This window comes from Alkalimonas sp. NCh-2, from assembly GCF_039631345.1.
Taxonomy (GTDB): domain Bacteria; phylum Pseudomonadota; class Gammaproteobacteria; order Enterobacterales; family Alteromonadaceae; genus Alkalimonas; species Alkalimonas mucilaginosa.
In genome coordinates this window covers 173,014-277,265 of the sequence record NZ_JBDIUV010000007.1, presented here as the reverse complement: position 1 = coordinate 277,265, position 104,252 = coordinate 173,014, and the positions used below count along the sequence as shown (strand labels likewise).

Annotated in this window: 91 protein-coding genes and 10 tRNA genes (1 of these 101 running past the window's edge); 32 read left to right on the top strand and 69 right to left on the bottom strand. The window is 50.9% G+C overall.

The features are described 5' to 3' along the window. Window positions 1-171: 171 nt before the first annotated feature. Window positions 172-1,299, bottom strand: coding sequence for a GNAT family N-acetyltransferase/peptidase C39 family protein (locus ABC502_RS17055; protein WP_345916745.1), 1,128 nt, complete (start codon window positions 1,297-1,299; stop codon window positions 172-174). A gap of 157 nt (window positions 1,300-1,456) precedes the next feature. Here ABC502_RS17055 and ABC502_RS17050 point away from each other — a divergent pair, with 157 nt between their 5' ends. Next, window positions 1,457-2,923, top strand: coding sequence for a RimK family protein (locus tag ABC502_RS17050; RefSeq protein ID WP_345916744.1), 1,467 nt, complete (start codon window positions 1,457-1,459; stop codon window positions 2,921-2,923). A 111-nt stretch (window positions 2,924-3,034) separates the two neighbouring features. On the opposite strand, the gene ABC502_RS17045 is transcribed toward ABC502_RS17050, so the two are convergent. From ABC502_RS17045 to ABC502_RS17025, 5 genes are all read right to left on the bottom strand, one after another. Beyond that, window positions 3,035-3,121 (bottom strand) — tRNA-Leu (locus ABC502_RS17045). Between the two features lie 124 nt (window positions 3,122-3,245). Next, a complete protein-coding gene (locus ABC502_RS17040; RefSeq protein WP_345916743.1) occupies window positions 3,246-4,196 on the bottom strand; it encodes a 2-oxoglutarate and iron-dependent oxygenase domain-containing protein in 951 nt (316 codons plus the stop codon). Between the two features lie 16 nt (window positions 4,197-4,212). Further along, window positions 4,213-5,421, bottom strand: coding sequence for a NupC/NupG family nucleoside CNT transporter (locus tag ABC502_RS17035; protein WP_330088668.1), 1,209 nt, complete (start codon window positions 5,419-5,421; stop codon window positions 4,213-4,215). Window positions 5,422-5,438: 17 nt separating this feature from the next. Beyond that, on the bottom strand, window positions 5,439-6,071 hold the full coding sequence (gene udk, locus ABC502_RS17030; RefSeq protein WP_330088667.1) for a uridine kinase: 633 nt from the start codon (window positions 6,069-6,071) through the stop codon (window positions 5,439-5,441). Window positions 6,072-6,177: 106 nt separating this feature from the next. Further along, entirely contained in the window at window positions 6,178-9,300 is a 3,123-nt protein-coding gene (locus ABC502_RS17025) for a TonB-dependent receptor (protein ID WP_345916742.1), read from the bottom strand. Window positions 9,301-9,671: 371 nt separating this feature from the next. Between ABC502_RS17025 and ABC502_RS17020 the strand changes: the two genes are divergently transcribed. Continuing rightward, window positions 9,672-10,790 carry an endonuclease/exonuclease/phosphatase family protein gene (locus ABC502_RS17020; RefSeq protein ID WP_345916741.1) on the top strand — a complete coding sequence of 373 codons (1,119 nt, stop codon included), beginning with the start codon at window positions 9,672-9,674 and terminating at the stop codon, window positions 10,788-10,790. 2 nt (window positions 10,791-10,792) lie between these two features. Here ABC502_RS17020 and gpt read toward each other — a convergent pair whose 3' ends face one another. The 6 genes from gpt to ABC502_RS16990 all read right to left on the bottom strand — a co-directional run bounded on the left by gpt (window position 10,793) and on the right by ABC502_RS16990 (window position 13,971). Further along, the gene (gpt, locus tag ABC502_RS17015) at window positions 10,793-11,269 is read right to left on the bottom strand and encodes a xanthine phosphoribosyltransferase (protein WP_345916740.1); all 477 of its coding nucleotides are present in this window, start codon (window positions 11,267-11,269) and stop codon (window positions 10,793-10,795) included. 5 nt (window positions 11,270-11,274) lie between these two features. Continuing rightward, on the bottom strand, window positions 11,275-11,979 hold the full coding sequence (gene deoD, locus ABC502_RS17010) for a purine-nucleoside phosphorylase (RefSeq protein ID WP_345916739.1): 705 nt from the start codon (window positions 11,977-11,979) through the stop codon (window positions 11,275-11,277). A gap of 16 nt (window positions 11,980-11,995) precedes the next feature. Then, complete coding sequence (locus ABC502_RS17005) at window positions 11,996-13,207, bottom strand: phosphopentomutase (RefSeq protein WP_345916757.1); 1,212 nt, start codon at window positions 13,205-13,207, stop codon at window positions 11,996-11,998. A 168-nt stretch (window positions 13,208-13,375) separates the two neighbouring features. Then, window positions 13,376-13,451: transfer RNA gene (locus tag ABC502_RS17000), tRNA-Phe, on the bottom strand. Between the two features lie 57 nt (window positions 13,452-13,508). After that, window positions 13,509-13,584 (bottom strand) — tRNA-Phe (locus tag ABC502_RS16995). Window positions 13,585-13,773: 189 nt separating this feature from the next. Further along, window positions 13,774-13,971, bottom strand: coding sequence for a hypothetical protein (locus tag ABC502_RS16990; protein WP_330088661.1), 198 nt, complete (start codon window positions 13,969-13,971; stop codon window positions 13,774-13,776). Between ABC502_RS16990 and ABC502_RS16985 the strand changes: the two genes are divergently transcribed. After that, window positions 13,955-16,213: an ATP-binding protein gene (locus ABC502_RS16985; protein WP_345916738.1), complete on the top strand. Its 2,259-nt coding sequence runs from the start codon at window positions 13,955-13,957 to the stop codon at window positions 16,211-16,213. The genes ABC502_RS16990 and ABC502_RS16985 overlap by 17 nt on opposite strands. Before the next feature lie 27 nt (window positions 16,214-16,240). Here the strand turns inward: ABC502_RS16985 and kdsA are convergent, their stop codons facing one another. The 5 genes from kdsA to hemA all read right to left on the bottom strand — a co-directional run bounded on the left by kdsA (window position 16,241) and on the right by hemA (window position 22,140). Beyond that, a complete protein-coding gene (gene kdsA / locus ABC502_RS16980) occupies window positions 16,241-17,089 on the bottom strand; it encodes a 3-deoxy-8-phosphooctulonate synthase (RefSeq protein ID WP_330088659.1) in 849 nt (282 codons plus the stop codon). Between the two features lie 160 nt (window positions 17,090-17,249). Then, window positions 17,250-18,830 carry a DUF3369 domain-containing protein gene (locus ABC502_RS16975; RefSeq protein ID WP_330088658.1) on the bottom strand — a complete coding sequence of 527 codons (1,581 nt, stop codon included), beginning with the start codon at window positions 18,828-18,830 and terminating at the stop codon, window positions 17,250-17,252. Between the two features lie 83 nt (window positions 18,831-18,913). Continuing rightward, window positions 18,914-19,768: a peptide chain release factor N(5)-glutamine methyltransferase gene (prmC, locus tag ABC502_RS16970; RefSeq protein WP_345916737.1), complete on the bottom strand. Its 855-nt coding sequence runs from the start codon at window positions 19,766-19,768 to the stop codon at window positions 18,914-18,916. Between the two features lie 3 nt (window positions 19,769-19,771). Further along, a complete protein-coding gene (gene prfA / locus ABC502_RS16965; RefSeq protein WP_330088656.1) occupies window positions 19,772-20,860 on the bottom strand; it encodes a peptide chain release factor 1 in 1,089 nt (362 codons plus the stop codon). Window positions 20,861-20,892: 32 nt separating this feature from the next. Next, a complete protein-coding gene (gene hemA / locus ABC502_RS16960; protein ID WP_330088655.1) occupies window positions 20,893-22,140 on the bottom strand; it encodes a glutamyl-tRNA reductase in 1,248 nt (415 codons plus the stop codon). Window positions 22,141-22,222: 82 nt separating this feature from the next. Between hemA and lolB the strand changes: the two genes are divergently transcribed. The 11 genes from lolB (at window position 22,223) to ABC502_RS16905 (ending at window position 28,380) form a co-directional block, all read left to right on the top strand. Further along, window positions 22,223-22,825, top strand: coding sequence for a lipoprotein insertase outer membrane protein LolB (lolB, locus tag ABC502_RS16955; protein WP_345916736.1), 603 nt, complete (start codon window positions 22,223-22,225; stop codon window positions 22,823-22,825). Continuing rightward, window positions 22,822-23,670, top strand: a complete 849-nt coding sequence (ispE, locus tag ABC502_RS16950; protein ID WP_345916735.1) for a 4-(cytidine 5'-diphospho)-2-C-methyl-D-erythritol kinase — start codon at window positions 22,822-22,824, stop codon at window positions 23,668-23,670. Before lolB ends, ispE begins: the two co-directional genes overlap by 4 nt. Before the next feature lie 83 nt (window positions 23,671-23,753). Next, complete coding sequence (locus ABC502_RS16945) at window positions 23,754-24,698, top strand: ribose-phosphate pyrophosphokinase (RefSeq protein ID WP_330088652.1); 945 nt, start codon at window positions 23,754-23,756, stop codon at window positions 24,696-24,698. A gap of 154 nt (window positions 24,699-24,852) precedes the next feature. After that, window positions 24,853-25,476, top strand: coding sequence for a 50S ribosomal protein L25/general stress protein Ctc (locus ABC502_RS16940; protein WP_330088651.1), 624 nt, complete (start codon window positions 24,853-24,855; stop codon window positions 25,474-25,476). Then, window positions 25,476-26,072 (top strand): aminoacyl-tRNA hydrolase, encoded by a 597-nt coding sequence (gene pth, locus ABC502_RS16935; RefSeq protein WP_345916734.1) that lies wholly within the window; start codon window positions 25,476-25,478, stop codon window positions 26,070-26,072. The genes ABC502_RS16940 and pth overlap by 1 nt, the downstream gene beginning before the upstream one ends. 37 nt (window positions 26,073-26,109) lie before the next feature. After that, window positions 26,110-27,201, top strand: a complete 1,092-nt coding sequence (gene ychF, locus ABC502_RS16930; RefSeq protein WP_330088649.1) for a redox-regulated ATPase YchF — start codon at window positions 26,110-26,112, stop codon at window positions 27,199-27,201. A gap of 77 nt (window positions 27,202-27,278) precedes the next feature. Then, complete coding sequence (locus ABC502_RS16925) at window positions 27,279-27,845, top strand: hypothetical protein (protein WP_345916733.1); 567 nt, start codon at window positions 27,279-27,281, stop codon at window positions 27,843-27,845. 145 nt (window positions 27,846-27,990) lie between these two features. Further along, a tRNA-Met gene (locus ABC502_RS16920) sits at window positions 27,991-28,067 on the top strand. A gap of 21 nt (window positions 28,068-28,088) precedes the next feature. After that, window positions 28,089-28,173: transfer RNA gene (locus tag ABC502_RS16915), tRNA-Leu, on the top strand. 27 nt (window positions 28,174-28,200) lie between these two features. Further along, a tRNA-Gln gene (locus tag ABC502_RS16910) sits at window positions 28,201-28,275 on the top strand. 30 nt (window positions 28,276-28,305) lie between these two features. Beyond that, a tRNA-Gln gene (locus ABC502_RS16905) sits at window positions 28,306-28,380 on the top strand. 51 nt (window positions 28,381-28,431) lie between these two features. On the opposite strand, the gene ABC502_RS16900 is transcribed toward ABC502_RS16905, so the two are convergent. Continuing rightward, the gene (locus ABC502_RS16900; RefSeq protein WP_345916732.1) at window positions 28,432-29,769 is read right to left on the bottom strand and encodes an FAD-dependent oxidoreductase; all 1,338 of its coding nucleotides are present in this window, start codon (window positions 29,767-29,769) and stop codon (window positions 28,432-28,434) included. A gap of 53 nt (window positions 29,770-29,822) precedes the next feature. Here ABC502_RS16900 and aguB point away from each other — a divergent pair, with 53 nt between their 5' ends. From aguB to ABC502_RS16865, 7 genes are all read left to right on the top strand, one after another. Next, window positions 29,823-30,707: an N-carbamoylputrescine amidase gene (gene aguB, locus ABC502_RS16895; RefSeq protein ID WP_345916731.1), complete on the top strand. Its 885-nt coding sequence runs from the start codon at window positions 29,823-29,825 to the stop codon at window positions 30,705-30,707. Beyond that, window positions 30,679-31,821, top strand: coding sequence for an agmatine deiminase (aguA, locus tag ABC502_RS16890; RefSeq protein ID WP_345916730.1), 1,143 nt, complete (start codon window positions 30,679-30,681; stop codon window positions 31,819-31,821). The genes aguB and aguA overlap by 29 nt, the downstream gene beginning before the upstream one ends. 261 nt (window positions 31,822-32,082) lie before the next feature. Beyond that, window positions 32,083-34,116: a S8 family serine peptidase gene (locus ABC502_RS16885; protein WP_345916729.1), complete on the top strand. Its 2,034-nt coding sequence runs from the start codon at window positions 32,083-32,085 to the stop codon at window positions 34,114-34,116. Window positions 34,117-34,261: 145 nt separating this feature from the next. Beyond that, window positions 34,262-36,919 carry a hypothetical protein gene (locus tag ABC502_RS16880; RefSeq protein WP_345916728.1) on the top strand — a complete coding sequence of 886 codons (2,658 nt, stop codon included), beginning with the start codon at window positions 34,262-34,264 and terminating at the stop codon, window positions 36,917-36,919. An 88-nt stretch (window positions 36,920-37,007) separates the two neighbouring features. Continuing rightward, window positions 37,008-37,292 (top strand): GIY-YIG nuclease family protein, encoded by a 285-nt coding sequence (locus ABC502_RS16875; RefSeq protein ID WP_345916756.1) that lies wholly within the window; start codon window positions 37,008-37,010, stop codon window positions 37,290-37,292. 34 nt (window positions 37,293-37,326) lie between these two features. Further along, complete coding sequence (locus ABC502_RS16870; protein WP_345916727.1) at window positions 37,327-38,244, top strand: AEC family transporter; 918 nt, start codon at window positions 37,327-37,329, stop codon at window positions 38,242-38,244. 19 nt (window positions 38,245-38,263) lie between these two features. Beyond that, entirely contained in the window at window positions 38,264-39,565 is a 1,302-nt protein-coding gene (locus ABC502_RS16865; protein WP_345916726.1) for a mechanosensitive ion channel domain-containing protein, read from the top strand. Between the two features lie 44 nt (window positions 39,566-39,609). Here the strand turns inward: ABC502_RS16865 and tyrS are convergent, their stop codons facing one another. Then, window positions 39,610-40,812 carry a tyrosine--tRNA ligase gene (gene tyrS, locus ABC502_RS16860; RefSeq protein ID WP_345916725.1) on the bottom strand — a complete coding sequence of 401 codons (1,203 nt, stop codon included), beginning with the start codon at window positions 40,810-40,812 and terminating at the stop codon, window positions 39,610-39,612. Window positions 40,813-40,965: 153 nt separating this feature from the next. Here tyrS and ABC502_RS16855 point away from each other — a divergent pair, with 153 nt between their 5' ends. Then, complete coding sequence (locus ABC502_RS16855; RefSeq protein WP_345916724.1) at window positions 40,966-42,285, top strand: peptidoglycan DD-metalloendopeptidase family protein; 1,320 nt, start codon at window positions 40,966-40,968, stop codon at window positions 42,283-42,285. A gap of 132 nt (window positions 42,286-42,417) precedes the next feature. Beyond that, the gene (locus ABC502_RS16850) at window positions 42,418-42,798 is read left to right on the top strand and encodes a hypothetical protein (RefSeq protein ID WP_330088637.1); all 381 of its coding nucleotides are present in this window, start codon (window positions 42,418-42,420) and stop codon (window positions 42,796-42,798) included. Window positions 42,799-42,813: 15 nt separating this feature from the next. Here the strand turns inward: ABC502_RS16850 and ABC502_RS16845 are convergent, their stop codons facing one another. The 15 genes from ABC502_RS16845 to ABC502_RS16775 form a co-directional block, all read right to left on the bottom strand. Continuing rightward, on the bottom strand, window positions 42,814-45,381 hold the full coding sequence (locus tag ABC502_RS16845; protein WP_345916723.1) for a protein kinase: 2,568 nt from the start codon (window positions 45,379-45,381) through the stop codon (window positions 42,814-42,816). A 90-nt stretch (window positions 45,382-45,471) separates the two neighbouring features. After that, window positions 45,472-46,602, bottom strand: a complete 1,131-nt coding sequence (locus ABC502_RS16840) for a sodium ion-translocating decarboxylase subunit beta (protein ID WP_330088635.1) — start codon at window positions 46,600-46,602, stop codon at window positions 45,472-45,474. 11 nt (window positions 46,603-46,613) lie between these two features. Continuing rightward, entirely contained in the window at window positions 46,614-48,392 is a 1,779-nt protein-coding gene (gene oadA, locus ABC502_RS16835) for a sodium-extruding oxaloacetate decarboxylase subunit alpha (RefSeq protein ID WP_345916722.1), read from the bottom strand. Between the two features lie 12 nt (window positions 48,393-48,404). Continuing rightward, complete coding sequence (locus ABC502_RS16830; RefSeq protein ID WP_330088633.1) at window positions 48,405-48,650, bottom strand: OadG family protein; 246 nt, start codon at window positions 48,648-48,650, stop codon at window positions 48,405-48,407. Window positions 48,651-48,894: 244 nt separating this feature from the next. Continuing rightward, window positions 48,895-49,470 (bottom strand): ABC-type transport auxiliary lipoprotein family protein, encoded by a 576-nt coding sequence (locus ABC502_RS16825; protein WP_345916721.1) that lies wholly within the window; start codon window positions 49,468-49,470, stop codon window positions 48,895-48,897. Further along, complete coding sequence (gene pqiB, locus ABC502_RS16820; protein ID WP_330088631.1) at window positions 49,467-51,110, bottom strand: intermembrane transport protein PqiB; 1,644 nt, start codon at window positions 51,108-51,110, stop codon at window positions 49,467-49,469. The genes ABC502_RS16825 and pqiB overlap by 4 nt, the downstream gene beginning before the upstream one ends. Then, window positions 51,107-52,432: a PqiA/YebS family transporter subunit gene (locus tag ABC502_RS16815; RefSeq protein ID WP_345916720.1), complete on the bottom strand. Its 1,326-nt coding sequence runs from the start codon at window positions 52,430-52,432 to the stop codon at window positions 51,107-51,109. Before ABC502_RS16815 ends, pqiB begins: the two co-directional genes overlap by 4 nt. Window positions 52,433-52,557: 125 nt before the next feature. Then, window positions 52,558-52,634, bottom strand: a tRNA-Arg gene (locus ABC502_RS16810). 36 nt (window positions 52,635-52,670) lie between these two features. Next, window positions 52,671-52,747: transfer RNA gene (locus ABC502_RS16805), tRNA-Arg, on the bottom strand. A 13-nt stretch (window positions 52,748-52,760) separates the two neighbouring features. Further along, window positions 52,761-52,850: transfer RNA gene (locus tag ABC502_RS16800), tRNA-Ser, on the bottom strand. A gap of 149 nt (window positions 52,851-52,999) precedes the next feature. Beyond that, window positions 53,000-53,191 (bottom strand): carbon storage regulator CsrA, encoded by a 192-nt coding sequence (gene csrA / locus ABC502_RS16795; protein WP_330088629.1) that lies wholly within the window; start codon window positions 53,189-53,191, stop codon window positions 53,000-53,002. Between the two features lie 255 nt (window positions 53,192-53,446). After that, window positions 53,447-56,074 (bottom strand): alanine--tRNA ligase, encoded by a 2,628-nt coding sequence (gene alaS, locus ABC502_RS16790; protein WP_345916719.1) that lies wholly within the window; start codon window positions 56,072-56,074, stop codon window positions 53,447-53,449. A 9-nt stretch (window positions 56,075-56,083) separates the two neighbouring features. Continuing rightward, on the bottom strand, window positions 56,084-56,530 hold the full coding sequence (locus ABC502_RS16785) for a regulatory protein RecX (RefSeq protein ID WP_345916718.1): 447 nt from the start codon (window positions 56,528-56,530) through the stop codon (window positions 56,084-56,086). A 3-nt stretch (window positions 56,531-56,533) separates the two neighbouring features. Beyond that, window positions 56,534-57,283 (bottom strand): hypothetical protein, encoded by a 750-nt coding sequence (locus tag ABC502_RS16780; RefSeq protein ID WP_345916717.1) that lies wholly within the window; start codon window positions 57,281-57,283, stop codon window positions 56,534-56,536. A gap of 110 nt (window positions 57,284-57,393) precedes the next feature. Then, on the bottom strand, window positions 57,394-58,146 hold the full coding sequence (locus tag ABC502_RS16775; protein ID WP_345916716.1) for a transporter substrate-binding domain-containing protein: 753 nt from the start codon (window positions 58,144-58,146) through the stop codon (window positions 57,394-57,396). Between the two features lie 112 nt (window positions 58,147-58,258). Between ABC502_RS16775 and ABC502_RS16770 the strand changes: the two genes are divergently transcribed. Next, window positions 58,259-59,047: a transporter substrate-binding domain-containing protein gene (locus ABC502_RS16770; protein WP_345916715.1), complete on the top strand. Its 789-nt coding sequence runs from the start codon at window positions 58,259-58,261 to the stop codon at window positions 59,045-59,047. Window positions 59,048-59,055: 8 nt separating this feature from the next. Here the strand turns inward: ABC502_RS16770 and metH are convergent, their stop codons facing one another. The 5 genes from metH to ABC502_RS16745 all read right to left on the bottom strand — a co-directional run bounded on the left by metH (window position 59,056) and on the right by ABC502_RS16745 (window position 65,456). Beyond that, on the bottom strand, window positions 59,056-61,680 hold the full coding sequence (metH, locus tag ABC502_RS16765; protein WP_345916714.1) for a methionine synthase: 2,625 nt from the start codon (window positions 61,678-61,680) through the stop codon (window positions 59,056-59,058). Next, window positions 61,680-62,747 carry a homocysteine S-methyltransferase family protein gene (locus tag ABC502_RS16760; protein ID WP_345916713.1) on the bottom strand — a complete coding sequence of 356 codons (1,068 nt, stop codon included), beginning with the start codon at window positions 62,745-62,747 and terminating at the stop codon, window positions 61,680-61,682. Before ABC502_RS16760 ends, metH begins: the two co-directional genes overlap by 1 nt. A 6-nt stretch (window positions 62,748-62,753) precedes the next feature. Further along, window positions 62,754-63,677: a homoserine O-succinyltransferase gene (gene metA / locus ABC502_RS16755; RefSeq protein WP_330088621.1), complete on the bottom strand. Its 924-nt coding sequence runs from the start codon at window positions 63,675-63,677 to the stop codon at window positions 62,754-62,756. Window positions 63,678-63,854: 177 nt separating this feature from the next. Further along, entirely contained in the window at window positions 63,855-64,901 is a 1,047-nt protein-coding gene (gene recA, locus ABC502_RS16750) for a recombinase RecA (protein WP_330088620.1), read from the bottom strand. A 54-nt stretch (window positions 64,902-64,955) separates the two neighbouring features. Next, the gene (locus ABC502_RS16745) at window positions 64,956-65,456 is read right to left on the bottom strand and encodes a CinA family protein (RefSeq protein WP_330088619.1); all 501 of its coding nucleotides are present in this window, start codon (window positions 65,454-65,456) and stop codon (window positions 64,956-64,958) included. A gap of 32 nt (window positions 65,457-65,488) precedes the next feature. Here ABC502_RS16745 and mutS point away from each other — a divergent pair, with 32 nt between their 5' ends. Next, window positions 65,489-68,065, top strand: coding sequence for a DNA mismatch repair protein MutS (mutS, locus tag ABC502_RS16740; RefSeq protein ID WP_345916712.1), 2,577 nt, complete (start codon window positions 65,489-65,491; stop codon window positions 68,063-68,065). A 48-nt stretch (window positions 68,066-68,113) separates the two neighbouring features. Here the strand turns inward: mutS and rpoS are convergent, their stop codons facing one another. The 14 genes from rpoS to ABC502_RS16670 all read right to left on the bottom strand — a co-directional run bounded on the left by rpoS (window position 68,114) and on the right by ABC502_RS16670 (window position 78,631). Then, a complete protein-coding gene (gene rpoS, locus ABC502_RS16735) occupies window positions 68,114-69,109 on the bottom strand; it encodes an RNA polymerase sigma factor RpoS (RefSeq protein ID WP_330088617.1) in 996 nt (331 codons plus the stop codon). A 108-nt stretch (window positions 69,110-69,217) separates the two neighbouring features. Beyond that, window positions 69,218-70,138: a peptidoglycan DD-metalloendopeptidase family protein gene (locus tag ABC502_RS16730; protein WP_345916711.1), complete on the bottom strand. Its 921-nt coding sequence runs from the start codon at window positions 70,136-70,138 to the stop codon at window positions 69,218-69,220. A 7-nt stretch (window positions 70,139-70,145) separates the two neighbouring features. Beyond that, window positions 70,146-71,033: a DUF368 domain-containing protein gene (locus ABC502_RS16725; protein WP_345916710.1), complete on the bottom strand. Its 888-nt coding sequence runs from the start codon at window positions 71,031-71,033 to the stop codon at window positions 70,146-70,148. A 26-nt stretch (window positions 71,034-71,059) separates the two neighbouring features. Continuing rightward, window positions 71,060-71,698 (bottom strand): protein-L-isoaspartate(D-aspartate) O-methyltransferase, encoded by a 639-nt coding sequence (locus tag ABC502_RS16720; RefSeq protein ID WP_330088614.1) that lies wholly within the window; start codon window positions 71,696-71,698, stop codon window positions 71,060-71,062. After that, the gene (gene surE / locus ABC502_RS16715; protein ID WP_330088613.1) at window positions 71,699-72,451 is read right to left on the bottom strand and encodes a 5'/3'-nucleotidase SurE; all 753 of its coding nucleotides are present in this window, start codon (window positions 72,449-72,451) and stop codon (window positions 71,699-71,701) included. A 17-nt stretch (window positions 72,452-72,468) separates the two neighbouring features. Further along, window positions 72,469-73,503 (bottom strand): tRNA pseudouridine(13) synthase TruD, encoded by a 1,035-nt coding sequence (locus tag ABC502_RS16710; RefSeq protein ID WP_345916709.1) that lies wholly within the window; start codon window positions 73,501-73,503, stop codon window positions 72,469-72,471. Continuing rightward, entirely contained in the window at window positions 73,503-73,985 is a 483-nt protein-coding gene (ispF, locus tag ABC502_RS16705) for a 2-C-methyl-D-erythritol 2,4-cyclodiphosphate synthase (protein ID WP_345916708.1), read from the bottom strand. The genes ABC502_RS16710 and ispF overlap by 1 nt, the downstream gene beginning before the upstream one ends. Continuing rightward, window positions 73,982-74,677 (bottom strand): 2-C-methyl-D-erythritol 4-phosphate cytidylyltransferase, encoded by a 696-nt coding sequence (ispD, locus tag ABC502_RS16700; RefSeq protein ID WP_330088610.1) that lies wholly within the window; start codon window positions 74,675-74,677, stop codon window positions 73,982-73,984. Before ispD ends, ispF begins: the two co-directional genes overlap by 4 nt. Then, window positions 74,674-75,006 carry a cell division protein FtsB gene (gene ftsB / locus ABC502_RS16695; protein WP_345916707.1) on the bottom strand — a complete coding sequence of 111 codons (333 nt, stop codon included), beginning with the start codon at window positions 75,004-75,006 and terminating at the stop codon, window positions 74,674-74,676. Before ftsB ends, ispD begins: the two co-directional genes overlap by 4 nt. Window positions 75,007-75,067: 61 nt before the next feature. Beyond that, window positions 75,068-75,715 (bottom strand): hypothetical protein, encoded by a 648-nt coding sequence (locus ABC502_RS16690; protein ID WP_330088608.1) that lies wholly within the window; start codon window positions 75,713-75,715, stop codon window positions 75,068-75,070. Window positions 75,716-75,806: 91 nt separating this feature from the next. Continuing rightward, the gene (locus ABC502_RS16685; protein ID WP_345916706.1) at window positions 75,807-76,481 is read right to left on the bottom strand and encodes a transporter substrate-binding domain-containing protein; all 675 of its coding nucleotides are present in this window, start codon (window positions 76,479-76,481) and stop codon (window positions 75,807-75,809) included. A gap of 142 nt (window positions 76,482-76,623) precedes the next feature. Further along, window positions 76,624-77,160: a DUF924 family protein gene (locus tag ABC502_RS16680; RefSeq protein ID WP_345916755.1), complete on the bottom strand. Its 537-nt coding sequence runs from the start codon at window positions 77,158-77,160 to the stop codon at window positions 76,624-76,626. 45 nt (window positions 77,161-77,205) lie between these two features. Then, entirely contained in the window at window positions 77,206-78,117 is a 912-nt protein-coding gene (locus tag ABC502_RS16675) for a LysR family transcriptional regulator (protein WP_345916705.1), read from the bottom strand. Window positions 78,118-78,181: 64 nt separating this feature from the next. Beyond that, window positions 78,182-78,631, bottom strand: a complete 450-nt coding sequence (locus ABC502_RS16670) for a DoxX family protein (RefSeq protein ID WP_345916754.1) — start codon at window positions 78,629-78,631, stop codon at window positions 78,182-78,184. A 304-nt stretch (window positions 78,632-78,935) separates the two neighbouring features. Here ABC502_RS16670 and ABC502_RS16665 point away from each other — a divergent pair, with 304 nt between their 5' ends. Together ABC502_RS16665 and ABC502_RS16660 are read left to right on the top strand one after the other, a co-directional pair. Further along, on the top strand, window positions 78,936-79,640 hold the full coding sequence (locus ABC502_RS16665) for a pirin family protein (RefSeq protein WP_345916704.1): 705 nt from the start codon (window positions 78,936-78,938) through the stop codon (window positions 79,638-79,640). Between the two features lie 43 nt (window positions 79,641-79,683). Continuing rightward, window positions 79,684-80,595, top strand: a complete 912-nt coding sequence (locus ABC502_RS16660) for a pirin family protein (protein ID WP_345916703.1) — start codon at window positions 79,684-79,686, stop codon at window positions 80,593-80,595. A gap of 22 nt (window positions 80,596-80,617) precedes the next feature. Here ABC502_RS16660 and ABC502_RS16655 read toward each other — a convergent pair whose 3' ends face one another. From ABC502_RS16655 to ABC502_RS16640, 4 genes are read right to left on the bottom strand one after another with little or no spacing between them, the layout of a single operon-like run. Continuing rightward, complete coding sequence (locus tag ABC502_RS16655; protein ID WP_345916702.1) at window positions 80,618-82,765, bottom strand: EAL domain-containing protein; 2,148 nt, start codon at window positions 82,763-82,765, stop codon at window positions 80,618-80,620. Beyond that, window positions 82,660-83,865, bottom strand: a complete 1,206-nt coding sequence (locus tag ABC502_RS16650; RefSeq protein ID WP_345916701.1) for a response regulator — start codon at window positions 83,863-83,865, stop codon at window positions 82,660-82,662. Before ABC502_RS16650 ends, ABC502_RS16655 begins: the two co-directional genes overlap by 106 nt. A gap of 4 nt (window positions 83,866-83,869) precedes the next feature. Then, window positions 83,870-84,250 carry a response regulator gene (locus tag ABC502_RS16645; protein ID WP_330088601.1) on the bottom strand — a complete coding sequence of 127 codons (381 nt, stop codon included), beginning with the start codon at window positions 84,248-84,250 and terminating at the stop codon, window positions 83,870-83,872. Continuing rightward, window positions 84,247-85,737 (bottom strand): PAS domain S-box protein, encoded by a 1,491-nt coding sequence (locus tag ABC502_RS16640; RefSeq protein ID WP_345916700.1) that lies wholly within the window; start codon window positions 85,735-85,737, stop codon window positions 84,247-84,249. The genes ABC502_RS16645 and ABC502_RS16640 overlap by 4 nt, the downstream gene beginning before the upstream one ends. 237 nt (window positions 85,738-85,974) lie before the next feature. Between ABC502_RS16640 and ABC502_RS16635 the strand changes: the two genes are divergently transcribed. Beyond that, complete coding sequence (locus ABC502_RS16635) at window positions 85,975-87,051, top strand: FAD-dependent oxidoreductase (RefSeq protein ID WP_345916753.1); 1,077 nt, start codon at window positions 85,975-85,977, stop codon at window positions 87,049-87,051. Window positions 87,052-87,126: 75 nt separating this feature from the next. Here the strand turns inward: ABC502_RS16635 and ABC502_RS16630 are convergent, their stop codons facing one another. Beyond that, on the bottom strand, window positions 87,127-87,303 hold the full coding sequence (locus ABC502_RS16630) for a DUF3012 domain-containing protein (protein WP_330088599.1): 177 nt from the start codon (window positions 87,301-87,303) through the stop codon (window positions 87,127-87,129). Window positions 87,304-87,536: 233 nt separating this feature from the next. Here ABC502_RS16630 and ABC502_RS16625 point away from each other — a divergent pair, with 233 nt between their 5' ends. Next, entirely contained in the window at window positions 87,537-87,734 is a 198-nt protein-coding gene (locus ABC502_RS16625) for a diguanylate cyclase (protein ID WP_345916699.1), read from the top strand. Between the two features lie 31 nt (window positions 87,735-87,765). Here the strand turns inward: ABC502_RS16625 and ABC502_RS16620 are convergent, their stop codons facing one another. The 5 genes from ABC502_RS16620 to ABC502_RS16600 all read right to left on the bottom strand — a co-directional run bounded on the left by ABC502_RS16620 (window position 87,766) and on the right by ABC502_RS16600 (window position 94,564). Next, window positions 87,766-89,409: a hypothetical protein gene (locus ABC502_RS16620; RefSeq protein ID WP_345916698.1), complete on the bottom strand. Its 1,644-nt coding sequence runs from the start codon at window positions 89,407-89,409 to the stop codon at window positions 87,766-87,768. A gap of 17 nt (window positions 89,410-89,426) precedes the next feature. Then, the gene (locus tag ABC502_RS16615) at window positions 89,427-91,724 is read right to left on the bottom strand and encodes a hypothetical protein (protein ID WP_345916697.1); all 2,298 of its coding nucleotides are present in this window, start codon (window positions 91,722-91,724) and stop codon (window positions 89,427-89,429) included. Between the two features lie 223 nt (window positions 91,725-91,947). Further along, window positions 91,948-92,691, bottom strand: a complete 744-nt coding sequence (locus tag ABC502_RS16610; RefSeq protein WP_345916696.1) for an ABC transporter permease — start codon at window positions 92,689-92,691, stop codon at window positions 91,948-91,950. Beyond that, entirely contained in the window at window positions 92,688-93,614 is a 927-nt protein-coding gene (locus ABC502_RS16605; RefSeq protein ID WP_345916695.1) for an ABC transporter ATP-binding protein, read from the bottom strand. The genes ABC502_RS16610 and ABC502_RS16605 overlap by 4 nt, the downstream gene beginning before the upstream one ends. Then, complete coding sequence (locus ABC502_RS16600) at window positions 93,614-94,564, bottom strand: alpha/beta hydrolase (protein WP_330088593.1); 951 nt, start codon at window positions 94,562-94,564, stop codon at window positions 93,614-93,616. The genes ABC502_RS16605 and ABC502_RS16600 overlap by 1 nt, the downstream gene beginning before the upstream one ends. A 183-nt stretch (window positions 94,565-94,747) precedes the next feature. Between ABC502_RS16600 and ABC502_RS16595 the strand changes: the two genes are divergently transcribed. After that, window positions 94,748-95,827: a sensor histidine kinase gene (locus tag ABC502_RS16595; protein WP_345916694.1), complete on the top strand. Its 1,080-nt coding sequence runs from the start codon at window positions 94,748-94,750 to the stop codon at window positions 95,825-95,827. Then, complete coding sequence (locus ABC502_RS16590; RefSeq protein WP_330088591.1) at window positions 95,824-96,420, top strand: response regulator transcription factor; 597 nt, start codon at window positions 95,824-95,826, stop codon at window positions 96,418-96,420. Before ABC502_RS16595 ends, ABC502_RS16590 begins: the two co-directional genes overlap by 4 nt. A gap of 34 nt (window positions 96,421-96,454) precedes the next feature. Here the strand turns inward: ABC502_RS16590 and ABC502_RS16585 are convergent, their stop codons facing one another. Continuing rightward, on the bottom strand, window positions 96,455-97,078 hold the full coding sequence (locus ABC502_RS16585) for a LysE family translocator (protein ID WP_345916693.1): 624 nt from the start codon (window positions 97,076-97,078) through the stop codon (window positions 96,455-96,457). 119 nt (window positions 97,079-97,197) lie between these two features. After that, on the bottom strand, window positions 97,198-97,830 hold the full coding sequence (locus tag ABC502_RS16580; RefSeq protein WP_345916692.1) for an alternative oxidase: 633 nt from the start codon (window positions 97,828-97,830) through the stop codon (window positions 97,198-97,200). A gap of 397 nt (window positions 97,831-98,227) precedes the next feature. Here ABC502_RS16580 and ABC502_RS16575 point away from each other — a divergent pair, with 397 nt between their 5' ends. Further along, window positions 98,228-99,124 carry a BadF/BadG/BcrA/BcrD ATPase family protein gene (locus tag ABC502_RS16575; protein WP_345916691.1) on the top strand — a complete coding sequence of 299 codons (897 nt, stop codon included), beginning with the start codon at window positions 98,228-98,230 and terminating at the stop codon, window positions 99,122-99,124. 41 nt (window positions 99,125-99,165) lie between these two features. Here the strand turns inward: ABC502_RS16575 and ABC502_RS16570 are convergent, their stop codons facing one another. The 4 genes from ABC502_RS16570 to murQ all read right to left on the bottom strand — a co-directional run. Continuing rightward, window positions 99,166-100,023, bottom strand: coding sequence for a MurR/RpiR family transcriptional regulator (locus ABC502_RS16570; RefSeq protein ID WP_345916690.1), 858 nt, complete (start codon window positions 100,021-100,023; stop codon window positions 99,166-99,168). A 101-nt stretch (window positions 100,024-100,124) separates the two neighbouring features. Next, window positions 100,125-102,941, bottom strand: a complete 2,817-nt coding sequence (locus ABC502_RS16565; RefSeq protein WP_345916689.1) for an FAD-binding and (Fe-S)-binding domain-containing protein — start codon at window positions 102,939-102,941, stop codon at window positions 100,125-100,127. Window positions 102,942-102,974: 33 nt separating this feature from the next. Next, window positions 102,975-104,135, bottom strand: a complete 1,161-nt coding sequence (locus tag ABC502_RS16560; RefSeq protein WP_345916752.1) for a DUF1343 domain-containing protein — start codon at window positions 104,133-104,135, stop codon at window positions 102,975-102,977. 22 nt (window positions 104,136-104,157) lie between these two features. Next, a protein-coding gene (gene murQ, locus ABC502_RS16555; protein WP_345916688.1) for an N-acetylmuramic acid 6-phosphate etherase crosses the window boundary here: on the bottom strand, window positions 104,158-104,252 show its 3' end. The gene runs 835 nt beyond the window's last position; the window shows 95 of its 930 coding nt (coding positions 836-930); the start codon falls outside the window, past its right edge — the gene reads right to left on this strand; it ends in the stop codon at window positions 104,158-104,160.

The following is a 104,252-nucleotide window of genomic DNA, read 5'->3' as shown; positions in this document are numbered from 1 at the left end:
AGGGCGCCATTTTAGGGATTTAAATCCTGCTGTCAAGGCTGAATTTCAGCATTTACCGCACTTTTTTATCCCGCTGCAGAGCGCTTATTCGCTGCCCCGCTGGCATGGGTGGGCATTATAGGGAGCTAAGATAAAGCTGCAAGCCTTATTTGATTCTTTTGGTGTGTTTGCCTAAAAATCAGGCTCTTTGTGCTTTTTCAGCGCAACAGCTGCTTTTAAGCGCTGCTTGCCATAGAGAAAAGCTTTGGTCATGATGTCACGGTTTACAGGGATGTACTGATAATCCGCAGCATTTTGTCCAGCTTCAGTATCGACATCAGGATCGTTCAGATAAACAAAATCATCATCAGCATCACAAAGCACCACCCAATGCGGTGCCTTGCTGCGATCGAACTGCCAGGTACTAATAAGCAATAACACCACATAGCCTTGCTGCAATCTATCCAGTACATCGGTTAGCGTGAAATCGGCAATCTGAACCGGGATATTAGCCTGGGTACATTTTTGTTGTTCAATCTGATGCACACGCTGCAGCAACTGTTTCTTTTGTTGGCTTCGCACCGAGTCAACAAACAAAGGCCCGGATTGATTAAGCATCACTTCAACGTCAAAGGCTCGTCTCGCACCAGCCAAAGCTAAACCTCTGGGACTGCAACCACCATGACCGGATGTCATAAATATGGTCGTGGCTTCACGCCAAATCTCCAACTCCTCGATAAAGGGATCGTAGCGGCCTGGTTCAAAGTAATTCATTGCCATCAGTAAACTAGCAGGCCCACAGGTAAAAGGCGTAGTTTGCGGAATAAATTGGATGCCTTTATTGGTATCCTGTTGCTGATAGCTGAACACACGCTTCTGCATGCACAGTGCATCCGAGTGATCTTCATAAAAATCATGGCGGATAGCAAATTCCTGATAGCCCTGACGCCGATACAAGGCAATGGCGCCGCTATTATCCGGCCTGACTTCCAGACGCAAAAAAACACAGCGCCGCTGCCGGGCAGATAACTCTGCCTGATTTAACAGCAGCTGTGCAAAACCTTGCTTTCGTTCGGTGGGTAATACCGCAAGCGAGTACAACCGGGCCAGACTAATCCCCCGACGATACAACACCAGAAAATAACCGACCAACTGGCCATTTTTTTCCAGCACCTGTAAATCACTGCGCTTATCCAAAATAAAGTGCCTGAAGCTACGGCGACTCAAACGATCAGCATCAAAGCAGGATTGCTCCAACTGCACCAAATCAGCTAAATCCAACAACAGGGCATCACGAATACAAAGATCTTTATTCTGCATAGGCACCTTAATACCTTCCTTCATCGCCAGGCATTGCACGTTGTTTCCAGCTATCTTGCAAGACAATTATTTTGCTGCTCACGAGTAAAGGATTTCATTAGGCAGCAATCAACACTAGTGTCTACAATACAAGAAATGCATTTTTCCGGAACAGGATATGTCTAAGTTATTAATCGTAGTAGATAAGCTGCAAGATTGGGGGCCTTTCTTTCAATACGATGGCGTTATGACCCTGGCTGATTATCTGAAGTGGCAGGGTAAGTCCCGCCAGCGCGTACGGCTCATTAACCTTTGTCGACAATCCCAGTACCTGGGTTCAGGGTATTACTGCTCGTTACTGGCCGAAGCGCGTAATCACCATGCCATCCCGTCCATTAAGGTATTTAATAAGTTTAACCGGGACGAAATTGCCGATGTGATTGATGATATCCCAGTGACATTAACGAAACAGCTCAATAAAGCTCTGGCTGATAACCCGGAAACGCAACTAACTTTCCAGCTTTATTTTGGCGAAACCATTGAGCGCTCGTTAAAGAAAGTGGCCGATTATCTGTTTGAAGCATTCTCCGTTCCTATCCTGCACGTTGATTTGATCAAAAAGCAACAATGGCAGGTAAAAACCATTCGTATTGGCAGTTTGCACAAACTGACGGAGTCACAACAAACGCAGTTTGCAGAAGCGCTGGAGCGTTTTAGCCATAAAATATGGCGATTGGAACCGAGCAGGCGGCAATTTAAATACGACCTGGCCGTGTTAATGGATCCCAAGGAGCAGTTCCCCCCCTGTACCCCCCGCTCCATAGAATTGTTTTGCAAAGCGGCCAAAAAGGCGGCCATGGATACCGAGATCATCGGTGCTCGCGATCATCAAAGGCTGGCGGAGTTTGATGGCCTTTTTATTCGTGAAACCACCGCTGTCAATCACCATACTTTCAAAATGGCATTAAAAGCCGAACGCGAAGGGCTGGCAGTGATTGATGATCCGAACTCGATTTTGCGCTGCAGCAATAAAATCTACCTGCAAACGCTGTTTGAACAGCATCAGGTGCCGGTACCAGATGGTTTAATGCTGTTTAAATACGATACCGATAATCTGGAGCGGGCAGCAGATTTACTAGGCTTACCCATGGTATTAAAAATCCCCGATGGCAGTTTTTCCCGAGGGGTGGTGAAAGTAAAAACCATGACCGAACTGCGGCAAAAAATGACCGAGCTGTTTGAGCAAAGCGCCATCATCCTGGCCCAACGCTATACCTTCACAGAGTTTGACTGGCGTATTGGCGTGTTAAATGGTCAGGCGCTTTTTGCCTGCAAATACTTTATGGCGCGCAATCACTGGCAGATTTACAAGCACGGTAGCGGCAAAACACAAAGCGGTGCTTTTAGCACCTGCGCTGTGAGCGAGGTGCCGGCTCATGTGCTTGATGCTGCTATTCGAGCCTGCGCTCCGATTGGTGATAGCCTCTATGGCGTTGACATCAAACAAGATGGGGATAAGGTGTACGTGATCGAGGTCAATGACAACCCAAACATCGATGATGGAGTGGAAGATTTGTATCTGGGCAACAAGCTCTATGACTTGCTGGTGGAAGACTTTATCCGCCGCATAGAACTAAAACGGTAAATCTAAAAACACAAAAGCATCGGGAGTGCTTTTGGACAGCCAATGGCTGGTCCCGGAGGGATGCCTGCAGGGATAGCAGGCACAAAAAAACCGGCTTTAAGCCGGTTAATTTGGTGCAGATGGAGAGACTCGAACTCTCACGCCCTTTCGAGCACTAGCACCTGAAGCTAGCGTGTCTACCAATTCCACCACATCTGCATGGTATGTTGCGCATCGCTGCTCAACATGGCGCACAGTATAGCGAGTTCCAAAAAGCTGTCAACTGCAATATGGCACAATTTAACGGCTTTTGTGTCACTCGCTTATTTGCTGTGCAAAGCGGCTATTTTCCGTTCTTTTTTAGTAAGCCAATCTCTTCCAAACGCTGCATTAAGTAGTCGTTGGAATTAATTGGCTCCGGATAACGATTGGGGCGCTCGGCACTGATACAGCTTGGCAGCGTCTCAATGACAAAATCCGGATTTGGATGCATAAAGAAAGGAATGGAGTATCGAGGCTCGCCCGCAGCCATGCCTGCCGGATTGACTACCCGATGGGTGGTGGATGGCAGCACATGGTTGGTCAGGCGCTGCAGCATATCACCGATATTCACGACGATGGTGCCTTCAATAGTTGTGACCGGCAGCCAGCTGCCATCACGACGCAGTATTTCCAAACCAGCCTCGTTCGAGCCAACCAGCAAGGTGATCAAATTAATGTCTTCGTGCTGACCTGCTCGGATCGACTGAGTGCTGGTATCCTGAATTGGTGGATAATGAATAGGCCGCAGGATCGAATTACCGAAATTAACCTTATCGGCAAAATAGTGCTGTGGCTGCCCTAAGTAGAGCGCCAGCGCTTCCAGTACCCGATTGCCTAGCTTTTCCAGCTCGCTGTAAAGCCGATAAGAAGCTTCTTTAAAACCCGGCACTTCGGTAGGCCACACATTGGGGTACAAGCTTGGGTGTGGTGCAGGACCGTCCAACTCGCGGCCAACATGCCAGAATTCTTTCAGATCCGGATGCTTGCTATCTTTGGCTTTTTCCACGCCAAAGCCGGTATAACCACGGGCACCGCCCTGCCCTGGCATATGGTACTTCGCTTTTACTTCATTGGGCAGCGCAAAAAACTGCTTAATGGCGGTGTATGTATCTGCTACCACGTCGTCTGAAATTCCGTGGCCGCTAATGCCACAAAATCCAAATTCAGTGTAGGCCTTGCCAATTTCGGCAACAAAGTTATCTTTGTCGGTGGCAAACCGTCTTATATCTAACGTTGGAACTTGCTGTGTCATATAAAAGACCTGTTTTTTAGCCTAAAGAAAAAAAGAACCCTGCAATAGCAGCGCTCATTAAGTTAGCCAATGTTGCTGCCAGCAAGGCTTTTAAACCCAGTGCCGCAATATCAGCCCGGCGACTGGGCGCCATACCGCCCAAACCACCTAATAGGATCGCAATAGAGGAGAAATTGGCAAAGCCACACAGCGCGATAGTGACAATCACTTGGGTATGTGCACTTAGCTCTTCTTTCACCTTTACATAATCAAGGTAAGCAACAAATTCATTGATCACCAGTTTCTGGCCAATAAAACTGCCTGCCACCCGCGCTTCTTCCCAGGATACGCCCAGAATAAAGGCCAGCGGCTGAAAGACATAGCCAAAAATCAGTTGCAAGGTCAGATCATCTTTGCCGAACCAAGCACCGATGCCACCGACCATGCCGTTTATCAGTGCAATAATCCCGATAAATGCCAACAACATGGCCCCCACATTAAGCGCCAGTTGCATACCGCTGGAAGCACCCGCGGCTGCGGCATCGATCACGTTGGTATGAGGTTTTTCCTGCGCAATTTCGGTCAGTTCGTTTTTCGGCTGCTCTGTTTCCGGCAAAATCATTTTCGCCATTAAAAAACCGCCAGGGGCTGCCATAAAACTGGCCGCAATCAGGTATTTTAATTCCACCCCCAATTCGGCATAACCAGCAAGCACCGAGCCAGCCACCGAAGCAAGTCCACCTACCATCACGGCAAAGAGTTCAGAGCGGGTCATCGTTGGCACAAAGGGCCGAACAATCAATGGTGCTTCGGTCTGCCCAACAAAGATATTGGCTGCCGCAGACATGGATTCTGGCCGACTTGTTCCGAGCAGCTTTTGCAAGCCGCCACCAATCAGGCGAATAACCCAGGCCATAATGCCGATGTGATAGAGCACGGCGATCAGGGATGAAAAGAAAACAATAATGGTCAACACATGAATGGCAAAAATAAAGCCTTGCGAGCGGCGGCCCAGATCACCAAATAAAAACTCGATACCATCTCTGGCGTAGCCAATCACATTGGAAACCACCAGTGAAATGCTATACAACACATCCTGCCCAACAGGGATGTACAAGACAAAAGCACCAATCGCTAACTGAATAGCAAAAGCACCCCCTACAGTACGCCAATTAATTCGCTTTTTATTATTCGATGCCAGCCAGGCTACCAGCAATAGCACCGCGATACCTACTAATCCCATCATTCCCCTGATCCTTTTAATTACTCCGCCAGCAACTGACGAATTTTTGTTTTTATAATGTCGATAGCAATCTGGTTTTTACCGCCTCGAGTCACCACCAAATCGGCAAACTGTTTTGAGGGTGCAATAAAATCAAAGAATGCTGGCCGCACGGTATCTTCGTATTGTTCGACCACCGATTGCAAACTTCTTCCTCTGTCTTCCAAATCACGGCGAATACGCCGCAACAGGCAAATATCCAGTGGTGTATCCATAAAGACGCTAATATCAAATTCATCACGCAGCAATGGATCGCTAAGCAACAAAATCCCCTCTACCAAAATCACTTTGGCTGGTTGCACCTGAATAGTATCTGGTAAACGGGTATGGGTTTTGTAGCAGTACTGAGGCATAGCAATGGCTTTACCTTCCCGTAGCTCCTGCAAATGCTGCCCCAAGAGTTTGTGCTCGAACGCCGACGGATGATCGTAGTTGGTTAGGGTACGCTGCTCAAACGACAAATGGCTTTGGTCGCGGTAATAAGCATCTTCAGCCAGAATAGCAATGCGCTCCCCGCCAAGCTCCTCTACCAGTTCCTGATAAACAGTTGATGCAAATAAACTTTTCCCGGAAGCAGAAGCGCCGGCTATGGCAATGATGGTGTTCTTACCCACGTCGTAGTCACTTTCCAATACACACAAAAAGCAATTATCGCTAAAAATGCCCGATATAGAAATAAAAAACCGGCCCGAAGGCCGGTTTTGTCTGGATAAAGCTTAATTAGAAGCGGTAGCGTACACCTAGCTTCAAGCGCCAGGTCGACTCGTTTTCATTAAAGCGTTCCCAGTTACTTCCTTCACGAGGTTGAAATCCTCGGATAGTAATCTCGCCGGTGTCCTGATTCACATCGCGCACCTGATACAAGCTGATAGTTCCAAACTCCGTATCACGGACATGACCTTTCGAGCTATCCAACAGATTGAGGAAGTTAGAAATGGTAAAATACAACTCCCCTTTGTGGTCTTTATGGAAACCAGGCACCTGCTGGCGGACACCAACATCCCAGGTAGTTACCCACGGAGAGTTGAAACCGCCTTTCGGCACGTAGCCGCCAATATAACCATTTAAGCCCATACTCGCGACAATATCATAAAACTCTTGCTTTCTGGCTTCACTTTCAAACACATACTGTGCATCATCCGGTGATGGAATGTAAGCCAGCACACCGCCACCACCATCAGAATAACCGAAGGCTTCACGATTAGCGGAACCACTTATGTTTGCCAAATAAGTTAGCGCCTTCCCTGACTTCCGCTCAAAGAACGAGTTAAAGGTAGTGGTGTAACCAGAGAAAATCTCAGTTTCGTACGAGATGTTTAGCACAAACCGATGACGGGTCTCGTACGGAGAGGTGCCAACCAGGGCTTCATTACGGTTAATCGCAATGTTATTTCCAAAGTTACCATGAGCGGTTGAAGCCGAGCCCACCGTAGCACTGGTAATATCCTGATAAGTGTAAGAAGTATTCACACTTAAACCAGACTCCCAACGCTTAAACAACGACGTAGTGATGATATGCGAGCGCCCTTCAGAATCCGCATTGGTCATCATCAGTGCCGGTAAACCTGCATCCTGATACAATTTCCTGCCATCAGTAGTTTCGTAAAACACATCCCCGATAGTGACGTTTTTCCAGAACACTGAGTTTTCAGGCTTCACGTAGCTGTACTCCGTGGTCCAGAGTACGTTTTGTAAGTAATCTCCCAAAGAAAAACGATAATCTGTCGCCAACTGGAAGCGCCAGTCTGAAGGGATTTTAAAGTTTGGATCATTCAGATTAATCGGTGAATCCGCACCTGAGCGTACATAATCTTCGAAAGATACAGGCACAGTAGTAATATCAACACCAACCAGCGAGTCACGAAGTTCAGTTGGGCCAAATGTTGCGCCAACATTACCTGAGTCGACTTTATTGATGCCGTTATTACCATAAGCATTTCCGGCCCATACACTTGGTTGGCCGCCAGAGAAGCGGCCAATACCACCGCGCACTACCAAATCAGTAGCAGCATCCCACTTAAAACCAAAGCGTGGTAACCAGATATCCAGACCGTTCAGGTTTTCCCGGTTGTCAAAGCCGGTTTGAGTCAGGAAAGACTCATTGAATGCTGGAACATCACTGGTGGTTAAGCGCTCATAGCGTAAACCGAAGCTTAGCAGCACATCCGGAGTAATTGCATATTCATCCTGAATATAAAATGCATGCTCGCCACGTTTGAAAGAAACAGCGGCATCGCGCGGATCCAATGATGGTGCATTTTGATAGCGCAGCTCCGTCGCTAAACGATTCTCAAAGTCTTCAATGCTGGTAAAACGGTAGCTACCCCGGGCGTACTGCACAAAAAGATTGTTCGCCTCAGTCTCTTTAAACTGATAGCCAAAGCTCAGTTTGTGATCATCCAGCAAATAAGTACCATCGATACCCAAAATCAGCGTTTTATTACTTAACTCATTAGCGTGGCGGCTATGGTCCGAACCAAAAGCGATACGACGATTGGAGTCACCTTCGATATCGACAAAAACTTGCGGCAAAGTACTTAACGAGTTTTGGCCAGTGCTACGATCCTGGTAGGTGGCATAAATTTCGGTTGAAAAATCATGTGTCCAATCAGAGAACAATTTGAAAGCATAGCTGTCCATCGTCTCAGAACGATCATACCAATGACTGGATAACTTCAAAGTTCTTGGATCATCGGTGGTATTTTGGATTTTGTTGCCATCGCTGCGTTGGTAAGTCAATGCAGCCCGGTGATCATCGTTGATGTTCCAATCCAGCTTTAGCAAGATTTTTTCATCTTTTGTGGTCGGGCTTACTGCCCAATCACCTACCTGAACACCATAAATATCATTGGCTATCTGAGCAACAGTTTGCAACTCTTCAGCAGTGACATTGGTTGCGTTTGCCACACCAGAAACACCGCTTGGACCCCAGCCAGAAGCCTGTGGCGAACTGTAGCGCTCATAAGAGGCAAAGAAGAACAATTTATCTTGTACTAAAGCACCACCCAGAGTAGCACCCCAGGTCTTTTCATCGAAGTCTAACGAGTCTCTGGAATTGTTGTGCTTGTATTCTCCGGCCCAGGAGTCGTTTTGCCTTTCAAAAAAGAAAGAGCCTGACAACTCATTGGTACCTGATTTTGTCACCGCATTAATTTTTGCACCCTGGAAGCCAGAGTCTTTGGCATGGAAAGGTGATGTGTCGACAATGACCTGTTCAATCGCATCCAGTGAAATAGGAGAACGAGTCGTTGGATAGCCGGTAAAGTTTAAGCCAAAATCGTCATTGATGCCGATGCCATCCACAGAAATGCTGTTAAAACGTGGGTTCGTTCCAGCAACAGAGATAGTGCCATCAGCGGCATTGATATTTACCAATGGGTTGTTACGAATGATGTCTTTCAGATCACGATTAAACGTTGGCGCATTTTCGATATCTCTGGCACCAAAGAAACTGCTTGAGCCAGTGTTATTTACAACCATGATTGAAGAGCCAGTTACTGCTATCCGCTCTACAGATGACGCAAGCTGTGCATTAAGACGTAAACCATCACCAAGTGTCAGATACACTTCGTCGTAAGTTACCGAACCTTGATCACCACGAATGGTAATCACATAAGGGCCACCAACCCGCAGACCAGTGCTTGAGAAAGCACCTGCATCATTCGTAGTGGTGGTAGTACGCGTGCCGGTCGGAACATGTAGAATTTCTACTCTGGCATTTGCTGCTACTTGTCCGGCTTCAGTGACTACATTACCCCGAACTGATGAAGTTGTATCCGCATAGGCTAATTGACTGACCCCAAGCCCGAGAGCTACAGCCAAAGCTAAATGTTTAATTTTCATATCGTTTCACCTGGTAGTTTCCGAATTTATACCCAATCCATTAGAAAACAATTGCTGTCTTCAATTTGGGAAGACATCCTAACGAATGATTGTGACGTTTTTTTTACGCCGGACCGAACAACAACGGAACTTTTTCCCGAACGGCGCATCTAACTCGTTTGGTCATACAATTGTAACATGACTGGTCTGAGTTGCGTACTTGCTAATGCAGTAATTTTGCAGAAAATTTCTTCAGCTATGGATTCGTTTTCAGTTTTGCTGGCTGATTACAGCTTAAGGTATGATCCCACTACCAACTTTATTTAACTGGCAAAATCATGTTGCATATACCTGTCATCATTCTATCTGTCACCTTTTTTACAGGCTTGTTTATGTCCATTCATGCTACAGAAATCCGTATCGCTACCTTCAATGTCAGCATGGAGGCCGAGAATTACCTGCCAAAAGGCCAACGAGGCAACCAGCAGGTTTTAATTGAACGATTAGCCAACGGTAAAGAGCCCCAGATCCAGGCCATCGCCCGTATTATCCAATTAACCCGGCCGGATGTGATTTTTCTGACCGAATTCGACTACATTGAGTCACCTGCGCAGGGAGTCGAAGCCTTTTTGCAGAACTACCTGGCCGTATCGCAACTAGGTGCAGCGCCTATCGATTACCCTTACTACTTTTATGCCGAAGTGAATACTGGCCAGCCCAGCCCCTTTGATCTAAATCGCGATGGTCAATCTACTGGAGTAGGTGCAGATGCCTGGGGTTTCGGTTTTTATCCGGGCCAATACGGTATGTTGTTGCTGTCGCGTTACCCTATCCTGAAGGATGAAGTACGGACATTTCGTCAGTTTAAATGGCAGGATATGCCAGGGCATCTTACAACGGTTCAAGCAGATGGCAGCCCCTGGTATGAAGACGCTGCCTGGCAACAATTTCCGTTATCGTCTAAATCGCATTGGGATGTGCCACTAACTATAGATGGTAAACGACTGCATGTATTTGCCAGCCACCCAACACCGCCAGTGTTTGATGGCCCGGAAAACCGCAATGGCAAACGCAATCACGATGAAATCCGCTTTTGGGTCGATTACATCAGTGGCGAACAAGGACATTACATTTACGATGATTCTGGGCTGGCTGGTGGCTTTGACAGTCAGGCTCCCTTTGTGGTGCTGGGGGATTTGAATGCATCCACCGTAGAAGGAGATGCCATCGCTGCCGGGATCCAAAGCTTATTGCAACACCCTCGCATACAAGATCCACAACCAGGTAGCCGCGGTGCGGCAGAGCACAGTCCAGACAATCCTTTTGCTGCCCAGCATACGGCTGTCTGGCGCATGCGGGCAGATTATGTGTTGCCAAGTAAAGCAGGCATTCAAGTATTATCGAGCGGGGTGTTTTGGCCTGCAGCCGATGAAGCCGACTACTCATTGGTGAAAAAACGAGAGACCAGCTCGGATCACCGGCTGGTCTGGGTAGATATGCGACTAAAATAAAACTAGCTATGCTGCTCCACCAGTGGTGCGGTGTAACTAAGCTCGGTATCCCAGGGTAACTGGATCCAGGTGTCTTGTTCAATGTCGGTGACATAAACATCCACCAAGGGTTTGCCCTGGGGTTTGGCATAAACCGTTGCCAGAGTCGCTTGCGGGAACTGCTGCTTAAGTACTTTGGCGGTCTCACCGGTATCCACCAGATCATCCACAATCAACAGCTTCGCATCATCCGGCCAGTCACAACCTTTGACTACCGAAAGCTCGCCCTGCTGATCGTGCTGATAACTCACAATACAAATGGTATCCAGCAAGCGAATATTTAACTCGCGCGCAAGAATGGTGGCAGGTACCAAACCACCGCGACTAACCGCCAAAATGCGCTCAAAGCGACCTGTCAATAATTTAGCCGCCAGTTCACGGCTGGCCCGGTGAAACGCCTCCCAGGAGACGTAAAACATCTTATGATTGGTCATCGACATGGCCGTTAATCCACCATGCCCAAAGCAATTTCAACCATATCATTAAAGGAGGTTTGCCGTAGCTCGGCACTTAATGACTCACCAGTTCGGATGTGATCGCTTACCGTCAGAATACTCAGGGCTTCAATACCATACTCAGCCGCCACACCATACAAGCCAGCAGCTTCCATTTCTACTGCCAAAACACCGTATTTTTCTAAGGTATCAAACAAGCTTGGATTAGGGTTGTAGAACAGATCCGAGGTAAAGACATTGCCAACTTGCACTGGAATATTTTTCTGCCGCGCAGCTGCTACCGCTTTTTCAATCAGCTTAAAACTGGCTAAAGCAGCAAAGTCCATGCCTTGCAAGCGGTTACGATTCACCGCCGAGTCAGTACTGGCCCCCATAGCAATCACCACATCACGAACTTTAACCGCATGCGGCAAAGCACCGCAAGAGCCAATACGTACGATACGTTTTACATCGTAAAACTTGACCAACTCAGTCGCATAAATTGACATCGAAGGCACGCCCATGCCTGAGCCCATAACAGTCACTGGCTTGCCATGATAACTGCCGGTAAATGCATACATGTTTCGTACTTCATTGACGCAGCGTACATCCTGCAAAAAAGTATCGGCAATATGCTTAGCACGTAATGGATCACCTGGCATCAGCACAGTAGCGGCAATATCACCAGGATTAGCAGCAATATGGGGTGTTGTCATACGGATGTTCTCTTAATTATTTAGTCAATTGTGCAAAGAAAGAATCGCCATAAGACATGGCTTCCAACGAAAATAAGTCGGTCAAGGTCTGGCCTATATCGGCAAAGCTATGACGCATGCCTAAGTCGACCTCAGCGATACCCCGGCGATAACACAACACAGGAATAAACTCACGGGTATGTTCAGTGCCTGGCCAGGTAGGATCACAACCATGATCGGCTGTCAGCAACAGCCATGTATCGTCATCCAAAGCATCGATTAATTCCGGTAAACGGCTGTCAAAATACTCCAGCGCCTCACCATAACCAATAGGGTCGCGTCGATGGCCATAATTCTGATCAAAATCAACCAGGTTGGTGAAAACCAGACTGTTGGCTCCAACCAGCGCCATCTGCTGCAAGGTAGTATCTACCAGCGCAGCAAGCCCGGTAGCTTTAACCCCTTTGCTGATGCCCTGATGCGCATAGATATCAGCAATTTTGCCAATGCTAATGACCTCGCCACCAGCTTGTGTCAGTTTATCCAGCACTGTTGGCGCCGGAGGCAAAACCGAATAATCGCGCCGGTTACCGGTACGGGCATAGTTATCGGGGCTATCGCCAAGAAAGGGTCTGGCGATAACACGGCCGATATTGTATTCATCCAGCAAACGGCGCGCCACCTGACAAAAATCCAGCAGCTTCTGCAAGCCAAAATGTTCTTCATGAGCCGCTACCTGAAACACACTATCAGCTGAGGTGTAGCAGATAGGTTTGCCGGTTTTGATGTGCTCATCACCAAGCTTTTGCAGAATATCTGTACCTGAGGCATGGCAGTTGCCTAAAATGCCTGGGACACCGGTCTCGGCACATAGTTTATCGAGTAACTCTGCGGGGAAGCTATCGGTCTTTTGATGAAAGTAGCCCCAATCAAACAGCACAGGCACACCAGCAATCTCCCAATGGCCACTGGGTGTGTCTTTACCACTGCTAAGCTCAGCCGCATAGCCGTAGGCTCCACGTACCTGGCTGGCATCTTCGACCAGAATCGCCTGCTCAGATGCGGCTTTGGCAGCACGCACCAATCCAAGCTTTGCCAGGTTAGGCAATGCCAACTGGCGACCTTTCGCTTTAGCAAAAGCGCTGGCCACACTGGCCATCGTATTGGCGCCAAGATCGCCAAAACGCTCAGCATCAGGCGCACTGCCTATGCCAAAACTATCCAATACCAGGATCACAGCTTTTGTCATCATTGCCTCTATTTGCTGATAGATTCATGTCAGCATTGATGGGATTCTTTGCACAGTATATCAAGTTTCTACCAAAAATGGTGTTAACAGGGGCGTTATGCAATCAGAATACGCATCTGGTTTATACAAGCTGGAATGCAGAAATAATTCGAAGGGATGGCTTTAAAATGGTGCCCAGAGGCGGAATCGAACCACCGACACGAGGATTTTCAATCCTCTGCTCTACCGACTGAGCTATCTGGGCATACTGCTGGCTGTTAAGCCTGAACGAACATTGTCGACACCATTCAAAGGGTAAGAATGGTGCCCAGAGGCGGAATCGAACCACCGACACGAGGATTTTCAATCCTCTGCTCTACCGACTGAGCTATCTGGGCAACGGGGAGGTATTAAACGGATTTTGACGAACCAAGTCAATCATTTTTTTACTGCCACAGAGTGTTCGCCTATTCTCTGAGCAAAGCCACGACTTTAGCGCTGTAATTCCAATTCTCTGTCCACAAGTTGTCTATGCTACAATCAGCCGGTAGCATGCAACCAGCCCCAACGATATATAGCCTTGGAAGTTACATGGAAAAATCCTCTTTCTTCGGTTCCATCTTCTGGCGAAGCCTGCCTTTTTGCCTGATATCCAGCTTGCTGATAACGGGTTTAATGCTGTGGCTGATAAACACAGCCTCATTGTCAAAGCTTAGTCTGATATTTCTGGTCGTTGCCAGTATATTTATAGCGTTACTCGCTGCTGTTATGATCAGTTCTGTCATGAACCGGATGCTGCAACATCGCCTGCAACGACTGATGGCTCCCTTGCAACAGGCTTTACGGCAGGAGCAATTTACGCAACGTTTTGAAGAGCACTTAGAGGATGATTTTGGTCTACTGGCCAGTCTGGTCAACCGCCTGTTCCAACGTATTGAAAAAGGAGAACAGCAGTGCCAGCAGTCGGAGCAAAATATCTTTCAATTGCGCCAGGAAATTGAACAACGTATCAAAGAACGCACTGATGCGTTGGAAACAGCCAAAGTCACAGCCGAGAAAGCCAACGAGGCCAAATCAACCTTCCTCGCTACCATGAGCCATGAAATCCGCACCCCAATGAATGGCATTATCGGCACCATGGACTTATTACGTAAAACAGCCTTAAGTACCACGCAGTTTCGTATGACCGATACCATCCGCGAGTCCTCATTCTCTCTGCTTCGTATACTGGATGATATTCTTGATTTTTCTAAAATTGAAGCTGGCAAGCTGGAGCTGGAAAGCATTCCTCTCTCCATTGCAGATATCATCGAAGCCGTAGGACGTATTTTGGTCTCCGTTGCTCATCAGCGCCAAATCGACTTGAAGATCTTTATTGATCCGCGGATCCCGGATGGTCTTTATGGCGACCCGGTCCGCCTACGGCAAATTTTATACAACCTGGCAGGTAATGCCATTAAGTTCACCCATACCTCTTTGGAAAAAACCGGCTTGGTCATTGTTCGCGCCGATTTATTGGAAGAAACCATGGAGTACTGCCACATCCAATTTAGTGTGCTGGATAATGGCAAGGGCATGACCAAACGACAAATCAATTATGTCTTTCAACCCTTCAATCAGGCCGAGGGATCCATCACACGCAAGTTTGGTGGCACGGGGCTAGGTTTATCCATTTGCCAGCGCTTAACCTCCTTGATGTATGGGCAGATTGAGGTACAAAGCGAGCTCGATAAAGGCACAGAGTTTCGGGTACAGATCCCAATGCGACGTTCTGATGAAACCAAAGCACTGGATAAAGAGCTGTTACGTGATATTCAACTGGTGATATTTAGTCAGGATCAGGATAACTATCAGCACCTTGAAAGTTACGCCCGCTATCTGGGAGCCGACTACTACGGTTACCAGAATGTCGAGCAATTACGCCAGCGAGCTGCCGAGCAACATAGATTACCACCAAAAATCAAAGGAGTCTGGCTGCTGGACGCTACCTACGAGCAAATCAGCGCCGCCCATATAGAAGCCCTGAACCATCACCCGAACTTGCACCAAGTACGCTTTATTGTGATCACCAACCTGGTAGAGCTCACCGAGCAAAGTAACGAGCGCATACTCTACTTACACAGCTCACCTATTTGTCGCAGCCATCTGATTGATGCCATCCTGGTTGCTTCCGGTAAAAAAACCATGCCTTTCAAGGCTGGTTACGATAGAGAAAGCGCCATGAAAACAGCCCCGGCCATTGATACTGCCAAACGCAACCAGCAGCTTATTTTATTGGCGGAAGACAACCAGATGAATCAAAAGGTTATGTTGGATCAACTCAATGCACTGGGTTATGCAGCGGAAGTTGCCAATGATGGCGCTGTGGCGTTGGCTATGTGGCGAGAGTACCGCTATCCATTGGTGCTGACTGATTTGCATATGCCCAACATGAGTGGCTACGATTTAGCAGAAGCAATCCGTAAAGAAGCCTTGCAAACCGATGAAGAGCAACACTTTACCCGCATTATTGCGGTAACAGCCAACGCCTTGAAGGGGGAGGAGCAAAAGTGTCTTAGTGTGGGCATGGATGGCTACATCACAAAACCTATTGAGTTGAATATTCTTGAAAGCATGCTCAATCGTTGGCTACCGTTGCAACAAGCACCCAATAAAGAGTTGATCGAACAACAAGGCGCCCGGGAAACCAATCACCAGACGCCTATCTGCTTTACCACCATCGCCAACTACCTGGGCAATGATCCCGCCAAGCATGAAGAGCATTTGAATTTCTTTGTCCAACAGACCAAGCCCTTACTGAGGACACTGGAGGGGGCCATCCAAACACGCGAGCGTTCCTTGGCACGCCAGCAAAGCCACCAACTAAAAGCTATGGCAAAAAGTATCGGTGCCCTGCAGATGGCCGAGCATGCACTGACACTGGAGAATGCCAGCGCAGAAAAAGACTGGGCCAGTTTGCAGGAGTATTATCGAGTATTGCAGGAGGAGTTTCTTAGCGTAGAAGCGTACGTCCGGCGGCGCTATTAGCCGCCAGACATAACGCAGCTGATGGCTTTAGTTGGCTGAAGTATCGAGCGCTGGCAGACTTTTAATAAGTTCGTCCAGTGCCTTCATTTGAGCCAGGTAAGGTTCCAGCTTTGCTAACGGCAAGGCGCAGGGTCCATCGCATTTGGCCTGGTTTGGGTCGGGGTGCGCTTCAATAAAAAGGCCTGCCAAACCAAGCGCCATCCCTGAACGAGCAAGCTGTGCAGCCTGCGCCCGTCGCCCATCGGCAGAGTCTGCCCGTCCGCCCGGACGTTGCAATGCGTGGGTCGCATCAAAAATAACAGGGGCAAATTGTTTCATATCATCCATACCCAGCATGTCCACAACCAGGTTGTTGTAACCAAAGCTGGAGCCACGCTCACACAACATCACCCGCTCATTGCCAGCTTCAGCGAATTTGGTCAGAATGTGCCGCATCTCGGCCGGAGCCAGGAACTGAGGTTTTTTTACGTTGATCACAGCTCCGGTTTTTGCCATTGCTACCACCAGATCCGTTTGGCGGGCTAAAAAAGCAGGCAATTGCAATACATCCACCACTTCAGCAACCACTGCAGCTTGTTCAGGCTCATGCACATCGGTAATCAGCGGCACCTGAAAGGTACGCTTTATTTCTTCAAAAATTTTCAAGCCTTCATCAAGGCCTGGTCCACGATAGGAGTGAATGGAAGAGCGATTGGCTTTATCAAAGGAGGCTTTGAATACGTAGGGAATACCCAACTTCTCAGTTACTTGCACATAATGCTCGGCAACCCGCAGTGCTAAATCACGCGACTCCAATACATTCATGCCGCCAAATAATACAAAAGGCAGGCTGTTATTTACCCGAATATCCCCAAGTTCAATGCTATGTTTCGTCATAAAAAACCTTAATAAGAGAGCACCCTGCCTGCCCCGTTTGCAGATCGCAATAATCTGATGACGTGGAGTCACAAACAGGGAAATACAGGGCTGGCTGAGCGCCGCCATAATAAAAAAAACAGTGTACTGCTATTGCAGCGAATATGTAAGGCTAAACGACTTAGCGAAGATCATCTTCCTCTGAATCAGGGTATTTTTTCAGGATCGCTTCCAGCTTATCCACTTTGGATTTAAATACGTCTACCAACTTTGGTTCAAACTGCTTGCCAGACTCGCTCTCGATCAACTGAATGACCTTATTCAACGGCCAGGCAGATTTGTAACAACGGCGGTGGCGCAAAGCATCGTAAACATCAGCAATGGCTGCAATGCGGCCATAGATATGAATATCCTCTGCTTTTTTACCACCGGGATAACCGGTACCATCCCATTTTTCGTGGTGATCACGGGCAATAATGGCACCGGCCTGAATGATAGTACGCTTGGAGTTTTTCAGGATATCGTAGCCGATGGCAGCATGGGTTTTCATCACTTCCCATTCCCGTTCATCCAGCCGTTTCGGCTTGTTCAGAATGCCGTCAGGAATACCCACTTTGCCCACATCGTGCAGTGGTGATGCGAACATCAGCGTCTCGGCTTCATCGTCCGATAAGCCATAGGCTTTAGCCAACTCGTAGCAAATAAAAGCCACCCGTTTTACATGATTACCGGTTTCTATCGAGCGATGCTCCACGGCCTCACTTAGCCGATACACAATTTCCCGCTGTGTATCCTCTATCTCGTGCTGCAACTGCACATTCTCATAGGCAATTTGCACATTCTGTGAAAACAGCTCAATCAGTTTTTTCTGACTATCGGTGATCTGGCCAGGTAAGCCTGATACATAAAGCAAAGAGCCATGGGTAAACTTGCTGGTACAATAGGCCACCAGATAGTTTTCCTTGTACACAATGCTGCGACTTTTTAAAGCATCATAAAAAGCTTCCAGCAAAGTCTGGTCCAAAACTTTGGTCACCGGTTCGCCTTCGCGCTTTTCAAATTCCCCCATGCCGGCAAATACCACCAGGTGTTCCGGATCAGTATCTTCATCTGGATTGCTGGCCACCAGGGAGGACGTGACCAACAAGGCATCATCATTGCATCCAAGAATGGAAGTTAGCTGTTGCAACACTCCATCAATAAATTGTTCCATGGAATGAGCAGAAAAAAGGTCTGCCGAAGCATTAATAATTTTCTCCAGCCCCTGACGACTGTGATCGATGGCAAGAATATCCCGATAAGAGCGCAAACTGGACATGACTACGGTAAATAACTTTTGTGCTGTCAGTTCGGTTTTGGATTTGTAGTCATTGATATCGTAATTGACGATAACCTGACGTTCTGGTGCCTGACCTGGTTGCCCGGTGCGCAAAATAATACGCACATGAGTATTGATCAGCTCTTCACGGATATAGCGCGCGACCTGCAAACCTGCATCGTCGGTTTCCATCACTACATCCAGCAAAATAATGGCCGTATCCGGGTGCTGTTGTATCAGTACTTTGGCTTCTGCACCTGAATAGGCACTCAGAAACTCAAGATTTTTTCCCTGAAAACTAAAGTCACTCAGTGCTAACCTGGTGACAGCATGCACCTCAGACTCATCGTCCACAACCAATACTTTCCAGCAAGCATGGCTGCTGGGTTGTTCAGGCTGCTCTGGCTCCGGGACTTCATCGGCGAATAAAAAGTCATCGCTCATGCACAGATACTCTTTGGCTCATCAACCCTTAAGTTATATGTGTAGAATGGCAATTGGTCAAAGGTTAGTGCAAGGATAATGACTCAGAGCGGCCGCTGGCCAAAACTAATACGCCATTGACCACCATAATCTTTTTTCGATTGAACCTGAATAAAGCCCGCTTGTTGTAAGCGCTCACAGACAGCTTCGGCCTGCTGGTAGCCATGCTCCAGCAGCAACCAGCCACCAGGATGCAACTGCAACACACTGCCCGTAATAATCAGCTCGATATCAGCCAGTCCTTCTGCATCAGCAACCAATGCCGTTTTAGGTTCAAACCGCACATCGCCCTGCTGCAAGTGCGGGTCATCCGGCTCAATGTAGGGAGGATTACTCACAATCAGCTCATATCGTTGTGAGCTAACGGCTGAAAACCAGTTACTCAGTTGGAAATCACAATTTGCCAGCTGCAAAGCAGCTTTGTTGCGATTGGCACAGGCCACAGCCTCTGGCTGCATATCAACACCAGTGACTTGCCAGCCAGAACGCTCTTTGGCCAGTGCCAGCGCGATGGCCCCAGTGCCAGTGCCTAAATCCAGCACCTTGCTATCTGCCGGCAGTTGCAACTGCAGTGCGTGCTCTACCAAAATTTCAGTATCCGCACGTGGGATCAAAGTGGCGGGCGATACAGCCAGTTCAAAATCCCAGAAGTGCCATTGCTGCAGCACATAGGCCAATGGTGTGCCACTTTGCCGCTGCTGCAGAATAGCATCGAGCTGTTGCCACTGCTCTGCGCTCAACAGCTTAGCGGCATGGCTATATAAAAAGCTGTAATTGCATTGCAACACATGGCTTAAACAGTATTTAGCTTCCGCCTCCGCCTCATCCGTCACCTTGGTCAGCACCGTTTTGGCCAGCGTTAACCAACTGCCAATGCTGCATACTGAGCTGTTTGACATGATTTAGTTGTCTTCGGACATAGCAGCCAGCAAATCGGCCTGATGCTCTTGTTGAATCGGCTGCAGCACCAACTCCAGGCTACCTTCCATAATTTCACTGAGCCGGTACAGCGTCAGATTGATGCGATGATCGGTCAGACGGCCTTGGGGGAAGTTGTAGGTACGGATCCGCTCGGAGCGATCGCCGCTACCTACCAGCAAGCGACGGGTCGACTCTTCCGATAAACGGCGCTTTTCATCTTCCGCTGCCTGAATACGCGATTGCAGCATGCTCATGGCTTTGGCTCGATTTTTATGCTGCGAGCGCTCTTCCTGACACTCCACCACGATACCGGTTGGCAAGTGCGTTAAACGGATGGCCGAGTCGGTCCGGTTGACGTGCTGCCCTCCGGCACCGGAAGCCCGAAAAGTATCGACCCGTAAATCGGCTGGATTGATTTCTATCGCTTCACTTTCCGGGATTTCCGGCATCACCGCCACAGTACAAGCCGAAGTATGCACCCGGCCTTGCGACTCCGTCGCTGGTACCCGCTGCACCCGATGACCACCGGATTCAAACTTCATGGTACCGTAGACCCCTTCACCGGATAAATGCGCAATGATTTCTTTGTAACCACCATGCTCGCCTTCACTGGCACTCATGACTTCCAGCCGCCAGCCCCGACTCTCCGCAAAACGGCTGTACATGCGGAACAAATCCCCTGCAAAAATTGCTGCTTCATCGCCCCCCGCACCGGCACGGATCTCTAAAAAGCAGTTGTTGCTGTCGTTCGGATCTCTTGGCAGCATCAGAATTTGCAGCTCGGCTTGCAGTGCTTCCAGTTGTTGCTTTAACTCTTTGTACTCATCCTGGGCCATCTCCCGCACATCTGGATCGCTGTCTTGCTGCATCAATTCAGTTTCTGCCAGAGCCTGTTCAGTCTGTTGGTAATGCACAAAGGCTTTACTGACATCCTCCAACTGGCTGTATTCTTTTGACAGTTCGCGAAAACGCTCCTGATTGGCGATAATACTGGCATCACTGAGCAGCGCCTGCACTTCTTCGTACCGCTCTGTTAATGCTTCCAGTTTCGAATAGACCGATGCTTTCATGATGGGTTAACCCTTATAAACCCTGAACTGTATCAGAGATCAAGTAAAATATTGATAAGTGCGCGCGGCTGCACGCTTTCATCCTGCACCAGATGCCGGATGGCCTTGGTCGGACTGTGCATCAGCCGGTTGCTCAGACGGGTGGCCAGTTCTGCCATCACCTTCTCGGGTTCCTGGCCAGCTACCAGTTGATTCACAGCTTTCGCCAGCAACTCATTTTTTATCTGTTCACACTGCTGACGGTAATCGCGCACCCAGTCCACACTGCCTTGCAACAACAACCATTGCTGAAAATCTGTTACTCCCTGTGCAATCAGCTGTTCAGCTTGCTGGGCGGCCTGCTGCCTTGATTCCATATTTTGCGCAATAATGCTCTGTAAATCATCAACAGTATAGAGATAAGCATCATCCAGCTCTGCTACCTGCGCTTCAATGTCGCGAGGCACTGCCAAATCCACCAAAAACATCGGTTTGTGTTTACGGGCTTTCAAAGCTTGTTCAATCATGCCTTTACCGATAATTGGAAGGGTACTGGCCGTCGAGCTAATCACCACATCAGCCCGCCCCAGAACAGCAGGAACTTGCGATAAGGTCACCACTTCAGCCCCAAAAGCTTCAGCCAATGCCAAACCTCGCTCATAGGTCCGGTTGGCTACCGTCAGCCTGCTGGCCCCCTGCTCTTTTAAATGGCGGGCTACCAGCTCGATGGTTTCACCAGCGCCAATCAGTAGCACTGACACTTTATCCAACCGGCCAAAAATTTGTTTCGCCAGACTGACAGCAACAAAAGCAACCGATACCGCATTGGCACCAATCTCGGTTTCTGTGCGTACCTGCTTGGCGATAGCAAAGGTTTTTTGAAACAAGCGTTCAAACTGTGGGTTGATGGTGCCAGCCTGGCGCGACTGACTATACGCTTGCTTTACCTGGCCTAAAATCTGCGGCTCGCCTAATACCAGTGAATCAAGCCCGGATGCCACCCGCATCAGGTGTGTCGCCGCATCCTGCTGCTGGTAGAGATACAAATGAGGCTGCATGGTTTGGCTATCCAGTTGGTGAAATTCACTTAACCAGGCAATCACCTGTTCCGCTTGCTCGGTGGAACCGTTAAAATACACCTCAGTGCGATTGCAGGTCGACAGGATCACCGCATCGGTGACATTCGCCACGGTTGCCAGCTCACGCAGCGCCTGTGGCACCTGCTCAGGTGCAAAAGCCACTTGTTCACGCAGTGCCACTGGTGCTGTTTTGTGATTAATGCCTAATGCGTAAATGGCCATTCACCTGTAATAACCTTGATATTGAAGGGGCGAATTGTACGAAAAAGCCCAGATTAATAAAAGCTCAGACGAGGACTTTCGTGTGCCAAAAGCAGTAAAAATCCTGTTTTCCCTGTTATTGCTGACCTTCTTGCTTAGTGGTTGCAGCCTGAAGCCCCGGACCGATGGCCCCATTCTGACAGCCCAGCAGCGGCAGGATCGAATTGAACAGCTGCAGCACTTTGAGCTAACAGCCACCATGGGGATCCAAAGCCCGGCCGACAACGTCAGTGGCAGCCTGCTCTGGCAGCAGCAGGCTGACGACTATCGGGCCAGAATGAACAACTCCTTTGGTATCAGCATCTTCAGACTGGACAGCAGCGCTGGCAGCACCCGCCTGCAAGTCCGGGGCGAAGATTACCAGGCCAGCAACAGCAGCGAGCTGATGCTGGCGCTGACAGGCTGGAGCCTGCCACTGGACGAGATGTCGTTATGGCTGAAAGGTTTAGCTGGCGACCATGCCAGTGCCAAAGAGTACGATGAGCTGGGCCGCTTAATTGCGTTTACATTACAGGATCGCAGCGGTGATCACTGGCAGGTGCGCTATGAAAGCTTCTTCTCCGATAGCCTGGCCCTGCCCAGACGCATTGTGGTGCAATCGGATAATATTCGCATCCGCCTGCTGATCCGGAGCTGGCAGCTATGAATAACACTCTCAGCCTGCCCGCGGTAGCAAAACTGAATTTACTTTTGCACATCACCGGGCGCCGGGCCGATGGCTACCACGAGCTACAAAGTATTTTCCAGTTGCTGGATTATGGCGACACCCTGCACTTTTCAACCCTTCCCACGGCAGAACTCCGCTTAAGCTGCAATCAGGCTGAACTGGTGACGGATGACAATCTGGTGCTAAAAGCCGCGCGTTTGTTGCAGCGTACCACCGGTTGCACTCAGGGTGCAGCGATCCAACTGGAGAAACGATTGCCCATGGGCGGCGGTCTGGGGGGCGGCTCTTCCGATGCCGCCACCACCCTGCTGGCGCTGAACCAGCTGTGGCAACTGGGACTAAGCCGGCAACAACTGGCTGAGCTTGGTTTGCAACTGGGCGCCGATGTGCCTGTTTTTGTGCAGGGTTACACCGCTTTTGCCGAAGGTGTCGGCGAGCATTTGACGCCGATTGCACTGCCCGAGCGCTGGTATCTGGTGGCTACACCAAATTGCCATATTTCCACCAAAGAAATATTTCAACACCCTGATTTACCAAGAGACACAGCAAAAATCAGCCTGCAGCAGGTGCTGAAATCCGAGTGGCGTAACGACTGCGAGCCACTGGTCAGTCAGCTCTATCCGAATGTTGCATTAACCTTACAGTGGTTGTTAGAATACGCCCCAAGCCGCATGACAGGGACCGGAGCCAGTGTGTTCGCCGCGTTTTCTGATCGTATGCAAGCGGAAGCTGCTCTGCGCAATTTGCCCTCGTTCTGTCGGGGCTTTGTCGCCAGAGGGGTCAATGAGTCGCCAGTCCTGGCTGCTCTGGCCGCGTTTAGGTAATGCCGCATCATTACCATCAGGGCCCTGCTTGTGGCAGGGTCAAAACTGTTTAACCGGACTCCAACTGCCCTGAGGATCCTACCGTGCCCGATATGAAGGTTTTTGCTGGTAACGCCATACCAGAACTCGCAAGCAAAATTGCCAGCCGACTCTACATCAAATTAGGTGATGCCGATGTTGGCCGTTTCAGCGATGGCGAAGTCAGCGTGATGATCAATGAAAATGTCCGTGGCTCCGACGTTTTTATCATTCAGTCTACCTGTGCGCCAACCAACGACAACCTGATGGAACTCATCGTGATGGTGGATGCATTACGTCGTGCCTCCGCCGGCCGGATCACTGCGGTACTGCCCTACTTTGGTTATGCCCGCCAGGATCGTCGGGTTCGCTCTGCCCGGGTGCCTATTACCGCCAAAGTCGTGGCCGATTTCCTGTCCAGCGTCGGGGTGGATCGGGTACTGACCGTAGACCTGCATGCCGAGCAGATCCAGGGTTTCTTTGATGTGCCGGTCGATAACGTCTTTGCCAGCCCGGTGCTGCTGGAAGATATGCGCAAAAAAGATTTGCAATCACCTGTGGTGGTTTCACCGGATATCGGCGGTGTAGTCCGTGCCCGTGCGGTAGCTAAACTGCTGAACGATGCTGATTTAGCCATCATCGACAAACGCCGTCCAAAAGCCAATGTATCCCAGGTGATGCACATCATCGGTGATGTGAAGGATCGTGATTGTATTCTGGTCGACGATATGATCGATACCGGCGGCACCCTGTGCAAAGCCGCTGAAGCCTTAAAAGAGCAAGGCGCCAAGCGGGTCTTTGCCTATGCCACCCACCCGGTGTTCTCCGGCAATGCGCCACAAATCATTGCCAACTCTGTGATCGATGAGCTGATCGTGACCGACACCATTCCGCTGAGTGCTGAGATGAAAAAAGTCGCCAAAGTGCGCCAGCTGTCGCTGAGCGAAATGATGGCCGAGTGCATTCGCCGCATCAGCAACGAAGAATCCATTTCGTCGATGTTTGATTAAACGCATCTCGATGCTGTGACAGAAGGCACCTCAGGGTGCCTTTTTCATTGCACGCTGATCCTGCGGGTGGTATTATGTCGCGCCCCTTTCGGGGGTGAACGTCCCACAGTCTGGTCGCGGGCTGTGGAACCTTATGAATTATTGGAGTAAAGCCATGTCTGACGCAATTTATACATTAGATGCTGAAGTCCGGACTGACCTGGGGAAAGGTGCGAGCCGCCGCCTGCGTCACGAGGATAAAGTACCAGCCATCATTTACGGTGGTCACAAAGATGCTCTGTCAATCACTTTAGAGCACTCTAAGCTGTTGAAAGCACAAAGCTTTGAATCTTTCTACTCGCACATTCTGACCCTGAATGTCGGCAAAGAAAAGATCCAGGCCATCGTTAAAGATATGCAGCGTCACCCGTTCAAGCCAAAAATCATGCACGTCGATTTCCAACGTGTTGAAGCTGGCCATGAGCTGCACACTACTGTGCCTCTGCACTTCCTGAACGAAGAAGTCGCCATCAAGAAAGGCGGCGTGGTTGTTCACGGTGCCAACGAAGTTGAAATCAACGTGCTGCCAAAAGATCTGCCTGAGTTCATCGAGGTTGATCTGAGCAATGTTGAAATCGGTCAGACCATCCACTTATCTGATCTGGTTGCACCTAAAGGCGTTACCTTCACTCAGTTGACCAAAGGCGAAGGCCATGACCTGGCTGTCGTTTCTGTCAACAAACCTGCTGGTAAAGCAGTAGATGCTGACGAAGGTGAAGCAGCCGAATCTGCTGAGTAATGTCCCAGCCGATCCAGCTGATCGTGGGCCTGGGTAATCCAGGCCCCGAATACAGCCAGACCAGACACAATGCCGGCGCCTGGTTTGTAGAGCAACTGGCACGACAGGCTCAGACGTCGCTAAAACATGAGCCCAAATTCTTTGGTGATATAGCCCGTATTCCATTGGCTGGTCACGACATCAAGCTGCTTATCCCCACTACCTTTATGAACTTAAGCGGCAAAGCCGTGCAAGCCGTGGCGCAGTTTTATAAAATCCCTACCGAGCACATCTTAGTCGCGCACGATGAAATGGCGCTGGCACCAGGCGTTGCCCGTTTTAAGCTCGGTGGTGGCCATGCCGGTCACAATGGGTTAAAAGACACCACAGCACGGCTGGCCAATGACGCCAACTTTTTGCGTTTGCGGCTTGGCATTGGTCATCCGGGGGATAAACACAAAGTTACCGGCTATGTGCTTGGCAAAGCACCAGCCTGTGAGCAAACACTAATCGAAGCCAGTATTGATGAGGCACTGCGTTGCCTGCCAATACTGCTGAAGGATGGCCTGGTGAAAGCGCAAAGCCGTTTGCATAGTTTTCAGGCCAGCACCGCGTAACTGGCAGCATGTCGCTGCACAACGATAGGACACTGTCATGGGATTTAAATGTGGAATTGTCGGTTTACCGAATGTTGGTAAATCAACCTTGTTCAATGCACTGACCAAAGCCGGGATTGAAGCGGCCAACTTTCCGTTTTGTACCATTGAGCCCAATACCGGCGTGGTACCGGTACCGGATCAGCGCCTGAACCAGCTGGCCGACATCGTCAAGCCACAACGGGTGATCCCAACCACCATGGAATTTGTTGATATCGCCGGTCTGGTCAAAGGCGCTTCCAAAGGCGAAGGCCTTGGCAATAAATTCCTGGCCAATATCCGCGAAACCGATGCCATTGGTCATGTCGTGCGTTGTTTTGACGACGACAACATCATCCATGTTGCCGGCAAAGTCGACCCGGCCGATGACATTGATACCATCAATATGGAGCTGGTGCTGGCCGATATGGAAAGTGCCGAACGGGCTATGTTGCGGGTTGGCAAGAAAGCCAAGTCCGGTGACAAAGATGCTAAAGCTGAGCTTGAAGTACTGGCCAAAGTCAAGGCGCATCTGGAAGAAGGCTTAACCCTGCGCCAACTGGCACTGGAGCCGGAAGAGGTAGCGCTGGTAAGCTACATGAACTTCCTGACCATCAAGCCGACCATGTACATTGCCAATGTGACCGAAGATGGTTTTGAGAATAACCCCTACCTGGACATCGTGCGTAACATTGCCGCCAAAGAAGATGCCATCGTAGTGCCGGTATGCGCCGCTATTGAGTCCGAAATCGCCGAGCTTGACGACGACGAGCGAGCAGAATTTATGGCGGATCTTGGCCTGGAAGAACCTGGCCTGAACCGGGTGATCCGCGGCGGCTACTCGCTGCTAAGCCTGCAAACCTATTTCACTGCCGGTGTCAAAGAAGTGCGGGCCTGGACAGTTGCCATAGGTGCCAGTGCTCCGAAAGCTGCCGGCGTCATTCACACCGACTTTGAAAAAGGCTTTATCCGCGCCGAAGTGATTGGCTTTGACGACTTTATTGCCTGTAAGGGTGAAGCTGGTGCCAAAGAAGCTGGCAAGCTACGGGTTGAAGGCAAAAATTACATTGTCAAAGATGGCGATGTGATGCATTTCCTGTTTAATGTGTAATGAAGTCAGTAAGGCCGTCAGAAAGTTCTTGGCGCTGGCGGCTGCTTCTTGTTGCATTGTTACCTTAAAGACAAATGATGAAGCATAAATTCTCTTGTATTGTCCTGTTCAGTTTATCCTTGTCGCATCCGACAGTATTGGCAAACCATTGCATTCAAATACTGTCAAAAGTTCAAGAGCACAGCCGCACTCTTAGCTTGCGCCAGTTTACCGAAACACCTGGTGAAGGATGGACAGTATTGGCATACAAAGGCTGCTATAGAGAAGCTTCAACCCTTATTGCAGATTATGCCGAGCATAACGGTTGGACTGTTAATCTTCAGTGGCATCAGTTGCAAATGCTTGCGTTAGCAGGCAATTATACAAGTGCTATTTTAATTGGTGAGCAAATTTTAGCAGCAGAACCAACCACAGCAGCCAACAACCCCTTCCTGTTTCAAGAGTTTGTGGCAGGCACCGTGGCCTTTTTGAAAAACGACGAAGCTGAGCTGCATTACTACCGGGATAAGCTTGCTGCTGGAAAGGACTTTAAGCCAAACGCAATAAACTTAAAAGTATTGGAAAGCTTGGCCGAAGATTTAACCCGAACTTATTACGAAGCCTACGCGGCCGAAAGACAAAAAATTAATGCATCTGGTGAGTAGCGCTGTACTTTTGCATTTTAATCACACAGCTTGCGTATAAAAGCAGCAAACGGACTTGAGCAGCCGGCATAAATTGCAAAAAACGGTTGACGCTGCCAAAGCAGATACGGATAATACGCGCCACTTGCTGAAGACAAGTTAACGTGGCTACATAGCTCAGCTGGTTAGAGCACAGCACTCATAATGCTGGGGTCGCAGGTTCGATTCCCGCTGTAGCCACCACTTTTTCTTCAGGTACATATCGCGGAAGTGGCGGAATTGGTAGACGCACTGGATTTAGGTTCCAGCGCCGCAAGGTGTGAGAGTTCGAGTCTCTCCTTCCGCACCATATGTACCAGGCAAGGAGAGACACTGCAGGGGTGTAGCCAAGCGGTAAGGCAGCGGGTTTTGATCCCGCCATGCCCAGGTTCGAATCCTGGCACCCCTGCCATTTCTCTTTCTTCGGTTGTAAATCCTTGTTAGGGGTGTAGCCAAGCGGTAAGGCAGCGGGTTTTGATCCCGCCATGCCCAGGTTCGAATCCTGGCACCCCTGCCATTCTCAGCAGCAAATCATCACCGAATTTCAATCTCATTGTATGTACCCCGCTTAGCCTGTGGCATAACGGGTTACCAGCTTTTTCAGCAAGTTACTTCGCCCGGCCAGCGCCAAACCCAACTGACGTAGCTGCCTGACCAGTGGCGACCGACTGCCAAAGCCCTGATAGAGTGCATCCATGCCGCTCATCATCAACCAGTTTTGCGGCTGACGTTGCTGCTGATAGCGTGCCAGCAGCGCTTGCGGCTGCTCGAGCGCAGCCACACCTGCTTGCTGCAACAACTGACACAATAAAGCCGCATCGGCAAAGCCAAGGTTCACCCCCTGCCCTGCCATCGGATGAATGGCATGCGCTGCATCCCCCACCAGCACCAGCCGTTGCTGATAGTAGGATAACGCATGCAAGCGTTGCAGCGGGAACCAGGTCGCCCTTTGCACTTCAATGTTCCCCAGTTGCGCAGGAAAAGCGGCCATCATGGCCTGACTAAGGGCTGCCGGCGACAGCCCAGCCAACTGCTGCACCTTAGGCAAGTGGTCGTACCAAACCAAGGATCCTTGCTGGCCCGGTAGCGGTAAGAAAGCTTTGGGGCCAGTTTCAGTAAATTGTTGCCAGGTCACATCCTGCTGCGGCAGCTCAGTCACCACATGGGCAACCAGGCAACCCTGCGCGTAACGCCAGCCGCGGGTGCCAATGCCAGCCAGCTGACGCAGTGCCGAACGGGCGCCATCGGCCGCAATGACCAAACGGCTGTGCAGACAGTCGCCATTATCCAACGTCAGCTGTGCGCTGTCAGCGTCCTGCTGCAAAGCTATCACCCTGGCCGGGCAAAACAGCTGTAAGCTTTGTGGGAATTGCTGCCAGCACGCAAGTTGCAGCAGGCGGTTTTCGACAATATGCCCAAGTTCGCTCTGGTTGATGCTGGCTGCGTGAAACTCCACACTCTGCTCTGGCCGCTCAAAGGCCTGCAAACGCCGATACGGACAGAACCGCATCGCAGCAACCGCCTGCCAGGCACCGGATTGCTCCAACCACTGCTGGCTGCGCTGGCTGATGGCCGATACCCGTAAATCTGCCGGTTGGTTGGCGTCATAGGGCTCTGGCTGCTGCGCTTCTACCAGCGCGACTTGCCAGCCCTGCTGCGCCATATATGCCGCAATACTGGCACCAACCATGCCACCACCAACCACCGTCAGATCAAACATCTTTCGCCCTCTGCATTTTTCAACCGGATCATTGTACGCTAAAATGGTGGTTCTGTGCTGCTTCGGCAGACGATAGAAGTCACGATGCCATGCCTGATCAAAATGGGTCAGACAGAATTCAACATCTGCCACGAAAAGCAGTTGACGGCTGTTGAAAAATACGGCATTTTGCGCGCCTTTATTCAAGGGTTCTCCGACATAGCTTCGGGGGCTCAGGCTTACTCTAACGGAGAAGTTAAATGCGAAATGTAACGGTTGCTGCCACCCAGATGATCGGTGGTTGGAATGTCGATGAAAACATTGCCCGTGGTGAGAAACTGGTTCGTCAGGCCGCGGCTCAGGGCGCACAAATTATCCTGCTGCAAGAGCTGTTCGAACGCAATTACTTCTGCCAGAAACAAAAAGAGCAGTACCTGGACTTTGCCACCACAGTAGAAGAAAACCCGGCCATTCGCCACTTTCAAGCCATTGCCAAAGAGCTGGCGGTGGTGTTGCCCATCAGCTTCTACGAGAAAGCCGGCAACTGCTTCTACAACAGCATCGCTGTATTGGATGCCGATGGCAGCCTGCTGGGTGTGTACCGTAAAAGCCATATTCCAGATGGGCCTGGTTACTCCGAGAAGTTCTATTTCACGCCGGGCGACAGCGGTTTTAAAGTGTGGCAAACCCGTTATGCCAAAATCGGCATTGGCATCTGCTGGGATCAATGGTTCCCGGAGTGTGCCCGCAGCATGGCCTTAATGGGCGCAGAGCTGCTGTTCTACCCAACCGCCATTGGCAGTGAGCCACACGATGCCAGCGTGAACTCACGCGATCACTGGCAGCGTACCCAGCAAGGGCATGCCGCTGCCAACCTGGTACCACTGATTGCCTCCAACCGCATTGGCGTGGAAACCGAAGATGACTTCGCCATCACCTTCTACGGCAGCTCTTTTATTGCCAATGAGTACGGTGCCAAGGTGCAGGAAGCCGATGAAAACAGCGAAGCTGTGCTGGTACACACCTTTGATTTGGATGAAGTGGCGCAAAACCGGCGCGGCTGGGGTGTGTTCCGTGACCGCCGTATCGATTTGTACCAGCCGCTGCTGACCAAAGATGGTTTCACCCAACAAGGTGGCAACTAAGTTGGCGCGCACACTAAGCACAACTCCTCGGCAGGATGGCTTTTACATGCCTGCCGAGTGGCAACCGCATCGCCAGACCTGGATGGTATGGCCAGAGCGAACCGACAACTGGCGCTTGGGTGCCAAGCCTGCTCAGGCCGCTTTTACCCGAGTGATCCAGGCCATAGCCCGCTTTGAACCGGTCACCGTTGGGGTATCGGCCAATCAGTACGGCAATGCGTTGGCCCAGCTGCACAGCAGCCCGGAGCTGGCAGAGCGGATCCGGGTGATTGAGCTCTCCAGCAACGATGCCTGGTGCCGGGATACCGGTCCCAGCTTTGTGGTCAATGGCAAAGGCGAGGTGCGGGGCATTGACTGGACATTCAACGCTTGGGGCGGCCTGAATGGCGGCTTGTATTTCCCCTGGCATCTGGACGATCAGGTCGCCAGCAAGGTGCTCAGTGTCGAACAGCAACTGCGTTATCGCACCGAAGGCTTTGTGCTGGAAGGTGGCGGCATTCATGTGGACGGCGAAGGCACTGTGCTCACCACCGAAGAGTGTTTACTCAACCCTAATCGCAACCCGCATTTAAGCCGGGCGCAGATCGAACAGATGCTGAATGATTATCTTGGCACCAGCAAGGTGATCTGGCTGCAGCAAGGTATTTACCTGGATGAGACCGATGGCCATATCGACAACATGGCTTGTTTCGTCAAACCTGGTGAAGTTTTGCTGGCCTGGACCGATGATGAAAGCGATCCGCAGTACGCCCGCTCTAAGGCAGCACTTGAAGTGCTGGAGCAAAGCACCGATGCCCAAGGCCGTGCTATTAAAGTGCACAAGCTGCCATTGCCAGCCCCCATTATTGCGGAGCCGGAAGAGTATGCCAGTGTCGACTCGGTACTGCATACTATACCGCGCGAAGCCCATGCCCGGCTGGCCGGCTCTTACATCAATTTTTACCTCTGCAATGGCGGCCTGATTATGCCGGCTTTTGACGATCCGAATGACGAAGTTGCTGCAGCCATTCTGCGCGGCCTGTTCCCGGAACGCGAAGTGGTGTTGGTACCTGGGCGGGAAATTCTGCTTGGCGGTGGCAATATTCACTGCATTACCCAGCAGCAGCCCGCCTGATACCCAAGTCGTTTTTTCTGTAAAACAGAGCGTAACCCTACCACAGTGGTTCTTTAATCGGGACCACTGTGCGCCTTGCTTTACAAAGACGTCTAAACATCTTTACTACTACACAAATAAATTGCTATAGACCAATTATTCCTTAGCTCATAGCAAAGCATTCTAAAGTTTTATTTGCCTATTTTTTGCACCGCTGTTCATTATTTAAGCGCTCCGATTCAAATGAGCACATTAAATAACAATAAAACAGAGGAACATCCAATGACCTTAAAACACCAGCTGACCATAGCTGGAATTGCAGCCAGTCTTGCTTTTGCTGCTCTTCCTGCCTGGTCACAAGCCAGTCTGCTCAGTGTTCCTGAGCACAAAACCATACCTAACCAATACATTGTGGTCTTAAAAGAACAAGAGTTGGCTTTATTCGGTGCTGATGCAGTCCATGTAAAAGCCCGAAGCTACAGCCAGTTAGCACAAGGCACTGTGAAAGCAGAGTTCAATCATGCGCTGAAAGGTTTTGTGATTGAAACAAATGACAGCGGTGTCAAAACATTGTTGCAACAAACATCAGTCGATTATATCGAGCCCGTTCAGCGTATATCGCTGTACAACCAGCAAAATAATGCGCCCTGGGGCTTGGATCGCCTGGATCAGCAAAACCTGCCTTTGAATGGTGTCTATCGTTATGATTTAACCGGTGCCGGTGTCAATGCCTATGTGATTGACACCGGCATCAACACCAGCCATACCCAGTTTCGTGGTCGTATTGGCCGGGTCGTAACTACCATCGGTAATAACCCGGAAGACTGCAATGGCCATGGTACCCATGTGGCCGGCAGCATTGGCGCAACAACTTATGGCGTGGCCAAACAAGTGACGCTCCACTCCGTGAAGGTGTTTGGCTGCAGCGGGGAAACCACTTCTACTGCGATTATTCAGGGCATTGACTGGGTAGCAGCCAACGCAGTTCGCCCAGCTGTCGCCAATATGAGCCTGGGTGGTGGGGCTTCGCCCGCCCTGGACCAAGCTACCAATCGTTTGATCCAACGCGGAGTCGCCACCGTGGTGGCGGCAGGCAACGACAATGCAAATGCTTGCAACTATTCACCCGCCAGAGTCTCAGCAGCGATGACAGTGGGTTCATCCACCCGCAACGACAGTCGTTCGAATTTTTCCAACTGGGGCAGCTGTGTCAATATCTTTGCACCAGGCTCAGATATTATTGCGCCCTGGATTGGTGGTGCTAACGCCACCCGAACGATCAGCGGCACGTCTATGGCCAGTCCTCATGTAGCAGGAGCCGCAGCGCTTTACCTGCAACAAAACCCCAATGCCACACCAGCTCAGGTGGCGCAAGCAATCTACAGCAATGCCGCCACGGGCAAAATATCCAACCCTAATGGTACCGTAAACCGGCTACTTAACACCGAGTTTTTGCTGGGTGGCGGTGGTGGTAATCAACCACCAGTCGCCAGCTTTACCGTGAGTATTAATGGACTCTCCATCAGTCTGCAGGATACTTCCACCGATGATCAAGGCGTGGTTAGTTGGCAGTGGGATTTTGGCGATGGCAACAGCTCCAGCCAGCAAAATCCGATGCATAGCTATGCCCAAGGCGGTAGTTACAGCATCAGTCTGACCGTGGCCGATCAACAGGGCTTACAGAGCACAGCCCGCAGAACCATTACGGTCAGTGGCGGCGGTGGCGGTGGCTGCGATGGTTTAGCCCCCTGGTCCGCAACCACATCGTATCAGGCAGGTCAGCAGGTCAGCTACAATGGACGTCGTTATGAAGCCACCTGGTGGTCGACCGGTGCCCGTCCGGATCTGTTCAGCAACGTCTGGCGTGATCTGGGCCCATGCAGCGGCGGTGGCGGTAATCAACCTCCGGTTGCCGACTTCAGCTTCCAAAGCAATGGCCTGACGGTGCAGTTTAGCGATCAGAGTACCGATGACCAAGGTGTTGTCAGCTGGGAATGGAGCTTTGGCGATGGGAGCCGTTCTGTCCAACAACACCCGGTACACAGCTACAGTCAGGCTGGCAGCTATCAGGTGCAGTTAACGGTGGCAGATGCGGATGGCGCCAGCCATAGCACCAGCAAAACGGTGACCGTCAGCAATCAGGGCGGAGGCTGCTCCGGCTTACCGGCCTGGCAAGCCAGTGCTGTCTATACCGCCGGCGATCAAGTACAGCATAATGGCCAACGCTATCGTGCCAACTGGTGGACTCAAAACCAGAACCCAAGCCAGTATTCAGGGCAATGGGCAGTCTGGACCCATCAGGGGGCTTGTCAATAACACCTCACAAGGGGAAGCCTGGCTTCCCCTTGCTGCCTTATCAGACGTAGCTTCAATCAAGATTTAACACCACACTTTTGCTATTCCATTAATGCATACTACTATTGATTAGCGGTCAAATGATGACCACTTAGGAGAGACTAGCATGCACTATTGTTTTAACCTTAAAGCAGCAGCTTTGCTCAGCATTACCGCCACCTTAGCATTAGGATGTGGCTCAAGTGATCCTGCTCCCGATTTAAATGTGGTATCCGCTCTATCTGTAAAAGAACGGCGCTCAATCGAGATTACCGGCTCTGTTTCAGATAGGAATAGCTTCACCTTGGAGTGGACTCAAACCTCAGGGCCTGTCTTAGAGTTAAGCAGTACCTCGGTGATCAATCCCACTCTGACCGCTCCATCCGTTGACAGTGATCAAACTGCCGTTTTACAGGTCACCGCAACCAACACCAAAGGTAAAACGAGTTCTGCGACCGTTACCGTTAGCATTGTTAATAACACCGCGCCTGAAATATCTGCTGACTTTGCCCCCATTCCAGAAAAACTCCAGGCCAGTTTACAGGCAACAATCACCGATGATGGAACCGTCAGTTCCATTGCCTGGGAGCAAATAGCAGGCCCTGCTGTTGAGCTGGAAGGTACCACAACCGAGGTTATTACTTTTACTGCGCCCGCAGTCACCGAGTTGACCCAATTGACCTTTCGAATCACAGCCACTGATGATGATAATGAAAGCAGCCAGGTCACGGCTCATGTCGATGTTGAACCCAATTTGCTGGCCTTCACGATTTCAGGCAAAGTCGTTGGTTTGGGGTTTGCAGAAAGCCAGGTGACAGCATCTGTTAACGGTGTTGATTATACTTCTCAAGCTGATGAAGCCGGTGCTTTTGAGCTTGAAGTACTGGTAGATGATGATTTACTCAACAGTGTTGCGGTAGTTACCGCCCTAGGAGAAAATGAACGACTCTCCTACAAAGCCTTTGTATCCGGGTTCAGGTTGGAAGAAGTCGTGGTCGCTCAACTTCAAACCGCATCGTTGGGAAACACAGCCCCACAACCTATTACCTTAACTGTCTCTCCAGTTTCAACAGCACTGTATTCGCTGATAGTTGCCGAAAACAATGGTGTAATCCCAGCAGCCCTTGAGCAGCTGGTGTTTGTTGAAAAGTCAATTGATCCACAAGCATTGATTGAAGCAGCAGCTATTGCCAAGATACTGACGGAAAACCCTGACATCGAGTTACCCGAGGGGATCAACTCAATTTCCGAACTTTTAGCAAATACCGCAAGTTATAATCAGCTGCTGGAAGAGGTCAATACCAACAACCCCGGGCTGGTTGCTGAGTCCATTCTAAGCATTAGTGAGGATGCTGAGCTAATAGAGCCAATCGAAGTCGTTTCGCTATCGCCAATTTACTTTCAAACGATGAGTGCAGCCACTGGCTTTGTTCCAAGAAGTGGTGAGCGCTGGCAGTTTAACTCTGACGGTACAGGCAATCGCGCTACCGCTTTTCAAAATGCAACGTTCAATTGGAGCCTGGTGAATGGAGATGTGGTAGTGAACTACACTGAGCTACTGAAATCTACTGCTTTTCCAGCCCCCCGCGTTGGGCTTGCGGGTCTGACTCAAAGTGATATCGACAAATTGACGGATAGTAATATTTTCCAAATAGAAGTCACTTATACCACGACAGAGTCAAGGTTAACACGCCTGATAGGTGGTGCTTTGATCGATACCTTTAGAGTTCGGGATAAAACCACAGCCCAAATGGTACCGATTCTAACACCTCAAGGTACGGTTGATCCGGTAGGTGAATTACAAGAGTTAACCACCACCAGAAACTTGAGAAAAGCTATTAGTGAAGCAGCTACACCATTTAGCAATCAACTGGTTGTTGGTACCTGGTCTTTACTCAACTATTACGCCGAACCCTTTTTCAATGGCCCCTTAAAAGGGTTTTATCTCGATCGAATGACATTTAATGCCGATGGAAGCGGGCTGGGATTAGACACAGAATTTACCTTCGAGTGGTCTATCGAGTCCACCGTGTTAACCATCAACTTTGCGGATGGAAGCAAGCTGGAAAAGCAGATCCTGGATCAAAGCAACAACGACTTCTCCGTCTTTACCTCTGCATTTGGAACCGATGGTAAATTAATCGGTTCAAGAGCAGAGTACGGCTTTAAAATTGACGAAGCAACCAGCATTGCTGATGGAAGCTTTGTTAACCCAGTTGGCAAATACTGGCAAACGACAGTCAACCAATGGACACCTCCAAACTGGCAGGACGGTAAGTTAGCTTTTTGCACGGGAAATGATGCCAAGGATGGCGCATGCCAAAATGGTGTGAACTACTTTGGCTGGCAATTTAATGCTGGAGCCGACGGTTTCAACGTGGCCTCATTTGATGGGATACCTCCGAACTTTTCACCCAGCTTTTCAGATAGTCTTCACAAACTATCTTGGAGTATCAGTAGCGGCAAGCTAAGCTTCGAGTTTCTCGACTGCGATGATGACGATACTGCAGCCTGTAGAATACGTGAATGGCGACTCCTTAAAACAGAGAATGGTATACTGGGTCGGCGCTTTTATGTCGGAGAACGCCAATACTGGCGCTTTAGTGCGGACGAAGAGTTTAAAGTGCAAATTGGGCTTCGGATCAATATCTATGAAGAGTTAGCCTATGAGTACTGGAACCCAATGGAGTCTCAGTCTGTTAGCAGCAGAGGCTTGAATAGTGGGCTACGCGCGTTATCAAGAAGGATTCTGTTTGACAATCAAACACAAACCACCGCGTTTTAATTGGTGAGCAGCGCTTTTGTTCGCGCTGCTTTAAGTATCTTAAGGGTTAGAGCAAGTGGCTCTAACCCAATTATTTCCAAAGCATGAGATGGCCTGGTTTCTTTATCTGCTTCGAACCAACAACGATCATATTTATACTGGCATCAGCACTGATCCTGCACGCCGTCTGCGCCAGCACAATGGTGAGATCAGCGGGGGTGCCAAAGCCTTACGGGGCCGACGGCCATTGCAGTTGTTGTACCAGGAGCCCTATCCTTGTCGCAGCAGTGCCAGCAAAGCGGAATATCAATTTAAGCAATTGAGCAAACAACAAAAAGAAGCCTTTATTCGCCTAAAGGCGGATGGAGCTCCGCCCCGTTCCCCGCTAGAATAACTCTTTTCCCCTGCACTAAGGAGCTGGCCTGCAGATGCCTGTGTTGCCACTGGACAACTACGCCCTGATCCTCGGTTATCTGGCCATCGGCCTGCTGCTGCGACTGGTGCCTGCCATGCCGGCTGACAGCGCGCGAGCCCTGAATGCTTATGTGCTGAATGTCGCTTTGCCTGCACTGGTGTTGTTGAAAATCCCCGAGCTGCAGTTTTCCGCCCAACTCTGGCTGCCGGTATTAACGCCCTGGTTGTTGCTAGTGCTGGTGGCAGGCTTGACATTGCTGGTGGGACATTGGCTGAGCTGGAGTCGGGATACCAAGGTCGCCCTGTTGATCGTGTTGCCGCTTGGCAATACCTCTTTTCTTGGCTTTCCGATGGTGGAAGCCTTTTGGGGCAGTGATCGCATGCCGGTCGCCATTATTTACGATCAGCTCGGATCTTTTATTGCACTGGCTACCTACTCCACCATTCTGGCCAGTCTGTACGGCCAACAGCAACAATCAGCAAGTATGAAAGCTATTGCGCGCAAAGTACTCAGCTCACCGCCTCTCTTGGCCTTGCTGCTGGCACTGATGCTACGCAACAGCAGCTATCCGGCGCTGGCAAGTCAATTACTCAACAATGTTGCAGCCACCCTGGTGCCAGTGGTGATGATCGCGGTTGGCTTTAGCCTGCGCTTTCGTCTGCAAGCCAGTGAACTAAAGCCGCTTGGCTTCGGTTTGCTGGTGACACTGGTTCTGATGCCCCTGATGGCTTATGCTATAGCCAGTAGCAGCTCCGTTGATGCCAGTTTGCGGCAAACGGTGGTTTTTATGGCAGCGATGCCACCGATGATCTCCGCCGGCGCCATCGCCATTATGGCCGGGCTGGCACCCCGTCTGGTCAGTGCCCTGGTCGGCTTTGGTGTGCTGCTGAGTTTTCTGACCTTACCAGTGGTGTTCTGGTTACTAAATTAACAGTTTTTAAAGGGAATCTATGCTGGAATCGACCCTCACCTGGTTGCAACCGCATCTTGAAAGCCTGGTAAGCCCTGCCACCTGGTGGCAAGTGGTGGTACTGGCGCTGGCAGCAGTGGCCGCCTCTTTGTTCAACCGGCGTATCCAGACACTGCTGGAAACGCAGGCATCGGCCAACCAGCAAGGTTTTCGCCATATTGCAGTACGCAGTTTGCAGCGCCTGCTCTGGCCGTTAACCGCACTTGCGGTGGTACTACCAGCCAAAGCCGTATTGGATTGGTACGAGCTGCCCTTACAACTGCTGGGCGTTGCCGTGCCCATTCTCTGGGCGCTGGCGCTGATCCGTTTTAGCATCTATTTACTGCGCAAAGCCTTTACTATTAATCCACTGCTGAAGTCTTCTGAAAGCGCCCTGTCGGTATTGATCTGGTTGGGTGTAGTCCTGCACCTACTGGGCTGGCTGCCAACAGTGCTGGGCTTTTTGGACAGCATGGCGCTTAATCTGGGCGAGAACCGCATTTCAGTCTTATCCGTGATAAAGCTGTTACTGCTGGTTGCTCTGGCATTTACCCTGGCTATCTGGTTGTCGGAGCTTATCAGCCGACAATTGCAACGCTCGGCCAATATCTCTCCCAGCATGCGGGTTGGCTTTAACAAATTCAGTAAGTTTATTCTGCTTACTTTGGCATTTTTAATCGCGCTGAATGCCGTTGGCATTAACTTAAGTTCACTGGCTATCTTTGGCGGTGCGCTTGGTGTCGGTTTGGGCTTTGGTTTGCAGCGTATTGCCTCGAATTTTATCAGCGGCTTTATTCTGGTACTGGATCGTTCCATTAAACCCGGTGATGTTATTACCGTGGGGGATAAATTTGGCTGGGTCGAGGCGTTAAATTCCCGCTATGTGGTGGTGCGTAACCGTGAAGGGGTCGATACGCTGATCCCGAATGAAAACCTGATTACCTCGGAAGTGATCAACTGGAGCTATGCCGATCGCAATGTGCGGGTTGTGATCCCGGTGCAAATCAGTTACGACGATGATCCAGAGCAGGCCATGGCACTGATGCTGGAGTGCGCCAAAGCTTCATCCCGAATTTTGACCGAGCCAGCCCCTTCGGTGCGCTTGATGGAGTTTGCCGACAGTGGCATTGAGCTGCAGCTGCGCGCCTGGATTTCCGATCCGGAAAACGGCACCGGTGGCGTCAAATCGGAAGTCAATTTAGCCATTTGGCGGGCATTTAAGGAACATAACATCACCATTCCCTACCCACAACGCGATTTGCATATCAAGTCGATGCCAGCCGGGCTAAAGCAGAACAGCTGACACCGATCCCCAAAAAACTAAGGGCGCCGAATGCGCCCTTACTTTTACACCAATTTAATTTTTGCAAATTTTCGCTTGCCCACCTGGTAGATGGCTTCGTTGCCTTTGCTGATCTCCAGCTTGCTGTCGTCGATCTTGTCATCGCCGTTGCGCTTCACTGCACCCTGCTTGATCATCCGTATAGCCTCAGACGTACTGGCCACCAGGCCAGCTTCTTTAAGCAGATTGGCAATCGGCATGGCGTCGCCCTCACAGCTTAGCTGCAGCTCTGGAATATCATCCGGCAGGGCATTTTTGGAAAAACGCTGAATAAAGTCCTGCTCTGCGGCATCAGCGGCAGCTGCATCATGAAAACGGGCAATGATTTCTTTCGCCAGTTCAATTTTCACATCGCGCGGGTTGCCTCCATCAGCAATGCGCTGCTTTAGTGCTTCAATGTCGCTCAGCGGCCGGAAGCTCAGCAGCTCGAAGTAGCGCCACATCAGCTCATCGGAAACCGACATGATTTTGCCAAACATCTCGTTGGGCGCATCGGTAATGCCAACGTAGTTGCCCAGCGATTTCGACATCTTCTGCACGCCATCCAGACCTTCCAGCAGTGGCACCATCATCACGGTTTGTGGCCGCTGCCCGGCTTCTTTTTGCAGCTCACGGCCCATCAGCAGGTTAAAGCGCTGATCGGTACCGCCCATCTCGACATCGGCTTCCAGCGCCACCGAATCCCAGCCTTGTACCAGCGGGTACAGAAACTCATGGATCGCAATCGACTGATTGTTGGCAAAGCGCTTTTTAAAGTCATCGCGCTCCAGCATCCGGGCCACTGTTTGCTGTGAGGCCAGCCGGATTAAACCAGCGGCACCTAACTCCCCCATCCATTCAGAGTTAAAAGCGATACGGGTTTTGGCCGGGTCCAGAATTTTAAACACCTGCTCTTTGTAAGTTTCGGCGTTGGTCAGCACATCTTCCCGGCTCAGTGGCTTGCGGGTGACATTTTTGCCGCTGGGATCACCGATCATGCCGGTAAAATCACCGATCAGGAAAATCACTTCATGACCATACTGCTGGAAGGTGCGCAGCTTGTTAATCAGCACGGTATGGCCCAGATGCAAATCTGGCGCTGTAGGATCAAAACCTGCTTTAATTTTCAATGGCTTGCCTTGCTTTAGCTTGGCAATCAGCTCGTCTTCCAGCAAAATCTCTTCGCAGCCGCGTTTTAACTCAGCAAACGCCTGCTCCCAGTTGGTCATGGTGTTCTCCAAAAAAGTAATCATCGTTGTCAGGATCGGTTATTTTAACTGATGCGGCTGGCATTGGAAATTGCACAATACTGGTAACAGTGAAAAAAAAGCGTTATGCTGCTAATTTAAGCAGTAATCAGATCCTTATCTATGCAAACACTGGTGTCACGTCTTCCACTCGCTCATCGCCTGTTCATTGTGGGTTTGATCCTGCTGTCTGTGCTGGTGATCCTGCTACCAACAGAGACAACAGGTTCAAAACAAAGCAGTAGCGAGGTCGCAGAACTTAACGAGCTTTATATCCCTGAATTGTTACCCTTGGATACCAGTCTGTCAGCAGCAACCGATGTGCCTCCACTCTTAGAGCCGGTGCCTGAAACATTGCCTGAGCCTGAGCTGGCATGGCATAGCATCACGGTCCAAAGTGGCGATGCCCTATCCAACCTGTTTCGCCGCGCCAATGTCAGCCAGCAAACCATGCTGGCCATTCTGGCACTGGGCGATAGCACCCGTACCCTGACCCGCTTATTTCCCGGTGAAACACTGGAGTTTGGCTTAGATGAAACGGGCCAGCTGCAAGAGCTGCGTTATGCCATTAACCGGCTGGAATCGCTGCTGGTCTATCGTAATGACGAAGGACGGTTTCAAGCTGAACAACAGCGCCGTACTGTTGAAGCACGCACCGAATACGCCGCTGCCACTATTCAATCCAGCTTTTGGCATGCTGGCCTGAGTGCCGGCCTTAGTAACAACCAAATCATGGCGCTGGCCAGTATCTTTGGCTGGGATATCGACTTTGCACTGGATATACGGGCTGGTGACAGCTTTACCGTTTTGTTTGAGCGCAACTACAGCGAGGATGAGTTTATTGGACATGGTGCTATTCTTGCCGCTCAATTCAGCAATCAGGGCCGGGTGATTCAGGCGGTACGCCACAGCGATGGCCACTATTACAAACCCGATGGCACCAGCATGCGGCAGGCTTTTTTGCGTGCGCCGGTCGAGTTTACCCGCATCAGCTCCAACTTCAATCCTCGCCGACAGCACCCGGTCACCGGTCGGGTAGCGCCGCATAATGGCATTGATTATGTTGCTCCGGTTGGCACCCCTATTATGGCCACCGGTGATGGCCGGGTAACGGCTTCTACCTACAACAATCTGAACGGCAACTATGTGTTTATCCAACACGGCAACAACATCATTACCAAGTACCTGCATCTGTCCCGCCGTCAGGTCAAGGTGGGCGATCGGGTCCGGCAGGGCCAGGTGATTGGCCGGCTGGGTGCTACCGGCCGGGTTACTGGCCCGCATCTGCATTACGAGTTTGTGGTCAATGGCGTGCACCGCAATCCAAGAACAGTACAACTCCCCCTGGCTCAGGCTTTAACTGGTGCTGATAAAGCCAGTTTTATCGCCAAAGCCAGCGAAGTGCTGGCAGAACTGCAGAGCCAACAGCAGCAGTTGCTGGCAGCTGTGCCTTAAATGCTGCCAGTACTTAGCGTTGAGCGCTTCCCCCTCTCAAAACTTGTTAATGCCGCAAATCCTGCTAGTATATGGCTGCTTTATGGTTACTGAAGCAATTTATTCCGCTATTGCATGACACAAGGAAGCATGATGGCAACTCAACATTTTACTTTTACCTCAACCTTACAAATTCATATCGCCCCCCATGAGCAAGAGATTTATGCTGATAAAGGCGAAGCTATTACCTTTGAACTGGCCAATAAAAGTGGTTTAAAGCTACTGGACTGGGGCTTGTATTTTAACAACCCGTTTGAGCCGGAGCGCTCCACGCGCTATTCATTTGGGGCCAAGAGCTGTGCCGAGCATTTGTACCGGGCAGAAAAGCGGGTAGCACAAGATAGCACTACCGTTAAGGTTCCTATGTACAACGCCTACGCACTGTATCTGGTTGCAGAGCTGAAAGATGGTAAGCAACAGCTGTTCCAGTTGGATCCGGAAATTATCATCAATGATGGTGATGTAGATAGCTAACCAACTGACCACTTTTCATTTCAATCCCAACTCACTGAACTCAGGCTCATTCAACAACGATACCAATGGATAGCCTGAGTCCAGCGCTTGCTGCAACCAGCGCTTTGCTCTTTCATTATTACCACAAACTACAGCCTGTTGCGCCGCCAGCACAAACTGCCTGCTATCAGGCAGATCAGGCAACCCCAGCATAATCTGTTCCGATCTCTCACAGTCTCCGACTTTTGCCAGGTATACCGCCAACCTTAGTTGAAGCAAGGTATTATTTGGTGCCAACTCCAACCGCTCACGCAATAGCTTTATCGCTTGTTGGTAGGCTTGTTCAGCCAGCGATTGCTGTTGGCTATGCCGATAACTATCCGCCAGGTTAGCCCAAAGCAAGTAGTTTGCGGGGTCTAATTCAACCGCTTGCTGAAAAGCCTGCACCGCTTCTTCATATTTATATTGATAAAATAAAGCCGTTGCTACATTGGAATAATTGCTGGCAACGGGTGAAAGCTTTAATGCTTGAAGGAAAGCATAATGGGCTTCGCTGTACTGAGCACGATTGAATTGGATAGCCCCTAACATCCCCCATACTGAGGCATTCTCTGGGGCCCACTCCGATAACTTACGATAAGCCTGTTCTGCTTTGTCCAACTGGCTGGTCTGTAAATAAAAGGTGGCAAGATAGTTCAGTACAAACCAGCTGTGATGCTGTTCTAAAGCATTCAAAAAAGCCTGCTCCGCAAGTTCCAAGCGGCCTTGCCTTCGATAAGTATCTGCCAGGCCAAAGTAAGCCTCTGTTTGATTTGGCTCTCTTTGCAACACTTGGTGAAACATTGTGATCGCCTCATCAAAATCCGACTGCTGGACAGCCAGTTGGCCAAATAAAACAGGCAAATGGGGATCTGTTGGATAACGCAGCTGCAAACTATTCAGTGTATGTTGAACCCGCTCCAACCGGTGCAAGGTATCGCGCGGAGCAACCCAAAGCGAGGCCCGAATCAGTGCCACTTCCGCGGCAGGAAAATCTGGTTGTAAGGCAATAGCCTGTTCCAGGGCTTCGATTCCGGCCAGTAAGCTTGGAGCAGAATTATCGCGGTACATATAGCCAAGGCCAAGCAAGTAGCTGCGATAAACCTCTTCCTCTTGAACTATCTCAGTTGCCAGTGTTGTAGCTGAAGCAGCGGTTTTGGTGCCTAGCAAATCCGATGCCGCCTGACGAAGACGGATGCTATTGCTCGCCCAATCGGTAGCAGATAACGCCAATTCTTTCGTCCGTATCCGCTGCCCATCCTTAGCATCCAGCAACGCTAACTCCAATGCAAGCTGTTGAGAAGGTTCCTCCCATTGCATGCTGCCAAGCAGAATACGCTCAGCACCAAAATACTGGTGCAACTGTACTACAGTCAAGTCCTGATACCGCCTTAGCTCAACCGGTGGGACAACCCATTTGGCACCATGGTTTTGCTGCAATGCAGCAAGATCATAACTCAGACTAAACCCCAACCCTCGCCCCAATAGCGTAAGCTCTGGGTCATCCGACACGACGTGAAATGGCATCACAGCGAGCACCTTGCCTTCGGCTAACAGTGTTCGCTTATTCAGGCTCCCATAACCAAACCAAAGTAGTGGTATCAGTGCACACAAAACAAGCCCAAGCACCATAGGCTGCTGGTACCAGAGTACTCGATGGGGTTGTGGCTTATTCAACTTCCGTATGCTGCGCTCAAGTTGTTCGACAAGCAGCTGCATAGAATCCGGCCGCAGCTCTGGGCTTACCGACAAACATTGACGAATCAATCGCTGCACCGGGGCAGGCACCTGCGTCTGCGCCCATGCTGGGGCGGGTCGAGTCATCCCTTCCGTCACAGCGGCTGCAGTAGCAATGGCATCATTAGCAGCAAAAGGATGCTGCTGGTAACACAGCTCATACAGCAGCACGCCAAAACTGAATACTTCGGATGCTGTGGAGGCAGCTTCGCCCTGCAACAGTTCTGGAGCCAACCAGCCGACGCTATTCTGTAACGCGGTAGTCTGAGTTACATCCAGCCCGGCATTGGCTTCCAGCGGCTGGTCAGTCAGCACGGCTCGCAGTACGCTCAGCTCGCGGCTGCCCATACCAAAATCAACCAGCTTAACCTGATGATCACCGCTAAGAAGTACATTGGATGGCTTTAATGCCCGATGCAACACCCCCGCCTGGTGCGCATAGCTCATCGCACTGGCGATTTGCTTTGCAATAGCCAGTCGCTCAATCAAATCATAGCGATTTTCTGCCAGATAGGCGGCCAGGTTTTTACCTTCAACCCACTCGGTAGCAATATAAGACTGGCTCTCTGCACTGCCCATTGCATCAACAGAGGCAATCCCTGGATGCTTCAGAGCAGCAACAGCGGCCGCAGCTTCAAACAGCTCGGCACAAGACGCAGCATTGCACTGCAATACTTTAAGCGCCACCACTCGTTGCTGCGTTGCATCATAAGCTTTATAGCAGGTACCGTAACTGCCTGCGCCAACGTCAGAGACGACAGTAAATGGTATGGCTTGTTCAGAGCTGTTGTGCTCAACGACCACGGTTTCCCCACCAGTAAAAAACACTTAATCTGGCTGCAGTATACCCAGAAACAGCAGATGGCACAGCTGTTTCCTGTGCCGATTATACCGGGGAGCTTTATGAATCGGCAGCCGCTACCCAACCAGAGCCAACAGGATACCCGCTGCTACGGCCGAGCCAATTACGCCAGCCACATTCGGCCCCATTGCATGCATCAACAGGAAGTTGTGCGGGTTGGCTTGCAAACCTACTTTGTTCACTACCCTGGCTGCCATCGGCACCGCTGATACGCCGGCAGCGCCTACCAGGGGGTTGATCGGCTGCTTCGACAACTTATTCATGATTTTTGCCATAATCACCCCGGAGCCGGTGCCAATGGCAAAAGCAACCATGCCAAGCACCAAGATCCCCAATGTTTGGGTGGTCAGAAAATGTTCGGCACTTAACCGCGAACCCACTGCCAAACCAAGGAAAATGGTCACGATATTAATCAGCTCGTTTTGCGCAGTCTTGCTCAGTCGATCCACCACCCCGGCTTCACGCATCAGGTTGCCTAAACACAGCATCCCGATCAGCGGAGCAGCCGTTGGTAAAAACAAGATAGTCAGCATCAACAAAATGAGCGGAAACAAGATTTTTTCTTTCTTGCTGACAGTACGCAGCTGCGTCATCTGAATTTCGCGCTCTTTCTGACTGGTCAGCGCTTTCATAATAGGCGGCTGAATTAAAGGCACCAGAGCCATGTATGAGTATGCAGCCACCGCAATGGCCCCCAGCAACTCTGGTGCCAATTGCGATGCCAGGAAGATGGCGGTTGGGCCATCGGCCCCGCCAATGATGGCAATCGCAGCCGCTTCTTTAAAGGTAAAACTCATACCCGGGATCCAGTTCAGTGCAATGGCCCCCAATAAAGTAGCGAAAATACCAAACTGCGCCGCGGCACCTAAAAATAGCATCCGAGGGTAAGCAATCAGTGCACCAAAATCAGTCATAGCACCGACACCAAGGAAAATCAGTAGTGGGAATAAGCCTGTCCCCACCCCAACTTCGTAGAACATATGCAGCAAGCCGCCCACTTCCCCCATACCAGCCAGCGGAATATTGGTCAAAATGGCACCAAAACCAATGGGTAACAACAGCAAGGGTTCAAAGTTTTTGGCAATAGCCAGGTACAACAAGCCAATGCCAACCAACAGCATCACCACTTGACCAGCGGTGAAATTCAATACGCCGGTCGACTGCAATAAGGTTTGAAAAGCATCCATCAAAACATCCTTCAGGCGTAGGTGATTAAAACATCGCCGTTGGTCACAGCATCGCCAGCGCTGACATGGATTTGTTGAATGGTACCATCCACCGCCGCACGCACTTCGGTCTCCATTTTCATCGCTTCCATAATGATCACCACATCGCCCTTCTTCACCTGAGCCCCCTCTTTGGTCACCACCTTCCAGATGTTGCCAGCCAAAGGTGCCGTTAAGGTGCCGCTACCGGTCACAGAAGCGCGGCCTGGAATGTTTTCTTCCACCACCGGCTTGATGCTGCTGAGCTCTCCGCTAGGCGCTACCTCCACTTCATACACCTTGCCATCGACCCGTACGCTGTAGGCGGCAACGCCACCGGTTACCGTCACCGCTGGGCTTGCAGTGCTGCCGGTGTCAGACGGCACTTCCGGGACGGGCTCAAAGGCGGCTGGGTTATTGCGGTTTTTTAAGAATTTCAAACCCACTTGCGGGAACAAAGCATAGGTCAGCACATCATCTACCTGAGCGTCGGCCAGGCTGATGCTTTCTTTTTTAGCGATTTCCTGCAGCTCTTTGCTTAACCGCTCCATCTCCGGTTCCAGCAAATCGGCAGGGCGGCAGGTGATGGCATCGCTGCCGTCCAGTACCCGTTTCTGCAGCTCCGCATCCACTTCGGCAGGGGTAGCACCGTATTCGCCTTTTAACACACCGGCGGTTTCTTTGGTGATGGTTTTGTAACGCTCGCCGGTCAGCACATTGAGCACCGCCTGAGTGCCGACAATCTGTGAGGTTGGGGTAACCAACGGAATAAAACCTAAATCCTCACGGACTTTCGGAATTTCTTTCAGTACGGTATCCAGTTTATCCAGTGCATCCTGCTCTTTGAGCTGGCTTTCCATATTGGTCAGCATCCCACCTGGCACCTGGGCCAGCAAAATACGGGCATCAACGCCTTTTAAGGAACCTTCAAATTTAGCGTATTTCTTCCGCACTTCACGGAAATAAGCGGCAATTTCAGCCAGTAACACCAAATCCAGACCAGTATCGCGCTCGGTGCCTTCGGTAATGGCGACCATGGTTTCTGTCGCGCTATGACCATAGGTCATACTCATTGAGGAAATCGCAGTATCCAGCATATCAATGCCGGCATCGATGGCTTTCTGGTAGGTGGCCGTACTGAGCCCTGTGGTGGCGTGGCATTGCATCGCCAGCGGGATTTTCACCGCTTCTTTGATGCGGGTAATCAGCTCATCGGCTACATAAGGCTTCAGCAAACCCGCCATATCTTTAATACAAATGGAGTGACAGCCCATATCCTCGAGCTGGATCGCCATATCCACCCACATATCGATGGTATGCACCGGACTGACAGTATAAGACATGGTCCCCTGAGCATGGGCATTGGCTTTCACTGCAGCCTGAATGGCGGTTTGCAAGTTACGGATATCGTTCATGGCATCGAAAATGCGGAACACATCCACCCCGTTCTCGACCGCACGATCGACAAAGGCTTCGACCACATCATCGGCATAATGCCGGTAGCCCAGCAAATTCTGGCCGCGCAGCAACATCTGCTGCTTGGTATTGGGCATGGCTTTTTTTAGTGCCCGGATCCGGTGCCAGGGGTCTTCCCCCAGATAACGAATGCAGGCATCGAAAGTAGCTCCTCCCCAAGACTCCATCGACCAGTAGCCGACCTTGTCCAGTTTTTCAGCAATAGGCAGCATGTCTTCCAGACGCATCCGGGTTGCCAACAGGGATTGATGGGCATCTCTGAGTACCAGCTCGGTTAATAACAATGGCTTACTCATAACAGTCCTCTTTTAGTGTTGTTGCTGCCGATGTTGATGAATTGCTGCGGTAATGGCGGCCACCAGTCGGGGAGAGATCGTATCGGATGCCACCACCTCCACGGTTGTCGCTGTGCTTTTTTTCGTTGGGAAGAATCGTCGTACACTGAAACTCATTAGCTGAATAATCACCACCAGCAGGGTCAGGAACACAAAGACGGTTGCCATCCCAATGGCCATAAGTTCCGCTGCCTGCTGCAGCATAGTGCTGACTTCCATGATTTCCCCCTTAGCCAGTATGGTTTGCGCTTATGCGAAGCACAGAGCACAACCTGTTCATCTGTAAAAAATTGTTGCCTGCAGCAGCATTATGCGGATTCTGGTTCGAACCGACAATTCAGCCTTGTGATAACTGCTATAGATACCATGAATCCACAACCATATAAACACTTTTACGTCCAGACATCCAAAACAATTCTAAAGACTTCTGCTGCAAAAGTAAGCTACTTTTTGGTATTTTTATTCATTCTGCCTCAGCCATTGTTGTCAGCAGGCCGGCTATATCCTGACTCAACTGCTGCCAGCCCAATGCCATTGCCTCAACCAGGGCAGGATAACCGTCGTTAGCCAAGGGTTGGCGAATTAGAAAAGGTTGCCGTGCACTATGCTGCGGCCCGGATAAGCGGTACTCCCCACTTAACAGCGCATAGCCATCGGCGGTGCCCACCATCCGATCTAACCGGATATGCAATTGCATAGCGGTTTTATTGGTTTGCGGTTGCAGCTGCCAACCACTGCCTGATGCATCCAGGTTCAACGCCAGATGACGACTCAGTTGCGTGGCGAGATCATCCGCCCACAGATGCTGCCTGGCGACGGTAAGCTCGGTCGCACTGTGCTGAAAGGCAATACCCCTTTGCTGCAGAAAAGGAGCCAGTTGGATACTTTGCAACACCAGAGTACGCCCACTGGATGACTGGGGAGCTGAATGCTCAGGCAACGTCTCAGGATAAGGAAACTGGTAATACTGTGTGTGTACCGCGTGCTGTGAGCACGCCATTAGCAACAATAAACATCCACCGTACAACACGGTTCTCATGGCCGGGCTCTCCTTGGTTCGGGATCAGCTTCAGGCGTGGCCTGAAAAATAAGGGCATTGCTGCGCTGGTTTAAGGTATGCAGCAAGGGCTGTAAATCCCGCTGCAACTGCTCGAATTGCTGTAAATTACTGTTTAGCCGCTGATGCGTCTGAGACTCTGGCCCAAAAGACTGCAGCAGTTGCTCCAATTGCTGCAGGCTGTGGTTTAATTGCTCTGGCACCTGCTGCATCGCAGGTTGCGCCAGGTAAGCTTCCAGTTGCAGCATCACCTGCTGCATTTCAGCCATGGCTGTCGTGGCCTGGGCCAGGGTACGGGTCCCCTCTTCCAGCAAGGGTTCAACCGGCAACTGAATCATCTTCTCCAGCGCCATCAACACTTTCTGTTCAATGTTACTAAGGCCTCCCCGCGCCGTAGGTAATACGGCATAACCAGCATAATCCATTGCTTGCCAACTGATGTCCGGTTCATCCATCATATCCAAATCAATGTACAAACCACCGGTCAACAGGCTACTGGTTTTCAGGATGGCTCTTAACCCTTGCTCTGCCCCACGGGCTAATTGCTGCTTTACCTGTTCGGTACTGATGTTTTCGTACAAGCGCCCTGTTTCAATGCGGATCAACACAGGTATTCCCTGATCAAAGGAGGTTTCCAGCGGGTGCGCCATGGAAAAGAAAAATGGCACACTAACCACAGTCCCAACCCGGACTCCACGGTACTCTACCGGTGCGCCAGCTTTTAACCCCCGGACAGACTCTTCAAAAAACAACAGATACTCAACATACTGACTGTACATCCCATCATGCATGCTGTTTTTATTCGGAAACAAGGCAAATTCGGTCTCAGAAGGTACCGGCTCTCCGGCCGGCCATCCCTCAAGGACATCAAAGCTGACGCCACCACTGATCAGACTGGCAATGGACGCAACGTCCACCCGGACGCCATCCGGTGTCAACTCAAAGCTGACACCACTGGCTTGCCAAAAGCGAACATTTTCAGTAACCAGCGAATCATAGGGTGCCCGGATAAACAGCTGATACAGCATGTGCCTGTCGTGCATATCAAACGAACTGTGCTCGACGGTGCCCACCTCATAACCACGATACAAAACCGGATCACCTACCGATAACACTCCGGTGTCTTCACTTCGTAGTCGAATACGAATGCCAGCGGCCTCTGCAGAAGCTACAGGCGGTGTTTCCAATAAATTGTGATGCAGGACAATGCGATCAGAATCGCCGGGTTGCAGCTCAATATAGGCTCCGGATAACAAGGTAGTAAGCCCGGTGATACCAGAGCGGCTGACTTGAGGCCGCACTACCCAAAACTGAGTTTCAGCATTGAGCAAAGGGGCTGTATCCGGCCGCATCCGGACTTTCATTTCGACTTGTTTCAAATCCGCGGTTAAGGCCACCGACACCACCTGCCCGACATCAACGCTGCGGCTTTTTACCGGCGTTTTACCTGCAACAATACCTTCTGCATGCGGCGCAATCAACGTCACTACAGGCCCCTGATTTTGATAACTGTAATACAGCATCCAAATGCCAATGCCTATAGCTGCCAGAGGTACTATCCAAATAGGGGACCATTGCCGTATCGGCTGAATGCTGGCCTCACGTTGTGCCTGTGTTGTCACGAAGTATGCTCCGTCATTGAGTTTGGCTGTTCAGTAGTTGCTGGCGCTTGCCCTGTCGGGCTATCCCACAGTAAACGGGGGTCAAAACTCAGGGCTGCCAGCATGGTAATAATGACCACGGCAGCAAAGGTTACCGCAGCAGGCCCCGGGTACACGCTCATTAATAAATCAAAGCGAACCAAAGCCGCTAAAATAGCCACTACCAGCACATCCACCATCGACCAGCGGCCTATCCAATCTACCCAACGAAACACCCAGGTAGATAACCGTTGCCGGTAGCTTTGTGGTTGCATCACAAGATAGCATAACCCGTAGAGCACCAGAATTTTCAACACAGGAATCACCACACTGGCCAGAGCAATAATCACTGCAACCGGGTAAGCGCCATCCTGCCACAGTAAACGAATACCACTTAAGATCGTGGACTGCGTTTCCTGGCCCATGGATACCGTTACCATAATGGGATAAATATTGGCTGGCAAATACAAAATGGCAGCCGTGGTAGTAAGCGCCAGGGTTTTCTGAATACTGGCAGGAATGCGACGATGCACCCTGTCACCACAGCGACTGCAATGCGACAGGTTGAAAGGAACCAAAGCCGTACAACAGGCACAAACTTTAAGGTGCTGGCTAAAACCAGTGCATCCAGGCTGAGCTTGAAACATCGGCTTGGGGTTAGGAGAAATACGCGACCACATTTCGCGGCGATCAATCACCTGAAAAGTACGCAAATGCAACAGGCAGAATAAACAGAATGCCCAGAAACTAAGCCCTAGTGCTAAATCGCCATGACTGGCTAATTTAACAAAGCTCACCAGCAAGCCAATCAGAAAAATATCTACCATGCTCCAGGGTTTGAGCATAAAGAGCACCCTGGCCACCCACATCCGGGCAGGTAAGGGCCATATCATACCCAGCTTCAGATAAATCACCGCTGTCATACAAAAAGCCGGAATGGCCTGAATAAACAACCAAACCAGCACCGCCAATGCCGGATGATGCACAGCAAACAGCACCGAGGAAGTATCCAGAAAGCTCATCTGCTGCTGACTACCTGCAGCGTGCATGCTAATAAATGGAAATAAATTGGCCAGCACCAGCATAAACAACGCACTACTGGCAAACAGTACCGGTCTGATAACAGGTTGGGGGTGACGGCTATCCAGCAGATGACCACACTGACTGCAATGCGCTTCTTCGCCCGGCTGTAGCTCAGGCAAATGCTGTAGCAGATCACAGTAACGGCAGAGCACCAACTCGCCTTCAACATCTGGCTGTTCCAGCTCGCCTTGCGCGGTAAGATGATAGTGCTTGCTTGCCATAGCCTTGGGATCCTTTGCTTAGAAAAGATCTAATAGCATGCAGCTAGTAAGGATGCAAATAAGACGCGCATGGCTAAAACGACAAAACCCGCTTCGGCTTACACCTTAGCGGGTTTCTTCGTATATGGCGGACGCGGGAGGATTCGAACCTCCGACCGCTCGGTTCGTAGCCGAGTACTCTATCCAGCTGAGCTACGCGTCCTAAAAATCTTTGTTACTGCACACAGTCTAAATTGAATGGCGGACGCGGGAGGATTCGAACCTCCGACCGCTCGGTTCGTAGCCGAGTACTCTATCCAGCTGAGCTACGCGTCCAATTCAATTTAAATGGCGGAGAAAGAGGGATTCGAACCCTCGATAGAGTTTCCCCTATACACCCTTAGCAGGGGTGCGCCTTCAGCCACTCGGCCATTTCTCCGCGCTGTGTTGCGGCGTGTATATTAAAGTCTCAGGAAAATAAGTCAAACAATTTTTCTGCCAGGTCAGTTTGTTTGCCGACCTTTTAAGCAATCTGCGGTTTTTACTGGCAATTAGGCATCGCAGCCAGCAATACCGCCGGGCACCACCTTAAGCGTTGCCTTCGTCTTCAGGCGACTTTTCAGCCTGGATCCGCATGTAGATCTCTTCACGGTGAACGGATACTTCTTTTGGTGCATTCACGCCAATACGTACCTGATTTCCTTTGACACCCAAAACTGTAACGGTGACTTCATCACCAATCATCAGCGTTTCACCAACCCGTCGTGTAAGAATAAGCATTCGTTTGCTCCTATTTCCTTGTTTTCGGTCCAGTTCAGATACTGGCATCCTGAAAAAGTGCTCTATCATAACTCAGCTATCAACTGAAAGAAAAGCAACCAATCCGTTTTCCCAATGCAATTTCAACAACATCAGACTGAACGGTTTAGCCATCTCAAATCAGTGTAGCAAAGATGATACAGCAGTGATGAAAAAAACATACTGCCAACCTCTTTCTATTTACATAGTAGCGGCCGGCAGCTTTGGATCAATCCGCTAGACGGTTAATTGCTGCTCCAGATAGCCAACGGCCTGCTGCAGTACCTTTGGTAAGGCGGCGGTATCGGAGCCACCAGCTTGCGCCATATCTGGCCGGCCCCCGCCTTTGCCTCCGAGTTGTTCAGCAGCCCAGCCCACCAACTTTCCGGCATGCACCTTGGTTGTCAAATCCTGAGTTACGCCAGCAATCAGACTGATTTTGCCATCATTAACCGTCGCCAGCAGCAGGACCCCTGAACCCAGCTTGTTTTTTAGCTCATCCAGCATGGTACGCAAGGCTTTTGCTTCCACCTGGGGTAGCTCGGTAATCAGTACTTTGTTGCCAGCGATCAGCTGCACCTGATCCAGCAATGAAGCCCCGGCATGACTGGCTAGCTTTTGTTTCAGTTGTTCGATGTCTTTCTCCAATTGGCGGCTACGCTCCAGGCTTTGCTGCACACGCTCTGCAATCGAAAAGAGATCACCTTTCACAGCACTGGCCACACCTTGTGCCTGCTGCTCCAACTGATGAAGCCAGGATAACGCCTGCATACCGGTCACCGCTTCAATACGACGAACACCGGCTGCAATCCCCCCCTCCGAAACAATTTTAAACAAGCCAATATCACCGGTTTTTTGCACATGGGTACCGCCACACAACTCAACGGAGAATGGGCTCATGGTCAGCACCCTGACATCGTCATCGTACTTTTCGCCAAACAATGCCATAGCACCAGCCGCTTTCGCCGCTTCCAGACTCATCAGCTCGGTCTGCACCGGATGATTGGCCTGAATGTGTTGATTCACCAACACTTCCACGGCTTGCAACTGAGCAGCGCTGATGGCTTCGTAGTGAGAAAAGTCAAAACGAAAACGATCCGGGCCAACCAGGGAGCCTTTTTGCGTAACATGGTCTCCCAGCACCGAACGCAAGGCCGCATGCACCAGGTGAGTTGCCGAGTGATTCTGCCGAATGGCCTGACGACGCGCTTCATCAATCTGAGCTTGTACCGTTGCCCCAACCGCCAGTTGCCCTTTCAGCTTCCCTTTATGGGCGTGCGCTTTCGCCAGTTTAATGGTATCAGTTACACTAAACACACTGCCATCGGCCAGGGTTAAGCTGCCGGTATCCCCTATCTGGCCGCCGGACTCGGCATAAAATGGTGTTTGATCCAGAATAATCAGCGCTTCCTCACCATCATCCAACTGCTGGCAAGCCTGGCCATCACGAAGGATTTCCAGCACTTTGGCGTTACCATGATCCTGCTGATAGCCTGTAAAGTCAGTAACTTGCTTACTACTAAGCTGGGCATTGTAATCCATACCAAACTGACTGGCTTGCTGGGCACGCTGCCGCTGCTGAGCCATTTCGGCATCAAAGCCAGCCTGATCGACGGTATACCCTTGTTCGCGCGCCACATCGTTGGTTAAGTCGACCGGAAAACCATAGGTGTCGTACAACTTAAACACCAGGTCACCGGGCAATACCTTCGTATCCAGCTGCTGCAACGCCTCCTGCAACATGGTTAGACCGCGCTGCAAGGTTTTACCAAACTGCTCTTCTTCAATCCGCAGTAACTTCTCAATCACAGCTTGCTTGGCTGCAAGTTCCGGATAAGCCTCTCCCATCTGAGCAACCAGTGCCGGCACCAGCTTATGGAAAAAAGCCCCCTCTGCACCCAGTTGATGGCCATGCCGAACAGCCCGGCGAATAATACGGCGCAACACATAACCGCGGCCTTCATTGGATGGCTGCACGCCGTCTACCATCAAAAATGCACAGCTGCGAATATGATCGGCAATTACCCGCAATGATTTATTGCTTAAATCTTTGGTGCCGGTGACCTCAGCGGCGGCAGCAATCAAAGCCTGAAACATATCGATTTCGTAATTGCTGTGTACGCCTTGCATAATGGCAGCAATCCGCTCCAGCCCCATGCCGGTATCCACGCTGGGCTTCGGCAAGGGTTCCATCCGGCCATCCGCATGGCGGTTAAACTGCATAAAGACGATGTTCCAGATTTCAATAAAGCGATCGCCATCCTCTTCAGGGCTGCCTGGAGGCCCACCCCAGATCTGTTCACCATGATCGTAAAACACTTCGGTACAAGGGCCGCATGGGCCGGTATCCCCCATGGCCCAGAAGTTATCAGATGCGTATGGTTCGCCTTTATTGTCACCAATGCGAATTACTTTTTCTGCCGGCAGGCCAATCTGCTTGGTCCAGATATCAAAGGCTTCGTCATCGCTGGCGTAGACAGTGACCAACAGCTTGTCCGCCGGCAGCGCCAATTCTTTGGTTAAAAACTCCCAGGCGTAGGCAATTGCTTCTTGCTTGAAATAATCACCAAAGCTGAAGTTACCCAGCATCTCAAAAAAAGTATGGTGACGGGCGGTATAACCGACATTTTCCAAATCGTTGTGCTTACCGCCTGCTCGCACACAACGCTGCGATGAGGTTGCCCGGCTGTATGAGCGTGGATCCTGGCCCAGAAAGACATCCTTAAAGGGTACCATGCCAGCGTTGGTAAACAGTAAGGTGGCATCATTGCCGGGGATCAGGGAAGCGCTCGGAACAATGTGGTGTCCTTTGCTGGCAAAGTAATCCAGAAAAGCAGTCCGGATTGCGGACGATGTCATGCTCATGATGGTTTCCTAACTTCGGTTGTATGTGAGTACAGCGCTGCAGTCTTCCGGGTAAAAACCCCGTTGCTGCAGATAACGCAGCCGCTTTGCACGCTCATTGACACTGGTAATGGCGGTGTCGCCATATTTTTTCAAGTAAATGCGCTGCGCCAGAGCCGACCAATCAAGCTCGATTTGAGCCAGTTGCTGCTGCAACAAAGCAACGGCAATGCCATGACGCCTGCACTCCTGCTGGATATACAGAGGCCCATAGCCTTTGCCAATCCGCGAACGCAACAACATATCGACAAAGCGGGCATCACTTTGATAATTTTCAGCCTGGCACCATGATATCACCTGCTGAACCAGCTGGTCATCTTCTGTCTTAGCCTGTAAACGCTGTTGCAACTGCTGCGCACTGAACTCACGTCGCGCCAGCAGCTGTAAAGCTGCTTTTTTCAACTCACTTAAGCGCATGGCTCAGACTTCCAAAACACCTGAATCCTGGTTGCCATTTTGATCCGTTGGATCAGCGCTGCCCGGATCAACGTTAAAGATGTCCTGAAACGAAATAAAAAATGCAATACTAAGTAGCGGCAGCACCAGGAACATACCAAGCAGCATAGTCGGTACAGTTGCCAGGCAAAGCGCCAGTCCGATAGCTCCAAACAACAGCAGTGGTATCAGGTTGCGCCAGCACGCAACCAAACTTGCCATTAACGCAGGAAGCAGTCGCTTGTCCGGTAAAAAATACAAAATAGCGACCGCATAACTGAACATCATCCAGATCATGGCCGTGCAAAAAACAAACAACAATACCTGGCTAAATACCAACTGCTCGGCGGCCAACTGCTGCATGACATGTTCGCCCAATAAACTAAGGGGGATAGCCAAGAGTAAATTGAGTGCCGCCAGTTGTAAAAACAGCGGCCGAAACTGCACCTGCTGCAAGGGCCGAAACAACCAGCTAAAACTGGCAGTCTTTCCCCGTTGCACAGCAACAATGGCACTATAAAGCCCTGCCGTGATAAAGGGATTTAAAAACAATGTCACTATAAATAAGACAGGATTCATCGAACCCAGCAAATTTAGCAGCAACATAAAAGAGAGTAATTGGATCCAAAGCCAGGGAGCCATAGTAAACAGCTGCCAGGCCTGCTTTATCCAGTACAAAGCAGATAAAACAGGACGACGACGAATCAATTCAAACACGGAACCGGAATGCTGCACAAACTCCCCTCACCAGTCATATAGCCTGCAAAATTAAAGTGAACCTGTCATGGCTGGTATCATACTGGAAAAAGCCAACAACGTCAGGGGCTGGTATAGAAAAAGCAGAGTTAAGGATGATTGGGGGCAAGCAGCTGGTACTGGTTCACTGAGCCAAAAAATTCCAACTGCATACGATGATAGTCTGGCTGTGCAAACAACTGCTGCAATGCCTTATCAAAATCTTGCTGCAAAGTTTGCTCACGAAAAGCGGCTCTATAGTCGCTGGGTGGAAATAGCGTATGCAGTTGAATAGGCTGAGAATCGTCACTCACACGCCGAAAGTAATGGAAGATATTGATATCCATCACAGCAGCGTCAATACGCCCTGCAAGTAACAAATCGACCTGCGTTTTCTGATTGGTCGTTTCCTGATAGCGGCTGGAGCTATGCGCCATATCGCCAAACTCATCTCCCAACACAGTTTTGGCACTTTGAAAAGCCACCACATTCAACCGTTGCATATCCTGCGGGTGTTGAATCACCAACTCTTTTTCACGCAAAGAAATCACTGCATTTTGATAGCGCACATAGGGAAGGCTGTAAAATAATTCAGTCGGCTGCTCAGCGTAACGCTGCAAAGTAGCGACATCACCATGACCTTGTTCCAGCAAGTAACGAATACGGGCATTGGGCACATGCAAAAAGACTGCATCAAAACCCATGCGTTTACTAACCTCTCGTAACAACTCCAGTTCAAAACCGGTACTGTCTTGTAACTGGATATAAGGTGGCTTATCCATTCCTACCAAAATCGTCAGGGTACGTTCAGCATAAGCGGGTACACTTAAGAATAATACGGTCAATCCAAGCAGTAGTCGCATCGATGTCACTCTGTGGCCAGCGATGTTATTAGTATAGTCAGAAATTGTATTTAAAGGCATTGCGACTTATCTTTAAATATGACAGCTGCCACTTGTTGGAGGTCTATTGTGCATGCGTAACATCTTCACTTTGAGCCTGATGCTGTGGTGCTTGTCACTGCAGGCGCACAGCTGCCAACTTCGAATGGGTGCAGACAGTTACTTTCCTCCCCACCTGGAGCCGACTCAGACCGGCTGGCAGGGTTTATCCATTGATCTTATTCAAGCACTGGCCAGCGAAGCCGGTTGTGAATTAAGTATTTTGCAATCCCCCTGGCGCCGCTCATTGCAGTTAACTGCACAAGGGCAATTGGATTTGATCAGTCACCTTTCATTCTCTGAGGAAAGAAAGCAGAACTTTATTTTTATTGGACCCCATCATATTGAGCGCGTTGTGTTACTGGGAAACCCGGAGGAGTTACCTGCCATTGAACACCTTACAGAGTTGGCTGCTTGGCCTGAGGAGCTCGTAATCGCCGTGTTAAACGGCGCTTACTACGGTGAAGAGTTTCACCGACTGATAGACCAAGATGGGTTTGGGCCTACTTTGGTAGAGATCCGCAGCCACGAAGATAAGTTAGGGCTGCTGGATTCTGGCCGAGTAGATGCAGTCCTGGAAGATCAAAGCACGCTGTTTTACTGGCAACAAAGCGGACTGATGACCGACAAACCTTACCAGCAACTCCTGATCATTTACGAAAACCCGGTGTATTTCGGTTTTAGCCGGGTCAGTATCTCCGAAGAACAAACCAGGCAGCTGGATGCTGCCTGGCTTCGGCTTTATCATCAAGGACGATTGCAACAAATCAGAGCCAGTTACCTGCCTGGTCTCCCTCTACCGGCTCCTGCCGCTATTTTTTGATGCTTTCCTTAATCGTTTAGATTAGGTGCAAGCCATACCTCAGCTTCAGGTTCGCTCCAGCCTTTACGTGCTGCATAGTCAACCAGTTGATCACGGCCAATTTTACTAACCGCAAAGTACTTGCTGTCCGGATGAGCCAGATACCAGCCGCTGACCGCAGCACCTGGCCACATAGCATAGCTTTCAGTCAGCTGCATGCCGGTTTGGGCCTCCACATCCAGCAGCTGCCACAAAGTACCCTTCTCCGTATGCTCAGGGCATGCCGGGTAACCTGGTGCCGGCCGGATGCCCTGGTACAACTCTCGAATCAACTGTTCATTTTCCAGTTGCTCATCGGCCGCATAGCCCCAATACTCACGGCGGATCTTCAGGTGCAGAAACTCCGCCAGCGCTTCAGCCAGCCGATCGGCCAATGCTTTGACCAGAATGCTGTTGTAATCATCGTGCGCTGCGGCAAATTCTGCGGCAAACTCATCAGCGCCAAAGCCAGTACTCACCGCAAAAGCCCCGATGTAATCAGCCACACCGCTACTGACCGGCGCAATGAAATCACTCAGACAACTGTTGGGGATCTGATTACGCAACTGCAACTGCTGACGCAACTGATGCAGACGACACCTTTCGTTGCTGCGGCTCTCATCGGTGTAAACAATAATATCGTCGCCGTCGCTGTTAGCAGGAAACAGGCCAAACACAGCTTTGCCCTGAATGCGCTTGCTGCCAATCATCTGATCCAGCATAGCATTGGCATCAGCCAGTAACTTGCGTGCCTCAAGACCAACTTCCGGGTGATTTAAAATGGCCGGGTATTTGCCCGACAGCTGCCAGGTCATAAAGAATGGTGTCCAGTCGATGTAATCACGCAGCTGCTGCAAATCCACATCGGTCCACAGGTGCACACCCGGTTGTTTCGGAGCTGACGCTACCCTGGTTAGATCCAGCTGAAACTTATTGGCCCGAGCCTCAGCTAAACTCAGCATCTTCTGACCCGGACGGCTGCGCTGATGCTGCTCACGAACCGTGATGTATTCCTGCTTAGTTCGCGCCAGATAATCGGCTTTGCTACTTTGGCTGATCAAAGACTGCACTACCGAGACACTGCGCGAAGCATTCGGTACATAGACCACCCCATGCTGATAGTGCGGTTCTATCTTCACCGCGGTGTGTACCTTGGAAGTAGTAGCGCCGCCAATCAACAGTGGTAGTTCAAAACCAAGCCGTGTCATTTCTTTCGCCACATGCACCATTTCATCCAGTGATGGGGTGATTAAGCCTGACAAGCCAATCACATCGACATTTTCATCTTTGGCCACCTGCAGCAACTTAGCGCAAGGCACCATCACGCCCAAATCAATGACTTCGAAGTTGTTGCACTGCAGTACCACGCCGACAATGTTTTTGCCAATGTCGTGCACATCACCTTTGACCGTGGCCAGCAAAATTTTACCCTGGGCCTGACCACCGGACTTTTCCGCCTCGATATAAGGCTGCAAATAAGCCACCGCTTTTTTCATCACCCGGGCAGATTTCACCACCTGCGGTAGGAACATTTTGCCCTCACCAAACAAGTCGCCCACCACATTCATGCCATCCATCAACGGGCCTTCAATCACATGCAGTGGTTTTTCCGCCTGCTGGCGGGCTTGTTCGGTATCCTGTTCAATGTAATCGGTAATCCCTTTAACCAGCGCATGCTCCAGCCGTTTGTTTACCGGCAGGCTGCGCCAGGCATCGTCCTGCTTTTCTGCCACGCTGCCATCACCTTTAAATTCAGGTGCAATCTCAAGCAAACGCTCGGTGGCATCCTCGCGCCGGTTTAAGATGACATCTTCCACCCGCTCGCGAAGCAGCTCTGGGATATCGTCGTATACCGCCAACTGACCAGCATTGACGATGCCCATATCCATGCCAGCGGCGATAGCATGGTACAAAAACACCGAATGCATGGCTTCACGCACCGGATCATTACCCCGAAACGAGAACGAAATATTGGACACACCGCCGGAGATCTTGGCATAGGGGCACAAGCGTTTGATATCGCGGCAGGCCTCAATAAAATCCACGGCATAATTGTTGTGCTCTTCAATGCCGGTCGCTACCGCAAAAATATTGGGATCAAAGATAATGTCTTCCGGTGGGAAGCCCACGCTCTCCACCAGCAAACGATAAGCGCGCTGACAAATTTCGACTTTCCGCGCTTTGGTATCGGCCTGGCCCACTTCATCAAAGGCCATCACCACAGCGGCTGCGCCATAGCGCCGAATACGTCTGGCTTGTTCTAAAAAGGGGGCTTCGCCTTCTTTTAAGGATATGGAGTTTACAATGGCCTTGCCCTGAATGCATTTTAGCGCCGCTTCGATCACCTCCCACTTGGAGGAATCAACCATGATCGGTACCCGGGCAATGTCCGGCTCACCAGCCAGCAAATTGAGGTAACGCACCATGGCCGCCTTGCTGTCGAGCATGGCTTCATCCATATTGATATCGATGATCTGAGCACCGTTCTCAACCTGCTGCTTGGCCACTTCGAGCGCGGTTTCATAATCACCATTTAAAATCAGCTTTTTAAAACGTGCTGAACCAGTGACATTGGTGCGCTCACCGATATTGATAAATCGTGCCTGTTGTTGCATTACCACTCCGGTGAAAAAGCTTCCAGGCCAGCCAGATTAAACTGATGGCTGGCAGGTTTCGGTTGACGCGGCGACACGCCAGCGACCGCTGCAGCGATGGTACGAATGTGCTCTGGCGTGGTACCGCAGCAACCACCGACAATATTGACAAAGCCTTGCTTGGCCCAATCGGCAATTTCTGCCGCCATTTCGTCAGCACCCAAGTCATACTCGCCAAATTCATTTGGTAAACCAGCATTTGGGTGTACCGAGACAAAAGCTTCCGATACAGTAGAAAGGGCCTCGACATAAGGTCGCAATAAATCAGGCCCCAGCGCACAGTTTAGGCCAAAACAGACTGGTTTCACATGCGCCAGCGAATGGTAGAAGGCTTCTGTGGTCTGGCCCGACAGCGTCCGACCGGATGCATCAGTGATGGTGCCGGAGATCATCACCGGCAGCTCAAAGCCAAGCTCGTCAAAGACCTCCAACACAGCAAAGGCTGCTGCTTTGGCGTTTAAGGTATCGAAAATAGTCTCCAGCATAATGATGTCGGCACCACCTTCAATAAGGGCATGAGTCGACTCTTTGTAAGCTGTAACCAGCTCATCAAAGCTGACATTACGAAAACCAGCATCATTTACATCCGGTGAAATCGACGCAGTACGGTTGGTTGGCCCCAAAACGCCTGCAACATAGCGCGGCCGCCCTGGGGTCTGCGCGCTGATTTCGTCACAGGCTTCACGGGCCAGTCGGGCAGCTTCACGGTTAATGCGGGCCGAGAGTGCCTCCATCTGATAATCGGCCATAGCGATGGTGGTGGCATTAAAGCTGTTGGTTTCGACAATATCAGCTCCAGCTTGAAGATACTGACGATGAATCGCGCGAATAATGTCCGGCTGAGTCAGTACTAACAGGTCATTGTTGCCTTTTAAATCTGTCGGCCAGTCAGCAAACTCACTGCCACGGTAATCAGCTTCTTGCAGTTGATGGGCCTGGATCATAGTCCCCATGGCACCATCCAGGATCAGGATCCGCTGCGCTAACACGGTACGCAGCTGCTCAGAGGTCAATCGTGCTTTGCTCATGAAACCTCACCTCTGGCCAATGGCTCCCAGATCAAAAGGGGTGGCCTGATAGACATAATAGTTTAACCAGTTACTGAATAACAAAAAGGCATGGCTTTGCCATAATTTTAAAGGCGGCTGGCTGGGATCATCCTGCGGAAAATAGTGTTCTGGGATCTTCGGGTTCAACCCGGCGGCCAGATCACGTTGGTATTCATCGGCCAAGGTATTCACATCGTACTCCGGATGGCCGGTGACAAAGACCCGGCTGCCACTGCTGTTCTGCAATAAGTAAGGACCCGTTACATCGGATTCGGCCAGAATGTGCAAGTCATCATGCTGCGAAAAACGCTGCTTGGGGACCTGGGCATAACGGGAATGCGGCACCTGAAAGGCGTCATCAAAGCCACGCACCAGCGGACACAGCGGCTGCTTTAACTGCTGGGCATAGACACCGGATAACTTGTCACCACGAATTTCACGCTGCAAACCATAATAATGATACAGAGCAGCATGTGCAGCCCAACACAAAAACAAAGTGGAGGTCACATGACTGTCGGCCCAGCTTAAGATCCCTTCCAACTGATCCCAGTAGGTGACATCTTCATAATCAACTAAACCAAGCGGTGCGCCAGTGATTATCAAGCCATCGTATTTTTGATCCGCGACCTGAGAAAAATAACGGTAGAAACAGTTTAAATGGCTTTCCGGCGTATGTTTGCTGACATGATCGTCCAGCCGCAGCAGCTCCACATCCACCTGCAAAGGCGAGTTTGCCAACAAGCGTAACAGCTGAATTTCAGTGGTAATTTTATTGGGCATCAGATTTAAGATGGCGATACGCTGCGGCCGGATATCCTGGCTGGCTGCCCGGCTTTCGGTCATGACAAACACATTTTCTGCAGACAAAGCCCCTACTGCAGGCAGTTGATCGACAACTTTAATTGGCATAACGACTCCACACCCACTGAAAACAATGAGTGGAGTGTGCGTAAAAAACCGGGAAAAGTCAACTTCTAAACGTATAGACGTCCAAAACTGGTGGTTTGCGGTATTGCGGCTGAAGCCCATCATTGCCCATAAAAAATGCCAGCACTATGGCTGGCATGATGTGAGCGCCGTAAAAACTTACTCTTCTGCTGGCAACTCTTCTGCTGTATCTAACGCAGCTTTCTTGATTGTTTCTGGTTTTAGCAGCAAGCGGTTACGCAACTCGGCTTCAATTTCATTAGCAATGGCTGGATTGTCCAACAGAAACTTCATCGCATTGGCTTTGCCCTGCCCGACTTTATTACCCTGATAGGCATACCAGGCACCGGATTTATCCACCAGTTTTTCCTGCACCCCCAGATCGAGCAGCTCGCCCTGCTTATTGATGCCCTGGCCATAGGTAATAATAAACTCAGCCTGTTTAAAGGGTGGCGCTACCTTGTTTTTCACCACTTTAACCCGGGTTTCGTTGCCGATGATTTCATCACCATCTTTCACTGATCCAATGCGGCGAATATCCAACCGGACGGAGGCATAGAACTTCAGTGCGTTACCACCGGTAGTGGTTTCCGGGTTGCCGAACATCACGCCAATCTTCATCCGGATTTGGTTGATGAAAATACACAGAGTGTTAGAGCGCTTGATATTAGCGGTCAGTTTACGCAATGCTTGCGACATTAAGCGGGCTTGCAAGCCCATATGGCTGTCGCCCATATCGCCTTCGATTTCCGCTTTCGGCGTTAAGGCAGCGACTGAGTCGACAATGACCACATCGACCGCGGCAGAGCGCACCAACATGTCGCAAATTTCCAGTGCCTGCTCACCGGTATCCGGTTGTGATACCAGCAAATCATCGACATTCACCCCCAGCTTAGCGGCATACACCGGGTCGAGCGCATGCTCGGCATCGATAAAGGCACAGGTTTTACCGGCGCGCTGCGCTTCGGCAATCACCTGCAAAGTCAGGGTGGTTTTACCGGAGGACTCAGGCCCATAGATTTCAACAATACGACCATACGGCAAACCGCCAATGCCAAGCGCAATATCCAACCCCAGTGAGCCCGTCGACACAGAGGCAATATCCAGCGCTGTGCTGTCACCCAGTCGCATAATCGAGCCTTTACCGAACTGACGTTCAATTTGGCCTAAGGCGGCGGCCAGCGCTTTTTGTTTATTGTCGTCCATTGATGACTCCCGAAAAATTAGATTGGGCTGAATGCTGTATGAGCATACAGTAGTTTAGTTTGCGCTTGCTGTCAACAGCCGGATGCTTTGTTGCAGCGCAAAATCGATGGCTTGCTGGCGGATTTCTGTCCGATCACCGACAAAGTGCTGCTGGTTGCTGGTGCAGATACCATCCAACCAAAATGCAAAACACACCGTCCCCACCGGCTTGTACTCAGAGCCGCCTCCAGGCCCGGCGATACCGGAAATTGCAATGGCTAAATCAGCAGCAGCGGCTTTGGCAGCACCGGCCGCCATTTCCTGCACCGTTTGCAGGCTAACCGCACCATGCTGCTGCAGGGTTTGCGCATCCACCGCTAATAATTGCTGTTTGGATTTGTTACTATAGGTGACAAAACTGCGATCCAGATACGCAGAGCTACCGGCTACAGCGGTTAGGTTGTATGCTAAGCCACCGCCGGTACAGGATTCCGCCGTCGTCACCATCAGCTGTTGCTCGATTAATAACTGGCCCAGTGTCTGCGCCAGTTGCAAGGTGTCGGTGGTGGTGCTCATAGCGATCCATATGCAAGGAATTTGATACCATTATGCCGTCCACCACAGCCCTGGGGCAAGCTGCCAGTACCCATACCCCGATGATGCAACAATATCTGGGGTTAAAAGCCCAGCATCCGGATATTCTGCTGTTCTACCGTATGGGCGATTTTTACGAACTGTTTTATGACGACGCGAAAAAAGCAGCCCGCTTGCTGGATATCTCGCTGACCAAGCGCGGCCAAAGTGGTGGCCAGCCGATCCCGATGGCCGGCGTACCCTACCATGCAGTCGAATCCTACCTGGCCCGGCTGGTACAGCTCGGTGAGTCAGTCGCTATTTGTGAGCAGATTGGCGATCCGGCGACCAGCAAAGGCCCGGTTGAGCGTCAGGTCGTGCGTATAGTCACGCCAGGTACGGTCACCGATGAAGCTCTGCTGCAGGAGCGGCGCGATACCCTGCTGGGCAGCCTGGTGCAGCACAAGGATCAGTTTGGCCTGGCATGGCTGGATTTGGCCAGTGGCCGTTTTTTACTGCAGCAACTAAGCACAGAAAGCGATGTACAGGCTTTATTGCAGCGGCTGCAGCCGGCCGAGCTGCTATACAGTGAAGAGCTGGCCGCTCAGCAACTGCTGCCGGTGCGTTGCAGCAACCGTCGCCGCCCAGTCTGGGAGTTTGAAGCCGAGACTGCCCGGCGTTTGTTGTGCCAGCAATTTGGCACCAAGGATTTGCTGAGCTTTGGCGTAGAAGATGCCCCGGTGGGCCTGATGGCTGCGGGCTGCTTAATGCAGTACGTCAAAGATACCCAGCGCAGCCAGTTGCCACATATCCGCGCCATCGCCAAAGAGCAAAGCGATGACTACATTGTGCTGGATGCCGCCACCCGGCGTAATCTTGAGCTGACGCAAAACCTGGCCGGCGGCCGCGAACATACCTTGCTGGATGTACTGGATCACACCCAGACCGCCATGGGCTCGCGTTTGTTGCAGCGCTGGATCCATGCACCACTCCGCCAGCAGCAGCGCATCACAGAACGTCTGCAAGCGGTGACGGAGCTGACAGACTTCTATCCAGAGCTACAGCCGCAACTAAAGCACATTGGGGATATCGAGCGGGTGATTGCCCGTATTGCCTTACGCTCTGCCCGGCCGCGCGATTTTGCAAGGCTGCGCCAGGCCTTGCAACAACTGCCTGCGTTGCACCCATTGGCCAGCAGTTGGCACAGCCCTTTACTGAGCACACTGGCCAGCCAGGCCGAGCCACTGCCAGAGCTCTGTGCCTTAATGGAGCGCGCCATTGTTGAGCAGCCACCTGTGCTGATACGCGATGGTGGTGTCATTGCTTCAGGTTATCATGAAGAACTGGATCATTGGCGGGCACTGGCGACCGGTGCCACCGATTACCTGCAGCAACTGGAAAGCCGTGAAAAAGAGCGCACCGGTATCAGTTCACTCAAAGTCGGTTTTAACCGGGTGCATGGTTATTACATTGAAATTGGCCGTGGCTCGGATCATAAAGTACCGGCAGACTACATTCGCCGCCAAACACTGAAAAATAACGAGCGTTTTATTATCCCGGAGCTGAAAGAATACGAAGACAAGGTTCTAGGCAGCCAAAGCAAAGCGCTGGCGCTGGAAAAGCAGCTGTACGATGCGCTGTTTGATCAGGTTCTACCGCAACTGGCCGAGCTGCAACAGCTGGCAACAGCATTGGCGCAACTGGATGTCTTGAGTACCTTTGCCGAGCGCGCTGATGTGCTGAATTACCAACAGCCGGAGCTTCAAGCCGCCACTGGTATTCAGATTGAGCAAGGACGCCATCCGGTGGTTGAGCAGGTTATGCAGGAGCCTTTTATTGCCAACCCACTGCAACTGTCGCCCAAGCGGCGTATGCTGCTGATCACGGGCCCCAACATGGGCGGTAAATCCACCTATATGCGCCAGACTGCGCTAATCGTGCTGATGGCCGCTATTGGCAGTTATGTCCCCGCCGAACGGGCGGTGATAGGCCCAATCGATCGGATCTTTACCCGGGTTGGCGCGTCGGATGATCTGGCCTCCGGTCGCTCAACCTTTATGGTGGAAATGACCGAAACCGCCACCATTTTACACCACGCCACCCCACACAGCCTGGTACTGATGGATGAAGTGGGCCGCGGCACCAGCACCTACGATGGGTTATCACTGGCCTGGGCCTGCGCCGACTATCTGGCCCGGCAATTAAAAGCCATGACCTTGTTTGCTACCCACTACTTTGAACTGACGCAACTGGCGGATGAGTTGGATGGGCTGGCCAATGTGCATTTCGATGCGGTTGAGCATGGCGACACCATTGCCTTTATGCACCATGTACAGGAAGGAGCCGCCAGCAAAAGCTTTGGCTTGCAGGTGGCGCAACTGGCCGGTGTGCCTAAAGTGGTGATCCAGCAAGCCAGACGCAAGTTACAGCAACTGGAGCAGGCCGAGCCAACGGCAGCAGCCAGCTCACAGCCGGCAGCCGCAGCGCAACTGGATCTACTGGCCCCGGAGCATCCGGTGTTGCAGCAACTACGCAGCATCAATCCGGACGATCTCAGCGCCCGCCAGGCGCTGGATGTACTGTATCAGTTACAGGCGCAGTTGGCCGAGTAAAGCTCCCAACAAAAAAGCGCCCGACGGCGCTTTTTTTAAATCAGTAACTTAATCCTGAAACAGGGTTTCAATATTGAGCCCCTGATGGGTAACGATTTCCTTTAACCGCCGCAAGGCCTCCACCTGAATTTGCCGCACCCGCTCGCGGGTCAGGCCAATTTCATGGCCGACATCTTCCAACGTGGAAGGCTCGTACCCCAACAAACCAAAGCGACGGGCCAGTACTTCACGCTGTTTCGGGTTCAGTTCATCCAGCCATTGCACCAGATGCTGTTTGATGTCCTGATCCTGCAGCTCCACTTCAGGCCCCAGCTCTTTTTCATCGGCTATCACATCAAGCAATTGCTTGTCTGACGAGCCTGCAGCCAGGCCATCTACGGAGGTAATGCGCTCATTCAATTTGAGCATCTTGCTGACTTCTTCTACCGGCTTATCCAAGGCGATAGCAATTTCTTCTGCCGTTGGCTCGTGATCCAGCTTTTGTGATAACTCACGGGCGGCACGAAGGTAAATGTTGAGCTCTTTGACTACATGGATAGGCAAACGAATGGTGCGGGTTTGGTTCATAATGGCCCGCTCAATGGTTTGACGGATCCACCAGGTCGCATAGGTTGAAAAACGGAAGCCTCGCTCTGGATCAAACTTTTCGACAGCCCGAATCAAGCCAAGGTTACCTTCTTCAATCAGATCAAGCAAGGCCAGGCCCCGGTTGATATAACGGCGAGCAATTTTCACCACCAGCCGCAGATTGCTCTCAATCATGCGTTTACGAGCGGCCTCATCACCTTTCAGTGCCAGCCGCGAAAAGTAGACTTCTTCTTCAGCGCTTAATAACGGTGAAAAACCAATCTCTCCCAAATACATCTGTGTTGCATCCAAAGCACGATAATTGTCGTCTTTGGCAAATACATCGTCATTATCACTGTCATTATCTTCTTCGGTAAGTTCAGCGGTATCCGGCTCATCCGCATCCTCCACCAAGGACAGATCGTCGTTCACATCATCACTGCTATCATCACGCTCATGTCTTGCCTTAGGTCCCATATCCTTCTCCCACATCTAATAGGGTGTTTGCGGTACAGTCAGCCCAATGATTGGTTTTGACCGCCCATGCGTCCTTCAGGACGTCTGTTTTTATAATGTCGCCTTTCATTACTTCGGTAGAAATTGCAGCGGGTCAACCGATTGCCCTCGAAAACGGATTTCAAAGTGCAATTGTGTTCGACTAGCTTCAGTACTGCCCATATCGGCAATATGTTGCCCAGCACTCACTTGTTGTTGCTCCCGAACCAGCAAACGGCTGTTATGGGCATAAGCACTCAGATAATCATCGTTGTGTTTAATGATGATTAAATTGCCATAGCCTCTCAGTGCATTGCCGGCATACACCACCTGGCCTGCCGCAGCCGCATTAATGCGTTGCCCTTCATTGCCGGCAATCTTAATGCCTTTGCTGCCATGCTCCTGATGCGAGAAACGCGCCAGTATGCTGCCACGGACAGGCCACTGCCATTGCAATCTGTTGCCAGTTGGGGTATTCTGCTCCGTTTTTTTCGGGGTTTGTGCTGGTGTATTATGAACATAACCCGTTTGCTGACGCGGCGCAACCGATTTTGCCGGCGGGGTTGGATTGGTCTGAGCTCTTTGTGTCGATGGCGCAACTGGTGCTGGCCTGGTTACTACTGGCGCTGGCTGCACAACTGCGGTAGCCTGTGCTGGCCGATTGCTTTGACGAACAGCAGGAGCGCTTCCGGTCATACGCAACTGCTGTCCCGGCTGAATAATGTAAGGCGCTTCAATCTGATTGCGCCTGGCCAGCTCCCGGAAATCCTGCCCGGCTCGAAAAGCAATAGAGTAGAGTGTGTCACCGCGTACCACCAGGTACGTATCGGTGCGAATATCACCTCGCGATGACTGTGCTGAATTAATCTGCAAACGCTCGACCGGAGCCGGAGCAGAGCGCTTGGCGCAACCGCTTGAAAGCAGCAGCAAAGTCACCACCAACAACCAGCAGAGACCTGGCAGCATGCCAAGGCTGTCTCTGTATCGAACTGGTGCGGTAGGTGCGCTCATCGCAACCTCATGTTCTGCTTATATCTTCACTTGCTACCTGCCGCTCAAGACGCAGCATACCTTGCATTAATGCGATACCGAGTAACGCCATCAATAGCGCTCCAAGCAATTGCAAGGAATCATGCGATTGCTGATAGGTTTGCCAGCTCACAGGTTCACCTGCCAACTGCCAGGGCCAGACCCGGTACATAGCCCCTATCACTACACCAACCAAAAGTGCCAGTGTGGCATCATGGTAGCGTGCCAGCAAGCAGGATAACAAGCGGGAAAAGCTAAGCAAGCCCAATGCGCAACCACTGGCAAATAACAACAATGGCAACAACTGCAACTCCGTCACAGCCAGTAGCACAGGCGCATACATGCCTAACAACAACAAAATAAAACTACCCGATATGCCTGGTAAAATCATGGCACAAATCGCAATGGCGCCTGCAACAAAGAACATCCAAAGCTCGGGCTCAAGCTCTACCGGCTGCAAACGACCAATGACCAAGGCCAACACAATACCAGCCAACAACAGCAACAAACGCAGCCGGTCCCAGCGCAACCGCATGCATAAAGGTGGCAAAGCAGCCAGAATCAAGCCAAAAAATAGCGACCACAATAGCACAGGCTGATGCAGCAACATCCAACTGACTCCATTAGCCAGCACAAACACACTGAGTAAAATACCGCCGAACAGACAGAGTAAAAATGTGCCATCAATATGCTGCCACGCTGCCAGAAAACGACCGCGTAATAGCATTCCCAACGCATGATGATCCACCGATCGAATCGCCCGAATCAGCCGCTCATAAATCCCCAGCAACAAAGCCAGGGTTCCCCCAGAAACACCGGGCACAATATCAGCAGCGCCCATCATCAGTCCCTTGCACCACACCATCAAATACGACATCACCACACCCTGTGCTGTAAGATCAATCAGGCCAGCTCACCTGGCACCAACGGAACGAAGCGAACAGCCTCGACATTTTCTTCTACAAAATTATCACCTTGCCGCACAATAACACGCAATACCTGCTCATCAGTACCCACCGGGATAACCAGTCGCCCGCCATCACTTAACTGCTGCAACAGTGCCTGCGGCACCGCACTAGGTGCCGCTGTTACCAGAATGCAATCAAAAGGTGCTTTGCTGGTCCAGCCTTGCCAACCATCACCGTGCTTCATCGATACATTGTGTAAATCCAACTGCTGCAGCCGCCTTTTAGCCTGAAACTGCAAGCTCTTGATACGCTCTACGCTGTAAACCCGCTCAAACAGCTGAGCCAGCACAGCGGTTTGATACCCTGAACCTGTGCCAATCTCCAGTACATGCTGATGCTTAGCGCCAGCCAACAACAGCTCCGTCATGCGTCCGACGATGTAGGGCTGAGAAATGGTCTGACCATGGCCTATCGGTAATGCAGTATTTTCATAAGCCTTGTGCGCCAATACGGTCTCCACAAACAAGTGCCTTGGAGTTTGGGCAATGGCTGCGATTACTTGCTGATTACGAATGCCTTCACTTTGTAATTTTTGTGCCAGCACACTGGCGCTGCGTTGAGTTGCTACGGCCATTTACAACTTAATTCCTTCTAGCCACTGACTGAGTTGTTCCATGCTTTTGTAGGCGGACATATCCACATGAATGGGGGTGATAGAAGCATAGCCATTGGCGATAGCATAAAAATCTGTGCCAGGACCCGCATCCAGTTCGGGTCCCAAAGAGCCATACCAGTAGATATCACGCCCCCAAGGGTCACGTGCTTTGGTCATGGTCTCTGCTTTATGCCGCCGGCCAAGCCGGGTAATTTGCAAACCTTTTAATTGCGCTACCGGAATGGCCGGCACATTGATGTTCAAGATTTGGTCGGCTGGTAATGGGTGCGATTTAAGCTTTTTAATCACCTGTACTGTCACATAGGCAGCAGTTTCAAAATGCTCGTCGTCATGACCAGCCAAAGAGACCGCTATGGCTGGCAGCCCTAAATGCCGCCCTTCCGTTGCCGCTGCAACCGTGCCAGAGTAAATCACATCATCCCCCATATTAGCACCATGGTTGATGCCCGCCACTACCAGATCCGGGGTGAAATCCAGCAGTTGACTAATCGCCAAGTGCACACAGTCCGTTGGTGTACCACTGACAGCAATGTAGCCATTATCCAGTTGCTGGGTCCTGAGTGGATTGAGTAAAGTGAGTGAATTGCTGGCGCCACTGCAATTGCGATCCGGCCCAACCGTGGTGACCTCAGCAATTTGTGACAACGCTTGCTGCAACACCTGTATGCCCTTGGCGTAGACGCCATCATCATTACTTAACAAAATTCGCATTTGTATTCTCCATACTGCTACTGGGCACCAAGGTCGCTATACTGCACCAATTCTCGCAGCACACTGGTGGCAAAACAACCCGTTGGCAGCGCAAATTTCAGCAAAATTGTATCGGCTTGTTGCGTCGCACTCAGTTGTTGTGGTACCAGCCGGATAGAGCGACGCTCTGCCTTTAAACGAAAATCAATCAACCCTTGTACCAGGCTATCATGCCCGGCCAACCAACTGGCTTCCAATCGGGCCGCCTCCTGCTTGGGCTGGGATTTTTCGGCTGCAGCCAAACCACAGAGTGCTGCGGTTGGATGAAGATCGCCTTGCTCTACACGTTGCTGCAATGCATCCAGTTCCTCATCTGCACGAAAAATGGAGCCAGAGCCATCCAGCTGCACGATATCGCCTGGTAACAGGGTGTTGAAATAACCGGCGGCAATTCGCGACGAGACTTGTTGGTTAAATAAAAAGGAGCGTGCTGCTGACAAGACCAGACCACGCAACTGCCGATCAGCAATACCCTGACCGGCAAACAGCGCTTTTGCTTTGGCCAGGTTACCGCCATCAATGCCAAAACGTTGCTCACCGTAATAATTCGGCACGCCCTGTTGCACCTGCGCCAGGCGCGGTAACACTGCAGCGATATCCTCTACCTGACGTAAGCAGATTTGGAAGTGATTGCGCTTCAAAGCCCCCAACCGCAGCTTGCGATGATGACGCTGCACCTGCAAAATCCGGTAGCCCTCTCCCTGCCAGTCCTGCCAGGGTACATCCGCTTTGATTGGCCAGGGCAGGCAAAACCACTGCCGGGTAATCGCATGTCGGTCCTTGCGGCCGGCAAAACTGATATCACGATTTTTAAGGCCGCTGCGCTCTGCCAGTTGCCGGGCGACAAACTGGGTATTCTGGCCAATTTTCTCAATCTGCAGCAACAGATGCTCACCCGCACCGCTGGGACTGAAATTGAGTTCTTCATCCACGATAAAGTCTTCAGGCTGACTCCGGATACAGGCTGCGACTTGGGGGCGGCCATACAGCCAACTCAGCTCTGTCGCTGTCATCAAGAAGCCACCAGCAACACCACAGCTTCTGCTGCAATGCCTTCTTTTCGCCCGACAAAGCCCAAGCGCTCTGTGGTAGTCGCTTTCACATTGATTTGACTTAGATCAGCCTGTAAATCTTCAGCAATCACAGTACGCATCGTTGCAATATGAGGTGCAATCTTGGGGGCTTGCGCCATAATCGTAATATCCAGATTACCCAACTGCCAGCCTTGCTGTTGCATGGTCACAACCACCTGGCGTAACAGCAAACGACTGTCGATATTGGCATAGGCTGCATCGGTGTCGGGAAAGTGGTGACCAATATCACCAAGTGCCAACGCCCCCAGAATGGCATCGGTCAAAGCATGCAACACCACATCCCCATCGGAGTGAGCGAGCAACCCCTGGGGGTAATCTACTTGAACACCTGCCAGGGTAATAGGACCATCGCCACCAAAAGCGTGTACGTCGAAACCATGGCCAATACGAAATGCTCTCATCGTTGCGTCTCCAAATAAAATGCTGCCAGAGCCAGATCCTCGGGCCGGGTCACTTTGATATTATCGCTCCGCCCCTCCACCAACAACACAGGATGGCCCGCCCACTCCATAGCCGAAGCTTCATCGGTAATCGTAACCCCTTCAGCTAGAGCTGCAGTTAGTGCCTGCTTTAATGGTAGCAATGGAAATAACTGTGGAGTTAACGCATGCCAGAGACGGTGGCGGTCGACCGTCTGCTCGATTTGGGGGCCACCACGCTTCATGGTATCACGCACTGGGGCAGCCAAAATACCACCACAGCCGGCTTGCTGGCATTGTGTCACTAGTTTTTTTAAGTCAGTTACATGCAATAAGGGCCTGGCAGCATCATGCACCAGTACCCAGTCGTAGCTGGCCACATCCAACTGTTGTAAAGCCGCCAACACCGAGTCAGCCCGCTCTTTGCCACCCGGAACAGTTTGGATGCCGCCACAGCCGACAAGCGATGTTTGGGAAAAGTACCGATCATGTTCCGCCAGGGCAATTACCAGCGGCAATTGGGGTTGTGCTTGCCGAAGTGCAGCAACACTATGCTCCAGAATCGTCCGGCCGTGCAGCTTCAAATACTGCTTGGGGAGCTCACTCTGCATTCTGCTGCCTATACCTGCAGCCGGAACCACGGCCGCAAGGCGCAAAGGATCCAGTCCAGTCATCGAGGCTCCTGCTGAGGATGGCTATGGACATCCTGCAATTGTCTGGTCCGGCGGGCATTATCCGACACAATGCGGAAAAACACTTCATCATCCCGAATCATACCAAGCTCATTGCGGGCCCGCTCTTCAATGGCTTCCAGTCCCTGACGCAAATCATCAACATCGGCAAGCAGCAAGCGATTGCGCTTGGCCAGTTCCTCATTAGCAACTTGTTGTTGCTCCAACTGATGGCTTCGCTGCAGATAATCACTCACACTGTGCTGACCAAACCACAGCCGGTACTGCAGTACGACAAAAAGTAAAACAAAAGCTATCGTCAGTAATCGCATGCCACCAACTCGGGGATCATCATGCAGTTATTATGAAGCCTTCAGCGCACAGAGGGAAGCCTTAACTCATAGCGAGAGGGGATTGCAGATGGGGTTTGGCAAAGTTTTTCCAATTCACTCCTGTGGTCAAAAGCAGCTCACGTAAGCTCAGAGCCCTGGGTACAGCACGCTTTTGATTGCTCCATTGATGGCCACAACAGCAGGCAGTCATGACCACCTTGATCGGCTGCAGCACAAATTTATCGGCATTGTCGCTTCCTAACGGCGTACCGGCAAAGGCAAACCAACCATGCTGGTTGCAATGCAGACGCTGACCCACTTTATCAACCTCATCAATGGCATCCAGTAATATAGCCTCCCCCCCCAAGTGTTCACGGTATACCGGCACCAACAAACCAGGTTTAGCTGCTTTTTCAAAGAAACGGGCAATTTGATCCGGTCGTTGTCGGTTAACCGGGCAATGGGTAGCCTGACTGGCATACCAGGAGGCATTCTGACTGTCCAACAACAAGGGCGACTGGACCTTTAAAATACGCTGTGCAGCCTTACGAATGTAAAATGGCAAACTGGCCAGTATTGCTGGTAACTGCTCAGCGGCAACGGCTCCAGGCTGTGCCAGGCGCAACAGTTCGCGCTCGTACAATGCGTTGCAGAGCTCGGTATAGGTTTGATTCTGGCTGGATACCTGCCAAAAATGTGGCTGTTCCATTGCTTCTTTCATCATGACACGATGGTAACGGAGGCCTGCCGACTTGCACAAGAAAAAAACAGCGCTTTCGTACAGCGCTGCAAAATAATCCTCAATCTAGCACCTGAAAGCTGTGTACAATCGCCGCGAACTCACCATTTTTCCGCATTGCATCCAGCTCTTTTTGTAAACGCAACACCAACTCAGTAGGCACCGCCGGATGTAATGCCAGATAATTACCGGCAACTCCCTCTAAGGCAATAACAGGCTCCACCACCGTCATATTTTGCTGGTGCTGTGCCAGCCATACCGGCATCACCAGTTCCGAAGACACCAACAAATCAACCCGCCCCTGTAAAAACAATGGCGTTGCAGCCGACTTGGATTCAAAATCCAACAAGTGCTGCCCATGCTCAAAGCCTTTTTGTAAGAAGTACTCCTCGAACACATCGCCTCGCGCCACCGCCACCATATAATTCTTGGCATCATCAATCTGTAGCAATTGAATATCGGAACGACTTTTCAAGCGATACAAATAAGGTGTGGTATACGCCAGCGGCCCCACCCACTGAAACAACGCCTCACGTTCCTGACTGCGCGAGGTAGAATACAGTCCGGCATTAGCAGTGCTTAATGTCTGCTCAAAGGCGCGCCGCCACGGATACAACTGAAAACTGCACCGAATAGCCACCCGCTCACACAGGCGTCGCACTATCTCGGTATTGGTGCCGGTAATAGCACCATCCTGCTCATAACTAAACGGCGGGAAATGTTCGGTATACAGCACCAAGTCTTCCGTTGCCTCAGATAGCGGGGAAATGCCCGTTATAAACACAGCGATGAGCACACAGTATATTGAGTTCAAATAAAGCGTCTCCAGAACTATCCTTATGCTAAGCTTAGAGTGAAAACGCAACAAATCAAATAGGTTAAAAGCCAGAGCCGGGCTGTTGCAAAAAAGCCAACTCTTCATCGGTAGAGGAGCGGCCCAGAATGACATTGCGATGCGGGTAGCGGCCAAAGCGCTCGATGATGTCGCGGTGTTTGATTTCAAATTGCAAGTTGTCTTCCAAACCCTCCTGATCGTACAACCGCATCGCCACATCATGAATAGCCAACGACTCGCTGTGCATAAAGGGCATGTACAAGAAGCTTTGTTCTGAAGGGGTTAACTCTTGATCCAAACCCAGGTTGATGGCTTCCTGCGCCAGGCCAAGCGCTAGAGGATCGCAGGCAAAAGCCTGAGGGCTGTCGCGGTAAATATTGCGCGAAAACTGATCGAGCACAATAATCTCTGCCAATCGCCCCCGCGGCTCTTGCCGCCAAGGGTAAAGCTCACAGCGAGCGGCCATCTGATGCAGGCTGCCAAACACATCACGGATCTGCTGATCCAGCTCCGGATTTTTGGCAAACCACTGTTCTTTGTTCAGCTCTTCAAACCAGAAAGTGAGTACAGTATTGAGCATGGTTTTCATCAGTAGGCCTTTATCCAGAGTGGGAGTATTTCCATACTAGGATGTTATGACACCTGCTGCAAGCTCATGGTTTTGCGTCAAATACCGCAGATGCCCCAAAAACGTCCGGGCAACCGGCCCCAGAGTATCGGCATCGTTAAAGTTCAGATAAAAGGTCATGCTGCGGCTGCTGCCTCTGGGTAAGGGCAGTACCTGCAGCTGCCCAGTCTGCAAATAAGGCTGCACCGCATGAAGTGGTAACCAGGCGAAACCGAGGTTTTTTTGCAACAGCTCAATCGAAGTGCCCGTATGACTGACGGTCCAGCGCTGCTCCGAACCCAACCAACCATAATCTTTATCGCGAGCTTTACCGGAGTCACGCAACACAATTTGCCTGCAATTCTTCAAATCCTCCAGGGTCAGTGCGCGCTTTATCTGATGCAATGGGTGCATCGGGCTAGCAACAGCAACAAATTCAACCTGGCATATATCTTCACTCAGGTTATCGGCCAAAGTGTAGGGGGCGACCGCAATTTCAGCTTTGCCTTGCGCCAGCAGTTCATTGGCGCCAGCCAGTATGGTTTCCATCAGCTCAATGCGGATCAGCGGGTACTCGTGTGATACCGCTGACAGGGTCTGATACAGGATGTCTCGTGGAAAAGCTTCATCCACTGCAATGCAAAGCGTCGACTCTACCCCAGCTTGCAGGTTCAAAGCCACCTGCTCCATCCGCTCGGCTTCGGTCAGCAAAAAATTGATGCGGCGCAGCAACTGTTCACCGGCAGCGGTCAACTGAGTTTTGCGCCCTTCGACCTGAAACAGCGTGACCCCAAGCACATCTTCAAGCTTATGGACCGCATGATGAATGCTGGACTGGCTTTTAAACACCGCTTCTGCGGCCTGATGAAAGCCACCATGCTCGGCCACCGCTTTAAACATCCGCCACTGCTCTAAGGTTGAACGGGCCATTGCAGACTCCCTGTTGGTTAAAAGCGAACAACCCGGCCGGGGCCGGGTTGATTCAGTTGCACATTTAGTGGCTGCGGCTTAGCGCAGCATCCACCGAGGCTTTGCCTGCACCACTGAATAACAAGGAAACACTGGCTGCCAGCAAGGCCAAGCCAAATTCGTAACCATTGTTGCTCATAAAGAGGCCGTTTTCAAAGTGCACCGCAAATATTGCCACCAGCATGGTTACAGCAAGCACTGCGGCAGCAGGCCGGGTTAGCAAGCCAATGACCAGTGCGATGCCGCCAAAGAACTCGGCAGAACCAGCTAAAAATGCCATCAGCACGCCCGGTGCCAGACCAATACTCTCCATCCAACCGCCGGTGCCTGCTAAACCATAGCCGCCAAACCAACCGAATAACTTCTGGGCACCATGGGCGGCAAAGATAATGCCGATAGGTACTCTAAGTGCCAAAGCGCCCCAACCTGCTTCGGTTGCTGCCAATTTTTTCAGTAATGCCATTGCTTTGTTCATCATGTATTCCTCTATCAGTTAGTTGGATGTCGACCTGCTCAGGCAAAGATCCCCGTTGTCGATGAGCACAGTATAAAAGGGTCAAATGAATTATAAAATTGGATAATAAGAATTGATATGTACGAATTATTAGAACAATAGTGCAAAAAAATCAGCGCTGATAAGTTAGCCTGCATCTATTCAATAGTAACGAATCGGTAGTAACCAATCGATTGTAACGAACAAATAGTTCATTTTTATCCGATATATACTGGCAGCCAAGCCAGCTAAAGTAGCAGGGTGTAAAACACTATGGGAGCACCTTATGTTTGAAATCATCCGCAGCCATGAGCGGGGACGGGCCAGTTTTGGCTGGCTGAAAAGCCGTCATACCTTTTCCTTTGGCCACTATTACAACCCAAAGCAGATGGGTTTTTCCAAACTGCGGGTGATTAATGACGACAGAGTTGCAGCCGGTGCCGGCTTTGATACCCATGGTCACCGCAATATGGAGATCATTAGCTATGTATTGCAAGGTGCCATTGCCCATAAAGACTCGGCCGGCAATGAGGAAGTGCTGCCTGCCGGTGAATTCCAATTGATGAGCGCCGGCCGGGGGATTTACCACAGCGAATACAATGCCAGCCCCAACGAGGAGTTGGCGTTTTTGCAAATTTGGATAGAACCCAATCAGTTCGATGGTGCTCCTGGCTATCAGCAAAAATACTTTGGCGATCAACCGGGCCTGACCCCGGTGATCACGCCGGATGGCCGTGATGGCACCTTACAAATCAGGCAAGATGCCAGCGTGTCGCAGTTACGGCTGAGTGAGCAGCAGCAACTGCAGCTGCCGATGCAACCCAATCGGGCCTATTACCTGCATCTGATCGCCGGTGAGCTCAGCCTGGCCGGCGAACAACTCCAGCCAGGTGATGGTATCAAGCTGATGGATCAGTCAGCAACACCCGCCATCGCCAGCTCTGGGCCGGTTCATGCCTTGTGGTTTGATTTGCCTGGCCTTAGCACCTAAATTTAAGCAACGCTGTGCACAAAGCCCAGCAAGTGAGGATGGTATGAGTACAACAGACAAACAGCCGGAGTCCGATTGCAGCATACGGCACGGCTGCGCCGCTATCGAGCTGATTATCGACCCAAAGCCAAAAGATCTGGGTGGATTCTCTGTCCGGCGCAGCCTGCCGGTGCGTGAACGGCGCAGTGTCGGCCCCTGGTTATTTTTTGATGAGATGGGTGCAGCTGAATTTGCCGCTGGCAGCGGCATCAATGTGCGGCCCCATCCGCATGTGAATCTGGCAACCGTGACCTATCTGTTTGAAGGTGAGATTTTGCACCGCGATTCGCTGGGAAGCTACCAGGCCATTACCCCGGGAGCCATTAACCTGATGGTGGCAGGCAAAGGCATCGTACACTCCGAGCGGGAACGACCAGAAATCACCGCTCAGCCGCACCGGTTGCACGGCCTGCAATTATGGATGGCGCTACCTGAAGCTAATGAAGAAATTGATCCAGCCTTTTACCACTACCCGGCCAGCAGTATCCCGGGCACCCTGGTCGATGGCGTACCGGTACGGGTGCTGATTGGCTCGGCCTATGGCCTGACGTCACCGGTCAAAACCTTCTACCAAACCCTGTACCTTGAAGCTGAGCTGCAAGCCGGCCAGAGCCTGCTGCTGCCAGACTGTGCAGAGCGCGGCCTGTATCTGGTATCCGGCCAGGTGCAGCTGCAAGACAGCCAGTTGCAGGCCCGGCAGTTGATGGTACTTAAAGCTGCGGAAGGTGTTCGCCTGACCGCTACCGCACCAAGTCGCCTGGCACTGATTGGCGGAGAAACCATTGGCCCACGCTTTATGGAGTGGAACTTTGTCTCCAGCCGCAAAGAGCGTATCGCGCAGGCAAAGCAGGACTGGCAACAAGGGCGCTTTCCCAAGGTTCCCGGGGATGAAGAAGAGTTCATTCCTTACCCATAAGTGGTTGCTGTAAAAACGGACATTACAGCGCCAGCTTGGCACCTTGCGACAACAGTTGGCCGATGTCCCTGGCAGATATCGGCTTACTGAACAAATAGCCCTGCATTTCATCGCAATTAAGCTCACGCAACAGTGCCAGTTGCTCCCTGCTATCGACCCCTTCAGCCACCACTTTCAGCTTCATATTGTGTGCCATGGTAATGATGGTGGAAACAATCATCCGCTCGGCTTGATTCTCCATCATTTTGAGCACAAAGGAGCGATCGATCTTTAAAGTATCCAGTGGCAACCGGGCGATGTAGCTAAGTGAAGAGTAGCCGGTACCAAAGTCGTCAATCGCTATGGTTACACCGAGTGCACGCAACTGACCAAGCTTTTGCTGACTGTCGGTCACATCGCCAATCACTACACTCTCGGTGAGCTCTAACTCCAGCAGGTTGGTCGCAGTATCCGGTTGCAGCATCTCTTCAAGATACCCGACAAAGTCACGCTGACTAAGCTGTACCGCTGAAAGATTGATTGCCACTCGAGGGACGCTAATTCCTTGTTCGGTCCAGTTTTGCAGATCCCGTAGCGCTTGCGTTATGACCCAGTTGCCAACCTCCAGGATCAAACCGGTCTCTTCCAACATCGGGATAAATTCAAAGGGAGCCACCAGCCCGCGTTCAGGGCTCTGCCAACGAATTAATGCCTCCATCCCCACAATGGCACCGGTTTGTAAACTCACTTTGGGCTGATAGAACAAGCGAAATTCAGCATGGTCCAGGGCCCGGCGCAGTTTGTTTTCCAACTCCAGCTTTTGCGCCACCTGCCTGGACATCTCCTGATCAAAAAACAGATAGGGCACCCCTTTAAACTTGGCTTGTTTTAATGCCAGCTCTGCATGCAGAAATAGCGACTCAGCATCCTTGCCATCGTCTGGGAACAAAGCAATGCCAATACGGTGCGATACCACCAGCTCTTTGTGCTCCAAAATAAATGGTTGCCCTAATGCCCGTTTGATCGGGCCTTCAATCAAGCGAGCAATTTCATCTGCACTTCGAACATCCGGCAATGCCAACGCAAAAAGATCCGGTCCTACCCTGGCCAAATCCACTGCCTGAGGCACACACTGCTGAAGACGCCGCTTCAGCTCCAGAATCAAACCATCTCCCGCTTGCCGCCCCAACGCATCATTGATTTGTTTAAAGCGGACAACATCCACAATCAGCACCGCCAATTGCTCATCTTCCCGCTGTGCCGCTTGCAGCCATTGCCCCAGTCGTTCATGGAATAAAAAACGATTGGCCAGTCCGGTCAGCACGTCATAATGCACCAGATAATTGGCTTGTTCTTCTTTGGCAATAAACTCCAGAGCAAAAGAGATATCATGTGCCAACTCTTTAAGTAACGCTAATTCCGTTTTATCGAAAAAACCGGTTTCCTGAGCATAAAGTACAAAGAGCCCAATAACCTGATCCTCAATAAGCAAAGGCAAAGCTATTTCAGAACCATAATCAGCACGAACCCGGTACAAGGGTGATGGCCCCATCCGTGGCAACAAAGCCACATCATTGCAAAAAGCAATTTCTTTACTACCAAGGGCCTGCGCCATCACTCCAGCAGGTAAAGGGCACAGCTGCCCCTGCAAAGCAAACACTTGCCGGCGCCGGGCCGAACTGCTAAAACGCCCTTGAAGGGCCGTGAGCCGGATTGCTTTACTGTTCGGCTCCCAATGGCCAATCCAGGCCAAGTCAAACTGGCCATGTTGCACCACGATCTGACAAGCTTCCTGGAACAGCGCTTCGCGATCATGTTGCCGCACTATAGTGGCATTAATTTGGCTCAAAACAGCGTACAACCTGGTGAGGCGGGCAATCTTTTCTTCGCTTTCTTTGTTGCTGGTAATATCCTTGGCAATACCGGCAAAGCGATACAACTCGCCTGCAGCATTAAATACCGGGAAGCCCCGATCGTGGATCCAGCGTATCGAACCATCGGGCCGGATGATCCGGTACGTGGTATCGTACTCCTGTTGTTCTTTCTCGATATCGGGCAACAACTCATTATCATCCGGATGAAGCCTTAACAGCGCATCCCGGGATTGCTTTCCGGCCTCTGGCCTGGGTTGCTGCCAAATCGCTTCGTAAGCCGGGCTGATGTAAATACTCTGGCCCGTCTCAACCGACACCAGCCAAAACACATCGTTATCGCTTCGTAAGCCGGGCTGATGTAAATACTCTGGCCCGTCTCAACCGACACCAGCCAAAACACATCGTTGATGTTTTCCGCCAACTGGCGGAAACGTTCATCCTGCTCTTGCAACTTTGCAAACAAGCGGCTGTGCTCATACATTCGGCCCGCCTGTGCTGCCAAAATACTTAATAGCTGCTCATCTTCATCATTAAATTCATTGGCTGCCAGGCGGTTACCAAGGCAAATCCAGCCATAAATCTGTGTCGGCGAGACAATAGGCGCCAGTAAAAGCGCATGCATGGATGGATAAGAGGCAGGTAACCCGATGGCAGCCGCCTGTCCGGATGGATTGGCGAGTCGCCTGGGTAAGCCATCACGCAGTACTTGATGAAAGCTATCTGACAATTTGGACTCGGCAAAGTCACTGGCCTGCGGTTCAACCGCCATCCCACTGGCTACCAGCGCCGGCGAAGTGTCAGCCGATTCCGCCGGCAGATACAAAAATGCAATGCGGGCCCCGATTAACTGCCGGCTTTGGTGACACAGCGCATCCAGCAAGCGCGCCGGATCACGCTCAGAGGCAAGCTGCAGGTTGATCTCAATCAGTGCCGCATACCGCTGGTTGGCTAACCCCAGCGAATCAGCCATGGTCTTTAATTTATCCGTCATCAAGCGCAAATGTTGCTGCTCGAGCTCCTGAGGCTCAGCGCACACTGGTTGCTCGCCAACATCCTGCAATACGCTTTCTACCGTATCCAGCAGTATCTCAGGCTCCGCCGGCTTGGTTAGCACCGCCAACACACCACATTTTTTAGCCAAATCCATCGCAGCTTGTTCATGGTAACTGGCGGTATAAAAGATAACACGCGTTTGCGCAATCTCAGGATGGGCCCGCACTTGCTTTACAAACTCAAAACCATCCATCACCGGCATCAGCACATCTGCAATCACCAGATCCGGCCGCTCCTGTTGTACCAGTTTCAGGCCCTCACGCCCATCACTGGCTGCCAGCATGCGATATCCACGGTATCCCAGTAAAGTCACCAGTAATTCGCGACCGTCCGGATGATCATCTACTACCAGGATGCAGAGCATGGCGCTACACCTTCCCTTTGACTAAAAACTTTTCCGTCTCCTGCACAAAGCTTTCAGGCTCAATGGGCTTGCTAAAATAACCATCAAAGCCAGCCTGCAAGATTTTTTGCCGCTCTTCGGGCATCACCGAAGCCGTTACAGCCAGAACCGGAATATGCTGAAGCGCCGGCTCCTGCTTGATGCGCTGAACCAGCTCATACCCATCCATATTCGGCATGCGCACATCACTGATAATCAGATCCGGACACTGCTGCTTTGCCATCAGCAAACCAGCCACTCCATCCGTAGCTGTAAATACCTGATGCGCTCCCAGTTGTTGCAATAAATACACCATCAGTTCCAGATTGGCCTGGTTGTCTTCAATCACCAGAATGCGCGCACTCATAACGACACTCCCTTTAACCGCAGGGTAAAGATACTGCCTACTCCAGGCTGGCTCTGACAGTGGATTTCTCCCCCCAGCAGTTCAGCCAGTTGTTGGCTTAAATGCAGCCCAAGGCCGGTACCTTCCTTATCGGCGTTATTGGTGAGGTTTAATCGGGTAAAAGCAGAAAACAGATTGGCCTGATCTTCACTGGAAATACCGATGCCACTATCCTGCACGCGGATCTCAACCCACACCGCGCCGGTCTCATCACAGCCAGAAGCGGTGGTGATTCGAACCTGTCCTGCCTCGGTAAATTTAATAGCATTGTTCATAAGGTTCAGAATAATCTGATGCAAAGCCCGCCGATCAGCCAGTACCAGCAATGGCTGCTCAGGTAACTCAGAGCTTAGTTGCAACACCTTGCGATCTGCTGCAGGCTGCAAGGTATTCAGCACCTCCAGCACAGTATCGCGGCAATCCAGCGTCTGCAGTTCAACACTGATCTTACCGGCGCTAATTTTAGCCAAATCCAGCAAGTCGTTGATCAAGGCCAGCAAATGCCGGGCACTGCGTTGAACGGTATCCAACTGCTTTTCCTGTTCTGCAGTCAAAGGCCCTGGCAGTTTCATCAACAAAGTACCGGTAAAGCCAATAATGGCATTAAGGGGCGTACGCAACTCATGGCTCATCACTGCTAAAAAACTGTCTTTGGCATTGTTGGCCCGTTCAAGCTCTTTATTCTTACTGTGCAGCTCAAGCTCCACCCGCTTGCGATCGGTGATATCACGGATCGCACTCATCACCAGAATGCCTTCTTCTGTTTGTAACGGGCTCAGGCTGATTTCTACCGGAAACTCGTCACCATTTTTCCGTACCCCATACAGCTCGAGACCCGCCCCCATTGAGCGGGTGCGGGGTGAGGTAAAGAAATCCGAGCGATGCCCAACATGCAAGGAGCGGTAGCGTTCTGGTAGCAAGCTTTCCACAGCCTTCCCCAGCAACTCGTCCCTCGACCAGCCAAAGGCCTGTTCAGCCTGGCCATTGGCCAACACAATACGACCAAAAATATTCACCATAACAATCGCATCCGGGGTCGAATCCAGTAAGTCACGATAGCGTGCTTCCAAAAACTTGGTATCCCGCCGGGTTTTCAGGTGGGTCACGTCTTTTTTATTGGTGAGAATAAAAGCCAGTTGCCCATCGTCCCGATGCACAGCACGCATTGAAATATTCAGATAGAGCAGAGCACCATCTTTGCGTACCCGGTAAGATTCGTAAGCGGAAACTTCTTCGGTGCAGGCTCGCAGCAGAGTATTGCGTTCCTCTGCCAACAAATGCGCAGGGACTATCAGCTCGAATATCGAACGACCCAGGCTTTCAGCTTCGGAAAAACCAAATGTCGTTTCGGCCCCCTGGTTCCATTGCAGCACCTCGCCATCGGGTGAAAGGGCCACCAATGCATCCGACGTTGTTTCGGCGATCAACCGGTAGTAATCGTTTGACATAAGCAAAACTTTTCCATGTTTGTCAGTCCATTGCTGAATGAGCGCTGGTAAAAACTGAGTATAGATACCCCCCCGTAACCACCCGACGAAAAACTGATAAATTTACAACAAATATTCGTATCTGAAAGCATCCCCCTTGCCCGGACATGAATTGCCAGCCATGATGATATGGCCAAAACTATGGCGACCCACAACAGCCTGGGTGTGACGTCGGGCAAGATACAGGATAAGAAAATCATGCGCATTGCAGTGATCGGTGGTGGCATTAACGGCTTGTGCACGGCCTGGCAATTAGCGAAGGCCGGCCATCAGGTACAGCTGTTCGAGCGTGACGCACTGATGCAGGCGACCAGTCGCGCTTCTTCCAAGCTGCTGCATGGTGGCCTGCGTTATCTGGAGCAAGGTGAGTTCCGTCTGGTGCATGAAGCACTAAAAGAGCGTCGTTGGTGGCTGGATCATACCCCGCAGCTAACCCGACGCTTGCCCTTGCTCTATCCGCTTTACCGCCAAAGCCGTCGCACACGCTGGCAACTGAAAATCGGCCTTATGTTGTATGATTTATTTGCTGGCCGCAAAGGCATTGGCCGCCATCGCTGGCTAAACCCGACACAAACACTACGCTGCTCTCCGCAATTACAATCAAATGGTTTAGAAGGCGCTTATTTGTTTTTTGATGGCCAGATGGACGATTACCAGCTAGGGCTTTGGGTCGCCGCTCAGTGCCGTCAGGCAGGGGTTGATATTGTGGAGCATCAACCGGTACTGAAACTAACAACGAGTGGCGAGCTACAGTTAAACACCGGCTGGCTATCCTTTGATCGCATCATTAATGTGGCAGGGCCCTGGAGCGAAGCTTTGCTGCTGCAATCCGGCTTGCCGGTGCAACAACCACTCGATCTGGTGCGAGGCAGTCATCTGCTGCTGCCTGGCCTGGGCCGCTACGGCCATATGCTGGAAGTTCCAGGTAGTCGTCGCATCGTCTTTGCCCTGCCCTACAAGCGGCACTGCCTGCTTGGTACCACCGAAGTTCGGCAACAGCTGCACGAGCCGATTACCTGCTCCGAAACCGAACGGGATGAATTGCTGGCAGTGTACAACCTGTACTTTCAGCCGCAGGCCCAGGTAGCCGATATTCTGGATAGTTTTGCGGGCGTGCGGCCTTTATTAAAAAGCAGTGCCGATAGCAGCCGTGCCAGTCGGGAATACAGCCTGCATTGGCAACAAAAGTTGCTCACTGTCAGCGGAGGAAAGTGGACCACAGCCCGGGCTTTGGCCCGGCAGGTGCTGACACAGGTGCAACACTCAGCAGGCTAAGCATGACTACGGTCGAGGATTGCTCAATGCATGAAACGCCAGCCAACAGCCACTTAGCTGCTGGCTGATAGTGTATTAATCGTCAGCTAAAAAACAATGCTCTATGTATGCTTCGCCATCGTTGATACTCCATTCGCTTTGAGGTTTAGCTTCCATCGCTTTACACCACTTTGATGAGCCTACTGCCGGCGAGCAGCCAGCCAAGGCCAACAATGCGCTGCTTAACATCAGTATAACCAGTACCTTTTTCATTTCATGCTCCTTCTTCAGGGCTAATAGATCTTTACCAGAGGAACTCCGGTAACGCTCTCATGCACCAGCAACCGCTTCTATTCAGGCCGCCGGCCTCACTCATGGCCGCTACCTGCGTCTCTGAATCAGCTCTTGCGCATCTTCCTTAATGATTTTTATATCGCAAAGAACATGTTGCAAGCCTGGTCAGGTGCGAGCCGATCTTAAATGCCGTTAACCGGCGCTTAGCGACGATGATTCCTGTTGCGGTGGTTAGAAGCCAACATAGCCGGGTGCAAAGCCCCCCCGAATTTCAGGCTGATTTGGACAATTTTAACCCGTTTAACGATGGTAATGGCCACAAAGCGGGCGATCTTGTGTTGCAGGATGTAGCGAAATGCTGGCAAGCCAGTATCGGCATCAGCTCCTACCCAAGCAACGGGCAGGGCTGACTGTACGCAATGAGTGAAGGATCCCTACGCGCTAGTAGAACTCATCCGGATCGTCCAGTATTTTTTCTTTCACAAACTCTCCATTCTGGTATAGCCGCAACATCATGGGGGATCCTAAAAAGTACCACCACTCCTCACCATGCCTGACCGCATCTTTATAGTCGATCACCGATAGCAAGGCGCCATTTTCTTCAAACCGGAACTCACGCCCATGCAACTGTCCCTGGTTGTTAAAGTGCGAGATCCCTAGAAGGTAGCCATTAGCAGAGTAGCGACGCCACTCCCCGACTTGAACACCTGCTGCATAGCGGCCTTCCAACCTTGAGACGTCACGATAACCTTCACTGATCTTCCAGAAACCATTCCGTTTGCCATCGACATAGTGCCCTTCACTGACCAGTTGACCGTCCCGATAGGCGAGTACAGCACCATGTCGCTTGCCGTGATGGTAGTGCTCATGCAGCAACAGTTGATCATCCGCATCCAGTTGCTTACGCTCACCATGCAAACGTCCCTCTGCATCGTAGAACTCATAAAACTGGTCTGTGCCAAGATGTTGATACCAGTTGCCAATGCGTTTGCCATGGTCAAAAGTACCACTGACCCGAACCTCTCCGTCCGCATTTACCTCTCGGTAATCACCATGACGCTGCCCTTCAATATAATAAGCTTCAGTGTAACCTCTGCCCCGCTGAGCAAGAAAGGAACGCCCATGTCGTTTACGATTCAGGGTCTGGTGCCACTCCGTCAACTCACCGTCACTAGTATAGCGTTCACTTCGATACCACTGCTTATCGTCGCTGGTGGTCGTGCGTCTGGTTAACTGCCCGGACTGATTGTATTCTTCTGTCACCGTTGCCGGTCCAAAATCAGCCTGCACCGGCTCCATGTTACGCTGCATGCTGCCATCCTGGCGGAAGGTACGCTCTATCTGCACTTTGCCGTCCTGATCAAAGAGCTGATAACGGCGCAACTGACCATTGGCATACCAGAGTTCGTGCTCACCTACTCGCTGGCGATGCTTGTACTCACCCCGGCTCTTGAGCTGGCCATCATCAAAATACTCTTCCACCACACCATCCACCTGGCCATTGCGGTAGTTGCGCTGCCGCATCAGCACGCCTTCCTCATTCCAGAGCCGACTCACCCCCTCCCGATTGCCGTCAACATAGTTCACCTCGACACGCAGCTCACCATTGGGGTGATAACTCAGATCTCGGCCATGTCGTTTGTGATCCTTTACTTCTTGCTTACGCTGTAAACTGCCATCTTCAAAATAAATGGTATAAATGCCATGCACCAGGTTATCAAGGTAAGGGATCTTGCGGTGCAGCTTGCCATTTTCATGGTAGGTTTTCACTATGCCTTGATACCGGCCTTGCTGATCGCGACTGCCTTCTTGCAATAATTGTCCTGATTTAAAATACAGCCGATAGTCACCCACCTGGGTTGCCTGGCTAACATCTTTGTGATTAATAAAAGTTTCATAACGCAGCTCACCAGACAGATAATTAACCCGCATCCGATAGCCTTCGGCCAGCTCACTGATCTCTGCCAGCACATAGCTGGCTTCAGATTCATCGACCGGACGCATCTGGCCATCCAACCATACAGACCCGGCTGCAACGAATGGACTGCTCAACAATAAAACGATGGTAAAAACGATCCCTTTCACAATTCAAAGTCCTCAGATTAATCCTGGTAGGCCACCTGCGACGACGGTAAGGCCGGAAATTGGTGCACCCACTCGCGCACGATGCGATCACCAGAGGCTTCCAGCTTTTCAACACGATTTACCCGCCCGGCAATACGCAGCATGCCCTCTTCGGTTACAAAGTCGAGCAAACGAATATCTGCTAGCTTAACTCCTGGTTGACTGGCAAAACCCGGTGGTGGTACCAGGCTTAACGCTTTCTGCTGAGTATCCAAAAAACGAAACAGACGAAGTAGCTCAATCAGCTGCATGTCGGCAAATGCTTCTTGCCAGTTTTCCCCCAGCAGGGCTGAAACCGGAACCAGCCAATTTTGCTCCCCCAAGTCAAGATCAAACAGCTGCCACTCGGGCTGCCCTGCGCATTGCAAACGTACAACGGCGGTATGGTCATAAAAGAAGTTTCGCACACCGTCTTCAGTGGCTAGTTGATACACCACTTCCAGGGGTAATTGCGAATCCCGTCGCATAAAGCGTTGACGTGGTTCATGTGGCAACCAGACGATCCGGCGCCCTGCTTCCTTGATGTCTGCAGTTTGCTCCAAGGAACACAAAGCGGCCTGCTCATGACTCAATACCATGTACAACTGGGGACGCTCAAAGTCCTGTGGTGCAAGGTCGTGCAGTTCCTTCAGCTCGAATACGGGTCCTGTTGATGCGAAGTCGGTTACATTATCCTCTTCTGGAAACAGGTAGACACTAGTCAGGGGCTCCAGCTCAACAGTGCTTAGCGCAACATCCGGATTGTAAAAACGGATCTGCTTTTCTTCCAGTGACTGATCCTCTATCCGATGAGCCAGTAGCTGTAATTCATTGGGTCGCTCACCTTCAAAATACAGCGTGTGGCTAAGAGGGAAATAACCGCTAGTGACTATCGCCATTAATCGTCTGTTCCCATCCTCCAGCCAATCAGGCACATTGGCTGCTTTCATGTGTTCCACACTTCCGCTATCCGGGCCAGTTATGCGAGTACTGAAAAAAACATTTTTCGCCTGTTCCAACCTGAGGTGATAGACATCAGGCTGCTCAGTTGGCGTAAGTACCGCCCGGGCCTCACCAAATTGGACAGATGTTTCCGAGTCTTTCACCGGTAAGCGAACGATGTTGTGGGTCACAGCAAAGCGCTGTAATCGGGCTTCAATAAATGCGATCTGTTCAAGCTTTGGCACCACATCCTGCCAGCCTAATGGATAAATATCCGTGTGGGTTTGTACTGCTTTAGTCTCTGAAAACGCGAAACTAAGGGCACCAACAGAATGCAAGTCCAGCTCTATCGGATTACCAGCCTGATCATGCGCCTGCAAATTATCCACTTCAATATGACCCAGTTGGAACATATCAAAAACACCATGATTGTATTCCAGAGTAATTTTGTCGCCATTACTCTGGATACTGCCACTACGCCCCGGAAACACCTCAGCAGAGCTTGGCATATCCAAAGCAGTCAAGTCATCTGGCAACGCCCCAATATCTGCTGGCATTTGATAATCCGCCGAATAGATAAAGTCCAAATCGAAACCTGACTTCCAATCATCTGGCATCACAGCAGCCACGACCCGTACACGCCCTTCAGCAAACTCATGCTGCAGTGGCATATCCATGACCACAGCAGAACGTGTCAGCCAACCAGTGCTTCGCTCTAGCTGAATAACGCCATACAACTTGACTTCATCGTTCTCGCCCTGCAACGACAAGCCAACCTGTTGGTCGTCCAGCGACTCCACCGTTAAAGTAATCTCCGGCAACAGTTCAACCGCCGGCATCTGTTGGGTAGCCCCAAGCTTTAACGCTATACCATTGCTGTAGCCAGGCCGGCTCAGCTCATCCTGAAGCAGTTGGCGGATGGGATCAAAGCCAGAATCATCGGCATCTTCAATTTCATGGTGCACAATGAAATCCGTGACTTCACCGCTTTTTTTATCAATGACGGTGCTAACACCCGCCTCCAGGAAAGGCCATATTTTCTTTTGCCGGTAATCAGGTGTATCCAGGCTGCTGAAATTACCGTTACGAAAGCGCACCATCATAAAACGTGGGCGCATCAATACATCAAAACTGGCAGCCTGCTCGGTTACATCGTAATCCATGATCATATGGCTGTAGATCCGCTCAGAGCTGGAACCAAAAGAGTTGCTGGCTTCAATGTATGTTTCGCTAAACATCTGGTAACGGCGCTGTTCTCCGTCTTCAGGCTGGAAAGTCAGGTGTTTGGGCCGATCAGAGCAAGCCTGTACGGCCAAAGCACAACAAAAAATGAAAAGGATACGATAAACGGTCAACTTAGCTCCTTGCAAAATAAGTGTCATGTGTGAGTCAATGTATAGGATACCGTTGCTGGTCACCATGCTCAATGGCGGAAGGCCGCAGAAAGCTGAGCCGCACCTATCACAAAGCTGTTGATCGTGTTCAACTCTGGGTCCTGAAGCGGCTTTGGAACTGACGGTGGCCGCAGATATAAAAACAACACGAACAATAAGGCAATCAGTACAGCGACTAGCAGCTTCATGATTTTTCACCGGACAGGCGATTAAAGGAAGCTATAGCCAACACACCAAGTACCAGGCTAGTCACAAGAAGTAGCAACAGATGCAACCAGAGTGCATGCCCTTGCCCCATGCCGATCACGCTCAAGCCAATTTGCGATAAGTGATAACTGGGCCATAACCAACTGGCTTGCTGTAACATCGCTGGTAACAGATGAATGGGCAACCAGAGGCCGGATAAAAACGCCATTGGTAAATACAGTAAGTTGACGACGCCGGGAGCCGCTTTATCGCTTAATGTTAAGCCAAGAATCAACCCTATCAGGGCAAACGGCAGTGTACCCAGCACTAAGATGACCGCAATCAATAGCCATTGCCCGCTGAGCAACCGTACGCCGCCGAACAATGCAGCGATACTAAACAGCAGCAGAATAATCAGCAGCGAAAATACCATGGAGGTACTAAGCTTCGCCAGCAAATAAGCGGTAATCGGCATAGGGGACAGTCGTTTCAAAGTGAGCCAGCCATGGGCGCGGTCGCTGGCAATATTCATGGCAAAATTAAACATGGCCGGGCCCATAATGCCGAAACAACCATAGGTCACCAACATATAAGCGCTGTTTGCGCCCGAACTCAATACCACACCAAAAAACAGATAAAACATCAGTGGAAATGCCAGTGACGGTATCACAAAGCCAGGAGTACGCAAGATACTGAGCAGATCGTACCAGGCTTCTTTTTGATAGCTGATTCGGTGATTCATCCGGCTTGCTCCTCATAATGGGCAGGGCTCTGAGTGAGTTGCAAAAAGGCTTGCTCCAGCGCAACCTGACGCACCTCGAGCTGGCTGACCGCACTATCCTGATTCAGTAACGCTTTGACGGTTTGTTCCGCATGACTGCTATGCAAAGTAATAGTGTTATTGTCGCGGCTTAGTGTCAGCACAGCGGGCAGCGCCCTTAAGGTGGTATCATCCAGTGCGCTGCTGCATTGAATGACTTTGTAGTGCATTAAGGCTTTCAGTTCAAACGGGCTGCCATTGGCAATGATCGCTCCCTGATGCAACACCAGAATACGATCGGCCAGTTGCTCGGCTTCCTCCAGATAATGCGTGGTCAGTACCACGGCTACCCCTTGCTGCTTCAACTGCCTTATCTGTTGCCACAAATTGCGCCGGGCTTCAACATCCATGCCCAGGGTGGGTTCATCCAGCAACAGCAATTGCGGTTTTCCAGCCAAAGCCAGCGCAAACAACAAACGTTGTTTCTGGCCACCGGATAAACGGCCAAAGCGTTGATAACTGTGTTCTTCCAGCCCGGCCAGTTGAACCAGTTCAGTCGGGCTATAGCCATTTGCATAGTAGCTGCTGAACAAGTCGCACTGTTCCAGTACCGTTAAGTTGGCGCTTAAGCTACCAATTTGCATCATTACGCCTAACTTCTGACGTAGCTTAGGGCTTCGTACCAAGCCTTCTTGCACCTGACCAAACAGGCTGACCTCACCAGAGTCAACCTTAATCAGCCCCAAAACAGTTGAAATAAGAGTAGTTTTGCCAGCACCGTTTGGCCCCAGAATGCAAAGTATTTCACCAGCTGTCAGCTCCATTGTGACGTCAACCAACACCGTTTTTGCGGCATAACGTTTACTCAACTTTCTGACTTGCAGCGGCAGCGATTGCTCATCCATCAGTGGCCTCCTGCCATATTCTCCATCAGAAATTGCTGGATTTGCTTATTCAGCCACAAGGGCGCATCAGCCATAATGAAATGCTTCGAATCAGCGGCAAAAGCAAAGCGGTGCAGCGCTGTCGGCGCATTTGCCAGTTGATCTTCATAGTTAGCCTGTACCTGCTCTGGCGTGGTATAGGGAGCACCACTTTGTAAGGCGCCAAGTGTTAGCACCGGTACCCGGATAGCCGAAAGCTCTGGCCGTAAGTCAGCTTGCATTAATTCCCCCATAGCCCGGCCGCTCGTCATACCATCGGAGCGGGACATGTCGTTGACAATGCGCTGATGCCAGCTTTCGTTATTGGCCATCCCTTGAGCCATGGCCATGGGGTCAAAGCTCGCTGGTGCTGCCGGCTGATTTTCGGATACAAGGTCGGCTGTATTGTCATTGGTGTTATTGGCTGCCGCCTGCGCAAACAAAGCACCTAGTGCCGGTAAACCATCCACGTTAATGGCTGCGCCAATCTGCTCCGGTGCTCTGGCTGCCAGCGCCAGTGCGAGGTAACCACCTAGTGAATGGCCAATAACCGCCGGCTTCTCCAGTTGTTGGCCGGCAATATACTGCAAAATGGCTTGCTGTTGCGTTTGCAAATACCCCTTTTCCCAAGCGTCGGCAGGCAGTGGTTTTACCCCGGCAAAGCCAGCTAAGGTCAGAATATGTAGCTGATAATTATTTTTTAATGCTTCAACCGTGCTTTGCCAAACCTCACCAGAAGAAGCCAGGCCCGGAATTAAAATCACCGCAGGCCCCTGCCCTATAACAGTGACCTCGAAGCAAGCACAAGCTTGTTGCTGCTGCACAGCAGGCGTCGCGGCAGACAGCGCCGCTTCAGCAGGCAGGCTGAGCAAGCTACCGGTTAAGCCTAATAGCAATACCAGCTGGCGTACGGAAGTATTTAACTGTTTCATGGTGCTTTCCTCAGTTGTGATTCATGTCAGTAAGGTCAGCTTAAGTGACAATGGCAGCCTATACAGGTAACGGATGTCACCAATAGTGGCTGACAATTGCCATGCCGTCCTATGACATTTGTCACTGGCACTCCACTAATGGGAGTGATTACACTAACAGCCAGCGAACCGCCGGAGTTATCCATGATGCCAAACGACAAACTGCCTCAAAAGATGAGTTGGGCCTATCTGGTAAACTTAATTTTTTACCTTATTCCACAATTTACGGTGAAGTTTGCTCTATGGCAGTACCTGGCAATGGCCGTTGCACTGGTGCTGTTTTTGCTGTGTTATTTTTGGGCCTATCGTTGTCACCGCAGTGAAATGCACTGGCCTATTTTAGGGATCTTACTAGTGGCTACCATGATTACACCGATAAACCCAGGTTCAATTTCGATGTTTTCTTTCGCTGGTTTTTTCATCGGCTACGCTAATCGCTTGCGCCGTTACTTACTGTCTTTAGCGGGGCTGGTTAGCCTATTGATAGTATTAAACTTCGTATTCACCCTTCATTGGCCCTACTTTTTGCATTTCGGCATTCCTGTGGTGATGGCGGTAAGTTTCCTCGGTTGGACGGAGCAGACACATGTGCTACAGCGTCTGGCAAAACAACAAAGCGAAGACGAAATTAAACAACTAGCAGCCATGGTGGAACGCGAACGTATTGCTCGTGACTTGCATGATATTCTTGGCCACACCTTATCCAGTATCATTTTAAAAGCGGATCTGGCAGAAAAGTTGCTGAGCCATAAACAAACAAACGAGGCACAACAGCAACTGACTGAATTAAGCCAGATAGCTCGAGATGCTCTAAGCCAGGTGCGTCAAAGCGTTTCGGGGTACAAACATCAGGGGCTAACCACGGAAGTAAGTAAATTACTTAGCCGGTTACGAGACGCCGGTTTTCAGGCAGAACTTACAGGCGATTTGCCGGAGTTGAGTCGCCGACAGGAAACCGCTGTTATTCTTGCCCTGACAGAACTGGTTACTAATGTGATCCGCCATAGCCGTGGGGATTACTGCCAACTGCAATGTAGTCAGCAGGCTGACCAGCTAACGATCAGTCTGACCGATAATGGCCATTGCTCAGCAGTACACGAAGGCAACGGCATCACCGGTTTACGCGAGCGATTGGCAGCACTTGGCGGCTCACTCAATTTCTCCCTGACTGGAGGCGTCTGTGCCTGTATCAAATTGCCCCATAGTGATGAGAGTACCGCATGAATATTCTTTTAGCAGAAGATCAAGCCATGATCCGCACCGCACTTGCCAGCTTGTTGCGTCTGGAAGCTGGTTATCAGGTCACAGAAGCAGCTGATGGTAAAGCAGCCTTGGCCCTGTTAAAACAACAAGCGTTTGATTTGCTGCTCAGCGATATTGAAATGCCAGGTTTAACCGGTATCGAGCTGGCTCGGCATGTACAGCAACACAAGCTCGCCACTAAGGTGATTATTATTACCACCTTTGGCAGGGCTGGTTATGTCAAACGTGCGATGGATACAGGTGTTGGTGGTTTTTTATTAAAGGACGCGCCGGTAGAGCAACTGGTGCAGGCCATTCATCAGGTGATGGCTGGCAAAAAGGTGGTCGATAGCGAACTACTGCTTAACTCACTGGGAGAACAAGACCCACTTTCAGAGAAAGAGCGGCAGGCACTGCGACTGGCGGCAGAAGGCAAAAGCAGCAGCGAAATTGCCAGTGCACTCTATGTTGCCGAAGGCACAGCACGTAACTACTTGTCGGAAGCCATCAGTAAGCTCAATGCCAGTAACCGTATTGATGCAGCGCGTATTGCCCGGCAAAAGGGCTGGTTGTAGCAGCCCCGGCCATTAAAAAGCGTCTACCTACCCATTACCCCAACAGCATCCACAATGCCACGCCAAACATCAGGCTGGCACCAATACGGTTTAAGTACTGAATACGATTGGCTTTGCCAAAGAAAAGTGCCAGTGCTTTGCCCCCACTGGCATACAACAACATCGACATGAACTCCAACACCAGGATAATAACCACCAGGATTAGCAATTGTGGCCAGAATGCAAATTGGCTATCAATAAAGGGCGGCAGTAATGCCATATGAAAAGCCCAGCCCTTGGGGTTAGCCACTGCGGTAATAACCCCCTGGCTAAACAAAGTACGTCTGGGTATTAACTGAGGTACCAGCCCCGCATGCTGTAAGGCCAGTTTCCCTTTGGCTTGCCACATTTGCAGACCAATGTAAGCCAGGTAACAAGCACCAACAACTTTAAGCCATTGAAATACTGCTGGGAACTGAAGCATGATAGCAGCCACCCCACAGACAGCCAGAATTGCGACCAATGCTACGCCCAGCATTTCACCCCACATCATCCAGCAAGTACGACGCACCCCCTGGCTCATGCCCAAAGTCATCGCCAGAGTCATGCACATACCCGGTGTCACCGAGACAAACAAAAATGTCGGAATAAAAACAGCCAACAGGGCCAGATTCACCATAGCAACCTCAGCAACGGAACAGCGCTATTCTGGCGACTTGTGCGCAAGGCAGCAACAGGCTTAATCAGCGATTTTAGTCAACTGAGCGCAGAGCTCGCCGGCAGCATGAAATAACAAGGTTATTTCGCTAATTGATTGGCAAAATCATGGTTCACATCACGATGCCCTGCTTCATCTTTACGCACCGCTATCACAACGTCGCGCAGCCGGGCATCAGCCGGAAGTTGCCAGTAATCAATAGCGATCTGCGGTGCAGCACCATTGTCGATTGCACCGCTGTCTATCTCTGCCAGATAACAGCTGTAGCTATACACGGCTTCTTCTTCAAAATAACCGACCAAACGATGCGCTGTTTTTGCCGACAGAATGTATAAAATTAAAAAACCGGTAAAAAACAGCCCCTGCGCCAATAAAATCAGCGCACGCTCGAACCAGTTCGGCTTGGCAATTTCAATAAAAGTCATCAGATGCATGCGTTCATTTTCAGCTTCATCCAACAGCACCCGGATCCAGCCGTTATCATGCTCCATCCGGCGCAAGCTGCGCATATGCCGCAGCATACCAGCAACCATGCCAGGTACCCCGGCGACTGTTTCTAAAATAACGGCACGGTGGCCATAGCGTTTGGCAAAAAAAGTATCTGCGCAAAAGCGCAGCATTTTAGTGAGTCGATAAGCAATCCGATCAGACAAGTTCTGCGGGCGATGGTGACTGGCTAAAGGATCCGACGGGTTATGGTTTTCCTCAGGCATGCACGCCTCCTTGTTGCTAACTGTTTTCATAGTATCGCAAAAGTACCTGAACCCTGGCTGAGGACAGCACAACAAAAGGTGATAAAAACAACGTAATATCTTTTAAAGTTTTTTAATAATAGCTACTTATATACCCTAGAGGACATAATTCAGAGGAGCTGCCAGATCGCAAATTACTGCCAGAGAGCAGCAGTATCAGATGCACCACGTCAGAATCAATTATTCCAACAAAAATAAAATTTAGATTATAAAGAATTGCAAAAAACACAATCCATGTTAGTTTAGTAGCTATGAACTTTCAGTTTTTGTCCGCAGGCAAGCGCCTTCTTATGGATTAGCAACTTGGCAATCCATTTCATAACGACAAGACATTTGAGCTGACTAAAGTGGTGAAACAATGACAACATACATCTTAGGTGTCGATGGCGGCGGAACCAAAACTATCGCCAGGTTAGTAAATACAGACACAGGCCAGAGCTGGCAGTGCCTTGGTGGCCCATCCTCCTTATCGCTGGGTGTAGATTCAGCCGTCAAAACCATTGTGCAACAAGGCAGCGAGCTTGCCAGACAAGCAGGCATCGCATTGTCCGACATCTCCCTATTATGTGGTCTGGCGGGCTCCAGCGAGCAAAGCCTCTGCCTGGCCGCACAACACGCCTTGCAAGCCAGCTTTTATCAGGTAGAAATTTGCAGCGATGCGAAAACATCAGCCTGGGGTGCTAATCATGGACAGCCGGTTGCGGTAGTCGCTCTTGGCACTGGTTCAGTCGCCATGACACTGAGTAATCAAGGCATTGAAACACTGATTGGTGGCTGGGGATTGTTGGTTGGTGACGAAGGCAGTGGAGCCAGATTTGGCCTGCATGCCATCAATACCATGCTGTGGGAAATGGATAGCGGGCAAGAGCTCTCCGCTACCGGGCGTTTACTCAGCGAGCAGGTGGGGTATGAACGCAGTGACATACTGTCCTGGCTACGCGCCGCAAAAAGCACCGATTTCGCTGCTCTTCTGCCTGCTATTTGGCCATGGCAATCCCGCTGCCCTGTGGCTCAAGCATTGGTGCAACAACACCTGCAAGCAGTGGTCCGTATTATTCAAACACTGGATCCCAAACTACCTTTGATGCTGATCGGTGGGCTGGCCGCTCTCACAGCGCCATTATTGCCTGCCCACATCCAGCAACGACTGCAACCGGCTTTGGGGGACGCCTTAGATGGTGCCTGTCTACTGGCCAGGCATTTGTTTGTGCCCATCAGCTCTGACGCCAGAGTCGGCTTCGCCAGGCAGGCTTAGCAAGCGCGCATAAACCAGGCACAGATGCCCCCAGCGTTGTATTATCTGGCAGCAGCGCGATAATCGAGCAGCGCCTGATTCGAGGCTTCCAGCATTTTTCTGCCTTTATCCGACGATTGTGTCAGTAAAATAAACAGGGTATCAATCACCAGCTCCTGCGCTGTACGTGCCAGGATGGATGACAAGCGCGCAGACGTTTCATCTGCCACCGTATGCAGGCATACATCCGCCAAACGACTGATGCTGTTACTGCCATAGCCCGTTAAGCTGATTATTTGCACTTGATTGGCTCTGGCATGTTTTGCTGTAGCAATGACTTCAGGCGTTTCGCCTGACTCACTGATCACAAACAACAAGTCATCCTGGCTGTAGTTTGCCACATTTGCCAGCTGCACATGGGTATCGCTTTCGGTCAGCGCCGCCATCCCCAGCTTTTGCAGTTTCAGTGTCAAATCCCGGGCGACCAGTGCCGAAGCGCCAATACCACACAGCATGATGCGTTTAGCCGTCAGCAACTTTTGACAAGCCAGCTCAAAGGTTTGCTGGCTATTAATGGCACGGGTATTGTGCAACACCGTCACTTTACTGGCGACCAGCTTATCTGCCGTCACGTCAAAGTTATCGTCGAGCGAAATCTGACCATGCAATTGAACCGATGGCTTTTCGGTTGTCTGGTGCAGGCTGTCGTTTAAGGCAAATTTAAAATCGGTATAACCCTTATTGCCCAGCTTTTGCGTAAACTTCACCACGCTGGCCTGACTGACCCCAGCCGTTTCAGCCAAAGTACGCGAAGACATGTAACGTATTTGATCCGGGTTGGAAAGAATAAAGTCTGCCAACAACTTCTCACCTGGCGAGAATAAATCACGCAAGACATTGATCTTATGAAGAATAGACATGATATTTCATCATTTATAACAAAGTGCAATCATTGTAGAGTATCAGAAATCATTTTTCATCCATTACAGTACCTGGTGCCTGTTGGCGGAGCTGCTGCTGTTTAACGGCTCACTTCTTCCAACAAGTAAAGTATCGATTGATAAGGCAGGCCGCTGTGCTCGGTGAGGCCAATTTCACAGGTCCGGCTATTGCTGTAGCCACGCTGGCAACCCGATGGAATTTGCTGTTTCAGTGTGCGCAGTGCATGAGCATTTAGCCCAGGCAGAGTAAAGCCTTTATCGCCGGCAAAACCACAACAGTCGATATCTGCCGGAATCACAACCTGCTCAGCACAGGCTTTGGTTAAAGCCACTAACTGATCGGCACTACCACGACGCTGCGTGCTGCAGGTAACATGCAAGACTACCGGTTCGGTTTGCTTGTTTATAGTCAGCGCCGGTAACGCCTTTTGGTATAAAAACTCGGCTAATTCAAACAGCTCAAAATCCGGCTGACCTGCTTGCAGTTGCAAGGCACAAGGGGCTGCATCGGTGATCACCATCAATGGTTTAGCCGGCATAGCTTGCTGCAGCTGCTGTATCGTCTGGCTGCGCTTGCGTTCGGCCAGTTCGCGCCAGCCTTTGCTATCCCATGGTTGGCCGCAGCAAAGGTCATTCAGTTTGTCTGGTACCAGCAACTGAAAACCAGCGCGCTGCAGCACAATGGACAACACTGTGGGTATATCACGCGGATCGGCTGCCTGCCTGTCTGGAGAGAAAATCCGATTGGCACAACTTGGAAAGTAAAGGACAGGTGTTAATTGCGATGCCGTTGCTGCAGGCAGTTTCACCTTGCTGGCACCGCTTGGCCAAGCGCCATAGTAATAAGGCAAAGCCGGCGCAAAACGACGTAAGCTACGGGAAGCAGCACCCACAGCTGCAACACCAAGCATATTGCGGGCAACGCCTGCGCTATTCAATGCAAAACGAGCCAACTGACTGGCGGCAGAAAAATGATTGGCAGCCCAGACAGCGACCTTCGGCACAGGTTTGGCGGCCGCCCGCAATGTTTTGATATAGTCACCGGTATTGATCCCCACCGGGCAGCGACTGGCGCACAGGCCTGTTGCCGCGCAGCTATCAATACCAGCATGCTGATACGCAGCACGCGCCTCAGTAAGTTCGGTGCCGGCTAAGGCTTGCATCTGACGCTGCATCGCGATGCGTTGTCGTGGCGTCAGGCTGAACTCCTGCGATGGGCATACCGCTTCGCAAAAGCCGCACTCAATGCATTTGTCGATGATTCCATCAACCGCCGGCAGCATTTTTAGGTTGGCTAAGTGCGCATTCGCATCCGTATTAAGAATAACACCTGGGTTTAAGATACCAAGCGGATCAAACAACTGCTTAATACGCCGCATAATCTGGTAGGCATCATCGCCCCATTCCAGGGCCACAAAAGGGGCCATATTACGGCCAGTGCCGTGTTCAGCTTTTAAAGAGCCCTGAAAATCTACCGCCACCATCTGGCTAACCTCGGCCATAAAGTCCGCATAGCGCTGTTTCTGCTGCCCGGTATCAAAGGCCTGGGTAAACACAAAGTGGAGATTGCCTTCCAGAGCATGCCCAAAAATAATGGCTTCATCATAGCCATAGCGGCTAAAGAGACGCTGCAGTGCTGCCACACCTTCCGCTAAGCGCTCTATCGGAAATGCAACATCTTCAATAATCACGGTAGTGCCGGTGGCACGCACAGCACCGACCGCAGGAAAAGTACCTTTACGAATATTCCACAAGGCAGCATTGCGACTGGCATCGCGGCTAAATACAACCTCTGCGACCAGGCTTGGACGATAAGCTGACAATACGTTATTAACCGCTTTGATATGCTGCTGCAGCAGCTCTTCGGTGGTAGCAGCTACTTCAATCAATAAAGCCGCTGCGTTAGCAGGTAACGAAGCAATATCCGGCATACCAGGTTTATCAGCCACACTTTGCAATGCTCTGAAATCCAGTAACTCAACGGCCTCGACCGGGCAACTACTAAGCAAGGAAACACTCTCACAGCAGGCTTGCAAGCTATCGAATACAAAAAAACCCGTGGCTCTGTAAGGATCTTGCGGCACCGTTTGATAGGTGATGTCGGCAATAAAACCCAGTGTCCCTTCGGAGCCAATCATCAGATGCTTCAGGATATCCAGCGGGTCTGTATAATCCACCAGCGCATTGAGGCCATAACCGGTGGTGTTTTTTAGCCGGTATTTATGGCGTATCCGGTTTTGTAACGCCTCATTGGCATTGACTTCGGCTGCCAGCGCCTGCAAAGCATCCAACAGCTCCCGGTTGCGAAGCTGAAAATCAGCAACACTCTTTGGGCAGGACGTATCCAGCACAGTGCCATCGGCCAGCACCAGCGTCATATCCTGTACCGTATGGTAGCTGTTGTGTTTCACACCACAGCACATGCCGGATGCATTATTGGCTGCGATGCCCCCCACTTTACAACTGTTGATGGAGGCCGGATCCGGCCCAATCTTCCGGCCATAGGGCTGTAATAATTGATTGGCTTTAGCCCCAATCACACCAGCTTGCAGCCAGATTTTCGCGCCATCATCAATGACTCTGGCAGCTTGCCAATGATCCGACAGTAACAGCAGGACCGAATCCGAAATGGCCTGGCCAGACAAACTGGTCCCCGCAGCCCGAAAGGTCACAGCAATCTGCATCTCACTGGCTCGTTGCAACACGGCCACCACTTGCTGCAGGTTATGTGCCCGCACCACCAGTTGTGGCAGCAAATAATAAAAGCTGGCATCACCACTGTATGCCATGCGCCGGGGTAAGTCGGCAAACACATCCGGGGCATCATTCAAGGCTTCGAGCAGAAGCTGAAAATCCCGGTACTTCTGCTGCAAAACTGCAGGGTGGTGGTTGCTCATGGCCTGGCCTTTATCAAAGAATCAGATTCACTGTTAAGGATAAAGCAAATACGGCGCACGGTTTTGCTTAAATTCAGTCAGATCAGCCTGCCAACTTGCTTTGATTTCATCCTCAGATAGCCCTTGCTCAATAGCAAGCCGTAGCCTATCCGTGCCAGCCAGCTTATCCATAAAGTCAGCCGCCGTGAAAAAAGGCTCACCTGCTTCCGCAAATACCTGATGCCACTGGATCAGGTAACTTAATTGCAATCCTTCAACCGGTGTCTGCCGCAGGTCCTGGCCGTAAACCCTTTGATCTTTAAACTTAGGATGACTTGCCGCACCAGGAATGGAGCGAGGCGTAAACGAGAAAGGGGGCTCACTGTCCGACACATACAGTGTTGGATGGCCAATGACCTGAAAAGGAAAATCGGTACCACGCCCTTCACTGACCGGAGTCGCTTCAAAAAAGCAGAGGGAAGCATAAGCACGAATGGATTGGTGGTTCGGCAAGTTGGGGCTTGGCCGAACCGGCAGCTCATAGCGCATGGTTCGTTGGTAATTCAGCATGGGTACCAGGTGCAGCTCCAGTGGACTACTGGTATCCAGCCAGCCTTCCCCCAGGATCATCTGTGCCAGCTCAGCCACCGTCATACCGTGCAACAGTGGAATGCGATGCATGCCAACAAAAGAGCGAAACTTTTCGTCAAGCAATGGCCCATCGACAAATTCACCATTTGGATTTGGTCTGTCTAGTACAATAAAAGGAATACCCCGCTCACTGGCCGCTTCCATCATATAGTGCATAGAACTGATGTAGGTATAAAAGCGGGCTCCAACATCCTGAATATCGAACAGCACCACATCCAAATCGCTCATTGCAGCCTCAGATGGCTTTCTTGAACTGCCATAAATGGAGTAAATCTCTACGCCAGTCGCGGTATCTATACCAGCGGCGACATGAGCACCGGCATCATGATCGCCCCGAAAGCCATGCTCTGGGGCAAAGATACGCTGCACCCTGACCTGCTGGCTTAGTAAGTAATCCACCAGATGCTGTTGTTGATGCATGGATGTCTGGTTCACCACCAATCCGACGCGCTTACCGGCCAACAGCGGCAAAAACCGATCCGCTTGTTCAACGCCGAGCACCAGTTTATCTTCGTGCGTATCTGGCTGCGAAGGCGCGGGACTGCATGCTGCAAGCAGCAGCATCACCACACAAGATGCGATCGTTTTAACCATGATTGACCTCCAGTATGGCACTGCGTAACCGGCCATGATGTTTCTCCAGTAATTGTTGCCCGCTGCGGATATCCAGCCCAGTGACAA

What these genes read in the sequence shown, in the direction of transcription:
- ABC502_RS17055 (WP_345916745.1), bottom strand. Translation starts at nt 1,299, where the DNA reads ATGCAGAATAAAGATCTTTGTATTCGTGATGCCCTGTTGTTGGATTTA.
- ABC502_RS17050 (WP_345916744.1), top strand. Translation starts at nt 1,457, where the DNA reads ATGTCTAAGTTATTAATCGTAGTAGATAAGCTGCAAGATTGGGGGCCT.
- ABC502_RS17040 (WP_345916743.1), bottom strand. Translation starts at nt 4,196, where the DNA reads ATGACACAGCAAGTTCCAACGTTAGATATAAGACGGTTTGCCACCGAC.
- ABC502_RS17035 (WP_330088668.1), bottom strand. Translation starts at nt 5,421, where the DNA reads ATGATGGGATTAGTAGGTATCGCGGTGCTATTGCTGGTAGCCTGGCTG.
- ABC502_RS17025 (WP_345916742.1), bottom strand. Translation starts at nt 9,300, where the DNA reads ATGAAAATTAAACATTTAGCTTTGGCTGTAGCTCTCGGGCTTGGGGTC.
- ABC502_RS17020 (WP_345916741.1), top strand. Translation starts at nt 9,672, where the DNA reads ATGTCCATTCATGCTACAGAAATCCGTATCGCTACCTTCAATGTCAGC.
- gpt (WP_345916740.1), bottom strand. Translation starts at nt 11,269, where the DNA reads ATGTCGATGACCAATCATAAGATGTTTTACGTCTCCTGGGAGGCGTTT.
- deoD (WP_345916739.1), bottom strand. Translation starts at nt 11,979, where the DNA reads ATGACAACACCCCATATTGCTGCTAATCCTGGTGATATTGCCGCTACT.
- ABC502_RS17005 (WP_345916757.1), bottom strand. Translation starts at nt 13,207, where the DNA reads ATGACAAAAGCTGTGATCCTGGTATTGGATAGTTTTGGCATAGGCAGT.
- ABC502_RS16985 (WP_345916738.1), top strand. Translation starts at nt 13,955, where the DNA reads ATGATCAGTTCTGTCATGAACCGGATGCTGCAACATCGCCTGCAACGA.
- ABC502_RS16990 (WP_330088661.1), bottom strand. Translation starts at nt 13,971, where the DNA reads ATGACAGAACTGATCATAACAGCAGCGAGTAACGCTATAAATATACTG.
- kdsA (WP_330088659.1), bottom strand. Translation starts at nt 17,089, where the DNA reads ATGACGAAACATAGCATTGAACTTGGGGATATTCGGGTAAATAACAGC.
- ABC502_RS16975 (WP_330088658.1), bottom strand. Translation starts at nt 18,830, where the DNA reads ATGAGCGATGACTTTTTATTCGCCGATGAAGTCCCGGAGCCAGAGCAG.
- prmC (WP_345916737.1), bottom strand. Translation starts at nt 19,768, where the DNA reads ATGTCAAACAGCTCAGTATGCAGCATTGGCAGTTGGTTAACGCTGGCC.
- prfA (WP_330088656.1), bottom strand. Translation starts at nt 20,860, where the DNA reads ATGAAAGCATCGGTCTATTCGAAACTGGAAGCATTAACAGAGCGGTAC.
- hemA (WP_330088655.1), bottom strand. Translation starts at nt 22,140, where the DNA reads ATGGCCATTTACGCATTAGGCATTAATCACAAAACAGCACCAGTGGCA.
- ispE (WP_345916735.1), top strand. Translation starts at nt 22,822, where the DNA reads ATGAATAACACTCTCAGCCTGCCCGCGGTAGCAAAACTGAATTTACTT.
- ABC502_RS16940 (WP_330088651.1), top strand. Translation starts at nt 24,853, where the DNA reads ATGTCTGACGCAATTTATACATTAGATGCTGAAGTCCGGACTGACCTG.
- pth (WP_345916734.1), top strand. Translation starts at nt 25,476, where the DNA reads ATGTCCCAGCCGATCCAGCTGATCGTGGGCCTGGGTAATCCAGGCCCC.
- ychF (WP_330088649.1), top strand. Translation starts at nt 26,110, where the DNA reads ATGGGATTTAAATGTGGAATTGTCGGTTTACCGAATGTTGGTAAATCA.
- ABC502_RS16925 (WP_345916733.1), top strand. Translation starts at nt 27,279, where the DNA reads ATGAAGCATAAATTCTCTTGTATTGTCCTGTTCAGTTTATCCTTGTCG.
- aguB (WP_345916731.1), top strand. Translation starts at nt 29,823, where the DNA reads ATGCGAAATGTAACGGTTGCTGCCACCCAGATGATCGGTGGTTGGAAT.
- aguA (WP_345916730.1), top strand. Translation starts at nt 30,679, where the DNA reads ATGGTTTCACCCAACAAGGTGGCAACTAAGTTGGCGCGCACACTAAGC.
- ABC502_RS16885 (WP_345916729.1), top strand. Translation starts at nt 32,083, where the DNA reads ATGACCTTAAAACACCAGCTGACCATAGCTGGAATTGCAGCCAGTCTT.
- ABC502_RS16880 (WP_345916728.1), top strand. Translation starts at nt 34,262, where the DNA reads ATGCACTATTGTTTTAACCTTAAAGCAGCAGCTTTGCTCAGCATTACC.
- ABC502_RS16875 (WP_345916756.1), top strand. Translation starts at nt 37,008, where the DNA reads ATGGCCTGGTTTCTTTATCTGCTTCGAACCAACAACGATCATATTTAT.
- ABC502_RS16870 (WP_345916727.1), top strand. Translation starts at nt 37,327, where the DNA reads ATGCCTGTGTTGCCACTGGACAACTACGCCCTGATCCTCGGTTATCTG.
- ABC502_RS16865 (WP_345916726.1), top strand. Translation starts at nt 38,264, where the DNA reads ATGCTGGAATCGACCCTCACCTGGTTGCAACCGCATCTTGAAAGCCTG.
- tyrS (WP_345916725.1), bottom strand. Translation starts at nt 40,812, where the DNA reads ATGACCAACTGGGAGCAGGCGTTTGCTGAGTTAAAACGCGGCTGCGAA.
- ABC502_RS16850 (WP_330088637.1), top strand. Translation starts at nt 42,418, where the DNA reads ATGGCAACTCAACATTTTACTTTTACCTCAACCTTACAAATTCATATC.
- ABC502_RS16840 (WP_330088635.1), bottom strand. Translation starts at nt 46,602, where the DNA reads ATGGATGCTTTTCAAACCTTATTGCAGTCGACCGGCGTATTGAATTTC.
- oadA (WP_345916722.1), bottom strand. Translation starts at nt 48,392, where the DNA reads ATGAGTAAGCCATTGTTATTAACCGAGCTGGTACTCAGAGATGCCCAT.
- ABC502_RS16830 (WP_330088633.1), bottom strand. Translation starts at nt 48,650, where the DNA reads ATGGAAGTCAGCACTATGCTGCAGCAGGCAGCGGAACTTATGGCCATT.
- ABC502_RS16825 (WP_345916721.1), bottom strand. Translation starts at nt 49,470, where the DNA reads ATGAGAACCGTGTTGTACGGTGGATGTTTATTGTTGCTAATGGCGTGC.
- ABC502_RS16815 (WP_345916720.1), bottom strand. Translation starts at nt 52,432, where the DNA reads ATGGCAAGCAAGCACTATCATCTTACCGCGCAAGGCGAGCTGGAACAG.
- csrA (WP_330088629.1), bottom strand. Translation starts at nt 53,191, where the DNA reads ATGCTTATTCTTACACGACGGGTTGGTGAAACGCTGATGATTGGTGAT.
- alaS (WP_345916719.1), bottom strand. Translation starts at nt 56,074, where the DNA reads ATGAGCATGACATCGTCCGCAATCCGGACTGCTTTTCTGGATTACTTT.
- ABC502_RS16785 (WP_345916718.1), bottom strand. Translation starts at nt 56,530, where the DNA reads ATGCGCTTAAGTGAGTTGAAAAAAGCAGCTTTACAGCTGCTGGCGCGA.
- ABC502_RS16775 (WP_345916716.1), bottom strand. Translation starts at nt 58,146, where the DNA reads ATGCGACTACTGCTTGGATTGACCGTATTATTCTTAAGTGTACCCGCT.
- ABC502_RS16770 (WP_345916715.1), top strand. Translation starts at nt 58,259, where the DNA reads ATGCGTAACATCTTCACTTTGAGCCTGATGCTGTGGTGCTTGTCACTG.
- metH (WP_345916714.1), bottom strand. Translation starts at nt 61,680, where the DNA reads ATGCAACAACAGGCACGATTTATCAATATCGGTGAGCGCACCAATGTC.
- ABC502_RS16760 (WP_345916713.1), bottom strand. Translation starts at nt 62,747, where the DNA reads ATGAGCAAAGCACGATTGACCTCTGAGCAGCTGCGTACCGTGTTAGCG.
- metA (WP_330088621.1), bottom strand. Translation starts at nt 63,677, where the DNA reads ATGCCAATTAAAGTTGTCGATCAACTGCCTGCAGTAGGGGCTTTGTCT.
- recA (WP_330088620.1), bottom strand. Translation starts at nt 64,901, where the DNA reads ATGGACGACAATAAACAAAAAGCGCTGGCCGCCGCCTTAGGCCAAATT.
- ABC502_RS16745 (WP_330088619.1), bottom strand. Translation starts at nt 65,456, where the DNA reads ATGAGCACCACCACCGACACCTTGCAACTGGCGCAGACACTGGGCCAG.
- mutS (WP_345916712.1), top strand. Translation starts at nt 65,489, where the DNA reads ATGCCGTCCACCACAGCCCTGGGGCAAGCTGCCAGTACCCATACCCCG.
- rpoS (WP_330088617.1), bottom strand. Translation starts at nt 69,109, where the DNA reads ATGGGACCTAAGGCAAGACATGAGCGTGATGATAGCAGTGATGATGTG.
- ABC502_RS16730 (WP_345916711.1), bottom strand. Translation starts at nt 70,138, where the DNA reads ATGAGCGCACCTACCGCACCAGTTCGATACAGAGACAGCCTTGGCATG.
- ABC502_RS16725 (WP_345916710.1), bottom strand. Translation starts at nt 71,033, where the DNA reads ATGTCGTATTTGATGGTGTGGTGCAAGGGACTGATGATGGGCGCTGCT.
- ABC502_RS16720 (WP_330088614.1), bottom strand. Translation starts at nt 71,698, where the DNA reads ATGGCCGTAGCAACTCAACGCAGCGCCAGTGTGCTGGCACAAAAATTA.
- surE (WP_330088613.1), bottom strand. Translation starts at nt 72,451, where the DNA reads ATGCGAATTTTGTTAAGTAATGATGATGGCGTCTACGCCAAGGGCATA.
- ABC502_RS16710 (WP_345916709.1), bottom strand. Translation starts at nt 73,503, where the DNA reads ATGACAGCGACAGAGCTGAGTTGGCTGTATGGCCGCCCCCAAGTCGCA.
- ispF (WP_345916708.1), bottom strand. Translation starts at nt 73,985, where the DNA reads ATGAGAGCATTTCGTATTGGCCATGGTTTCGACGTACACGCTTTTGGT.
- ispD (WP_330088610.1), bottom strand. Translation starts at nt 74,677, where the DNA reads ATGACTGGACTGGATCCTTTGCGCCTTGCGGCCGTGGTTCCGGCTGCA.
- ftsB (WP_345916707.1), bottom strand. Translation starts at nt 75,006, where the DNA reads ATGCGATTACTGACGATAGCTTTTGTTTTACTTTTTGTCGTACTGCAG.
- ABC502_RS16690 (WP_330088608.1), bottom strand. Translation starts at nt 75,715, where the DNA reads ATGGAACAGCCACATTTTTGGCAGGTATCCAGCCAGAATCAAACCTAT.
- ABC502_RS16680 (WP_345916755.1), bottom strand. Translation starts at nt 77,160, where the DNA reads ATGCTCAATACTGTACTCACTTTCTGGTTTGAAGAGCTGAACAAAGAA.
- ABC502_RS16675 (WP_345916705.1), bottom strand. Translation starts at nt 78,117, where the DNA reads ATGGCCCGTTCAACCTTAGAGCAGTGGCGGATGTTTAAAGCGGTGGCC.
- ABC502_RS16670 (WP_345916754.1), bottom strand. Translation starts at nt 78,631, where the DNA reads ATGAACAAAGCAATGGCATTACTGAAAAAATTGGCAGCAACCGAAGCA.
- ABC502_RS16665 (WP_345916704.1), top strand. Translation starts at nt 78,936, where the DNA reads ATGTTTGAAATCATCCGCAGCCATGAGCGGGGACGGGCCAGTTTTGGC.
- ABC502_RS16660 (WP_345916703.1), top strand. Translation starts at nt 79,684, where the DNA reads ATGAGTACAACAGACAAACAGCCGGAGTCCGATTGCAGCATACGGCAC.
- ABC502_RS16650 (WP_345916701.1), bottom strand. Translation starts at nt 83,865, where the DNA reads ATGCTCTGCATCCTGGTAGTAGATGATCATCCGGACGGTCGCGAATTA.
- ABC502_RS16645 (WP_330088601.1), bottom strand. Translation starts at nt 84,250, where the DNA reads ATGAGTGCGCGCATTCTGGTGATTGAAGACAACCAGGCCAATCTGGAA.
- ABC502_RS16640 (WP_345916700.1), bottom strand. Translation starts at nt 85,737, where the DNA reads ATGTCAAACGATTACTACCGGTTGATCGCCGAAACAACGTCGGATGCA.
- ABC502_RS16635 (WP_345916753.1), top strand. Translation starts at nt 85,975, where the DNA reads ATGCGCATTGCAGTGATCGGTGGTGGCATTAACGGCTTGTGCACGGCC.
- ABC502_RS16630 (WP_330088599.1), bottom strand. Translation starts at nt 87,303, where the DNA reads ATGAAAAAGGTACTGGTTATACTGATGTTAAGCAGCGCATTGTTGGCC.
- ABC502_RS16625 (WP_345916699.1), top strand. Translation starts at nt 87,537, where the DNA reads ATGATTCCTGTTGCGGTGGTTAGAAGCCAACATAGCCGGGTGCAAAGC.
- ABC502_RS16610 (WP_345916696.1), bottom strand. Translation starts at nt 92,691, where the DNA reads ATGAATCACCGAATCAGCTATCAAAAAGAAGCCTGGTACGATCTGCTC.
- ABC502_RS16605 (WP_345916695.1), bottom strand. Translation starts at nt 93,614, where the DNA reads ATGGATGAGCAATCGCTGCCGCTGCAAGTCAGAAAGTTGAGTAAACGT.
- ABC502_RS16600 (WP_330088593.1), bottom strand. Translation starts at nt 94,564, where the DNA reads ATGAAACAGTTAAATACTTCCGTACGCCAGCTGGTATTGCTATTAGGC.
- ABC502_RS16595 (WP_345916694.1), top strand. Translation starts at nt 94,748, where the DNA reads ATGATGCCAAACGACAAACTGCCTCAAAAGATGAGTTGGGCCTATCTG.
- ABC502_RS16590 (WP_330088591.1), top strand. Translation starts at nt 95,824, where the DNA reads ATGAATATTCTTTTAGCAGAAGATCAAGCCATGATCCGCACCGCACTT.
- ABC502_RS16585 (WP_345916693.1), bottom strand. Translation starts at nt 97,078, where the DNA reads ATGGTGAATCTGGCCCTGTTGGCTGTTTTTATTCCGACATTTTTGTTT.
- ABC502_RS16580 (WP_345916692.1), bottom strand. Translation starts at nt 97,830, where the DNA reads ATGCCTGAGGAAAACCATAACCCGTCGGATCCTTTAGCCAGTCACCAT.
- ABC502_RS16575 (WP_345916691.1), top strand. Translation starts at nt 98,228, where the DNA reads ATGACAACATACATCTTAGGTGTCGATGGCGGCGGAACCAAAACTATC.
- ABC502_RS16570 (WP_345916690.1), bottom strand. Translation starts at nt 100,023, where the DNA reads ATGTCTATTCTTCATAAGATCAATGTCTTGCGTGATTTATTCTCGCCA.
- ABC502_RS16565 (WP_345916689.1), bottom strand. Translation starts at nt 102,941, where the DNA reads ATGAGCAACCACCACCCTGCAGTTTTGCAGCAGAAGTACCGGGATTTT.
- ABC502_RS16560 (WP_345916752.1), bottom strand. Translation starts at nt 104,135, where the DNA reads ATGCTGCTGCTTGCAGCATGCAGTCCCGCGCCTTCGCAGCCAGATACG.